Below are 115,343 nucleotides of genomic sequence, written 5' to 3'. Positions count from 1 at the left end.
AATTCAGTCGTTCGGTGCAGGCATTCCTCGTGTCCACGGTGGATCGCATCGTCCACGTGGATGGCGCCAACATGGCGGCACCGCCGTCCGCGCTGGGCTACGGCTCCCGGGTCAATGCGGTCACCCGGCTGGAGGGTGACCTGCTGGCCATCGTGGATGTGGAGCAGATTCTGGCCTGCATCGACCCGCAGACGGTGGCGTTGTCTGATCGTGTGCAGGTGGCCGCTCAGGTTCGTCACACACGCAACCGCCGGGTGATGGTGGTGGATGATTCGCTGGTGGCACGCAAGCAGCTGGTCGACCTCTTCAAGCAGATGGACCTGGAATGCGTCGTGGCACACGACGGACAGGAAGGGCTGGAGCGGCTGCGTGAATTGGCCGAAGGCCCGGCCAGCGAGGGCGTGGATCTGGTCATTTCGGATATTGAGATGCCCCGCATGGACGGTTACGCGCTGACCCGCGCCATCCGCGAAGACGCCAGCCTGCGTCACCTGAAGGTGCTGCTGCACAGCTCGCTGAGCGGCGTGTTCAATGAGGCGATGGTGGCGAAGGTGTCCGCTGACCGCTTCATCGCCAAGTTCCAGCCGGACGTGCTGGCCAATGCCGTGCTGGAACTGCTTCCCGCCTGAGGCGGCGTGCCGTTTCGCCGACGCCGACGTGCGCCGGTTTTCCGACGCCGTCGTCGGTCGATAACCAAGAAACCGCATAAGGACGCCAATCTGGCGTCCTTTTTCGTCGTGGCACGCTCTTTGCTCTGACCCTCTCGCCAAGACAACGAGAGGGCACAGGCCCGTGATCGACAAACCCGACCCGCTATTAGGCATGCACACCCAGGCGCTCGCGCTCTGGCAGAAGCGTGCCGAAGTGCTGTCCTCCAATCTGGCCAATGCAGATACGCCCGATTACCTCGCGCGCGACGTGGATTTCCGCAAGGCGCTGTCGGCCGCCACCGGCGCGGGCGACGGACACACGCTGCCCATGGCTGCGACCAGTGACGGCCACATCGGTGGCAACACCGCCAGCACGCTGGCCAGTGCCGATGCGCTCGGCTATCGCATTCCCAACCAGCCTTCGATGGATGGCAACACGGTCGATACCCAGGTCGAACAGGCCCAGTTCGCCGGCAACGCCATTCATTACCAGGCCAGCCTGAGCTTCATCACGGCGCAGATTCGCATGATGCGTACCGCCATCACCGGAGGCAGTTCATGAGTCTTCTGAAAATCTTCGACGTGGCCGGTTCCGGCATGGCCGCGCAGTCTGCGCGACTGAATACCACCGCCAGCAATATGGCCAACGCCGACAGCCTCGCCAGCAGCGAGGCGGGTGCGTATCGGGCGAAGCAACCGCTCTTCTCGGCCATCCAGCAGCAGATTGCTGCGGGCGGCGATGGCACGCCTGGTGGCGTGAAGATGCTTGGCATCACGGAGAGTCAGGCGCCGGTCGAATCTCACTACGAGCCCGCCAATCCCATGGCCGATCAGGATGGCTATGTGTATTCGAGCAACGTCAATCCCGTGGACGAACTGGTCAACATGATCTCTGCGTCCCGGTCCTATCAGAACAACGTCGAAGTCATGAACAGCGCAAAGCAGCTCATGCAAAAGACCCTCGATCTCGGCAAGTAAGGGCAGACCATGACCGTCTCCGGTGTAAGCAGCAATTCGTCGACGGGTACTTCGGGTACCTCGAAAAATGCGGTCAGCGAACAGTCGCTGAGTCAGTCCGATTTCCTGAAGCTGATGGTCACCCAGATGACCAACCAGGATCCGACCAAGCCGATGGACTCCACCCAGATGGTGTCGCAGATGGCGCAGTTCAGCCAGGTCGCGGCTACCACGCAGTTGCAGACCTCGTTCGACTCGCTGGCATCCAACCTGACGGGCGACCAGTTCGTGCGTGCGTCCAGCCTCATCGGCCAGGAAGCAATCGTGCCTTCCACTGTTGGCACGCTGACCGGCGGCAAGCTCGACGGCGCGGTGAACGTGGGTACGTCAGGCACGTTCGTCAACGTGCAGATCAAGGATTCGTCGGGCAACGTCGTCCGCACCATCAGCATGGGTCAGCCTGACGCGGGTCTTCAGCAGTTCAGCTGGGATGGCAAGGACGACTCCGGCAAAACCCTTCCCGACGGCGTCTACAAGCTCGGTGCAACTTCCGGCACCACGGCGATTGACACGTTCGTGCGCGGGAAGATCGAAGGTGTCGGCGCTTCGGGCACCGACGGTACGTACGTGCAGGTAGCGGGCTACGGCGGCACGCTGCTCAGTCAGATCGCCATGGTCCAGTAAACGCAACCGGGGACAGAACTCATGACATTCAACATTGCCTTAAGTGGCATCAATGCGGCGTCTTCCGACCTGGAAGTCACCGCCAACAACATCGCCAACGTCAACACCACCGGCTTCAAGGGCTCGCGCGCCGAGTTCTCGCAGGTGTATTCCAGCGCAGGCCAGAATCTGTCGGCCAACTCCATCGGTAACGGTGTGCGTCTGACCAACGTGGCTCAGCAGTTCACTGACGGCAACCTCAATCAGACCGGCAACAACCTCGACTTCGGCATCGCAGGCAACGGCTTCTTCGTGATGAAGAATGGCGCAGGCTATTCCTACACACGTGCCGGTGCATTCCAGCAGGATGACAACGGCTACATCGTCAACGCGATGGGGCAGCGCCTGCAGGCCTATCCGGTAACGGCGACTGGCCAGTTCGACATGAGCACGCTGACCGATCTGCAATTGCAGACCGGTCAGAGCCCGGCCAAGGCCACCACTGCCATTGGCGTGTTGTCCAACCTTCCTGGCGATGCCACCGTGCCCACGGTCGCGACGTTCAACAAGGACGATGCCAACAGCTACAACTACGCAACGCCCTACACCGCGTACGACTCGCTCGGTGCAACGCATAGCGGCATGATCTATTACGTGAAGGACGCCACGGCCAATACGTGGAATGCCCACATGGTCATCGACGGCACCGAAGCGGGCACGCCGCAGCAGATTTCGTTCACCACGGGTGGTGCGCTGGTGACGCCCGCAGGCGGCAAGCTGAACTTCGGCGCCGTGTCGCCGAACCCGGGTGCGAACCCGCTGAATATCTCGGTCGACGTGACCAAGATGACCCAGTACGGCAGCACGTTCTCCACTTCTGCCACCACCAACGATGGTTACGCCGCGGGCAAGTTCTCCCAGTTTGACGTCAGCACCTCTGGCGTTGTGTCGGCGCAGTACAACAACGGTCAGTCCAAGGTCATCGGCCAGGTCGCCATGGTGACCTTTGCCAACAACCAGGGGTTGCGTCAGTTGAACAACACGGACTGGGCCGAGTCGTCCGATTCGGGCCAGCCGATCCGTGGCGTAGGCAACAGCGGCGATGTGGGTGCCGTGCAGTCCGGCCAGCTGGAAGCGTCGAACACGGCTGACCTTACGGCGCAGCTGGTCAACATGATCAAGGCGCAGCGCAACTACCAGGCGAACGCGCAGGTCATTTCGACCGACGACAAGCTCACCCAGACCATCATCAACATCCGCAACTAAGCAAAGGCATCGGGCGGAAGGTCGCCATGACCTTCTGCCCGACGCGTCAGGGGAAGACCGCCATGGACCGTTCCGTATATGTAGCAATGACTGGCGCGACGCAGGTCATGCGCGCGCAATCGGAAGTTGCCCACAATCTCGCCAACGCCAGCACCGCCGGCTTCAAGGCCGAGCTTTCGGCGTTCAAAAGCGTGCCGGTGCTCGGCGACGGCGCGGCCACCCGCATCAATGGCGTGGCGAACGGAAACGGTTGGGACATGACGGCCGGCCAGCAGATGAACACCGGCAACGATCTGGATGTTTCCGTGCAGGGCGATGGCTGGCTTGCGGTACAGAGTGCTGACGGCACGGAAGGCTACACCCGCGCGGGCAACCTTCGCATTGACGCCGACGGTTTGTTGACGGATTCGCGCGGCAACCAGGTGCTGGGCAGTGGCGGCGCCATCACCATTCCGCAGACCGGCAACGTGAAGATCGGTGCCGACGGCACGATTTCCGTGGTGCCGCAGGGGCAGGGACCGAACACGGTGACCACCATCGACCGCCTGAAGCTGGTGAATCCCGGCAATGACCAGCTGACGTTGGGTTCTGACGGCCTGATGCACCTGAAAGACGGTACACAGGCACAGGCTGATCCGGATGTGCGCGTGGCTCAGGGCACCCTGGAGTCGAGCAACGTCAACCCGTCCGACGTGCTGGTGAAGATGATTGCACTGTCCCGCGAGTTCGAAATGCAGGTGCGTTCGATCAAGGCGGCAGACGAAAACGCCCAGTCGGCATCCAAATTGCTACAGGTGGGATAAGCGACGATTTCTTCGTCCTTGTGCCAAAGATATGACGCGCCGGTTGGCGCAGGAGAATCACGATGTTCACGTCCCTCTGGATCGCCAAGACCGGCCTCGATGCGCAGCAGACGCGCATGGATGTCGTCTCGAACAACCTGGCCAATACCAACACCACGGGCTTCAAGCGCTCGCGCGCCGAGTTCGAGGACCTGGCTTACCAGAACCGTGGGCAGGCAGGTGGCCAGACCACCGAACAGAACATGTCACCCACCGGCCTGATGCTGGGAACCGGTGTGCGCGTCGTGGGAACGCAGAAGATGTTCGACCAGGGCAGCGTCACCACGACGAATAATCCTCTGGACGTACGCATCGACGGTCGCGGCTTCCTCCAGGTAACCATGCCTGACGGCACCGTGGGTTACACGCGCGACGGCTCGCTGAAGCGCGATCAGGATGGCCAGCTGGTCACCACCGACGGCTATCCCATCGAGCCGGCCATCACCATTCCTGCGAACGCATCCAGCGTGACCATCGGCACCGATGGCACGGTGAGCGTCGTGACGGCGGGCACAGCCGGTTCGCAGCAGGTCGGCACGCTTCAGCTGGCTGACTTCGTCAATCCTGCAGGCCTGCAGCCGCGCGGCGACAACCTTTACCTGGAGACGGCCGCCAGCGGCGCGCCGCAAACGGGCACCGCCGGCCTCAATGGGCTGGGCACCATCAATCAGAACTCCCTCGAAGCGTCGAACGTCAACGTGGTCGAGGAAATGGTCAACATGATCGAAACGCAGCGCGCCTACGAGATGAACTCCAAGGCCATCACTGCTTCGGATCAGATGTTGCAGACCATCACCAACAAGACCTGAGAAACGTCATGACCCGCTTTGCCTTCCGTGTTCTCGCCGCCGCCATTCCGCTTGGAATGCTTGCAGGTTGCGCCATGGTTCCGCCCACGCCCGCGCCGATGTATGCGCCGACGCTTCCCATCGAGCCGGTCGCGCCCGCGCAGGCGACAGGCTCCATTTATGCCGACTCCAATTCCATGGAGTTGTTTGCCGACCCGCGCGCGCACCGCGTGGGCGACATCCTTACCATCACCCTGGTGGAGAGCACGCAGGCCAGCAAGAAGGCCGCGACCAGCACCAGCAAGAAGAATGGCAACACGATCACGTCGCCGACGTTGCTCGGTCAGTCGCTGAAGATTGGCGGCAACCCGGCCGATAGTTCGCTGGCCAGCAACAACGCGTTCGACGGCAGCGGTTCCAGCAGTCAGAGCAACCAGTTGACTGGCCAGATCACCGTCACGGTGGCGCAGCGTCTTTCCAACGGCGCGCTCGTGGTGCGCGGTGAGAAATGGCTGACGATCAATCAGGGCCAGGAACTGGTGCGCATCTCGGGCATTGTTCGTCCGCAGGACATCACGTCCGACAACATCGTTCCGTCTACCCGCGTGGCTGACGCGCGCATCGACTACATGGGCAAAGGCACATTGGCTGACTCGAACACGCGTGGCTGGCTGTCGCGCTTCTTCGATTCGAAGTGGATGCCGTTCTGATGAAAACGCTTCCTTCTCTTTTGATCGCACTGTGCGTTCTCGCCCTGGGCGTGGCTTCGCCCGCACGTGCTGATCGCATTCGTGACCTTGCGCAGGTAGGCGGTGTCCGTAGCAACCAACTGATTGGCTATGGTCTGGTGGTCGGCCTGGATGGCAGCGGCGATCAGACGAGCCAGGCGCCATTCACCACCCAGAGCCTGGAGAACATGCTCCAGCAGTTCGGTGTGACGGTGCCCGCCAATGTCCGGCCGCAGCTGAAGAACGCGGCGGCAGTGACCATCACTGCCGAAATTCCGCCGTTCGCCAAGCCGGGTCAGCGCATCGACGTGACTGTGGCCTCCATCGGCAACGCCAAGAGCATTCGCGGCGGCGAGCTTCTGCTGTCACCTCTGAAGGGTGCGGATGGCAACGTGTACGCCATCGCCCAGGGCAGTGTCGTCGTCGGTGGCGTCAGCGCGCAGGGCAAGAGTGGTTCCAGCGTGCAGGTGAATATTTCTGCCAGCGGCCGTATTCCGGGCGGCGCCAGCATCGAGCGCAGCGTCGCCACGTCCTTCGACAAGGGGGGCGACCTCATGCTCAATCTCAACACGGCGGATTTCACGACGGCGGCTCGCGTGGCCGAGGCTGTCAACCGCAGCTTCGGTGCGGGCACAGCCAACGCCATTGATTCCGGTTCGGTGGCGGTTCGCGCGCCAATGGACCCGGCACAGCGTGTGTCATGGTTGTCCACCATTCAAAGTCTCGAAGTGACGCCGGGTGATGCGCCTGCGCGTGTCATCGTCAATTCGCGCACTGGCACCGTGGTGATCGGCTCTGACGTCAAGGTCGGCGCAGCTGCCGTGGCACACGGCTCGATCCAGGTCACCATCAGCGAACAGCCGCAGGTCAGTCAGCCCAATCCGTTTGGCCGTGGCCAGACGGCGGTGGTTCCAAGCAGCAATGTGACGGTCAGCGAAGACGGCGGCCACATGTTCAAGTTCGGCCCGGGCGCCAGCCTCGATGCGATTGTCCGCGCTGTGAATCAGGTGGGTGCGTCGCCCAGCGACCTGGTCTCGATCCTGCAAGCTCTGAAAGAATCCGGTGCGTTGCACGCGGAATTGGTCGTTATCTGATGGCCGCCGCGTCGATCGACTCGCAGAAGCTTGGCACTTACACGGACATGTCCGGGTTTGCCGGACTGCGTTCGGCCGCGCAGCAGGACAGCAAGTCTGCGTTGCCCGCGGTCGCGAAGCAGTTCGAGTCGATCTTCACGCAGATGATGCTCAAGTCGATGCGCGATGCCAGCATGGGCGACGGCATTTTCGACAGCCAGGCCAGCAACGCATATCGCGACATGTTCGACCACCAGCTGTCGGTCACGCTCTCGCAGGGCAAAGGCATCGGCATTGCCGACATGCTGATCCGACAGTTGGGCGGGACCGCGCAGGACTCAACATCTGCCAGCAGCACGGATAGCGATGCACTGGCGGCGCTGTCCGGTTCGGGAGCGGTGAGTACTTCCTCTGGCGTTTCGTCACCGTCCGACGCCGAAAGCGGCCTGATGAGCGACCTGCAACATCTGCTGAGCCGATCCGCGCGAGCAGCATCGGACGGCGCGACGGCCGTGGCAGGCGCGGTGTCGAAATTCGCTCCCGGCAGTCCCGAAGAATTTGTGAAGGCGTTGGCGCCGCATGCCATCGAAGCGGCGAAGACACTTGGCGTGTCGGTGCGCGCGCTGCTGGCGCAGGCGGCGCTCGAAACCGGCTGGGGCAAGCACATGCCGGCGCAGGGCTCGACCACCAGCTTCAACCTGTTCGGCATCAAGGCCGGTAGCAGTTGGGAAGGCAAGCGCGTGAACGTGCCCACGCTTGAGTACGAAAACGGCGTAGCTGTGCGCAAGAAGGACAGCTTTCGCGCGTACGCCTCGCCCTCGGACTCCTTCCAGGACTACGCCAACATGGTCGCGACGAGTCCCCGCTATGCCAAGGCAGTGGGACGCGGCGACGACGTCAAAGGTTTCGCGAAGGCGCTCAGCGAGGGTGGTTACGCCACAGACCCGAGCTATGCGCAGAAAGTGGCAGACATCGCCAATGGTCCTGTGATGAAGCAGGCGCTGGCGGCACTGAAAAGTCTGGCAAATCTCCCGTAATAAACAGATAGAAGAAAAGGAAACCGATCATGGCCGATCTGCTCTCAACTGGTGTGTCCGGATTGCTCGCCTCGCAAGTAGGCCTGAGCACCGTGGGTCACAACATCAGTAACCAGAACACGGTTGGCTACACCCGCCAGACCACCACGTTCAACGCGCGCAACGCCACCAACGCCGGAAGCTACTACATCGGGCAGGGCGTGGACGCCGTCAGCGTGCAGCGTTCTTACAGTCAGTATCTGACCCAGGCGGTATGGTCGGCCACGGCAGGTCAGAGCCGCGCCACCACGTACTCGCAGTTGACCAGCAGCATCAACAATACGTTGAGCGGCTCGTCCAATCTGCAGACGGCGCTTGACGCATTTTTCAGTTCCGTGAGCAGCGTGGCCAATGCGCCCACCGATACGGCAAGCCGACAGGCGCTGCTTGGCAAGGCATCGTCGCTGGTATCCACCTACACGTCGCTGTCTAACCAGTTCAACTCACTCAATGATTCGGTGAACGACCAGATCAAGAGTTCGGTGCAGGCCATCAACGGTCTTGCCGCGTCGATTGCCGACCTGAACTCACAGATACAGAAGGCCTCCTACGGCGGCGCCATCCCGAACGACCTGATGGATGCGCGCGACAACGCCATCGAACAGCTTTCCGGCTATGCCGGTGTCAGCGTCATCCAGCAGTCCGACAACACGATCAACGTGTCCATTGGCAGCGGACAGTCGCTGGTGAATGGCACACAGGCTTTCCAGCTGACCACGGCGCAGAATCAGTACGACGCCTCCCAGCTTGAAATCCTCGGTCCCGGTGGCGGCAACCTGACGAATCAGTTTGGCGACGGCGCATTGGGTGCCCTGGTTGACTTCCGCAGCAATGTGCTCAATCCCGCACGCAATCAGCTGGGCCGAGGCGCTATTGCGATGGCGACTGCCTTCAACGCCCAGCATGTTCAGGGCATTGATCTGAAGGGGAAGGCGGGTTCGGACTTCTTCTCCGTGACGGGGCCCACGGTGTTGTCCAGTACCAAGAACACGGGTACCTCGTCGGGCTCGGCGTCCATTACGGACGTGTCGCAGCTGACGTCGTCCGACTATGTGATGCGCTTTGACGGCACGAACTGGTCCATGTCCACCACGGACGGTCGCTCGGTCCCCATGACCGGCACGGGCACGGCCACTGATCCGTTCAAGGCGGAAGGATTGTCTGTCACCGTGTCCGGCGTAGCCAATGCCGGCGACAGCTTCGAGGTGATGCCGACGCGTAACGCAGCGGCCGGCGTGAAGGTGCTGATTACCGACACGAACAAGATCGCAGCCTCCGGCCCGCTTTCGGCAACGAAGGCATCCACCAATACGGGCGCGGCCTCCATTACCGGTGGCATGAAGATCACGGACGCGACCAATGCCAATCTGAACACGCCGGCCAATATCGTGTTCACCTCGGCCACCACGTACACGATCAATGGTGGCGCGCCGCAGAGCTATGCCAGTGGCACGCCCATCCAGGCGAACGGCTGGTCACTCACTCTGTCCGGAACGCCCGCTATAGGCGATACGTTCTCGGTGAATCCGGCCGGCAGCGGCAGTGGTGACAACGGAAATGCGCTGGCGTTGGCCGATGTGGCCAACAAGGGCATTCTGGACAACGGCGTGACCACGATCGGCAAGTCGTACAGTCAGCTCACCGCCGCCGTCGGCGTCGCGGGTCAGCAGGCCACTACCGCGCTTGCCACCCAGACCAGCATCTACAACCAGGCGGCGTCGGCGCAACAGAGCGTATCTGGTGTGAATCTGGATGAAGAGGCAGCCAACCTCATCCGCTTCCAGCAGGCCTATTCCGCGTCGGCGCAGGTCATCAACACTGCGAACACGATTTTCAACGCTCTTCTTACTGCCGTGCAGAGTTAATCATGCGCATATCTACAGCCTGGGGTCAGCAACTCGCCGTCAATTCGATGCTGGATCGTCAGTACCAGCTCTCGCAGACGCAGCTTCAGATCAGCAGCGGCAAGGCCATTCAGACGCCGTCGGACAATCCGGCAGGCGCAGCCCGCGCGTTGGATATCTCGCACGCCAGCGCACAGAACGACCAGTACACAAGCAACATGCAGTCGGCCACGACGCGGCTTTCTGTCGAGGAAAGTACACTGTCGTCCGCCAACGATATCCTCGACCGCATTCGCACGCTAGCTTTGCAGGCCAACAATGGCACGCAGACCGATGAATCGCGCGGATCGATTGCGACCGAGATGAAGCAGAACCTGCAACAGCTGGTGGCGCTGGCCAACACGAAGGACTCGCAGGGCGAGTACATCTTCGCGGGCAGCAAGACGCTGACGCAGCCGTTCGTCACCAATAACGGTGTGGTGAGTTACACCGGTGACGACACCCAGCGCATGATCGCGGCTGCCGCGGGTCTGCAAGTGGCTACCGGCGATCCGGGCAGCGACGTGTTCATGGCGATTCGCGGAGGCAACGGCACCTTTGTGACCACGGCCTCGCCCACGAATACGGGCACCGCAGTGGTTGGTGCCACGTCGGTTACGGACGCCTCGACGTGGGATGGCGGCACATACAGCATCAATTTCACCCAGGTAAATGCCTCGGGTGTAGGTACCGACTACGAAGTGAGGGCGGCTGACGGTACGGTGGTGTCGTCGGGCACCTATACCGGGACCGACGGCAGCGTTTCCTTCAAGGGTGCACAGATTCCGATCACCGGTTCGCCGAATGTGGGCGATTCGATCAGTGTTGCCCCGTCGTCGTCGCAGGACATGTTTTCAACGATCAGCAACATCATCACCGCGCTGGGAACGCCGGGCGGTGGCGCGGGCATGAACAATGTGGTCAATGCGCAGTTGCAGAATCTCGATCAGGCGATGGGCAGCATCATCAACACGCGCACGAAAATCGGTGCGCGCATGAACACCATCGACCAGCAGACGAGCGTGGGTGCCGATGTGAAGTTGCAATACGCATCCACGCTGTCTGATTTGCAGGATCTGGACATGGCCTCGGCCATCAGCAAGTACACGCAGCAACAGACGGCACTGGATGCCGCGCAGCAGACGTACGTGAAGATGCAGGGTCTGTCGTTGTTCAATTATCTGAAGTAAGGCATTCGGGCGGCTGATGTCTGCGAGAAAGGCGGATCAGGAGACTGGTCCGCTTTTTTTGTGTTGGCGAGCTTTCCTCGATCCCTGCGCAGCGCCAACGTCGTTGAACGCGAACCCCGACGATTGCCGCGCCATTACCGCACTCCACGCCCCTCCCTGCGCCGACCGTTGCCTTCCCCGTCTCTGCCGAAACGCTCTATGCGGCAGATGTACTGGTCCCGACCCGTCGGACCTGGCCGCACACCGACGGATGGTGCGGGACGAAGGGAGGCAATCGTGGCACTCAGCATTCATACCAACGTCAACTCGATCAACGCGCAGCGCAATCTCAACATCACGTTGCGCAAGCTCAACACCGCCAGTGCGCGGCTGACATCGGGATTTCGTATCAACAGCGCGAAAGACGACGCAGCAGGCATGGCGATCTCCACGCGATTCAGTACCCAGCTGATGGGATTGGCCCAGGCGCGACGAAATGCCAGTGACGGCATATCCCTTGCGCAGACGGCGGAGTCTGCGCTGGACGAAGTGACCAACAACCTGCAGCGCATTCGCGAGCTTGCGGTACAGGCGACCAACGGCAACTACTCCGACAGCGACCGGGCAACGCTCAACCGCGAGGTGCAGCAGCGTCTGGCGGAGGTCAATCGCATTGCAACGCAGACCAACTTCAACGGCATCAAGGTGCTGGATGGTTCTGCGCGCAATCTCTCGTTCCAGGTGGGCTCCAATGTGGGCGAGGTGATTACCGTAGATATCGAGCAGGGCGTTCGCGCCAACCAGATCGGGTCGCTTGCCAAGGGGCGCGTCGACGTATCGTCGGTGTTCTCTGCGCGTCCCGCGTTCACAGGTGCGCAGGCGGCCGCAACAGACTGGACGACGGCTAATGGCGCCGGCCTGGGCACGACGACTTACGATGGCATTGATGTGGACTGGTCCGGCTATACGGGTGCCACGGCGGACGATGCGAAGGCGTTCTTGCAGGGCGCGCTGGGTGCTGACTACACCGTTGAAGTCAACGCGGACGGCAGCACACTCGACATCACGCGCGCGGCCGGTGCCGGCGGAAAGGTCACGTTGGGCGCGGGTGACCTTTCGCTGTCCGTGGCAGGTGGCGCGTCGTTCGATATCACCGGAACGTTCTCATCGACGCAGGATGTGGTGGACGCGATCAACCGGCATTCCAGGGAAGGCGTGTCGGCGTATGTGGGCACCGATGGTTCGCTGCGTTTATCGGGTACGGGCGATATTCGCGCATCCGGAGCCCAGGCGACGCCGCTGGGTTTCGCCGCTGAATACCGCGTGGATGCTACCGCGTCGCTGGCGGACGTATCCGTCGCCAATCGCGACGTGGCCAACGAAACCATCGGGCGCGTCAATGCAGCGCTTGAATCGGTAAGCGCGCTTCGCTCAACGTTGGGTGCCGTGCAGGCCCGCTTTGATTCCACCATCGGAAATCTGGATGCCATCTCACAAAATCTGGCCGATTCGCGTGCGGTGATCCGGGATGCAGATTTTGGTGAGGAGTCCTTCAACAAGACCAACGCGATGATTCTTCAGCAGGCAGGCATCTCGGTACTGGCTCAGGCAAACAGCAGTCAGCAGATGGTGCTGAAGCTTCTGGAGTAGGGCGTACCCGGGTTCCACCGTTTCATTTCATAAGGCTGCGCCGGATGTCATGTCCGGCGCAGCCTTTTTTTCATGCAGAAAATGACGCAGCGCCCCTAAATTCCTGTCCCCGGCGGCCGATACGTAGTCCCTGACAGCGACTCAAGTGTTTCACTGGCGGTCGTCAGTCAATGAAGTTGCTTGACATGTGGAATTTCCTCTCAAGTTTCCCCGGGGCGCGCCGAAAACCTCTTTGAGGCGGAAGGCATCCCACAAGGACCCCGCCGGAATTCGCCGCAAAGGTCGGCATTCGGTTCCGCTTACAAAGGATTCAAGATCATGGCAATGACCATCAATACCAACATCAGCTCGCTGAACGCTCAGCGTAATCTGGGCACGTCGCAGACCAAGCTGTCGCAGTCGATCGAGCGCCTTTCCTCGGGCCTGCGCATCAACAGCGCCAAGGACGACGCGGCCGGCATGGCGATCGCCACCCGCATGACCACCCAGGTCAACGGTCTGAACCGTGCGGTGCAGAACGCCAACGACGGTATCTCCCTGTCGCAGACGACCGAATCGGCTCTGGACGAAGTCACGAACAACCTGCAGCGCATCCGCGAGCTGGCTGTCCAGTCGACCAACGCTTCCAACTCGGACAGTGATCGCGCCGCTCTGGACGCCGAAGTGCAGCAGCGTCTGTCGGAAGTGACGCGTATTGCCACGCAGACCAACTTCAACGGCATGAAGGTGCTGGACGGTTCGGCCAACAACCTCAGCTTCCAGGTCGGCGCCAACACCGGTGAAGTGATCACCGTGGGCCTGAGCCAGGGCATGAAGGCCAACCAGGTGGGCGAACTGGCCACGGGTTCGGCCACCCCGGTCTTCTCCGCTGCCGTTGCCGGCACCGCGGGCAGCACCGTCGGCGCCACCGCGGTTACCAATTTCGACTTCTCCGGCGCTGGCGCGAAGTCGTTCACCGTTGGCGGCAAGACCGTCAACCTGAACGCTGCGTACGCGGATGCCGACGCCATGACGGCCGCCATCAACACCCAGCTGAGCGGCTCGGGCGTCACCGCCTCGCAGACGGCAGGCGCGTTCACCTTCACGAACAACGCCGTGGGCGCAGGCAGCCCGGTCATCGGCGGCACCGACGGGGCCTCGCTGTTCGGCGCTCAGACGGCCACCGCCGGTACCGACCCTGTCCCGTCGCAGCTCAAGGTGGCTGACGGTGACCTGACCTTCAAGGTTGGCGACGGCGCAGCATTCAGCATCAGCGGTACGTTCAAGAGCACCCAGGACGTGGCTGACGCGATCAACGCCAAGTCGGGCCAGGGCATCAACGCCTACGTCGCTCAGGACGGTTCGCTGAAGTTCGCTTCGGCTCAGAAGATCACCGTGGGCGGCAGCAAGGCTGCGGCTGACGGCTTCACGGCCGGTACGGTGGACGTCAGCGCCGCCAAGACCCTGGCTGACTCCAGCGTCAAGACGGTCGACGGCGCCAACGACACGATCAACCGCATCGACGCCGCCCTGCAGTCCGTGTCCAGCCTGCGTTCGGACCTCGGTGCTGTGCAGAACCGCTTCGAGTCGACGATCTCCAACCTGCAGAACATCTCGCAGAACCTGTCCTCGTCGCGCTCCGCGATTCAGGATGCTGACTTCGCCCAGGAAACGGCGAACATGTCCAGCGCGCAGATCCTGCAGCAGGCCGGTGTCTCGGTGCTCGCCCAGGCGAACTCCAGCCAGCAGAACGTCCTCAAGCTCCTCCAGTAATTGAGGGAGCCTCCTCGCCAGCCCCGAGCGTCATCGGGGTTGGCAGGGTAATTGCTTGACTGTCGCAGCTGGCGCTTTCCCGAGCGCCAGCTGTCGACAAAATGGCGCTCGGTTCCTGAAGCGCCCTCAAGGAGAGCTTCATGACCACCTCTATCGGATCCAGTTCGATCGACGTCACCTCGATTGTCACGAACCTCGTGGCAAACAAGCGCGCCGCTCAGGATACGAAGATCGCCAACGATACCTCGGCGACCAATACCCAGATTTCTGCTCTCGGCAATTTCACCTCGCAGCTCACGGCTCTTCAGACTGCGATGAAGACACTGACCGACGGCACTGCGTTCACCACGCAAACGGCCAACATCAGCACCGACGGCGCCAAATATCTGTCGGCCACGGCCAGCACCACCTCTGTTTCGGGCTCTTACAGCATTGCGATCACGCAGCTGGCAGCCGCACAGAAAACCACGTCTTCAGCATTTTCCGGCGGTGCGTCGGCCAAGGTTGGTACGGGCGCTCTGACGCTCTCGGTGGGCGACAAGTCCATGACCCTCAACCTTGACTCAAGCAACAACACGGTGCAGAACATACGCGACGCGATCAACAAGTCGTCGTCGAACCCCGGCGTCACGGCCACCATCGTGACAGGCACTGACGGCGCCCATCTGGTGCTGACGTCGGCCTCGACCGGTGTGGCCAACCAGTTCAAGGTCACCTCCAGTGGTGGTGACGGAAATCTGGCAGCACTGAATTTCGATCCGGCCACGGACACACCCAGCGTCGCGGCAAAGGATGCGCTCTTCAGCATTGATGGCCTTGCCGCCAGCAGCCCCAGCAACGCTATCTCGTCGGCTATCGACGGTCTTTCCCTGACGCTCAATGCGGTCACCGATCCGGCTTCGCCCGTGCAGGTGTCGGTGACGTCGGATCAGACGGCAGCCAAAACGGCCGTCAGCAACTTCGTTACCGCGTACAACAGCTTCGTGGCGATGTACAAGACGCTGACAAAGTACGACACGGTCAACAATCAGGCAGGCGCTCTTCTGGGCGACGCCACGATTACCACGGTGAAGTCGCAGCTGGCCTCGATGGTCGGCACCACGCTCACAGGTTCCAATGCTGTCAGCGGCATCGGCTCGCTGAGCGATATCGGCGTTTCCCTCCAGGTGGACGGCACGCTGAAGCTCGATAACACCAAGTTGACCAAGGCGTTGAACACCAACTCGCGCCAGGTGCAGAACCTGTTCAGTGGCTCGACCGGCATTGCCACCAACATCGACAAGGCCATCACGGGCTGGACGGGTTCCAATGGCATTTTTGCGACGCGTACGTTGACCCTGAACCAGAAAATCAAGGATCTGGCGCAGCAGACGACGGACCTCAATACGTCGATGACCGCCTACTCCGCGCGGCTGACCACGCAGTACAGCGCGCTGGACGCCATGATGACCAAGCTGGCCGGCACCACGGATTATCTGACGCAGCAGTTTGCTTCTCTTAACAAGTCCAACAGCTAAGCGCAGCGCGCATCAGGAGCAAGTTATGGCACTCGGATATGCCCGCGGCGCGGGCGCTTACCAACAGGTTCGTACGCATGGTGGTGTGGAAGCCGCCGATGCGCACGGCCTCATCACGCTGTTGCTGGATGGCGCCATCGAGCGCGTGCGCTTTGCGGCCGGCTGCATTGCGGCGGGCAATGTGGTGGGGAAGGGAGAGGCCATCTCCAAGGCCATCGAAATCGTCGGCACGTTGCAGGCCAGCCTTAATCACGACGTGAAGACCTCGCTGGTTGATCGTCTGGATTCGCTGTACGACTACATGTCGCGCCGTCTTCTGGAAGCCAACGTCAAGAACGACGCGGGCATGCTGGAAGAAGTGGCAGAACTTCTGCGCCCGCTGCGCGCCAGCTGGGTTGCCATCCCGGCCGATGCCCGTCAGATGGCGGGGGCGGCACCGTGACCGAAGTCGTGTATTGCGACCTCGGCCGTGCCATGACGCTGACCGAGGCCATGCACGCAGCCGCTACCGAGTCACGCTGGGACGAATTGACCGAACTGGAAGCCGAGCGCGATCCGGTGCTGCATACCGGCACCATGCAGCAGAGCCAGGAAACCCTGGAGATGCTGAAGGCGATCATGCAGGTCGATTCGCTTATCCGCGAACTGGTGTCCGCTGCGCGCGACGAGGTAGCCGCGCGCTGGGACGAGTCGCGGCGCGTGCGTCGCGCGGTTGCCGCGTATAGTCAGGTCTGACACGGCAGCAGGGCGGGGGCGCGCATGAACGAAGATATCTGGCAGGCGTTTTCCGAGCGCGTGACCTACGACGGCCAGTTCCACGCCACCTGCGTGGCGGCGCCGTTGCCTGATGCCGCGGCGATCAGTGCACTCAATGACCGCAACCTCAGCGTTCTGACCGCCGTGGCCGCTCTGGTCGAAAAGCGGGCGGAAACGCCTGAGGACGACACGGCGGTGACCAACGAGCTTTCGCGCCTGGACGCCAAGTTGAACGTCCTGATGGAAATCGTGAACCGCTTGCTGCTGCCGCAGGCGGACCTGCCGGGTCGCATCGCACTTCGTTTCAATGCCTCCGGGGCTGTGCTGCCCTGGAGCGGCTTGCCGCCGGTGGGCCAGACCGTACTTCTGCGCATCCACTTTGACGTGTGCCGGGCACTTCCGCTGGAACTTCCGGGCCAGCGCCTGGCAGGCCCGTCAGACGGGCGTGGGTTCGTCGGGTTTCAGGGGCTGGGCGAGTCAGTGCGCGACGCCATCGAGCGTCTGGTATTCCGCCATCACCGCCGTCAGGTGGCTGAAGCGCGCCTGGCGGGTCGCCCACCCGAATCGGTCTGATTCGCATCGGCTGCTGGAAATGCCTGATTTCAAGCTCTTTTCCGGCAATGTGACCTACTGCGTCACCTGACAGAATGTCGTCACTGCGCACATCGCGTCACATTTGCGACGCGTGTCGTCATGTTTGACACGTGGCGTCGGCCGTCACGCTCGCCTCACGTCATCGAGAGGGAATCCTCACGCGTCGGAACACCGCCATATGACGTAAATCTCCATCGTTGCGCGGCGGTTTTCCGCCGCTGGCACGGAAATTGATTGATACCTTGCAACGAGGCCAGACGCATTGCGTCCGGTTCCTTCGGTCATCGCATTGCAATGAGGTATCCAGTGAAGTCTTCCAACTTTCTCGTGATCGAATCCGACGCCCCCCGCGCTCAGGCCATCATCTCGGCGCTTTCCTTTCTGGGGTATCGACCGGTTCTCGCCGAGCGCGTTGATGTTGACGTTGCAGGTGACCAGTGGCGCGGCGCTTTCGTCGGCACGGTGGAAGACGAAGCGGAGCTGGAGTCCTACCTTGCATTGCTGGGACGCGGCGCGCGCAACCTGCCGATGCTGGTTGCAGCCGATTCCCCGGTAGCCACTTCGCTGATTGCCGACGATGCGCGCAGTCAGCTGATCGAACTCATTGATCTTCCACTGCGTTACGAGCGCCTGGCCGAGGCCATGCGCAGCCTGCAGACGCGCGTTGAGCCGATTGCGGCCAGCCGTCGCTTCGTGGGGCAGTCCGGCCCGATGCAGCGTGTCAACGGCCTGATCCGCCAGGTCGCACCGTTCGATTCCAGTGTGCTGGTGCTCGGCGAGTCCGGTAGCGGCAAGGAACTGGTAGCGCGCACCATCCATGATTGTTCCCCCCGTCGCGACAAGCCGTTTGTTGCCATCAACTGTGGCGCGATTCCGGCAGAACTTCTGGAAAGCGAGCTGTTCGGCCACGAGAAGGGCGCCTTCACCGGCGCCATCAGCACCCGCAAGGGTCGCTTTGAGCTCGCCGAAGGCGGCACGCTGTTCCTAGACGAAATTGGCGACATGAGCCTGCCGATGCAGGTCAAGCTGCTTCGCGTGTTGCAGGAGCGCGTTTTTGAGCGTGTGGGTGGCAATCGCGCCCAGCGCTGCGATGTGCGCATCATCGCAGCGACGCACCGCAATCTTGAAGATTCCATCGAGCGGGGTTCGTTCCGCGAAGACCTGTTCTATCGCCTGAGCGTGTTCCCGCTGGAAATGCCGCCGCTGCGTCAGCGTCTGGAGGATCTGCCCGCGCTCATCAGCGAGTTCAACCAGCGTCTGGTGCAGCGTGGGCTGTCCAGCGTGCGCTTTGCTCCCAGCGCGATGAATGCGCTTCGTCAGCACGGCTGGCCGGGCAACGTGCGTGAGCTTTCCAATCTGGTGGAGCGCATGGCCATCCTCATGCCGCACGGCGAAGTGCGCGCTGCCGATCTGCCGGAGAAATATCGCGGCGCTGTGTCGATGGAAGAGGTTTCCGGCGCGGCGCTCATTGCGCTGATGGAAGAGCAGCCGGTGATCGCGGATGCTTTCAGCTACGGCGAAGGCGATCCGTCTGTGCTGCCGCTCGAAGGTCTGGATCTGAAAGATCACCTGGCCGGCATCGAGATTGGCCTCATCCGTCAGGCTCTCAACTCCGCCAATGGTGTGGTCGCACATGCGGCCAAGCTGCTGCGTGTTCAGCGCACCACGCTGGTGGAAAAGCTGCGCAAGTACGGCCTCAGTGAGTCGGTGCAGGCGGGCTGATCAGCTATTTCGCTTCAGTTGTGGTGTGTGCGGTTGTTCTGGCGAGGATTGGCACAGGTCGTGCTTTAAGTGTCATCAGACCAGTTACGCGTTGGAATTCCGTCATGACCACCATTGATGTAAGCAGCCTGCTTTCCCAGATGCGTCGTATCAGCAGCCAGGCTGATCTTCCGCCCGCGAATCCCATTGGCGAGATCAGTCCCGCCACCAAGGAATCCTTCGGCAATCTGCTCAAGCAGTCGATCGAGGGTGTGGCAAAAACGCAGGAAAAGGCAGGCCAGCTGGCCGCCGGTTTTGAAAGGGGTGATCCGGGCGTCGATCTTGCGCAAGTGATGATTCAGGGCCAGAAGGCCGACCTGTCGTTTCGTGCAATGACCGAAGTGCGCAACAAGATGGTCGATGCGTACAAAGAAATCATGAACATGTCGCTTTGATGCGACCGCTCCTGGATGAGACCTGAGTTGAACCATGTCAGATAACGGCGTCGCCACCACACCATCCAACGACGCGTCGCGCATGGGCTCTTTGAAGTCGCTGGCGCAGACGCCGGCCGCGCGCCAGATCTTTCTGCTTGCGGGCATTGCTGCCGCTGTGGCTATTGGCATTGCGGCCGTTCTCTGGTCGCGCGCGCCGAACTATGGTCTTCTGTATGGCGGCCTGGAACAGAAAGATGCTGCCGCCGTGACCCAGGCGCTGCAGACCAGCAATACACCGTATCAGTTGAGCTCTGATGGCAGCTCCATTTTCGTGCCCGCTGCCGATGTGGCGGGCGTGCGGTTGAAACTTGCAGGGCAGGGGCTGCCGCAGGGCAGTGCCGCCAGTTCCGTGCCGCAGGCAGACTCACCGTTCGGCATGAGCGACATGGCCGAGCGCACGCGCTATCAGCAACTGCTGGAGACGGACCTTTCCAACACTATCGCCGGGCTGCAATCCGTGCGCGCTGCACGCGTGCATCTGGCGTTGCCCAAGCCGTCGGCATTCATTCGCGACAACAAGCCGGCCAGCGCATCGGTGGTGGTGACGCTGTATCCGGGGCGTCAGCTCGATCAAGGCCAGGTGGCCGCCATTGTTCATCTCGTGGCCGCCAGCGTGCCCGATCTGGATACGCGCCAGGTTTCGGTGATTGACCAGCAGGGCAACCTCCTGACCGTCAGCGATCCGGACAGTGCTTCGGCCATTGGTGATAGCCGCCTGCGTCTGTCCAATCGCATCGAAGCCACGTACACGCAGCGCGTCGAGGATCTGCTCACGCCGCTGGTGGGCGCGGGCAAGGTGCGTGCACAGGTGTTTGCCGATCTGGACTTCTCCAAGACCGAGAAGGCCAGCGAAGTGTTCAATCACGACAATCCCGCGTTGCGCAGCGAGCAGACCAGCAGCGATACCCGTCGTGATGCCGCCTCTGAAGGTGGCGTGCCTGGTGCGCTTAGCAATCAGCCGCCGAACACGCCGGCCCAGCCCACGGCAGCCAAGCCCAACGCAGGTGGCAAGCCGGGGCAGACGGCCAGTACACAGACGGCGCAGGAGCCTTCGCAGCAGAGCAGCAGTGCTACACGCAATTACGAACTGGACCGCACCGTCAGTCACGTGACCGATCCGGCTGGCAAAGTCGCCCGCCTCAGCGTTGCTGTGGTGGTGGACAACAAGCAGGTTCCGGACAAGGACGGCAAGTTCAAGAGCGTGGCCTTCACGCCTGAAGAACTGGAGCGCCTGACGACGCTGACGAAGAACGCCGTAGGCTTCAATGCCGAACGCGGTGACAGCGTCAGCGTCATCAACGAACCATTCCGCGGACAGCCGTCCGACGAAGCACCGGTCAGCATGCCGTTCTGGGAAAAGCCGGGCATGCTCGACCTCATCAAGCAGGCGCTGGGCGTGCTGGTGGCGCTGATCGTTGGCTTCTTCGTGCTGCGTCCGATGATGCGTGGCCTGCTCAAGCCGGCGGCACCGCAGCAGGTAGCCGCGCTGGAAGGTCCGCTGCCCACGGTTTCTGTCATGGTTGACGACGATGATCTGGCGACCGACGAGGTCCGCTCATCCCACGCGGCTCAACTGGGCTCGCCGGCACTGCTGGCATACGAACAGAAAATCGGCCTTGCCAAGCGCATGGCCGCCGAGAATCCCAAACAGGTGGCGCAAGTCGTGAAGAGCTGGGTATCCGACGATGGCGGTTGATCAGAACGCGACCCTTACGGGCGCACAACGGGCGGCTATCCTCCTGCTTACGCTGGGTGAGGAAGACGCCGCCACGGTCCTGAAGCATCTGGGCGCACGCGACGTGCAGGCCGTGGGTACTGCCATGGCCGCGCTGAAGAACGTGTCGCGCGATCAGGTGGACTTCGTGCTGACCCGGCTTCAGGAAGACATCGGTTCGCACACGGCCATTGGCGTGGGCACCGAGGAATACATTCGCAAGATCCTCGTCAATGCCCTGGGTGAGAACAAGGCCGGTGGTCTCATCGACCGCATTCTTCTCGGTCGCAGCAGCAAGGGTCTGGAGTCGCTGAAGTGGATGGAAAGCCGCGCCATCGCCGAGATGATCGGCCAGGAGCATCCGCAGATCATCGCGCTGGTGATGGCGCATCTTGAGTCCGACCAGGCGGCAGAAGTCATCGGGTACCTCGCGCCGCGCGTACGCAGCGACGTGGTCATGCGCATCGCCACGCTGGATGGCGTGCAGCCGCACGCGCTGAACGAACTGGACGAAATCATGGAGCGCCAGTTCTCCGGCAACTCCAACAAGCTGAAATCGGCCAGCGTGGGTGGCCTCAAGGCGGCGGCCGACATTCTCAACGCGATGGAAACCTCGCGTGAAGCGGAGCTGATGGCCTCCATCCGTGGTCTGGACAACACGCTGGGCGAGAAGATCGAAGAACTGATGTTCGTGTTCGACGACCTTGCCGATCTGGACGACCGAAGCATGCAGACGCTGTTGCGCGAAGTGCCGTCGGCGCGCCTTATCACGGCCTTGAAGGGTGCGGAGCCGGCCATTCGCGAGAAGATATTTTCCAACATGTCCAAGCGTGCAGCCGACATGCTGCGCGACGATCTGGAAGTCAAAGGTCCGGTGCGTCTTTCCGAAGTCGACGCCGCCCAGAAGGAAGTGCTGGCTACCGCGCGGCGGCTTGCTGATGCAGGTCAGATCAATCTCGCCGGTGGCGGGGAAGAATTCGTCTGATGACTCTTACCTCCATCCTCGCCCGCGAGCGCGTCGAACAATACGAGCGATGGGAATTCCCCGTCGTGGACGGTATCGACGCGGCACCTGCGAATGATCCCAAGGTGGAAGTGGACGAAGGTCCGCACCGCCCGACGGTTGCCGAAATCGAAGCCATCGAGCGGCAGGCCCGCGAGGAAGGCTTCAACGCCGGGCTTGCCGAAGGTCGTGCCACTGCGCATCGCGAATTGCAGGCACAGGTGGCGCGCCTGGAAGCATTGTATGCAGCGGCCACCCGGCCGCTGGCCGATCTGGATGCAGACGTCGCGGCCGACCTCGCGCAGTTGGCCACCGTCATTGCCGAGCGCGTGCTCGGCTACGAAATCGCCACGGCACCTGAGCGCATCGTGGACGTCGTTCGCCAGTCGGTAGATACGCTGCCCGCAGGCACGCGTCACCTGAAAATTCATCTTCACCCCCTGGACGCGGCTATCGTGCGCGATCACCGTTCCGCGGCGGATCATGAGTGGGTCGTTGTGGAAGATCCCGCACTCCAGCGCGGCGATTGCCGGCTGGAAAGTGAATCCTCGCGACTGGACGCCCGCGTGCGCACCCGGCTGGCTGCCGTGATTGATGCTGTACTGGAAGGTCAGGTGGAACCGGAAGAATGAACCCGGACGCGCACATCGCCGAGCGCAATGCTCACTGGCGCGACGCCCTGGCGGCGCAGCGCGAGAATGCATCGAAAGTCCGTCCATTGCAGGCCGAAGGCAAGCTTCGGCGGGTGGTGGGTCTGACGCTTGAAGCCGTTGGGTGCGAGGCACCCGTGGGCGCGCGCTGCATGGTTGCGGGTGCTGATGGAGCGCAGCTTGAGACGGAAGTCGTGGGTTTCTCAGATGGACGCCTGTTGCTGATGCCGACCGGTGAAATGCATGGCGTGCTTCCGAACGCGCGTGTCACCCCGTGTGCTGGCGTGTCCGGCGTGCCAGTAGGCGATGCGTTGCTCGGTCGCGTGATCGGCGCAGATGGCCTTCCTCTGGATGGCCAGGGGCCGTTGCTGGCGCGGGAGCGCGCACCGTTGCGTCGCGATCCCATCAATCCCATGGCACGCCGTCCCATTGATACGCCGCTGGACACGGGCGTGCGCGCGATCAACGCGCTGCTTACTGTGGGGCGTGGTCAACGCATTGGTCTGTTTGCGGGTTCAGGCGTGGGTAAATCGACGCTGCTGGGCATGATGACGCGCTTTACCGACGCCGATGTCGTGGTGGTCGGCCTGATCGGCGAGCGCGGCCGCGAAGTGAAGGAATTTGTGGATCACACGCTGGGCGAGGAAGGGCGCCGACGTGCAGTGGTTGTGGCAGCGCCTGCCGATGCGCCACCGCTCAGTCGTCTGCGCGGCGCGCAGTTGGCGACGGCTGTGGCGGAGCACTTCCGCGACCAGGGCAAGCGCGTGCTGCTGTTGATGGATTCGTTGACCCGCTACGCGCAGGCACAGCGCGAGATCGCGCTGGCCATCGGTGAGCCGCCGGCCACCAAGGGCTATCCGCCGTCTGTGTTTGCCATGCTGCCGGCGTTGGTCGAGCGTGCGGGCAACGATGCAGAAGGCATCGGTTCCATCACCGCTTTCTACACCGTGCTGACCGAAGGCGATGACTACCGCCACGATCCCATCGCCGATTCGGCGCGTGCGATTCTGGACGGTCACATCGTGCTGTCACGCGACATGGCCGAGGCGGGACACTATCCGGCCATCGACATCGAGGCGTCCATCAGTCGTGTGATGCCGGCCGTGGTCAGCAAAGATCATATGAAGTCCGCGCAGCGCTTCCGCCAGGTGTATTCGGCGTACCGGCAGCAGCGCGATCTGATTGCCGTGGGTGCTTATCAGAAGGGCAGTGATCCGCGCACAGACGAAGCGATCGCGCTTTATCCAAAGCTGTCCGCGTTCCTTCAACAGGAGACCGACGAGTCCGTGTCGCTTGAGCAGGCCGAAGAAGCACTGGGTGATGTTGCCCGTGGCGGTGGCGCGTGACCTCGCGCGCCGACCGGCTTCAGCCTGTGGTTGACCTTGCGGCCGAGAAAGCCGAGAAGGCCACCCGGTCGCTTGCCGATCATCAGCGTCAGGTTGTGGCGGCCGAAAACCAGCTGGCCGAGCTTCGCCGTTATCGCAACGAGTACGCCACGATGCCCGACGGCCTGGGTGTTGCGGCGTTGCTGAACCGACAGCAGTTCCTGCTGCGCATCGACACGGCCATCGTGCAGCAACTGGGCGAAGTCCAGAAGCGCGAGCTGGCGCTGGCGCGCGCGCGTGGCGAATGGGCCGATGCGCGGGGCAGAGCGAAAGCGCTCGATACCGTGACCAGCAAATACCGCGAGCAAGAACGAAAGCAGGAAGATCGCCGCGAGCAGGAGCAGGCCGACGAGCGGTCTCAATATCGCCGCGCACCCCGGGGATAGTGGTGCATCACCCGATGCCCGACATCCTTCAAGTCAACAGAGAAACCGCCGCATGATTTCCTCCACTCTCAATGCCGTGCTGCCGACTTCCACCGCGTCGTCGACCCCGTCCGTCACGACGCCCGCGCCGGCTAACGGCAGCACGACGTCATCGCATCGTTTTGACGCAGCGCTGGACGCGGCCAACAAGCAAACGGCCAACGCGAAACGCGACAACGCACGTGATGCCGCGTCGGCATCAAGCGGTTCGTCGTCGTCGCAGTCCACGGCTGCCAGGCCGACAGCTACCAAAAAAGAGTCGACCGATGAGTCGAAGGCTTCCGATAAGAAAGGCGACGACAAAGACGCGGCCGACACAGGTGACAACCCGGCTGTTGCTGCTGTGCTGGCGCTGATCGGTATACCGCCGAAGGTCACCGCCGTGGCCGGCAAGGCACTGGACGCCGCCACCGATGCGCTGTCCGGCAAGCCCGACGCGGCGCTCGCCGGCATCGGTCAGAACGCCGATGCCATGGCGTCCCTGACTCAGGCCCAGCTCCAGGCGCAGGCGCAGGCCGCCGCTGCAAGCGCCGCCACGGCGGTGCCCGTTCAGCCGGAGGCGACGGCGGCGGAAGCCGGATTCCTGGCCGTCATCAGTGGCGCGGCGAAGGATGCCGATGCTGCCATCAAGCCCGATGCGTCCGCTGCTATCGCGCTGCCTGCCATGCATTTGCATACGGCCGCCAATCAGGACCCGCAGAACGTCACCCTGCAATCCACCCAGCCCGCGACCTCACCGCAGTTCGCGCAGGAGCTTGGCGAGCAGGTGGCATGGATGGGCACCGGCAACATCACCCAGGCACGCATCAAGCTGCATCCGGAAGAGCTGGGCTCCATGGACGTGAAGGTCAGTGTCGAGCACGGCAAGGTCAATGTGGCGTTCGCCACCGAGCATCCCGCCGCCGTCACGGCCGTGCAGCAGACGCTTGCGCACCTGGACACGATGCTTGCGCATCACGGCCTGTCGCTGGGCAATGCTGAGGTCAGCCAGCAACAGGCCCGCCAGGGCGGCTCGTCGGAAGGGCGCGGCAATGATGCGTCATCGGGCGACGGTCAGGACGATGTGGCCGCTGTCACCACCGTGCGCACGCCGCGCGGGCTGGTTGATGAAGTGGCGTGATCGACGATGCGCTGACGCGCGTCAAAAAATCATCGCGCAACAGGGTGGGTGTCAGAGAGTCCGCATTTGCGGTGCCACTGCGCTAACTGTGCGCCAAATCACGCTTTTATTTGCATGATTAATCGTCAATGATGCGCGCCCCAACGTGGCACACGACTTGCACAATGGGGTAATGAGCGCGTTCGCGCATCCGACATCGTATTTGTAAAGAGGCTTCACCATGGCAGCTGCGGCACCCGAGACCACCACCCCGCCCAAGAAAGGAAAGGGCCTCATCATCGTGCTGGGCGCGCTGGTCGTGCTTGCGATTGGCGGTGCGGGCGGCTGGTTCATGATGAACAAGGGTGCTGTGCACGGAGCGGGCGCCGCCCCGGCCCGCTCGAACCTCCCCGCTTTGTATCTTCAGCTTGATCCCGCCTTCGTGGTCAATTTCCAGGACGAAAACGCCCTGCGTTTTCTGCAGGTGGGCGTCAACGTGATGTCGCACGATCCGGAGGCCATCAAGGCCGCCAAGGATGCTGATCCGGAAATCCGCAACGCGCTGCTCATGCTGTTCTCGGCGCAGGACTTCAAGTCGCTTTCCGATGTGAAGGGAAAGCAGAGGTTGCAGGCCTCCGCACTGGCTGAAATCCAGCGAGTGCTGAAAGAAAAGATCGGCCGCCCGGGTGTGGATGCCGTGTACTTCACCAGCTTCATCATGCAGTAACGGAGTTCGCCGGCCCATGAGCGACATCCTCACCCAGGAAGAAATCGACGCGCTGCTGGCCGGTGTGGAAGGCGGCGACGTCGAAACGGAAGTGGAGCTTCCGCCTCCGGGCGGCATCCAGGATTACGATTTCACCCAGCAGGACCGCATCGTTCGCGGTCGCCTGCCCACGCTCGAGATGGTCAACGATCGTTTCGCGCGGTATTTCCGCCAGAACCTGTTCAACGTGCTGCGCAAGTCGTGCGAAGTGTCGGTGCTGGGCGTCAAGATGACGAAGTTCAACGAGTACGTGCACTCTCTGGCCGTGCCCAGCAACCTCAACCTGATCCGCATCAAGCCGCTTCGCGGCACGGCGCTAATGGTGTTTGAGCCTCGTCTGGTGTTCACCGTCATCGACAACTTCTTCGGTGGAGACGGACGCTATCACGCACGTATCGAGGGGCGCGACTTCACTCCCACCGAAAACCGCGTGATCCAGATCGTGTTGCAGGAGGCATTCACCTCCATGGCCGAGGCCTGGGCGCCGGTGCTGAAGATGCAGTTCGAGTTTCTGAATTCGGAGATCAATCCGCAGTTCGCCAATATCGTCAGCCCGACCGAGACCGTGGTCGTATCGCGTTTCCATGTGGAACTCGATGGCGGTGGTGGCGAGGTGCACCTGACCCTTCCGTACTCGATGGTCGAGCCCATCCGCGAACTGCTGGATGCGGGCGTGCAGAGTGACCGGGCGGAGCGTGACGAGCGCTGGATTCAGAATCTCCACGAAGAAATCCTGGATGCCCAGGTGGAACTCACCTCGTTGCTCGCCGAGGCTCAGCTGAGCATTGGCGACTTCCTGCATCTGCGCCGTGGCGACGTTATTCCGATCAACCTGCCCGAATTCGCCACGGTGTTCGCCGAGGACGTCCCTGTGTTCCGTGGCCGCATGGCCAACAGTGGCGGCAACAAAGCCGTGCAGTTCGAAACGCTGCTCCGTCGCCGCGAGCAGCGCGGGCCCGACCCGGTGGTGGCGTTGACCTGAGGTCGCACGGGTTTGTCGGTGGCTTCTCGTGAGCAGGCTCGCGATAGCCTGCCAGTCGGAGTGTCAGCTGACCGTCGCGGTGACTAACTGCCGTCAAGCGTCAATAATTTGCTCCAGAGGCGGCACGCCTTGCGAGATCTTCGCAAGGCCAACCCCCAATTCCCTGATTTCCAGCCGTTTTTTTCGGCATTTCACGTAACCACCACCATGGCATGCGCTTTGCATTGACAGGAACATCCCTCGTTAAGCGTAGTGAATGGCCATGAGTACGACTGATCCTTTTGCTTCCCCCGACACCGTTGAAGGTCCCGAATCCGCCCAGGTGCAGATGGGGCAGACCAGCGGGCTTGGCAGCGAGGTCAATCTCGATGTGATCCTCGATGTGCCGGTCACCATGGCCATGGAAGTGGGTCGCACCAAGATCAGCATCCGCAACCTCCTTCAGCTGAATCAGGGCTCGGTGGTCGAACTCGACCGCGCAGCCGGCGAGCCGCTGGATGTCTTTGTGAACGGCACGCTTGTCGCTCACGGCGAAGTGGTCGTCATCAACGAAAAATTCGGCATCCGCCTGACTGACGTCATCAGTCCGGCCGAGCGGGTTCGCAAGCTGCGATGAAAACGGTCGCGCGCCTCGCCGCTGCCCTTGCGGGTGGCTTCACTTCCTGCGTCTTCGCGTCGGTTCCCTCGGTCGCGCCCGCGGCGCCTGCCGTGGATTCCGGTGCCGAACTGGCGCGCGTGGTGCTGAGCCTCGCTGCCGTCATCGCGCTCATCCTGGTGGTCGGCTGGTTCAGTCGTCGCGCGCAGGGCAGGGTGCGGCCTGGTGGCCGGAAAATTCGCGTCATCGAAACGATGCCCGTGGGCATCAAGGAAAAAGTGATGTTGCTGGAAGTGGGCGGCACGCAGCTGCTCGTGGGGGCCTCGCCAACCGGCGGCCTGCGCACGCTGCATGTGCTAGAAACACCGATTGTCGATGACACGCCAGTTGCAGCGGCACCGTCACTGCGCGGATTCCGCGACGTGCTTGCCCAGTGGAAGCGTGGGTCATGAAGCGCTGGAACTGGGTGTTCTTTCTTGTCCTGATGCTGCTGCCTCTTGTCGGCTTCGCCGCCGAGCCGCCGCCGGGCATCCCGCTGGTGAATGTGCAGACGGCGCCGGGTGGCGGCCAGAACTGGTCGCTGTCGATTCAGATGCTGGCACTGATGACAGCGCTGACCGTTCTTCCCGCGATCCTGCTGATGATGACCTCGTTCACGCGCATCGTGATCGTGCTGGGCTTTCTCCGTCAGGCGCTGGGCACCAACAGCACGCCACCCAACCAGGTGGTGCTTGGTCTGTCGCTGTTCCTCACGCTGTTTGTGATGTCTCCGGTCATCAACAAGGCATACGACGCGGGCATCAAGCCGTACATGGACGGCACGATGGCGGTGGAGCAGGCCATTCCCGCTGCTGCCGCACCGTTCCGTCACTTCATGCTGGACCAGACCCGCGATGCGGATCTTCAGCTTTTCACCAAGCTCGCCAAGGAAGAGCCGTATGCCAGCAAGGACGACGTGCCGTATCGCGTCGCGCTGCCGGCCTTTGTGACCAGCGAGCTTAAAACGGCCTTCCAGATGGGCTTCCTGCTCTTCATCCCGTTCCTCATCATTGATCTGGTGGTTGCCAGTGTGTTGATGTCGATGGGCATGATGATGCTGTCGCCGATGATCATCTCGCTGCCGTTCAAGATCATGCTGTTTGTGCTGGTCGATGGATGGACATTGCTGCTCGGCACGCTGGCGGGAAGCTTCTACACATGACGCCTGAATCCGTCATCGCCTTCGGCCAGCAGGCACTGCACATCGCCATGCTGGTGGGTGCACCGCTGCTGCTCACCGCGCTCGCGGTGGGTCTGCTGGTGGGCATGATCCAGGCGGCGACACAGATCAATGAAACCACGCTCAGCTTCATTCCGAAGCTGATCGCCATGGCGCTGGTGATGATCGTCACCGGCCCATGGATGCTGCGTACCCTGGTGCAGTTCACCCGCCAGCTCATTGAAAGCCTGCCTTCGGCGGTGCGTTGATGGCATTCGACCTCGGCCAGATCGAAGGATTGGTGGGAGGTGCCGCATGGGCGCTGGCCCGCGTTTCCGGCCTGATGCTGGTGGCGCCGGTACTTGGCGCGCCGGTGATTCCGCTGCGCATCCGCCTTGGTCTGTGCGTCATGCTCACCTACGTTCTGGCGCCACTCGCTCCCGTGGACATCCGCCCGTTGACCGCGCAAGGGGTCGCCACGCTGGCGCAGCAAATGCTGGCGGGCGCGGCGCTGGGCTTCGTCCTGAAAATCATTTTTGAAGCAGTGTCGTTTGGTGGCCAGTTCGTGGCGCAGTCGATGAGCCTGGGTTTCGCCGAAGTGGTGAATCCGCAGTCCGGTGGTTCGGTGCCGGTGCTGAGCCAGTTCTATACCGTGCTCGTGACGCTGCTGTTCCTCACCATGAATGGCCATCTGCAACTCATCGACCTGCTGGCGCGCAGTTTCACCACACTTCCCATCGGTGCCGATGGCATGGGTGCTGACGGCATCTGGGGGGTACTGACCTTTGCCACGCATCTGTTTGGCGGCGCCGTGCGCGTGGCGTTGCCGGCGCTTACGGCCGTGCTGGTCGTGAACCTTGGCTTTGGCGCGATCAGCCGTGCCGCGCCGTCGATGAACCTTTTCGCAGTCGGTTTTCCGATCACCATCTGCCTGGGCATGATTGCTGTCTGGCTCGCGTTGCGCGGCTTGCCCAGCGCGTTTGATTCCCTGCAAACGGACGCATGGGACATGATGCGCCGGCTGATCGGAGCATGACCCGATGAGCGAGAACGACGATCAGGATCGCGAACTTCCTGCCAGTGAAAAACGGCTTCGCGAAGCTCGTGAAAAAGGCGACGTGCCACGCTCGCGCGACCTCAGCGCGGCTGTGGTGGTGCTGGCCGCTGTGTCGACACTGATTGCGTCGGCCGACCAGATGGCGCTGCACGCGTCCAACATCATGCACGTGGGTCTGCGCTACAGCCGCGCCGACCTGTTTGCAGCGGACGGCGCATCGCACGCGCTGGCCACGGCCGGTCTGGAAGCGCTGAAAATGCTTGGCCCTGTGTTCTCGGTGACGATAGTGGCTGCCATTGCGGCGCCTGCGTTGCTGGGTGGTCTGAACTTCAGCGGTGAGGCACTTGTTCCGAAGTTCGACCGCCTTGACCCGATCAAGGGCTTCGGTCGTCTTGTCTCGATGAATGGCCTGGTGGAACTGCTCAAGTCACTGCTGAAGGTCATCCTGATTGGCGGGGTGCTCGCCATGTACCTGCGCAGCACCACGCGCGAGCTGGTCGCTGTGGGCGCCGGTTCGGTCAACAACGGCATTGCCCAGTCGTTCCGCATGCTGGGTCATGCCTCGCTGCTGTTCGGTTCCATGCTGGGCGTGATCGCGCTGGTGGATGCCCCCTGGCAGAAGTTCTCCTTCGCCAAGAAAATGCGCATGACCAAGCAGGAGCAGAAGGACGAGCACAAGGAAAGCGACGGCAATCCGGAGCTGAAGTCGCGCGTTCGCCAGATGCAGCATCAGATGTCCCGCCGCCGCATGATGCAGGACGTGCCGACGGCCGACGTGATTGTGGTGAACCCCACGCACTTTGCTGTCGCGCTGCGTTACGACGATGGCGCCATGCGGGCGCCGCGCGTGATCGCCAAGGGCGTGGATGTGATGGCCCAGCAGATTCGTGACGTGGCCAGCGCGCACAAGCTTCCCTTTGTGGAAGCCGCTCCGCTGGCTCGTGCGCTTTACAACACCACCGAAGTGGGCAAGGAAATCCCGGCAGCGCTGTATGTGGCTGTCGCGCAGATTCTTGCTTACGTGTATCGCCTGAAGCAGGCCGTCGCCAACGGCGACCTGCCGCCTGATCCGCCGACCCCGGAGATTGATCCGGACCTCCTCGGCCCCTACCGCATGGATACCTGACGATGGCTGTCCCATCCAACATCATGAGCACGCTCAAGCACGTCGGTCGCCGGGGTATTGGCGCGCCGATTGCCATGCTGCTGATGCTCGGCATGATGATGCTGCCGCTGCCGCCGTTCATGCTGGACCTGCTTTTCACCTTCAATATCGCGTTGTCGCTGGTGATCCTGCTGGCCGTGATGTACGTGATGCGGCCGCTGGAATTTGCCTCCTTTCCCACCGTGGTGCTTTTCGCCACGTTGCTGCGCCTGGCGCTGAACATTGCCTCGACCCGTGTCGTGCTGCTGCACGGACACATGGGCCCGGGTGCTGCCGGCAAGGTGATCGAAGCCTTCGGCGAATTTGTGATCGGCGGCAACTTTGCGGTCGGTTTCGTGGTGTTCGCGATCCTCACTATCATCAACTTTGTGGTGGTGACAAAGGGCGCCACGCGCGTGTCGGAAGTGACTGCGCGCTTCACCCTTGATGCCATGCCCGGCAAGCAGATGGCTATCGACGCCGACCTCAATGCTGGCCTGCTCACCCAGGAACAGGCCCGCGAGCGTCGTCAGGAAGTGCGCGAGGAAGCGGATTTCTACGGCTCGATGGACGGTGCCAGCAAATTCGTCCGTGGTGACGCCACGGCCGGCATCCTGATCCTGGGCATCAACATCATTGGCGGCTTCTTCATCGGCATGCTTCAGCACGGGCTGTCGGCCTCGGAAGCGGCGCGCACCTATACGCTGCTGACCATTGGTGATGGCCTGGTGGCGCAGGTGCCCGCGCTGATGCTCTCCATTGCCGCTGCGGTGATCGTCACCCGTGTGTCCAAGTCCCAGGAAATGGGTAGCCACGTCATGGGCCAGCTGTTCGGGCAACCCAAGGCGCTGGGTGTGGCGGCTGTGGTACTCGCGGTGATGGGCTTGATTCCGGGCATGCCCAACATCGCCTTCCTGCTGCTGGCCGGCATCTGTGGCGGCGGTGCGTATCTGCTGCACAAAAAGGCCCAGGATCTGAAAGACGGTGTCACGCCGCGTTCGCAGGTGGCCAACGTCGAGCCCGCCACGCCGCCCGAGCGGCTGGAACTCAGCTGGGAAGATGTGGCCACCGTCGATACGGTGGGGCTGGAAGTGGGCTATCGCCTGATTCCGCTGGTGGATCGTGCGCAGGGTGGTGAGCTGATGGCGCGGATCAAGTCCGTGCGCCGGAAGCTGTCGCAGGAGCTGGGTTTCCTCGTGCCTTCGGTGCACATCCGGGACAACCTCGACCTCGCGCCGCATGCGTATCGCATCAACCTCATGGGCGTGCCCATGGGCGAGGCAGAAATTCATACGGAGCGGCTGCTGGCGATTGATCCGGGCCGTGTTCACGGCACGGTCAACGGTATTGCCACGCGTGATCCGGCCTTCGGCCTCGATGCCGTCTGGATCGAGCCGGGCATGCGCGAGCACGCGCAGACGCTGGGCTACACCGTGGTTGATCCGGCCACCGTGATCGCCACGCATCTGTCGCACATCCTGCAAAGCCACGCTCACGAGTTGCTGGGGCATCAGGACGTGCAGCAGTTGCTGGACCGCCTCACCGCGCAGGCGCCCAAGCTGGTGGAAGACCTCATCCCGAAAAAGCTTTCGCTGGGCGTGGTGGTCAAGGTGTTGCAGAACCTTCTGGCCGAGCGCGTGCCCATCCGCAACATCCGCAGCATCGTCGAATCTTTGGCGGAGCATGCGGGCCAGAGTCAGGATCCCGGCGTCCTTGCCGCTGCCGTGCGCGTCACCCTCGGTCGGCAGATCGTGCAGGAGATCGCTGGCCTCGGATCAGAAATTCCCGTCATTACGTTGGCGCCGGAGTTGGAACAGATCTTGCTCCAGTCCCTGCAGGGCGGCGGCGTGGCCGGAGCGGCTGTGGAGCCGGGTCTGGCGGATCGTTTGCAGCAGAGCGTTGCCGATGCAGCGCGGCGGCAGGAAGCGGCGGGCGAGCCGGCTGTACTCCTTGTCGCACCGACGCTTCGGCCGTGGCTTGCACGGTTTACCCGACATGTGGCCCAAAACCTGCATGTACTCGCCTACAACGAGGTTCCGGACAACCGCCGCGTCAAATTGGTGGCAGCGCTCGGACGATAAGACCGCTTCTTGAAGGATTCAAACGGATGGACAAGCGCAAGACAGGATTTCCCCGGATCGTCGCCGCCAAGGCCGACACCTGCGCATTGCCCTGCAACCTGATTCACGCAACGAAAGGCTTCCACGCATGAAAATCAAACGCTTCGTTGCTCCGGACATGCGCCAGGCCATGCGCCAGGTACGCGACGAACAGGGTCCGGATGCCGTCATCCTTTCGACGCGCCGGCTGGACGATGGCATCGAGATCATCGCCGCGCTCGATTACGACGAGGCGCTGGTGCGCGAAGCGGCCGGGCAGGGCAACGATGCCGTGCCGCGCCTGACCGAGCGCGAAGCCCTCTTTGCTGCCGAACTGGCCAACCCGCCGCAGCGCCGTGAGGCGCCACGCGACACTCATCGCGATACACGTGCCTCCGCGGCACCCCGCACGGCCCCACCTGCCCATCCCAATGCACCGCAGGCGCATTCCAGCGCCGCGCTGGCGGCCAGCGTCGCTGACGCGGTGCGTGCTTCGGTGGGCCCGGCCAACGACATGGCGGTGAACACCATGCGTGCCGAACTCAACAGCCTGCGTGAAATGCTGGAAGTGCAGCTTTCCGCGCTGCGCTGGAATCAGACCGAGCGCGAACAGCCGTTGCAGGCCCGCGTGCTGCGTGAAATGACCCGCCTGGGCATTGATGGCGACGTGGCCCGCTCGCTTTGCGCCGAGCTGCCGCGCACGATGACTCCCGAGCAGGCGCGGTATCTGCCGCTGGGCATCCTCAGCCGCAACATCCGCACGACGGGTCGCGAACTCAACACCTTCGGTGGTGGCGTCGTTGCCTTCGTGGGCACCACCGGTGTCGGCAAGACCACCACCATCGCCAAGCTGGCGGCACGCGCCGTGCTGCGACATGGCGCTGCCAACGTGGCGCTGGTCAGCGCCGATCAGTATCGCATTGGCGCGGGTGCCCAGCTGGAACACTACGGTCGCCTGCTGGGCGTGCGCGTGTTCAACGCGCATGACGCCACCAGCCTGCGCAATGTGTTGTTGCAGCTGCGTGGCCGCCACACGGTACTGGTGGACACCGCCGGCATGGCCGGCTCCGATCCGAAATTGCAGCAGCAGTTCGACACGCTGCGCGCATCGTCAGACGTTCGCGTGTGCCAGGTGCTGGCGGCCAATGCGCAGTCGCAGTCGCTCGATGCGGCGATCCGTGCGTATGCACCGATTGCCCCACAGACCGCCATCCTGACCAAACTGGACGAAGCGCCGTTGCTTGGGGGTGCGTTATCCGCACTTATCAGGCATGGTTTGTCGCTTGACTACACCACGGATGGCCAGCGCGTACCCGAAGACATCGCTGTGGCTGACTCGCGAAAGCTGGTTTGCCTTGCAGCGCAGCTCCTGAAAAATCGTAACGACGAACCCGACGATGCCGTGCTTGCCGATCGCTTCGGCCTGCCCGCCATGGCGGCGACGGTCTGACCCCGGAGTCCATCGAAGTGAACCAGGCATCCGGTCTTGAATCCCTTATGGCGGTAACGACTCCTTTCATGACCACACCCGTGAACAACAGCCAGGCAGCCGGACTCAACTGGCTTGCCGACCGTAAGCCGTGCCGCAGCATCGCCGTGGCCGGCGGCAAGGGCGGCGTGGGCAAGACCACTGTCGCCGTCAATCTTTCGATGGCCCTGGCGATGGGCGGGCGCGATGTGCTGCTGCTGGACGCCGATCTGGCCATGGCCAACATCGACGTGCTGCTGGGCTTGCAGCCCACCCGCCACCTGGGACACATGCTCGACGGTGCCTGCACCATCGAGGAATTGGTGCTGCATGCGCCGCACGGCCTGAAGGTGATTCCGGCGACGTCCGGTGCCCGTCGCATGGCGCAGCTACCCAACATCGAGCATGCCGCCGTCATCCGCGCGTTCGACGAATACGCGATGCCGCCGGAGTTTCTGGTGGTAGACACGGCGGCCGGCATTTCCGACAGCGTGTCGATGTTTGCGGCCGCGTCGGACGAAGTGGTGGTCGTAGTCTGCGACGAGCCCGCTTCGCTGACCGATGCCTACGCGCTGATCAAGGTGCTGAGCCGGGAGTTCGACGTGAACCGGTTCCGCGTGGTGGCCAACATGGTTCGCCATGCGCAGGAAGGTCGTCAGCTCTTCGAGAAGTTGTCGCGCGTTACCAGCCGTTTCCTCGACGTTTCGCTGGATTTCATGGGAATGGTGCCGCACGACGAGTATCTGCGACAGGCGATTCGTCGCCAGTCGGCGGTCGTCGAGGCATGGCCGAGCAGCCGTTCGGCGGTCGGATTCAAGAATTTGGCACGTGCGGTCGATACATGGGGTGAACCCGAGCCCCGGGCACAGGGTCGGATCGGCTTTTTCGCTGATCGGACAACCATGGGGGGAGGGCTGCCGTTGTGAGCGTTGCGACCGAGTACCTGGAAGTCACGCGAATCCCGGCGGACCAACTGGTGCGCATCCACGCCCCACTGGTCCGGCGGATTGCCTATCACCTGATGGGACGCTTGCCGGCAAGCGTTGATGTGGGCGACCTGATGCAGGCCGGCATGATTGGCCTGCTGGAAGCCGCCCGCAACTACTCGCCGACTCGCGCGGCCAGTTTCGAGACCTATGCGGGTATCCGCATCCGGGGCGCGATGCTGGACGAACTGCGCAAGACGGACTGGACCCCGCGCTCCGTGCATCGAAAGCTGCGCGAAGTGGCGGAAGTGACACGACAGATCGAGAACGAAACAGGCGGCGATGCCGACGACGTGGAAGTGATGAAGCGTCTGGGCATTGATGCCATGGAGTACAACCAGATTCTGGCCGACGCGGCGAGCGCGCGGTTGCTGAGCCTTTCCGCCCCCGAGGGTGACGAAGGTGCAGCCATCGACGTGGCAGACCCCGACGCCCAGGGTCCGGAAGGATTGTTCGAGGATGCGGGCATGCGCACAGCGCTGGTCGCGGCCATCGACGGTCTGCCCGAGCGCGAGAAGCTGGTGATGTCGCTGTACTACGAGGAAGAACTCAACCTCAAGGAAGTGGGTGCGGTACTGGGTGTGAGCGAATCGCGTGTCTGCCAGATTCATGGGCAGGCGCTGATCCGGCTTCGTGCGCGCATGACGGGATGGAACGCAAGAACGTGATGGCGCCGCTTTGAGCGGCGACGTCGGAATCAACAGCAAACGCGCGGTCAAGGCGGAGTAGCGTTTTGGACAAGAACATGAAAATCCTCGTGGTGGATGATTTCTCCACCATGCGACGCATCGTCAGGAACCTCCTGGTGGAGCTGGGTTTCACCAATGCCCTGATTCAGGAGGCCGAAGACGGCACCGCAGCGCTGGTGTCGCTGCGTGCGCAGAGCTTTGATCTGGTCGTTACCGACTGGAACATGCCCAACATGACCGGCATTGATCTGCTTCGCGCCATTCGCGCGGATGCGAAGCTGAAGTCGATTCCCGTGCTGATGGTCACCGCGGAAAACAACCGCGACCAGATCATCGCCGCCGCCCAGAGTGGCGTGAACGGGTATGTCGTGAAGCCGTTCACGGCGGTCACGCTGAAAGAAAAACTCGACAAGATCTTTGAACGCCTCGCGGCGGCCGGCTAAGGGCCAGGGAACACCATGAATATCTCGCTGAACGCCGACCACGAGGTCGTACCCGAACTCCGCGAATTGCTGGACGCCGATGATCGCGCCGCTTTCGAGCAGGCGCTTGACCGTCTTCTGCGCAGCCGTGAACAGCACCTGTTTCATGCGCTGGGCTGCCTTGCGCGCGACCTGCACGACTCGGTGCGCCGTCTTGCTGCCGATGTATCCAGTGATGGCGTGCCGGGCAACATGGGCGATGCGCGCAAGCACCTGCGCGACGTTCTGGAAATGAGTGCGCAGGCCGCACATCGCACGCTGGATTTCAGCGAAAAGCTGCGTCCGCAGGCGCAGTCGCTGGCCACTCAGGCGGATGAGCTGCTGGTGCTGGACACCGCTGATCCGGCCTTTGCCGTCAACGCTACCGCGCTGGCGGTGCGCGTCGGCGATTTTGCGCAAAGCTGCGACATCGGTCTGGGCGAGATGGTGGAAGCGCAGTCCTGGCAGGATCTTTCCGGCCAGCGCGTGACCCAGGTGGAACAGTTCATGGGCAAGGTCGAATCGTCCCTGCTCGAACTGGTTCGCCTTACCGGTACGCTGGCGGGCAACAAGGCTCCTGCCGTCGAGAAGGTCAGTCAGGACGAAGTTGACCGTCTCCTCAGCGAATTCGGATTCTGAGCCGGGCATGAGTGTCGAGCTCGACAACGAGTTGCTCAACGTCTTCCTGATCGAGGCCAGGGAGCTGCTCGAGTCGTTAGGCGAGCAGCTGGTCGATCTGGAAGCCACTCCGGGTGACGCCGAACTGCTGAATGCCGTATTCCGCGCATTTCACACGGTGAAGGGCGGTGCAGGCTTCCTTGGCCTGAACGCCATGGTCGGCCTGTGCCATCGCGCCGAAGACTTGCTCAACGAAGCGCGCAACGGGGCAGTGATGCTCAACGCGGCCTACATGGACGCGTTGCTGGAATCGCTGGACCTGTTGAACGACATGATGCGTGCCGCCGATGCCGGCACGCCCATGACGCCTGCGCCGGAGTCGCTGCTGGCACGCCTGCTGATTCCCGGGCGCGCGGCAACGGCCGAGCCGGTCGCCATCACGTTGACGGCACCGATGGTGCCGGTTACCTCGCGTGATCCGATCGAAGACGAATTTGAAGCCATGCTCGACGCTGCCCATGGTGGCCGGGCAGCGGTCGCCGAGCCTTCGGGACCGATTGGCGACGACGAATTTGAAGCATTGCTCGACTCGCTGTACGGCACGGGCAATGCGCCCGGCGCATCGGCGCCGCTCGAGTTGCCTGTGGCTGCACCGGCATCGGATGCGCCCATCGGCGATGATGAATTCGAGGCACTCCTCGATGCATTGCATGGACAGGGCAAGGCGCCGGGTGCCGTCGACACGGCGGCGGTGGTCGCGGCCCCCGTGGTCGTTGCCGCTGCACCTTTGGTTGAAGCGCCGAAGCCTGCGGCTGCCGCTCCGGCGACGGAAAAGCGCGCCGCGACACCGGACACCACCGTTCGCGTCGATACCTTCCGCCTCGACAGTCTGGTCAATGCGGCTGGCGAGCTCGTGCTGGTGCGCAATCGTCTGACCAACCTTGCATCGCAGGGTGTGGAAGGTCCGATGGAGCGCGCGGTTGGCGAACTTCAGCGCGTTGCGGAAGACTTGCAGAACGCCGTGCTGCGCATGCGCATGCAGCCCATCGGCAAGCTGTTCCAGCGTTTCCCGCGCATCATCCGTGACCTCGCCCGCCAGTTGGGCAAGGAAGTGGAGCTGGTGCAGGAAGGCGAGGAAACCGATCTTGATCGCACCGTGGTGGAGGCACTGGCTGACCCGCTGGTGCACCTGCTGCGCAATGCGGTCGATCACGGCATTGAAATGCCGGACGTGCGTGAGCGCGCGGGCAAGTCCCGAGTGGGCACCGTGCATCTTACGGCGGGCCAGTTCGGTGACCATATCGTCATTACCGTCCGCGATGACGGCAAGGGCATGGACCCTGAAGTACTGCGCCGCAAGGCGGTGGAAAAGGGTCTGCTGGACGAAGAGCAGGCGGCGCGTCTGGATGAGCGCGAATGCTTCGAGATCGTGTTCCGTCCCGGTTTCAGCACGGCCAGCCAGGTGTCGGACATCTCCGGTCGGGGCGTGGGCATGGACGTCGTCAAGACGAAGATCGTGGAACTGGGCGGTCGCCTGTCCATTGATTCACGAGTGGGCGGCGGTTCGGAAGTGCGTCTGTCGGTACCCCTCACTCTGGCCATCCTGCGCGTGCTGATGGTTCGCGTGGGCACGCGCCTGCTCGCATTGCCGCTCAGCAACGTGGCCGAAGTGTTCGAGCTGTCCGAAGGGCAGATCCAGACGCTGGACGGTCGCGTGGTGGCGGCTCATCGCCAGCGTGCGTTGCCGCTGTGCGACCTTGCCGGCTGGGCTGGTGCGCCGTCGGGCGGCCGTCATGTGGTGGTTGTGCAGATTGGTCACCAGACGCTGGGTTGCCTGGTGGACGAAGTGCTGGGCCGCGAAGACGTCATGGCCAAGCCTCTGGGGCCGTTGCTCAAAGACGTTCCCGGCGTGGCGGGCGCCACCATCACGGGCGACGGGCGCATTTCGCTCGTGCTCGATCTGGCAGGCCTGGCGGATGACGCCGGTCAGCTTCTTCCATCCATGAGGGTGGCTGTCTGATATGGATATCGTAAGCGTCGTCGGAACGATTCTGGCCTTCCTGGTCATCATCGTCGGAACCATCCTCAAGGGCAGCAGCCTGGACGCCCTGTGGAATCCGGCCGCCTTCGTGATCGTGTTTCTCGGCACGCTGGCGGCACTGCTTGTGCAGACGCCAGGCCCGGTGCTCAAGCGCGCGTGGAGCATGCTCCCGTGGGTGTATCGCCCGCCGCTGATCGAGTCGGCCGATCTGGTCAGCCGGATCATCGGCTGGAGCGAAATCTCCCGCCGCCAGGGCCTGCTGGGCCTGGAGCCGGGCATCGAGCGCGAAACCGATCCGTTCGTGCGCAAAGGCCTGCAACTGCTGGTGGACGGCACCGAGCCCGATGCCATGCGCAGCGTGCTTGAAGTGGAGGTGCTGGCGCGTGAGCACACCGATATTGAAGCGGCCAAGGTTTTTGAAAATGCAGGCGCCTACTCGCCCACCATGGGCATCATCGGTGCCGTGATGGGCCTGATGGCCGTCATGCAGAATCTCGCCGAGCCCAGCAAGCTGGGGCACGGCATTGCGGCCGCTTTCGTGGCCACCATTTACGGTATCGGTCTGGCCAATCTCCTCGCGCTCCCCATGGCAGCGCGCCTGAAAGGCCTGGCGCGCGCGCGTTCGCAGATGCGCGAAATTCTGGTGGAAGGGCTGGTGTCCATCGCCCAGGGCGACAACCCGCGTCACATCGAGAGCAAGCTGCAGGGATTCCTGTCGTGAAACGCCGTCACGTCGAAGAGCACATCAACCACGAACGCTGGGCCATCCCTTATGGTGACCTGATCACGTTGTTGTTGGCGCTGTTCGTCGTGATGTACGCGGTATCCGCCGTCAACGAAACCAAATTCCGGGTCATGGCGCAGTCGATCAACGAGGCCTTCAATGGCACCGGTCGCGTCATCGAGCCCACACGCGAGGCCGAGCCGGCGCGTCAGGTGCCCATGCCCAACCAGTCGCGTGCGCCCAACGCCACGCCCATCTCGCGCATCGACGTGCCGTTGCCGCCGCGCGACCTGCCGTTGCCTGGCCACGAGGGTGCGGCCAAAGAACGTCAGGAATCGGCGGCCGTGCAGACGGCGGCTGCGTCCAACACCACGGTGGGCAAGACCGACGAGGCCAACCTCAGCCAGATTTCCGAAGAAGTGCAGCGCGCGATGAAGCCGCTGATCGACAAGAATCTGGTCAGCGTGCGCAAGACGGCCGACTGGCTCGAAATCGAAGTTCGTACCGACATCCTGTTTCCCATCGGTGTTGCCCGCCTTCAGGGCCCGGCCGAAGACACGCTGACCAAAATCGCGGGCATCCTTGCACCGTTCCCCAATGCCATGCGCATCGAGGGCTACACCGACACCACGCCCATCAGCACCGCGGCATTCCCGTCCAACTGGGAACTGTCGGCAGCACGCGCCGCCAGCGTGGCGCGCCTGCTTACGGGCGCCGGTGTGGATGCGCATCGCGTCGGCATCATTGGCTGGGGTGAATTCCGGCCCGTGGCCGACAACACCACCACGGAAGGCCGTAACAGGAATCGTCGTGTGCTCATCGTGGTGATGAGCGACAAGGCAGCGCCCGCGCGCTTTTACAGCGACGCCGACCGCATTGATCTTACAAAGACCTCCGAGCCCGCCGCTCCGTCGCCAGCGCCTGCACCTCTGCAAGCCGGCGCAGCCACGGCAGGTGCCGCCACCTTCGCGCACCCGGAGGTGCCGTGATGCGCGTGTGGGCTGTCGCCAACCAGAAGGGTGGCGTCGGCAAGACCACGACGACGGTGGCACTCGGCAGCCTGATTGCCGCCCAGGGCAAGCGCACGCTCTTGGTGGACATGGACCCGCACGCGTCGCTCAGCGGCTATATCGGCGTGGAGGGCGGTGCGCAGGGCAGCGTCTACGATCTGTTTGGGGCGGGCGGCAGCGCTGCATCGGTCTCTTCGCTGGTGCACGACACCGCGTACGACCATCTTTTTGTGCTTCCTGCATCGGCCGCCATGATCACTCTGGATCGCCAGGTGGGCACGCGTGCCGGCATGGGGCTGGTGGTGAAGCAGGCGCTTGCCGCCGTGGCGGACGAGTTCGATCAGGTGCTGATTGATTGCCCGCCCACACTCGGCGTGCTGATGGTCAACGCGCTGGCCGCGAGCGACCGCCTGCTGGTGCCCACGCAAACCGAAGCACTGGCGCTGGCAGGCCTTGAACGCATGCTGCGCAGCCTTGGCATGATCGAGCGTTCGCGCGGCCGCCCGCTGCCGCGCACCATCGTGCCGACCATGTTCGACGCCCGCACGCATGCCTCGCGCGCCTGCCTGGAACAGCTTCGCGAGCAGTACGGCGACGTGGTCAGCCAGGCGGTGATCCCCACCGATACGCAGATTCGTGAGGCCAGCGCAGCAGGTGTGCCGCTGGCATCCTGGCCAGCGGCCCGTCGGGGCGGTCTGGCGTATCGTCAATTGCTGGAAGAGCTTCAGGCGCTTCCCGCTGACGTGATGGCGGAGGCGGCGGCGTGATGACCTCGCAGCATACGGCCGATCAGCTGGTGGCCAACTATCTGGCGGAACTGCTGACGCCCGCCGTGGTGCCGCAGGACACCTCTGTGCAGGTGGTCGCGTTCGAACCGTGGCGCAAGGGCGGAGCGAGCGAACTTCCCGTCGAGGATGAGCACCGCTACCTGCTTTGTCAGGCCGCGGGCATCCAGCTCGCCATTGATACCCGCGACGTCGTGCACATGCTGCCGATGCCGCCGCTGGAGCCGCCTGTACCGCCCCATCCGGTGTGCCTCGGCCGCTGGCGTCACCCGGGCGGTGAACCGTTCGTGGCCGATCTGGCGTCCGTCGTGGCACCCGGCATGCCGGGCGCCGCACCGACCACGCTGCTGCTGTTCGCCGACCGCCGTTGGGCGGTTGCCTGCACGGTGCAGGACGAGCCGGTGTCTTTCGATCCCGACGCCGTCCAGTGGCGTACCAACACGACCTCCCGGCCCTGGTTGGCCGGCATGGCAAAAGAACCGAAATGCGCGGTGGTCAACACGGCTGCCCTGATTGAATGGCTTGAAAGGGAGGGGTGCCCATGAACGGTGCACGCCAGGCAGTACATGGTGGCCAGGGTGCATGGCTGGGCTTCATCCTCAAGGAACAGCGATACGCTGTTCTGCTTTCCAGCGTGCGTGAGGTTATCCGTTGTGGTGATGTCACTCCGGTTCCCGGAGCACCACGCGACGTGCTTGGCATCCTCAATCTGCGTGGGCAGATCGTGCCCGTGCTGGACGGTCGCCGTCGCTTTGGTCTGGATGGCAGCGTGGAGCCGGCGCTCGAAGATGGCCAGCGCGTGATGGTGTTTGACGATGAGGGCTCGATTGTTGGTATGCGCATCGACGCCATCGGCGATATGCTTGATCTGGATGCCGGTGAAGTCGCACCGCCGCCGCCCGGTCGTGCGTCCCGCAGGGACGACCCGGTCAGTGGCGTGGTGACGCGGCACGATGGTTTTATCGCACTTGTTGACGTGCAGCGCCTCTGCCGGGTCTGACGGTCAGCGGGTGATGTTCGTTGGCGCGCATCAATCAGGATCTGCCGGTGGACAACATGCTCGCTTACATTCTTATCGCCCTGGCCGTGTTGCAGATGCTTGGTCTGCTGCTGCTCTGGCGGCGGCTGGGCAAGGCCACTGCATTACCTCACGTGCACGTGCCGGCGGCAGTCGCCGCGCCGCAGGAAGCTGATTCGCGCACCGTCCATGTGGATGAGGCCGCGCTGATCGGCGTGCTGAAGCGCCTTGAGATCCGCCTGGGCGATATCGAAGATCAGGTCCGTCATTCACCCGGCATGCCCAACGAAGTGGGGCACGCAACAGATCGTGCGTACACGCTGGCACAGCGCCTTGCCCGTCAGGGCGCCACGGCACAGCAGATTGCTGAAACCTGCGGCCTGTCGCTGTCGGAAGCCGAACTGCTGCATCGCCTGCACGCGGGCAATCCGTCCTGATGACGGAGAGCGTGGTCAATTCTTGACCACGCTGACGCAAGTATCTGGCCGACAAGGCTGGAAGCAACTTATCCACATGCTTATGCATCGACTATCCACACCGGCTGTGGATAGTTGAGCGCGCTTCCGCGACAGCCTACTTCTCGAAGCGGTAGTTCAGGCTGGCACGGTTGAAGTCGGTGGCGTTTTGCGCCTCGAAGTTCCAGCGGTGGTTGAGCAGGTAGCGCAGGGTGATGACCTGGCCGGGATCGAAAAGACCCACGCCATAGCTCAGGTACAAACGGGGTGACAGGTATTTGCCCACGGTGAACGCCGACGTGCCGCCCAGTGCATCGTTATTGGACACACCAATGTCGTCGACGCCTATCTTCGATCCGACGCTCTTGGCCAGCAGGTCACCCGCCGCAGAGCCCAGTGCCTGCGCAGCCGCCCCCACCATATTGCCTTCGCCGCCCTTCACTTGCGACAGCGGTTTGCCTGTTACCAGATACGAGAGCGCATCGGACTGCTCCATCACCGGATTGGAAAACACGGTCAGAATCGGCCGTTGCGCCGTGCCGGACACATACAGGCCAACTTTCTGGCCTTCATCAACCGTGGCATTGGGATTGAGCGTGCGTGCCGCGCGGATGTTGATGCCGGGGTTGTCGATGGGCGTGCTCGCGAACAGCAACTGGCCCTGCTCGATGCGCAGATCCTGACCGTATGCCTTGTAAGTACCGTCAACGCCGATCTGCCCCTGGCCGGTAGTGACGCGGCCAGGGCGTTCTTTCACATCCAGCGCGCCGGTAATCCGGCCGTCGATGCCGAAGCCCACAAGGTGAACATGCTGGCCGAGGTCCACGCGGATATCGGCAGTCAGTGGTAGCGATTCGGCGGCCTTTTCCTGCTCGTGCTGTTTGTCGTCCACCACTACGACATCCGGCGACGCCTTGGTCGCGCCCGCACCCGGCAGGCGCTCCACGTTGACGTCGGCCATATCGACACTGACCTTACCGGTGACGTTCGTGCCTTCGCCGCTCTGCACCAGCTTGATGTCCGGCGACACCACGGCCTTGGCAGCGGGAATGTCCACCGCAGTGAACTTGTTGCCGGTGATGCCGATCTGCGTGCTGCCGCCTTTGCCCAGCCCTGCATTGCCCGCGATGGTGAGGGTGCCATCGCCAGAGCGGACGGTGCCGTCGATGCGGTAGTTGGCGGCGTCCGACGTGGTGAGGGTGATGCGCCCCTCTTTCAGTTTCAGGCCGGCAGCGGGGACTTCGGCGGCGAATCCACCCAGCGTGGCCTGGCCGGTGATGGCGGGCTGGGCGATGGTGCCGCCCATCTGGAAGCTGCCGTCCAGCGCGCCCTTGACCTCGGCCACGGCACTGGTGAACAGCTCCACGAAAGCGAGGTTTTTCAGATGCACGGAGACGCTGCCACTCAACGCCTGCTGCGCGCCGCTGATGCCGACGTTGCCGTCCAGTGTGCCGCCGTCGTTGAGGCTGGCACGCACGGTGATGCGCTGGCTGGCAGGACTGAGCTGCGCGCTGGCTACCAGATCGTTGTAAACGAGCAGAGGCTGATCCGCGTGATCGGTATAGGCGACCGATCCGTGCGCGGAGGTGATGTTGGCCTGGCCGCTGAGCGCTCCGGCCGCCGTACGCGACACGTTGCCATCACCCTGGATGCTGCCTTCGGCATGCATGGGAAGGTCGGACGAACCGGCTGCCGTGAGGATCATCGCGACAGGGATGTTGCGCAGGCGGTAGTTGCCCTGAAGGTTGCCGGCTTTGTCCTGCTTCGCCGCAATACACACCAGCGGATCGCCGGCTGTGAGGCACAGGTCGCTCATGCTCGCCGCGCCGTTGTTCCATGCCAGTTGACTGGCCGTTTGCAGGCGCCAGCGGGGCAGGCCCTGCACGTCGAGATTCAGCGTGGACAACGTGCCGTTCCAGTTGCCGTCTTTCAGGCTGCCGGACAGGGCGAGGTCCGCCGACAACGGCTTGCCCTTCGCGTCGATGGTGAGCTGGTGGCGTTGCTCGTTGCCGTTGGCGTGAATGGCCACGCTGTCCAAACGCATGCCGGAGGCATCCACGCCTGCGACGTCGATGGCAGCGGTGCCGCCCGGCTTGCTGATGTCGGGAATATTGGCATCGACGCGAAGGCTGGTGAGTTTCTGTCCGGCGTAGTCGATGGCGCTGCCGCGCACGTTGGCCTTTACGGCGAGGGCGGGCCACTTGCCCTGCACGTTGATATCGCCGTCGATGCGTCCGCCTGAATCGGGCAGCCAGTCGCCGAGCGAGGCGATGGCGAGTTTCAGATCCGCGTTGTTGCTGGTGTCGCCGCGTGCATCCAGGTGAATGGTGCTGCCGCCGGAGGCCAGGTCAAGCTGGCCATTGACGATGTTGCCCGGTATCAGGGCAAGGCGTCCGTTGCCGCGCAGTGCGCGCTTGCGCAGCGTGCCGTCGAGCTTGCGCAGATCGAAAGTGCCGGTGGGTTCGTTGTTGACCAGCTTGCCTTCGCTGGAAAGATCCAGATTGAGAGCGCCATTCCAATCCGCCAGCAGCTGGCCGGGGTCGACATTGTTGCCCTGGATATCGAGCTTCCACGCCAGTTGCGGATCAAGGATGAGCGTGCCCCTGGTCTCAAGGCTTCCCTTGGGCTGCTTCAGCGTCAGCGTGTTGAGCGTGATGACCTTGGGTGTTCCATCCACATCCAGTGTGAGGTGCTGCACCTGGCCGGGCGGGCCGATGTCCACGGCACCTTCGGCATGGAACTGGTCGGCGCTGCCGCGCAGGGCCACGCCGCCCGCGCTGGCCAGATCCTGGCCAGCCACGTTCTCGGGAATGAGCACGTCCTTCCAGTCCAGGCGCAGGTCAGCGGAGACGGGCTTCGCATCCAGTTGTACCGTGCCGCGCGCGGTCAGCGCGCCCTGAAACTGCGGCGAACCTGCGGTCAGTTCGTCGATGGTGAGGCGCTTGTACTCGTGATCGAAATTCGCGCGCAGCGGAGCGAGGCGCACGGTGTAATCGTTGAGATCGACCGTGCCGGAGACATCGGCGCCGTAGCGGTTGCCCTTGCCTTCAAGCGCGACGCCCAGCGCAGTGAGCGAACTGTCGCCCAGCAGCGGCTTCGGATTGAAGCGCGGGGCGTCGATGCGTCCGGTCCATGCGAAGTCACCGCTTTGCTCAAGGTTGGCGTCGATCTGAGCCACCATCGGCAGCGTGAGTTCGATCAGTGCTTTTGCGTTCTTGCCATCGCTGTGTGCTTCGATGCTGCCGGCATAGTCCACGCCGGCCACCTTCCATGCGAACGAGGCTTTGCCATCGCCGCTGTAGCCGCGCCCGATGGCCAGCGTGCCGCCGAGGTCCGCGTGACCATCCGGCGCTTTCAGGGAGAGCTGGCGGAATTCGATGCCCTTGCCGGTCCACGAGCCTGCCAGGTCGAGGGAGTTGGACTCGAACAGCGGCTGATTGGCCTGGGTCACTTTCACGTGACCGACGTGTACGCGATCCAGCACCACATCCAGCGGGGGTGACAACGAGAAGGGTGACGACGGTTCGGTGTCCGGCTCGCTCGGTCCAAGCACGACATCGACACCATCCACATTGAGGTCAAGCACGTGCGCGCGCTTGCGCAGCAGTGGCAGGATGCGCAGGTCCAGATGGGCCTTGGCAACCTTCACGTCCATGCCCTTGCCGTCGACGTAGCGCAGACCGGTGATGTCCAGCGGCCCGGCAAGGCTGCCCTCGGCATGCTGCACGGTCAGCGCGCCGTTGGTGAAGGCACTGGCGCGCGCCAGCGCGAAGCGCAGGCCCGCGCCGGTGCCCAGCGCCCACCACGCGAATGACGCAACCAGAACAAGCAGCACGCCCAGCGCAAGCAACCCGCGGAGAAACCATTTCATGCCGGTGCTCCTCACAGGTCGGGCCCGATGACGACGTGCAACTGCACGCCGTGTTCGTTCTTGTCGTGCACTGGCACACCCACGTCCACGCGCACCATGCCGACGGGTGACAGCCAGCGCACACCCAGGCCGGCGCCGATGCGCGGACTGTAGTTGGTGCCGCTGAACGCGTTACCCGCATCCACGAATGCGGCCATGCCCCAGTTCCTGGTGAAGTAGTGTTCCACTTCGGTGCTGGCGACCAGCAGGCTGTCACCGCCGATCACCCGGTCGTACTGGTTGCGCGGGCCGATGCTCTCGAAGCCATAGCCGCGCACCGACTGGTCGCCACCTGCGAAGAAGCGCAACTGAGGGGGCAGGTCGCTGAAATCGTTCGTCCAGGTTTTTCCGGCAGTACCGCGCAGGATGAGGCGGTTGCGGCCCCAGAAGGATTGAATCCATTTGGCATTGGCCACCACTTCGGAGAAGCGTGCATCCGACAGCAGGCTGCCCACGGTGCTGCGCCCCACAATGCTCAACGACCAGCCTTTGCGCACGAAGGTGGGGTTGTCCCCGGATTTGCGCGACAGCGACACTTCCGGATACAGCAGGGTGCTGCGGCCGTGTTCGATGCCGAAGGTGTTGTCCGGTTCGCCACCGCGCTTGCCCACGGTGAAAGTGCCCGACAGCACGTTCACGCCGATAGTGCGCGTCCAGCCGTGCCACAGCCGCGTTTCGTTCGCCACGAGTTGCAGCGTGCGCGATTGCGACGTGGCCGTGTTGGCATCGCGGTAATTGGCGCCGAAGTTGAAGCTGCGCTGGTTGGAGCCGGGCATCGGAATCTGATACAGCGTGGACAGCGTTTGCAGATTCTGCGCAACGACCAGTTCGTTTTTCCATTTATGGCCGCGATCATTCACCCAGCGCTTTTCGATGCCGCCGCGCACGCCCGCACCCGTGTCGGTGCCAAAGAACGGGCCGCCGGTATAGATGGTGCGCTTGGCCGGAGCCAGTTCCACGTCTACATCCACGATGCCGTTCTTCGCCTCGTCGATATCGGGCATGACGTTGACGACGGAGAAGTAGTCCGCGCCGTTGAGCGACTGTTGCAGAAGCAGCAGGTTGTCCTGTGCGAAATAATCGCCGGATTTGAACGGCACGTAGCGGTCGAGGAATTTGTCGCGGAACTGCGCGTTCCTGAAATTGACCTTGCCGAAGCGGTAACGCTGGCCAGCGGTCCAGGCCAGGGAGACGGTCGCTTTCTTCTCCGAACGGTTCACTTCGACCCTGTGAACGGTCAGCTTCGCATCCAGGAAGCCTGTAGCCGTCAGCGCCGCGCTGATCGCGTCGCGTGATGCGTCGTACTGGCCGTCATTGAGCGGCTTGTCTTTCAGTGCTTCGGCGGCACGGATGGCGCGACGTACGCCGGGCACGGCAGCCGCTTCCTTGTCGATGTCCACGGTGACCGAGGACACGACCACGGGCGAGCCGGGTTTCACGTGCAGCGTGACCTGCCAGTTGCCGCCCACCTGTTTGAGGTCGCCCTCGGCGGTGGCTTCGTAATAGCCATAGGGACGCAGCGCGGCCTGCACCTGATCGGGTGCTTTCTCGTACAGCCGCCTTGCCTGTGCGGCAGAAATGTCACGCGATGCGTACTGGCTGAGTTCCACACCTGATACGACGGCGCCCTTCAGGGGCTCGTCCACGCCGTCAACCACAAGCGTGACCCCCGCATGGGCGAGGGCAGGAAGGAAGAACCACGGCAACAGCAGCAGTCCATGGCGTCTGGTTCGGCGCATTGGCGTCCCGTTCCCGTCTCTCGATCCCAATGCCCCGATCGCTCCGGGGCAACAAGCGGAGAAGTTTCCCGCACGAAGCGACAACGCGTGGTGACGAAGTCTGGCCCTAACTTACCCTCAGAACCCCATCCAGGTCACTAGATGGGGTCTCACTACTGACGATGCGTCGATCAACCCGCTTCGTCGCCCGCGCGGTGAGCAATCCATGCGCCGACCAGTGCCGATACATACGGAATGGACTGCGCGGCAAGGATCGACATCCACAGGATGCTCTCCAGATAACGGGTGCCATACGCATACGCCATGCCCGCGACCGCCATTGCCAGCGCGAGGGCCATCAGGCCTTCCTCGCGTACCGGCGCGAACGCCGCGAAGCTGCTTCCGCCCATGCGGCGACTTTTCGCGGTGACCACGAAGGCGGTCTTCTCGCGGGTGAGGCCATGCAGGATGCCGCGTGCGATGGCGTGCGACAGGCCCATGCTGGCCAGCGAGGCCATCAGGGTGTCGCGCCAGCTGCATGGGACACGCGCGCGGTACAGCACCACACCAAAGATGGCCTTGGCGAAGAAGAAGCCGATGACCGGAATCAGGAACAACTGCATGGGCAGGTTGAAATATTCCGGCAGCGCGATCATGCCGGCCGTCCAGAAAATGCCCATCAGCGTGAAGATCAGATGCAGCGCATCGGCAAACCAGCTGAACCACCCGGTGAGGAAGTGGAAGCGCTGGCCCGCACTCAGCGGGCCGCGGCGGGTCATCCAGTGCCAGCGACCCTTCAGGATCTGCATGGCGCCAAACGCCCAGCGATAACGCTGGCTCTTGTATGCCTTGAAGTCGGCAGGGGTAAGGCCCTTGCCCATCAGTTCGTCCACGTACACCAGCTCGTAGCCGGCGTGCATGAGGCGCAGGCCCAGTTCGGCATCTTCGCAGATGGTCCATTCGGACCAGCCGCCGGTGCCTTCCAGCGCCGAGCGGCGGACCATGGTCATCGTGCCGTGCTGAATGATGGCGTTGCGTTCGTTGCGGTGGTGCATGCCGATGCGGAAGAAGCCGTCGTATTCCCAGGCGGTCATGCGGCGGAACTTGTTGCGCTCGAAATCGCGGTGCGCCTGCGGGCACTGCACCACGGCCACCTTGCTGTCGTGGAAATAGCCGGTCAGCGTCGACAGCCAGTCTTCGCGCACCACGTAGTCGGCGTCGATGACCGCCACCACTTCGGCACGCGGATCGGTTGCGGTGAGGCCGAAGTTGAGCGCGCCGGCCTTGTAGCCGGGCCACGGTTCCAGATGGAAGAAGCGGAAACGCTCGCCCAACTGCTGGCAATAGGCTTCCACCGGCTTCCACACGTCCGGGTCTTTGGTGTTGTTGTCCAGCACCAGCACTTCGAAATTCGCGTATTCCAGGCGAGCCAGCGAGTCCAGCGTGATCATCACCATCTCGGGCGGCTCGTTGTGGCAGGCCAGGTGAATCGACACAAAAGGCTGGCGCTCGGGCGGATCGGGCGTGAGCATTTCCGCATGGCGAATCCAGCTGCGGCGCCAAAGCACCTCGGTGAACTCGAACGCATTGATGAGCAGGATGGCCAGAATGGCGATCTGCGCCGGGAACAGCAGGATCAGCATCGCCCAGTCGAACGGGCTGAGGTAGAAATTGAAGGGCAGGGTGGCCGACCAGACGATGAGGCCGCACGACAGCTGGATCATGGCCAGCATGAACAGCCGTCCCATCAGCTTGAAGCGGCTGAAGCGGGTGGCGAACCAAAGCATCGGCACGAAGGCCAGCGCGGCAGCGGCCAACGCCTTCCAGGGCCAGCTCACATCTTCGGTGACCGGGCCGGTCAGCGGGAATTTCAGCTGGCGGTCGGCATTGAACATGCCCCAGTAGGCACCGGTGCGGCCTTCGCCGAGGTTTTCCTTCCACGGCTGGTCGAAGGCTTCCAGGACGTAGTAGTCGATGTTGTCCCGGCGCGCGGCATTGAACCAGTCGCGCAGGAAAATCGCCTCGTTGGAGACGTTGGGGTAGGCGTACTGGAAGCGGTCACCGTTGGAGGGCCAGCCAATTTCGCCCACCACGACGTGCTTGCCCGGGAAACGCTCGCGCAGTGAGTTGTAGCTTCCGAGCGAGTCGTTCAGCGCTGATCGGCGGTCGATACCGTTCCAGTAGGGGAACAGATGGACGGTGATGAAGTCGACGTGGTCGGCCAGTTCCGGGTATTCAAACCAGATGTAGGACGGCTCGGCCACCGACACGGGCTGGCGCACGGCCGCGCGCACGCGGTCGAGGTACGCCATCACCTGCTCCGGTGACAGGTCGCCACGGAACAGCACTTCGTTGCCGACGATCACGCGGGTGATCGTCTCGGGGAAGCGGTTGGCCTGCGCGATCAGCGCTTCGATCTCGCGCTCGTTGTTGTCGATGCGCCGGTCGATCAGCGCACCGGCCAGCACGTCCATGTGTTCCTGCTGAGCCAGCCGGAACACCTGGGGGTTCTCCAGCATCGAGTAGGTACGGATGCGCGGCGAATACTGCCGGACCAGCTTCAGGTCGGACGTCAGTTCCGGGTCGGAAGTGATGTCGCCCTTCATCGGGCTCTGGTAACGCTGGTACGCGGAGAAGGCGAAACCGCCAATCTGCCCCTTCCAGGGATCGGGTCCATTCGGCATGTTGCCGAGGAACCACAGCCCGAAATTCAGCCCCGCAACGACCAGCGCAAGCAGTAGCGCTACGAAAACGGGGTGGCGGGTGTCGGTCGTGGTGGAAGCGCTCAAAACAATCCCCGGACCTTCTGGCCCCCAAAGAAACGATGATCTAACCCGCCGAGCTTAACGAACGGGCGCAGCAGGCTCAACGCATTGCAGCATGGATAGTCAGGCTCAACTCATAGAGGCACAATCCCCGGCGTTATTGAAGGGGAGTGAACATGGCGGTATCGGGTGGCAATCGGCTGGGCAGGATCGTTCTGCTCGTGCGCGACTATGACGAGGCGGAAACCTTCTATGCGGGGGCGCTGGGGTTCGCCGTGCTGCACGATTCGTCGGCGCAAGGGCAGCGTTTCCTTCATCTGGGCCTGCCAGCCCAGGACGCTTCCGGCGGCGTGGGCCTGTGGCTGCTGCAACCGCTGCCGGGCCAGGAGGACCTGATTGGCCGCCAGGCAGGCGGGCAGCCCCTGATGGTCATCTACGTGGACGACTGCGACGCGGCCGTGTCGCGTTTCGTGGCACAGGGCGGCACCGTACGCCTTCCGCCGCGCGGTGAGGGCGAGGCGCGGTTCGCGCATGTGCTTGATCTTTACGGAAATGAACTGGTGCTCGTGGCGTTCTGAGGCACAAAAAAGGGTGGAGACCCATGGCCTCCACCCTTTTTTGCCCCGGAAGCGGCTTACTTGAGCAGCGAGCGCAGCATCCAGGCGGTCTTTTCGTGTTCTTTCAGGCGGCCGGTGACCATATCGGCCGTACCCTCGTCGCCTGCCTCGTCGGAGGCCTTGATCGTGTCGCGGGCTGTGGCGGCGGCGATTTCGTGGCCTTCCACCAGCTGGGCCACCATGTCCTTCCACTCCGGCACGCCGGTTTCTTCCTTGATCGAGGTCAGCTTGCCGAACTGGCTGTAGGAGCCCGGGGCGAAGATGTCCAGGATGCGGATGCGCTCGGCCACTTCGTCGGCGGCGGTCCACAGGGCGTTGTACTGGACCTCGAACATGGTGTGCAGGCTGTTGAACTGCGGCCCGGTCACGTTCCAGTGGAAGCTGTGGGTCTTCAGGTACAGCGAATAGGTGTCGGCGAGCAGCTTGGACAGGTGCTTGGCGACCGCCTCGCGGTCCTTCTTCGCAATACCGATATCAATGGCCATCGTGCTTGTCTCCTTGAAGTGTCCTGAACGTCTGTCATTGAGGTTATAGCTGACGCAGGGAGCTTGGAAATGAAACGTTCCAATCCAATAGATAGGCTCAGGCTATCATTTGCGGTTCCATGAGTCCGTCCACAACCCCCTCCCAGTCGTCTTCGCCCGATCCGCGGCTTCGTGCCCTGCGGAACGATCTGTCACGCGTCAGCAGTCGGGACTACGGCCGCCTGCTGGGCCGGTTGGGCTCGCTGTCCCGCAAAGGTGTGGACTCCGGGCGCATTGATGCCCTGGAAAGCGAGATCCGCGCCTCCATGGCCCGACGCGCCGCTCGGGTGGCCGCCAAGCCACCGATCCGGCTGGACGAGTCGCTGCCCATCACGGCGCGTGCCGACGACATCATCAAGCTGATTCGCGAGAACCAGGTCGTGGTGATCGCGGGTGAGACGGGCTCGGGCAAGACGACCCAATTGCCCAAACTGTGCCTTGCGGCAGGGCGGGGCGAGGCCGGGCTGATCGGCTGTACCCAGCCGCGTCGCCTGGCGGCACGCTCGGTGGCGACGCGTGTGGCCGAGGAACTGGGCACCCCCGTCGGGGACAAGGTCGGCTTCCAGGTCCGTTTCACGGAGAAAGTCTCCGAGCAGGCGCTGGTCAAGTTCATGACCGACGGCATCCTGCTGGCGGAAACCCAGTCCGATCCCTGGCTGTCGGCCTACGACACGATCATCATCGACGAGGCGCACGAGCGCAGCCTCAACATCGACTTTTTGCTGGGCTACCTGAAGCGCCTGGCCGTTCGTCGCCCTGATCTGAAGATCATCGTGACCTCGGCCACCATCGACACCGGCCGTTTTGCCGAGCATTTCGCCGACGCGCCCATCGTGGCCGTGGAAGGGCGCACCTATCCGGTGGAAGTGCGCTGGCGACCACCCGGCGAGCGCGGCGAAGGCAACCTCGCGGTGCAGATTGCCGACACGCTGGACGAAATTACCCGTGAGGACCCACGCGGCGACGTGCTGATCTTCCTTCCCGGCGAGCGCGAAATCCGTGACGCGCATCTGTTGCTGTCTCGGCGCCAGTATCGGGAAACGGAAATCCTGCCGCTTTACGCGCGGCTTTCGGCCAACGATCAGGACCGCGTCTTCAAGCCGGGCCCGAAACGCCGCGTCGTGCTGGCCACCAACGTGGCCGAAACGTCGCTGACCGTGCCACGCATCCGCTACGTGGTGGACTCAGGCACCGCGCGCGTCAAACGCTACAGCCAGCGCAGCCAGCTTGAACGCCTGCACGTGGAGCCGATCTCCCAGGCTGCCGCCAACCAGCGAAAAGGCCGCTGTGGCCGCGTGGGTCCGGGCATTTGCTATCGCCTGTTCGACGAGGCCGATTTCGTCACCCGCCCGGAATACACCGATCCGGAACTGCTGCGCTCGTCGCTCGCCAACGTCATTCTGCGGATGCTGGCGCTCGACCTGGGCGAAGTAGAAGACTTCCCGTTCCTCGACGCACCCGATCCGCGCGTGGTCGCCGACGGCTATCGCCGCCTCGCGGAAATCGGCGCGATTGATGACGCGCGGCGCCTTACCGAGATCGGCCGCACCGTGGCGCGTCTGCCCATCGACGTGCAGCTGGCGCGCATGCTGGTGGAATCGCGGCGACTGCATTGCCTGCGCGAAGCCATCACCATCGTGGCCTTCCTCAGCATTCAGGACCCGCGCGAACGTCCGCCCGAATCACGCGGGCAGGCGGATGCCGCGCACGCACAGTTTGCCGATCCGAAATCCGATTTCGTGGGCGTGCTCAACCTGTGGAAGGCGTATCACGACACCTCCGAAGAATTGACCCAGGCCAAGCTGCGTGACTGGTGCTCGCGGCACTTCCTGAGCTTCATGCGCATGCGCGAATGGCGCGAACTGCACCGGCAGATCGTGCTGGTGACGCGCGATATCGGCTGGGAAAGCGATGCCGCAGTCAGCGCGCCTGCGGTGACCGGACAGACCCGTCCGGTGAATGTCACGGGTGATTCGGGTCAGCGCAAGCGCCGTCGCCGTGGTGGAAGTGCGAAAGCCGACGCCGCGGCGCCCGTCATCGCCGCGCCTGCACAGGCGGCCGTCAAGCCGGGTGACGAGGCAGATGCGCGGTTTGAAGCCGTGCATCGCAGCCTGCTCGCCGGCATGCCCACGCAGGTGGGGCACAAGGATGAGAAGGGCGTATATCGCGGCACCCGCGAGCGTCGCTTCCAGGTGTTTCCTGGCTCGGCGCTTTCCAAGGCGCCGCCTGCGTGGGTGTTCTCAGCCCAGATCATTGATATCGGCGGTCGCGTGTGGGCCATGATGTGCGCGCGCATTGATCCGTCGTGGATCGAATCACAGGCAGCGCATCTGGTGCGCGCCGCCGCGCGCGATGCGCACTGGTCGCGCAAGCGCGGGGCCGTGGTCGCTTACGAACAGGTCTCGCTGTTCGGCCTCATTCTCGTGGAACGTCGCCCGGTTACCTTCCATCGGCAGGACCCGAAAGCGGCGCACGACATCTTCGTGCGCGAAGCGCTGATCCGTTGCGAAATCGACGCGCGCGCCGATTTCGTGCGCGCCAATGCACGCGTGCTCGAACAGGCGCACGAGATCGAAGCCAAGCAGCGCCGTGCCGGCCTGTTGCGTGGTGATGACGAGCTGGCCGCGTTCTTTGATGGCAAGTTGCCCGCAGACATCTCCGACTCCCGCGCGCTGGATGCGTGGTATCGCAAGGCGCCGCCCGGTGAGCAGGCCGCGCTTCGCTGGTCGCTGGCCGACATCATGGACAGCGGCGCCGGTCTCGATCCGCACGCGTTTCCCGCGTCGCTGGACATGGGCCAGCATCGCTACCGGCTGGAATACCGATTCGTTCCGGGTGATCCGGCCGATGGCGTCACCATGAATGTTCCCCTGGCCTTCCTCAACGCGGTGCCCGCCGAGCGCTGCGAGTGGCTGGTGGCCGGTCTGCTTCAGGAAAAGGTCGCCGAGTTGATTCGTGGCTTGCCCAAGGCGCTACGTCGCAACTTCGTGCCCGCCCCGGATTTTGCGCGCGCCTTCGTGGAAGCGCAGGCGCCGCGCGACGAATCGCTGACCGCAGCGCTTGCCGCGTTCCTCAAGCGTACGACGGGCGTCGCGATTGACGCGGCGGCTTTCGCGGACGTGGAACTGCCGCCTCATTTCCTGATGCGCTTTCGTGTGCACGACGAGAACGGCCGCACGATAGCCGAGGGTCGTGATCTGCTCGCCATTCGTGCGCACTGGGAAGGCAAGGCGCGCGAAGCGTTTTCGCGCAAGACCGACATCGAACTGACCCGTGAAGACATCGTCAGCTGGGATTTCGAGTCCATCCCGCGCGAGGTGCGCTCCGACGGTGGCCTCACCGCGTGGCCGGCGCTGGTAGACCTGGGCGAAGCCGTGGCCTTGCGCGTATTCGAGCGTGAAGACGAAGCGCGCGAGGCGCATGTGGGCGGCGTGGAGCGTCTGCTGCGACAGGCCCTGGCGCCCGACTTCAAGCGTGCTCGCCGCCAGTTGCCCATCGCCAATCCGCTTTCCCTCAAATATGCCCCGATGGGCAGCGTGGATGGTCTTCGCGACGATCTGGTGGAAGGGGGCTTTGCCGACCTGATCGCGGATCGCCGTCTGGACGCCCGCACGCAGGGCGAGTTCGAGGCCCTGCGCGTCGAATTGTCGCGGGAGCTTTTTGGCGCGGCGGTTGCGCGCCTGAAGCTGGCCGAGCCCATCATCGAGGCGCAGGCCGAGCTCAAGCCGTGGATGCAGCCGCCGTTGCTGGGTTTCGCCAAGGCCAGCTATGACGACCTGCGCGAACAGCTTGATGCGCTTCTGCTGCCCGGATTCCTTCGCGAGCTGCCGAATACGCGCCTCGCCCATCTCCCGCGCTACCTGAAGGCCATGAAGCTTCGCGCCGAGCGCCTGCGTCAGGACCCGGCCCGCGATCAGTCGCGTATGCTGCAAGTGCTGCCGTACTGGCGTGCGCTGCTTCATGCCGGCGGGACGGCGCCGGATGCCGATGCCTGGCACGAGCTGCGCTGGTTGCTGGAAGAGTGGCGTGTGTCGCTGTACGCGCAGGAACTGAAGACCGCAGAACCGGTCTCTGCCAAGCGCCTGGCCCGCGCGCTGGAAGTGGCGCAGGCAGGCTGAAATCAATGAACGGGAACGTGTGATGGCAAGCGGTGGCGCGACAACGCCGGAGTCGGCAAAGGGCCGGACGGGCAGCGAGAGCATGCCCCTGACGGCGCGTGCGCGCGAGGCCGCCCTGCCGCTTCCCGTGAACGTGCGTGCTGAAACCGAAACAGTCATCGAACTGTTGCAGCTTCTGGGCTGCGACGACGAAACCTGCGCGTCGGCTCTCTGGTTTGCTCTGGTGCGTGATTCCACGGACGCCTGGGCGCTGCATTCGCCGACGTGGTCGCCCTCGCTGCGCCGGTTGGTCGATGGGCAGCGCGAAGCAGAAAAAGTGTGGGCGCTGCATGCGCAAAAGGGCCCCGCAGGCGCGGAAGGCCTGCGTCGCCTTCTGCTGGCCATCATTCGTGACCTGCGCGTGGTGTTCGTGTTGTTGGCCCGCCAGCTGGCGGCCATGCGTGCCGGCATGTCGCTGGCCGATGCCGACCGGCGCGAACTGGCCCAGCTGACCTCGGACATCCATGCGCCGCTGGCCAATCGCCTGGGTATCTGGCAGTTGAAGTGGGAACTGGAAGATCTGGCGTTCCGCTATCTGCAACCGGATACCTACCGACGCATCGCCCGTCTTCTGGACGAGCGCCGCGCCGACCGCGAGATATTCATCGCCGCCTGTCTCGATGATCTGCAAAGCGCGCTGTCGGGCGCGGGCATCGAAGCGCAGCTGGCGGGGCGTCCGAAGCACATCTATTCCATCTGGAAAAAGATGAAGCGCAAGGACCTGGAATTCTCCGACCTCTACGACATACGCGCGGTACGCATCCTGGTCAGCAATGTGGCCGACTGCTACGCGTCGCTGGGCATGGTGCACAGCCTGTGGCCGCACCTTCCCGGCGAGTTCGATGATTACGTGGCCCGCCCCAAGGGCAACGGCTATCAATCGCTGCACACGGCGGTAATCGGCCCGCAGGGCAAGACGCTGGAAGTGCAGATCCGCACGCACGACATGCATCGCGCCAACGAACTGGGCGTGGCGGCGCACTGGCGCTACAAGGAGGGCGGCGGTGCCGATGCCGAGTTCGAGGCCAAGATTGCGTGGATGCGCAAGCTGCTGGAACCGCGCGGCGAAGACGAGGCCGAACTGGCTGCGGAATTCCACACCGAACTGATGGAAGACCGCGTCTACGTGCTGACGCCCAAGGGTGAAGTGATCGACATGCCGCGCGGAGCTACCGTGCTGGATTTCGCGTATCACATCCATACCGAGGTCGGGCATCGTTGCCGCGGCGCCAAGATCAACGGGCGCATCGCCACGCTGACGGCACAGCCGAGCAGTGGTGATCGCGTGGAAATCCTGACCACCAAGGTGTCCGAGCCCAGCCGCGACTGGCTGTCGGCCCACCACGGTTATCTCAACACCACGCGGGCGCGCGAAAAAGTGCGCGCGTGGTTCCGTCGCGAAGCGCATGACGCCAACGTCATCGCGGGCCGCACGGCGCTGGAGCGCGAACTGCGTCGTCTCGCCCTGGACGATGTGGACCCGGCCAAACTCTGCACCCACTTCCGCCTGCGCACGCAGGACGAACTGTTCATCGCCATTGCACTGGGCGAAGTCACGCTTGGCCAGGTAGCGCGCTCATTGCAGGAGCCGGTCGAGCCGGAGATCACCCAATCCGGCTCGCCGGTAGCATCGCGCGCGGCGCAGCACGACCGTGGCGCGTTGAGCATCGAGGGCGTCGGCAATTTGCTGACCACGCTGGCGCGCTGCTGCCAGCCCTTGCCGGGCGATCCGGTACGCGGGTTCATCACCCGCGGTCGTGGTGTGTCCGTGCATCGTGGCGATTGCGCCAGCCTGGAACGTCTGGCGCGCCGCAGCCCGGAACGCGTGATCGACGTGAGCTGGGGTCGCGTTGAAGTGCAGGCGTACGAGATCGACATCGAGCTTCGCGGTTACGACCGCAAGGGCCTGCAGAAAGACGTGACCAACACGATCAGCAACTCGGGTCCGCACATCGTGGCGTCTTCCAGCCGCGTGCACGTACGCACGGCGGAAGTGGAAATGCGCTTTACGCTTCGCGTGAAGGATTACGAGCAATTGTCCACGTTGCTCGGCCGGCTCAACGCATTGCCCAACGTGATCGACGCGCGCCGGCTTGGCGGCCGCTGAGTCGTTCGCAGCATCGCGAACGACTCAGCGGTGAGTTACGTGATTTCCCGCAGCGTCAGAGACTGGATCTCGTAATTGGTAGCACTCATCCCTCCGCCCAGATAGCAGAACATCCAGATGCGAACTGAATCGGATGGTGCAACAAAATTAAGGGAAATCTGTTGCCACGTGCTATTGGCTATGGGAGTTCTTGGACTACCCAAGCCTATGCCGCCATTCTCAACGCCCAGTTTAAGCAACGTACTTCCGCTGTTGCTAAATCTCCGAATCGAGACGGAAAGCTGATAGCTCGCTCCTTTTTTTAATTGTTGTTGTTTTTCAAGGGTCAAGAATCCGGCATATTCTGTTGGGTTGAAATATCCTGCTACATTGGATTTGTTTCTCAGAACCATGATGCCATCGTCAGCTTTGACGATGGACAAATTCTGTGGTCCCAGAACAGGCGATATCCAGCCATTGAGATCCTGCTCAGCAAGATTTGTACTTTCAATGAATATTTTTTTGATGGTCAATAAAAGCGCCGGAAATTCCTGAGCTTGCTCAGCGGCCTGGTTTTCCAGCCAGGTGACCGTACAGTTGATTATCAGTCTTGAGTTGCCGGGTAGACTGGACAGAAAATTACGAGGCAAAGGCTCCTGTAACCCCTGGGCAGCCTGTTCTGCCGTCAACGCACGTTGGTCAAGCAACACGGCGCTTTGTTTCTGACCGTCGGGAGTGGTGGCCGTAGCCGTTAGCGAGACGATCTGCCCTGCGGCAATAAACGGCCAGCGCTTTACTACGACAGTGGCGTTGTCCCTTACGGTGTCCAGATCCAGCACGTTACTGTCTTTGGCCTCAATCAATTGAGGTGTGGGTAGAAAGGCGCTGTCGATTTTTTGTATCTGCAAGGATAGGGCGGCTGAGCGTACAACCTGTTCTCCACGCATCCAGTCATAGGAAATGGCGATCGAACGATTGATCGCTGCCAGAACGTTTGCTTTGGGAACGCTGAAGTACACGGCCCCGGCATCACTTCCGGTGATGGATGGATCGAGCGCCTTACCGTCGATATTGACTTGCAGGGTATCGAGTACAGACATGCCCGGATAACTGATCTTGACGGTCATGCCACTTTGCGCGAGTAACGGATCGAACTTTCCGTCCACCGCCGCTTCTACTGCCGGTGCCGGCAACGACGTGGGTGGCAGGACGTCGACTTGCAAGTGATATATGGCCGACCAGCGCTTTTTGCCTTCCTTGCTTTCTACCCGATAACGTATCTCGACATCTTCGCCTTTGCTGGCGCCGATGATGTTCGCGGGGATCAGAACGTTCAGCGGCTTTTTCGGGTCATTTACGCTCACGGTATCGGAGAACTGGCTGGTGGCACTCTGGCCCCGAAACTGGACTACGACAATGTCGTCTACAGACATATCGGGGTATGGCGCGATCTGAACCGCAACGCTGGTTCGGATCTTTTTTGAATCCAGGACATTATTGTTTGCAAGGGGAACGGAGGGCGCAGGCAGTTCCTCGCGCGCGTCGCTCACCAGCAGGGTCAGGATGTCAGAGTCGAGCAGAGCCGGTACGCCTTTCTTACGCACGTCGTAGCATACGTCCAGTTCACCGGCGAGGTCCGGGATATCGACGCTGTAGGTAATGAAGGCATCGTCGTCGGTGCCCTTGAGAATGGAGCGGCTAACGCTCAGTGTGGATTCCCAGGCGAATGGATTGCCGTCTTCGAATTGCCCGTCGAGGTAGAACGTGACGAGGTCGCCAATAGCTGCATTCGAGTAGCGCGGGACACATATCTGGATCTCACGAAGCGAAGGGTCCAGCACACCCAATGGGCCCTCTACGACGGTCGGCGCGGCCAGGTAGACCGGGATTCCGATGACGTCCAGGGTGGTGGGCAAGGATCTGGCCACTTCCGCACCTTTGCGCAGCAGGACGTAAGTGATGTTGGCCCGGGCACCGCCAATGGCTGCTGCCTGATCGTAGGGCACTTTGAATGTGTATTCGAAGGCCAGTTTATCTATGACCTGAGCTGTGGGCTGGATAAGTCCGGAGTTGCCCAGCGTGTCGCTCCATGCCCAGTTGACCTGCAAGGTGTCGTCGGGCTTGAAGCCTGGCCGAGAGGCCCAGACGTGCACCAGGATGTCGTCGCCTTCCAGCGCTTCCAGTTCCACGCGATCAACGGGGGTTTCGTCGTCGAGGGTAACGTAGGCTGGATCTCGCAGGTTGTCCTCGCTATCGGCAGTACTCAGGTCAACCTCAACGATGGCCTTGTCCGAGTACTTTTCCGAGAGATTCTGGACTTCGTCCACAATCTGATAAACCACTTCGATCTTGCCACTTCCGGCGCTGCGCACCGTGGCATCGTCGACCTGTATCACAACGGGATTACCGACCTCGCTGGCGTTCACCTTGCGCGAAATCGTGCACTGGCCCCAACTCAGGATGATCAGGTCGTTGACCCGCATGTTCGGGTAGGGAGCAATTTCCAGGTCGAGCACTTTTGGTAGAGATTGCCCCTGCAAGATCGCCGGGACGTTTTTCGGTTTGGACAGTTCCGAGTGCCAGGGCTCATTGGGGCGGCGATCTGGGCCACCTGGCAGGGTGCGTTTGTAGAAGGTGGTCAACTTGTGCGATGGAGCCGCTTTGGACTTGATGGTGTAGTACAACTCACCGAAGCCTTCCACAGCCTTGTTTGCTGCCACCAGGATCGTCGTGTAGCTTTTGCTGTTGGCAAACGAGCTGCCTGCCAGGATGGGAGTTTTCCCTTTTGCCCCCCAGTACAGACTGATGAGAGTGAGCGGCTTCAAGGCGGGATTGAAAGGTACGATCACTTTCAACGTCTGTTTCTGTATGGCCGGATCAAGCAGGCTACGGTTGATGCCGATATCGGCACCTTCGACGGGGCCGACGAAGCCGGATACGTATACTGGCCGCAGCTCATCCTCAGCCAGCGTGAATTGCCTGTAAAAGGCGTCCATTTTGTTTTCGAGGGTGACAGGTTCCTGCGTGTTGCCATTCATGTCCGTCTGAGTCATGACACGCCTCTGCTCCGTGTGGGTTACGTTAATCCCCGCGTTGCACGTTCAATGGGCACTCGGCCATTAAAGAGCCTTCAACCCTGAGTCGAGTTGTTGAATCTTCTCGACGCAATGAAAAAAAGCAGACGCGTGATCATTCAGGTCGAACCTTGATCCTACTCAGCGCATGACACGATGCCACTCGGCCATCGGTTGTAGGCGCTGATGTAATGACCTGTTGAAATCCTGCTCAGGTGTTGCGCGCACAGAAGATCTGGCGCAAGCCATCTAGCTTCGCGCTTTGCCGTGATCGGTGCTGTATTTGATTTCGCGCAGGTCAGCCCGGGCCAGCGACAGCGTTGCGGACTGAACGTCGGCACCAGAAACACCACGAGCCGCGTCGGCAGGACCCCTTACGAGCAAGCCCTCTCCCATGCAAGTCCGCTGCGCGGACTCACGCGGCGATCGGAATATTGGTGCGCATTTTCAGATTTGTCGCGTATTTTCGATAACGAATACACGTCATCTTAGGCGTCGTCGGCGGGGAGCCGGGGAAGTCATAGGACATCAGGGATGAATAGTTTCATGGCGCTGCCGAGACGGCGTCAGTATGTGCGACGTCTTGCCGTGGCGTCGGCCGCGTTGTGGCTGGTGTGTCCGGCCGTAGCGCAAACCACACTGGACAGGCAGGAGCAACGCGAACGCGCGCAGCGTGAGGCTGAAGCGCGTTCCGGGCAGCGCGAGGCGCCGGACGTACGGCTGGGTTCGTCCCTGCCGCCTGTGTTCCGTACCGGCCTGCCTGTGGAAGCGCATTGCGTACGCATTGACACCCTTCGCCTGGAAGGTGCCCACGCGGATACCTTCCGGTTCGTCCAGCGCTATCTGGATCAGTACCAGGGGCGATGTCTCGGCGCGAGTGGCATACAGACGATACGTGCGCGCGCGGCGGCCATCCTGGCGGACGCGGGCTACGTCACCACGCGAGTGGCACTTCCGGAGCAGGCGGTGGGGCCGGGCGTGCTGCGCTTCCAGTTGCTGCCCGGGACCATCGGTCGCATACGCGCGGCGGACTCATCGTGGCGTACCGCGTTTCCCCTTCGCGAAGGAGACGTGCTGAATCTGCGCGACATCGAGCAGGGACTGGAGCAGCTGAAGCGTCTGGCGTCGCAGGATGCCAATGTGGATATTGCGCCCGGACAACAGGCCGGCGAGTCCGATCTCGTCCTCACGATTCAGCGTGGAAGGCCATGGCATGCGGTGGCCACGCTGGACGACACCGGCTCGCGATCCACCGGCCGGCTACAGGCGGGCGTCAACCTGTCCATGGACAACCTGCTGCGCCTGAATGACCTCTTCTCGCTGGGGCTGAATCGCAACGTTCCCGCCAGCGCGGGCCATGGCACAAGCGGCATGAGCATGAGCTACAGCGTTCCGAAGGGCTATTGGCTCTTCTCGGTGGCCCTGTATGACTACGCCTATCGCCAGACCATTACCGGCTACCTGCAATCCTTCCAGTCGCGCGGCAAGTCACGCACGGCCGACCTCACGATACAGCGTGTGGTCCATCGGGGAAGTCATGGCCGATCCGCCATCGAGTTCCGTGTGGGCAAACGCTGGGCGCACAGTTTCATCGAAGACGTCGAGCTGATCACGCAGCGTCGCCACGTCACCACGGCGGAGGTGGCCTTCGTGCAACGGCAGGATCTGGGTCATGCCCGGCTTGACCTGCGTCTGGCGCGGCGGCACGGCGTGTCCTGGTTGGGTGGCCAGCGCGACGCACCAGGCCTTGCGCCCAACGCGCCCCGTTTCGGCTATCACCTGAACATTCTGGACGCCTCGCTCACGGTGCCGTTTCGCATGGGGCGCCTGTCGGCGCAATGGACGAGCGACCTGCGTGCGCAACGCAGTGCCGGCACGCTCTATGGCTCGGAGTTCATCGCCATCGGCGGGCGATACACGGTGCGCGGCTTCGATGGCGAGCAGACGCTCGCTGGCGAACGGGGCTGGTACTGGCGCAACACGTTGACACTGCCGCTGGGCGCCCTGCCTGCGGCTGTCTACTTCGGCTTCGATACCGGCCATATCGGCGGCCCCAGCACACCCTTCGATACCCCCAAGAGCCTGAGCGGCAGCTTTGTCGGCGTGCGCGCCAGCGCAGGGCGTTTCGGCCTGGATGCGTTCGCCGGATGGGCCTGGCGGGGTGCGCGCGCCCTGGACTCCATGCGCCCGGCCACCGGCTTTCAGCTCACGTATCAGCTCTGACTCCTCTTTCGGAAACGGATATTTCGGATGAACACATCGTTCCAGATCAAACGCCGCCCGCCGGCCGTCCGCCGCCTTGTCGTGGCCATTGCCATGGGATTGTCCCCGTCACTTGCCGCGCAGGTTGCGCCGCAGCCAGGTGGCCCCGGATTCGATCACGCCGCCAACGGCGTGCCCATCGTGAATATCGTGGCGCCCAGCGCGGCCGGTGTGTCGCATAACCGCTATGACCGCTACAACGTGGACCCACGCGGGCTGGTGCTCAACAACGGCACGGGGATCGTCGGCACGCAGCTGGCGGGGCAGATACTGGGCAACCCCCATCTCGCGCCGGGTCAGGCAGCGCGGATCATCCTCAATGAAGTGACCTCGACCCACCCCAGCCATCTGGGCGGCTATACGGAAGTGGCCGGCGCGCGTGCCGACGTGGTGGTCGCCAATCCCAACGGCATCACGTGCGCCGGTTGCGGCTTTATCAATACGGATCGGGTGACGTTGACCACCGGGGTGCCTGTCATGGGCGGCTCGGGCAGTCTGGAAGCGTTTCGCGTGCGCGGCGGCGTGGTGTCGCTGAACGGCGACACCATTGATTTGCGCAACACAACCTCGTTCGAGGTGATTGCCCGCGCGGCGCAGGTCAACGCCAAAGTCTGGGCTGACCGGCTTCATGTGGTAACCGGTGCCAATGAGGTGAACTACGCCACGCGAGACGCGCGTCCCATCGACAGCGATGGCAGTGCGGTGGGCGTCAGCCTCGACGTGGCGGCTGTCGGCGGGCTGTACGCCAGCCACATTCGTCTGGTGGGCACCGAGGCCGGCCTGGGCGTCAACAACGGCGGCGATATCGCCGCGCAATTCGGTGATGTGGACATCCTCAATGACGGCCGCGTGGTGCTGGCGGGCAACACGGCCGCCGCAGGCAACGTGACGATTCGTGCGTCCGAACTCCATAACGGCGGGGTGCTGTCCGCCCACGGTGCCATCACACTGAGCGCGGGTGCCATCGCCAATCGTGGTTCGGTCGCTTCGCAGGGCGCCATCACGTTGCACGGCAGTGCCCTCGACAATAGCGGCAGCGTGCACAGCGGGGCCGGTATCGACGTCCACGCCGGCAGTGCGCGCAATACGGGAAGCGTCTACGCGTCAGGCAACAGCGTCTGGCGGGTGGCCGATCAACTCACCAACGAGGGCACCCTGGCGGCAGCGGGCCATCTGGACCTGGCGGCGGGCCGGATACTGTCAACCGGCGTGCTGGGTGCGGGTGTTCAGGGCGACGGCTCATTGGGTAGCAGCGGCACGCTGCGCGCCGTGGCCGAAGGTGCGCTGATGGCCTATGGCACCCAGCTTGCTGCGGGCGGACTCACCTTGCAGGGCGGCTCGCTGGACCTCTCCGGCTCGAAGACGCGAGCCGGTGGGGACATCGTGCTGCAATCCACGGCGGGGGATCTGCGTCACCAGGGCGCGGATACCGCGACGGCCGGGGCGCTGACGCTGCGCGCGGCGGGCACGCTCGACAACGTGGCCGGCATGCTTGTGGGCCATGCGGTGGTGCTGTCGGCCCGCGATGCGATCCTCAACGGCGGCGGCACGATTCAGGCGGATCAGGGGGCGTCCATCGAGGCGGCGCGGCTGGACAATGCCGACGGGCGCATCGCTCAACTGGGCGCACAAGCCCTGGCGTTGCGTGTGGGCGCGCTGGTCAGCACGGGTTTTATCGGCAGTAACGGGGCGCTGCTGCTGGATGCCGGCGACGTGAACAACGCGGGCACGCTGTACGGAGCCATCGGTTTGACCGGAACGGTCGCCGGGAATCTGCTCAATCGTGGCGCAATCCAGTCCGGTGGCGATGTCACGCTGAGCGCAGGCGGCGTCCTGGACAATCAGGGCGGACGCATCGAGGCGGGCAGCGAGGGGGTGGCCAACGCACTGGTGATCCGCGCCACGTCGGTCAGCAACCGGCAGGGTCGCATCGCCAACGGCGGCGTTGGCCTGACGCGCATCGAAGCCAGCGGGGTGATCGACAACGTCGCCGGGACGCTTGGCGGTCAGGGTGACGTGCAGTTGCACGCGGGCACGCTGGATAACCGCGAGGGCGGCAAGCTGGTCGCGGGGCGCGACCTGGGCCTGGGGCTTTCCTCGCTGGAAAACGGTGGCGGCACGGTCTACGCGGCCGGGTCGCTGCAATGGGACGGCGGCGCTGGCTCGCTCCACAATGCCTGGGGAAAGTTTGGCGCGGGTGGGGATGTATGGCTCACCCTGGCCTGGCTTGAGAACCTGGGTGGCGAGGTGGCCGCCGAGGGGAATGTCTCCTTGCAACTGGGCGCCTTGGGCGTCACCGGTCGTATGGTGGCGGGGCGTGATCTGGCCCTGAGCCTGCCCGGCGACTACACCCACGTGGCAGGCGCCACGCTCAAGGCCAACGGCCAGCTTTCGCTCCTGCTCGGCGGGCATTTTTTCAACCGCCACGGCGCGGTGCTGGACAGCGCGGGCGGCATCACCCTGGACGCCGCGCATATCCACAACGATGCGGGTGCACGCATCAGCAGCGCACACACGGTGCTGCGCGCTCGCGGCGGCCTCTTCAATGCGGGACGACTGGAAGGCGACACGCTGACCGTGCAGGGCACCGACGTCGTCAACGAAGGCGTCCTCGTGGGCGACAACGTCACCGTGCGGGCGTGGAATTTCACCAACGGCGTCGACCTGGGCCAGATCACCGGCAACGATCCGTACACCACCGCGCTGGTCGCCGCGTCCGAGCGACTGAGCCTGTACGTGGGAGGCACCGTTCTCAACCGCGACGCGCATCTTTACAGCCTGGGTGACCTCATCATCGCCGCCGACGAAAGCGGCGCGCGGTCGCAGGCCATCCTCAACCGCTCGGGCAGCATCGAGGCGGACGGCTCCATGGTGCTGGCCGCCCAGCAGATCACCAACGAGCGCCGCCTCTTCGAGGTCGACCGCCACGTGTTGTCCGAGGAAGAGCAGCGCGCCAACACGCGGCGCAGCGAGTCCTACCTCAGTCCATGGGACGACGCGACGGCCACCGACTTTTGCAACAGTCAGCCGTCCAACTGGCGCTGCAAGTCCGAGAACATGCGGCGCACCGATATCTGGACCGTCACCGCCATCCATCGCCTGGGCCGGCACAGTGGTGAATCGCGCATCGTGGCTGGCGGCAACATCCAGCTGAGCGGCTCGGTGCGCAATCACACCTCCACCCTTGCCGCCGCGCATCACCTCATCATCAACGGTGCCGCGCAGGGTCATGGTCTGGCCACGGGTCGGATCGGCGGCGAGCGGATCGAGAACATCGCTTTCGAGCCCTGGACGGAAATCAGTCACCACGTGGTCCGCTCGATCACGATGCAGAAAAAAGAGCGTTGCGCGGGCGGTACCAAATGGTGCTGGAACGATCAGGGTCGCCGCGAATTCGGGCACGAAAGCGACCTCGCGCTGCCCGGGGATGGCGACTACAGCTTCATCACGCTGCCCCCCGGCCTCTCGCTGGCCTCGCGCATCACGGCCGGTGAGGCGCTGGAGATCGTCGGTGAGTCCATCGACAACACGCATGTGGGCGAAGACAGCGACCTGGTCAGCGGCGTGGCCCTGGGCGCGAACGCCGACGCCGGGGCCATCGGCGGCACCGATCCGGGCGGCGTGGGTTCGCAAACGGTCGGCACGTTGCCCATTCGCCCGGGCGACGGTGGCCTGTTCACCTTCCGGCCGGGCGCGGGGCAGCGATACCTGATCGAGTCCGATCCGCGCTTCGCCACCCGCGCCGGTCTCTTGGGCAGCGACTATCTGCTGTCCCGTCTGGGCATCGAAGGCGACCGCCTGCTCAAGCGCCTGGGCGATGCGTTCTACGAACAGCGCCTGGTTCTTGACCAGATCACCTCGCTCACCGGCCAGCGCTATCTGGGTGACTACGGCGATGCGATGGCGCAATACCGCGCCCTCATGGATGCGGGCGTCCAGACGGCCGAACGCTTTCAGCTGGCCGTGGGTGTGGCGCTCACCGGGGAACAGATGGCCCAGCTGACCCGGGACATCGTGTGGATGGTGTCCAAGGAGGTCAACGGCGAACAGGTGCTGGTGCCGGTCGTGTACCTGGCGACCGACACAGCAAAGAAGGTCGCCAGCGGCGCATCGCTCAGCGGCGCCACCGTCGCCCTCAGCGCCAGCGGCAACGTGACCAACACCGGAAGCATCGCCGCCCGCGACAGCGCGCTGCTGAAGGCCGGCAATCTCCTGAATACGGGAACACTCAGCGCGGGCGGCACGCTGGGCGTGGATGCCAGCCACACCATCCTCAACGCCGGTCGCATCGACGGCGGCCAGGTGTCACTGGTTGCCGGACAGGACATCGTCACCGGCATGGGGCTGGCCAGACTCGACCTGGGCGTGCCGTTGCTCAACCTCGGACGTGCCGATGCCGCCACGCGCGGTCTCGACGGCGGCGTGCATGCCGCGCAGGATCTGGCGGTAGCCGCCGGTCGCGACCTCACCCTGAACAGCGCCACGCTCACTGCCGGGGGTGACGCGTCACTCACGGCAGGCCGCGATCTGGCGCTGAACGCCACCCGGCAGACGGCCAGTGCGGGCAGCGCCACCTCGCTCAGCCAGGCCACCGTTCACACCACCAGCGCCGTGCAGGCGGGCGGCAGCGCGATGCTGGCAGCCGGACGCGACCTGCTCAGTCAGGGCGCCACCGTGAAGGCTGGCGACGTGGCCGTGCTATCGGCGGGACGCGACGTGGTGCTCAACGCGGTGACGGACTCCCTCACCACCCAGGCCTCCCGCCGCGAGGGCAAGACAAGCATCACCACCGCCACCTACGACGAAGCCCTGCGCGGCACGACCCTCGACGGCGCTGGCGGCGTGATCGTCAGCGCCGGGCGCGACGTGCAGACCACCGCCGCCACCCTCACCAGTGACGCGGGCAACATCGCACTCACGGCGGGCCGTGACGTGGTGCTCGATGCCGGTGTGGAAACCCACACCTGGGAAGAAACCCGCCGCAGCAAAAAGTCCGGGCTGCTGTCGTCGACGACGACGACCACGCGGGATGCGACCGATGATCGTCTTGCCATCGGAACGCTGTTGCGTGGTGACCACGTGACCGTGGCGGCGGGACAGGACGTGGTGGTGCGGGGCGCGGATGTGGTGGCGAGTGGCAACCTCACCGTGGCCGCCGCTCGTGATGTGCGACTGGAAGCCACCCACGACCTCTATCGCGAAACCCACGAAACGACGGTCAAGAAGTCCGGTGTCACCCTCGACAACGGCGGTGTGCTGATGGCGCAGGGCAAGCGGACAGTCAAACAGACGTCCATCGACCAGAGCGTGGCGCGCGGCACCCTGCTGAGTGGCGACGCGGTCACGGTTGCCGCCGGTCGCGATGTGATCGGTCAGGGGGCGCAGATCGCCGGCACGCACGATGTGTTGCTTGCGGCGGGTCGCGATCTCTCGCTGGGCACGGCCGAAAATCGCTACACGGAAGACCACGACACTACGGTCACCACCACTGGTTACTCGCGCAATGGTCTTAACCAGCACATCGGCAAAGGCAAGGACAGCCGTGGCGAGCGCATCGACCAGTTGACCCACACGGGCAGTCTGGTCGGTTCCACCGATGGCCAGGTGACACTCAGCGCGGCGGGTAACCTGCACCTGACTGGCACCGATGTGTTGAGCCAGACCGGCACGACCCTCGTGGGCAAGCAGGTGACCCTCGACGCAGCGGTTGACACCGTGGATACCCGCGCTTACGAAAAGCACAGCCAGACCGGTATCACCGGGGGGCTCGGTGGGGCCACCGTGGGTCTGGTGCAGGATGCGGTGTATGGCACAAAGCGCGCGACGGGAAGTGGGGATACGCGCCTGAAAGCGCTGTACGCCGCCAAGGCGGCCTACGCCGTCGCCGATGGCATCGGCGTGGCGAGCAACCTCGCCGCCGCCGGCAGTGCGGGCGATGCGATGGCCGCCTCGGGCATCAACGTCCAGGCAGAGATCGGCGGCAGCAGCGCCAGCACGGTGACCACCACGCACGACGACATCGCGCGGGGCAGCCACATCCGCAGCCAGGGCGACGTCACCATCGCGGCGACCGGCGGAGACCTCACCATCATCGGCAGTCAGATCGCCGGGAAGAACGTGGCGCTGGCGGCGGCACACGATCTGAACGTACTGAGCCAGGCCGAGCACCACCGCCTGAAGAATGATTCCAAAAACAGCAGCGGCGGCATTGGTGTCAGCTTCGGCAGCGACGGCCTGGGCGTGTATGCACAGGCAAGCATCGGCAACGGCAAGGCGCGCGGCAACGGCACCACTCACGCCGAATCGCTCATCCATGCCGGTGACACGCTCACTCTTATCAGCGGCAACGACACCACGCTTCAGGGCGCGCAACTCACGGGTGAGCGCATCGTCGCGACGGTCGGCAACCACCTGACGATCCGCAGCGAACAGGACACCGACGACTACGCAAGCAAGACCATGCAGGCTGGCGGCAAGGTGATGGTCGGCCTCACCCAGAGCGGCTTCGCCAGCGCCAGCGGCTACTACAGCAAGAGCACCATCGACAGCCAATACACCGGCGTCAACGAAGTCAGCGGCCTCCAGGCCGGGGCGGGTGGCTATGACATCTACGTCGGCGGCACGACCCATCTGGTGGGCGGCAAGATCGCCAGCACGGCCAACGCTGCCAACAACCGACTGGACACCGGCAACCTCATCACCGAGAGCCTGCACAACGTCTCCAGATACGACGCCAAGCAGATCAGTGTCAGTGGCGGCAGCACCATGGCCAGCAACATCGCGGGTGGCATCGGGGCAGCCCTGTCCATGGCCGTGCCCCAGCACGAGAACGAAAGCAGCGAGACCACGTCGGCCATCGCCAACGGCGCCATCGTCGTGCGAAATAATCCCGGCCAGGACCTGAGCGGCCTCGACCGCAATGCCTCGCTGGACAACGTGGCGCTCACCAACGTGTTTGATCCGAACAAGGTGGCCCAGCGGCAGGAAATGGGCCAGTTGGCCGGCGAGGTGGGCTTCCGTGCGGCCGGTGATCTGGCCGATCAGATGCACTGGCCCGAAGGCAGCAACGAACGCACCGTGCTGCACGGTCTGGTCGGCGCAGCGGCATCCGCACTGGGCGGCGGCGACGCCCTCTCAGGCGCGGCGGCCGCCGCCGCCAACCAGAAAGTCATTCCGGCGATGGCGGACTATCTGGTCAGCCAGGGCTACGTCCCGGGCTCGCCCGAATACGACACGATGATGCAGGTCGCCAGTACGGCCGTTGGCGCGGTAGTGGGCGGCGGCGAAGGTGCCACCGTCGCGCTGGACGGCACGAAGTACAACTACCTGCGCCACGACCAGCGCACCGAAAAGGAAGCCGACGTCGCCGGTTGTGCAGGCGATGCAGCCTGCCAGCGCCGTGTCGAAGATCACTGGACTGCCGTTAGCGCGGAACAAAGCGTGGCGATGACCGAAGCGTACAAAGACACGATGGACCCGGCGATCTACCAGCAGTTGCTGGATACGAAGCCGGGCACGCCGAAGTACGACGAGTTGTTGGCGCAAGGTATGGGCGGAGTCCTCGGCGCCAACGGTCCCGGCACGGGCATCGCCCTGGGACTGGTCACGCAAAACGATGGTGAGCCCATGTATTCCGGGCTCGTCGGTGGCCTGACCGCCTACGACAAGAGCCGCCTGGAAATGGGCATGCTCGGCCCGCTCTTTGGCGGCCCCGCCGCTGCCACGGCAGCGTTTGGTGGCACACCCGAACAGGTCTCCGCAGCGGGACAGTTTGGTTTTGACACGATGGCCATGGCGACCGCCGGTCGCTGGGGCAGCGCGCAGGCCGAACTGAAGATCGCGGACGATGCAGTAGCGAAAGCCTATGCCGATACGGGCATAGGCTGGGGGCGTGGCCTTCAGAATCAGGGCATGCCGTGGGAGGACTTTTTGGAGACGCGGTTGCCGGTAGGCACGCGGTTGCCGCCTGACTTCAAGACGTTCGACTTTTATGACCGGATCAGCCGGACGGCGATCAGTGCGAAAACACTCGATACGATGACCGAATCCAAGATCATTAATCCGAGGCAGCTGTATACCTCAATAAAGAAGAATGTGGACGATGCTGTCAAGTTCGAGGATTATTATCGATCGACAATATTTCTCGATAGTTCGATGATTGACGTGCGAGAACTCCGGGTTGCTGTTCCAGCAACGACGAATGCAACCCAATGGAGGCATATTCAACAAGCCGTGAGATATGGTGAAGCCAATGGCGTTCGTGTAATTGTCACGCCTGTGAGTAATTAGGAGATCCAAATGAATACCCGATGGGCCAGTGCTGTGGATAATGGTGACTTTATTGGTGTCGACACGTCTTCTGGGCTTGGGAATTGCGGTCTGGATGATCTCGGAATCCATCTCATAATGAATCCCGATACAGATGATCAAAGTCTTGGTACTGCACTCGTGAGCGCACTTGATGCTAGTCGGACTCTTACGCTTGAAGAATGTGGCGAATTTTTCAATCTGAAGGCGCTATCGGAAAGGTATGAGGCGTGGGTGTCGGGATTTATGGATAAATTTAATTATAAATCCAGAAAATTACTATTTCGGAACATGAAAAGTTGCCATATTTCTCTCCATGACGGCCTGATTACCATCAGGCCGAGTCATCACGAGAAACTTGAAGCATGGAGCGGTCACGGTATATCCAAGGATGATCACGTCGTGTTGCCATTCGATAGCTCGCCCGCTGACATCGGCGCCGCTTTGAGACTGGCATTCAGTCGTTGCACGTGACGGTTCCGCTCTAATCTGTCGCGCTGGGCGGCACGAAGTACAACTACCTGCGCCATGACAAGACGGCGGCGAAGGAGGCTAGTGTCGCCGGGCCTCTGGTTGCACAGCTAACGGGTAAGTGCGTCGTCGCGCCCGTGGGCAACGGCCTAGTCAGATTCAGCAAGCCGTGAGGTATGCGAAGCCAATGGTCTTCGCCGAATTGCTACGCCTGTGAGTAATTGGGAGAAGCGAATGAATACCCGATGGGCTAGTGCCGTGAATAATGGCGACTTTATTGGCGTTGACACCTATTCAGGGCTTGGGCGTTGCGGTCTGGATGCTCTCGGAATCCATCTCATAATGAATCCCGATACAGATGATCAAAGTCTCGGTACTGCAATCGTGAGCGCGCTTGAGGCTAGTCGGACTCTTACGCTTGAAGAATATGGCGAATTTTTTAATCTGAAGACGGCGTCGGAGAGGTATGAGGCTCGGGTGTCGGAATTTATGGAGAGATTTAATTATAAATCCAGAAAATTACTATTTCGGAACATGAAAAGATGCCATATTTCTCTCCATGACGGCCTGATTACCATCAGGCCGAGTCACCACGAGAAACTTGAAGCATGGAGCGGTCACGGTATATCCAAGGATGATCGCCTCGTGTTGTCATTCGATAGCTCGTCCGCTGACATCGGCGCCGCATTGAGACTGGCATTCAGTCGTTGCACGTGACGGCGCCGCTCTAATCTGTCGCGCTGGGCGACACGAAGTACAACTACCTGCGCCATGACAAGGCGGCGAAGGAGGCTAGTGTCGCCGGGCTTCTGGTTGCGCAGCTAACGGGTGAGTGCGTCGTCGCGCCCGTCGGCAACGGCCTGGTCAGATTCAGCAAGTCGTGAGGTATGAGAGGCCAATGGTCTTCCCCGACCGCTCATTCGACAGATATGAGGGTTCCACCACCGACGGCATCGGTGACGACCTCAAATTCAAAGGGTAGCAACATGAAGGCTATATGCAGATATAGCATGGGTAGCGCGATTCCTCGGAGTGAGCGTTATCTTCGGGAGGTGGATCAGACTAGTTATGCGCCGCTGAAGGTTGGCTCGGAATATCGTGTTTATGGCCTGCTATTTATCTGCGGGCGCATGGATTTCCTGGTTGTGCCCGAAGAGTCGTCACCATTCTGGGCGCCATCGAGTTTGTTCGAGATAACGGATAGTGGTATTTGTAATGAGTGGGGTGTTTGCTCCACCAAGAATAATGGCCAGTATCATTCTTTATTCGCCTCATTCAATATAACTTGCATTATCGGATATCGGTCTCTTGTTGACGATTATGAGCACTATCGTGGACTTGTCGAAAGCGATGCGGATCATGTGGAGAGATTCTTTCTCGAAAATAGGAATGTCTCCATGAGTGGTGCGCGTTAAATACTTTACCGATAGTGCGGTCGATGAGTCTCCGGCACTCAAAGACACGATGGACCCGGCGATCTACCAGCAGTTGCTGGATACGAAGCCGGGCACGCCGAAGTACGACGAGTTGTTGGCGCAAGGTATGGGCGGAGTCCTCGGCGCCAACGGTCCCGGCGCGGGCATCGCCCTGGGACTGGTCACGCAAAACGATGGTGAGCCCATGTATTCCGGGCTCGTCGGTGGCCTGACCGCCTACGACAAGAGCCGCCTGGAAATGGGCATGCTCGCCCCGCTCTTTGGCGGCCCCGCCGCCGTCACGGCAGCGTTTGGCGGCACACCCGAACAGGTGTCCGCAGCGGGGCAGTTTGGTTTCGACACGATGGCCATGGCGACAGCCGGTCGTTGGGGCAGCGCGCAGGCCGAACTGAAGATCGCGGACGATGCAGTAGCGAAAGTCTATGCCGATGCGTGCAATGTTAATCAGGTGAGTAACTAACGAGAGCCAGATGGAAACTCAGTGGGCAGGAGCTGTAGATAATGGCGATTTTATATGTATAGATACTTACTCTGGAAACGGCCTTCTTGGTCGCGACACCGAGGGCGTGAGCGAGATCCTTGGAGCGGGCGAAAATAATGAGAATCTTGGCTGCGCGGTGATTCGTGCATTAGCAGCGAGTAGGGAAATTACTCTTGATGAATATTCTGGCTATTTCAATTGGGAGAAAAGAAAGGCGAGTTATACCCTTTGGGTAAACTCGTTGATGCAGCAGTTCGGATACCGAACCAGAAAGGCGCTTTTTAGGAATATGCGAAGTTGCAGCATTGCGGTGGATGACAGCAGCATCCTCTTTTGTCCCAGTCACCACGAGAAACTTGAAGCATGGAGCGGTGACGGCATATCCAAAGATGACTACGTCGTGCTGCCATTCGATAGCTCGCCCGCTGACATCGGCGCCGCATTGAGACTGGCATTCAGTCGTTGCACGTGACGCGTCATTTGTGACGCAGTGCGACCCCTCTATAGGGGCGGTCAGACAGTGGATGGAAAGCTACGATCACTCTGGGAGTGTCATTCGCGTTCGTCCAAAAAGTATCAACGGACAACCTGTGAGGGCACAGCATTATCCGCCTACGGGCACGGCGCTGAGGGGTTGGAAGTAATTTATTCAAAGGTTGAATTAGCAGCAGATCTGGCGAATGCAGCAGATGGCGGATTCGATGTTGCCAATGTTTCAAAAGTTGCGTTCGAAATCTACCAAACCCATGGACTGGAGCTTACCGAATCCATGGATCGTATATTGCTCATGCTTATAGCAATGGAAGAGGGGGAGGAATTTGAGCTCAGCGAGTTAGATTTTCTTTCGTTGATCGAGGATATTAAGAAAACGGCGTAGCGAGACTTTGGGCCCGAGCACGTTGGGGTCGCCGTTCCAGAGGCTACGAGCGCTGGTCAGTGGATGCGGCCTCAGCAAGCCGTGAGATATAGCGAGGCTAATGGCGTTCGCGTAATTGTTACGCCTGTGAGTAATTAGGAGATCCGAATGAATGCCCGATGGGCTAGTGCCGTGAATAATGGCGACTTTATTGGTGTCGACACGTCTTCTGGGCTTGGGCGTTGCGGTCTGGATGCTCTCGGAATCCATCTCATAATGAATCCCGATACAGATGATCAAAGTCTCGGTACTGCAATCGTGAGCGCGCTTGAGGCTAGTCGGACTCTTACGCTTGAAGAATATGGCGAATTTTTCAATCTGAAGGCGCTATCGGAAAGATATGAGGCCTGGGTGTCGGGATTTACGGATAAATTTAATTATAAATCCAGAAAATTACTATTTCGGAGCATGAAAAGTTGCAGTATTACACTCCATGATGGCCTGATTACCATCAGGCCGAGTCATCACGAGAAACTTGAAGCATGGAGCGGCGACGGCATATCCAAAGATGATCACGTCGTGCTGCCATTCGATAGCTCGCCCGCTGACATCGGCGCCGCATTGAGGTTGGCATTCAGTCGTTGCACGTGACGGTTCCGATGTCCCGTCTGGTAACTGAGGACGACGCTATGACAACGCGATGGGCAAGGGCGTTATTTAACGGTGATTTCTATTGCGTGGAAACATTCTCTGGACTGGGTCGATGCGGGCGTGATTCAGAGGGTGCCCAATTCTTGCTACCCCTTGAAGTTGATGAAGGGATGCTGGGGAGCGCAATTGTCACCTCACTAAATCGAAGCAGAACGCTCACGCCTGACGAGTATGAGATGTTCTTCAACCTTGAAAATGTCATGAAAAGATATGGCGATTGGATATCAGCGTTGTTGTCACGCTATGGATACCGATCAAAGAAATCGCTATTCAGAAACATGAAGAATTGCAGTATTTCGATGGATTGCGGAATAATAAAAATACTACCCAATCATCACGTGAAGTTGGAAGCGTGGAGCGGTGAGGGCATATCAGATGATGATCACGTCGTGTTGCCATTCGATAGCTCGCCCGCTGACATCGGCGCCGCATTGAGGTTGGCATTCAGTCGTTGCACGTGACCTTGCCGCTCTGATCTGCCGCTCTGGACGGCACGAAGTACAACTACCCGCGCCACGACCAGCACACCGAGAAGGAAGCTGACGTCGCCAGCTGCGGAGGCCATGCTGCATGCCAGCGCCGTGTCGAAGAGCACTGGGCCCTTATAAGGGCGTAACAAGGCGTGGCGAGGGCTGGCGTGGCGTTCTTATGTCGCGTCCGCCTGTTTCAGGGGATGTTCGCGAGCACGACTCTCAATCGTTCCACTCGACGACGGTTCCATCCGCTCCATACTCCTCGCCCTCGTCACCAATGACTCGTGCGCCAAGGGCCTGGGCGATGTCGAACATCTTGCGCAGGATTTCTACGTCGGGGTTCTTCACGACTATTTCGCCACAGCCTGTTCCGATCCATGCAGTGTTCTCGGTGACGGAATAGGCGGTCCAGACAGCTAGTCCCTCGTCCCGGACCCGCAGAACGCTTCCATTACTGAGGACGGCTTCGGCGAACCCATCCAGGCGCATGTCAGGATCAGACGCGATGTATGCCTTCCACTCGTCCATCGAGATGCTCGGTCCATGTTCATCGAACCATTCCGCCTTGCGGGTGATATGAACGTCGTAGCCCATGGCGTTTCCTTCCTTGTATTTGCGGGAGCTGTTTGCGAGCGATCTACAGTTTACTGGGTGAAAATTGCCCTGTAGGCAGTTCGCGTGTCGGCGCCAATATCCTTGAAAGTGCATGGAGATGCAGCGCGAGACATTCAGCTTCGCGCGTTGGCGTGATCGGTGCTGTATTTGGTTTCGCGCAGGTCAGCCCGCTGCCGGGCCAGGGACGTCGTTATGGACTGAATGTCAGCACCAGAAACACCACGAACATCGACAGGTGCACAGCGCCTTCCAGCATCGTGGTGCGCCACCCGGAGAAGGTGAGGGCACTCAGGATCAGTGTGGCGGCGAGCAGCACGATGCTTGCCGGGGGCAGGCCGAGCACCACGCTCTGGCCGGTGAACAGTCCGATGGCGAGTACGGCGGGCACGGTCAGTCCCACGGTGGATGCGGCCGCGCCCAGGCACAGGTTGATGGCGCGCGTGAGTTGGTCGCCGCGGATCGAAATCAGCGCGGAAATGCCTTCTGGCGTGAACACCAGCATGGCGATGATGATGCCGCCGAGTGCAGGCGGTGCGCCCGTGGCGTCGATGCCGTAATCGAGCACCTTGGCCAGACTCTTGGACAGGATGACGATGGGCAGCAGGTACACCAGCAGCAAGGCGATGCGACGCATCAGTTCGCTGGCCGGCATTTTGGGTTGCGCGGGCGGGGGCGGTTCGGCTTCGTTCGGCGCGGTCGATTTCGGCGACACGAAGTAGCCCTTGTGCCGGCCGGTCTGCAACCAGAGAAACAGCCCGTACAGCGCCATGGTCAGCAGCGAGAACGACACGGCCTGCACGGAGGTAAGCGAGCCATCGCTGGTGGAGGTGGTGAAGTTGGGCAGCACCAGCGCGATGGTGGCCAGTGGAATGATTACGGCCAGATAGGCGGAGGCACCTTGCAGGTTATAGGTCTGCTCGTGGTGGCGAATGCCGCCGATCAGCAGGCCCAGGCCCACCACACCGTTCAGCACGATCATCAGCACCGCAAACATCGTGTCGCGGGCCAGCGTCGCCGTGTCTGCCCCGCCAAGCATCACGGCGGAGATCAGCGCCACCTCGATGATGACGATGGACAGGGTGAGAATCAGGGTGCCGAAGGGTTCACCGAGCCGGATCGCCAGTTCCTCGGCTTCATGCACTACGCCGAAGGCGGTCCAGACAATCATCACGAACAACCAGGCAAACAACCCGATGCCGAGCGTGTGCTGGTTGAGGTGGGCCATCCAGTCCGATCCGAAGATCAGGAACAGCGCCACCGTGAGCCAGGCCAGCACGGGGCGTCCGAAGGTCTTGAAGGCGGCCATGCGGGTTCCTCGTTGCCTTGGGGGTGCCCCCGAGGTTAACGGACGAAGGGCTCCGGGTGGGCGGGGCAGAAGACACTATCGGGCGTGAAAGCGATCTTCACCACGCGGTGGAGTGGCCCGATCGGCTTTCAGGCGGCCCAAACCCGCACCTGCGCTCTTGGCCCGCCCCCCTCCCGTGCGATAGTCTGCCCTGCTTGACCGCCGCGTCCCGCAAACCGCGGGAATCCCACGCGGCATCGCAGCTACCGGTACGGATAATCATGCAGGACACCCAAGATCAGGGCGCGCAGGGCGGATACGTTCCGTCGGCGGTTGAAGCCGCCGCCCAGCGCTATTGGAATGAAACCCGCGCGTTCGAAGTGCGCGAGGACTCGACCCGGCCGAAGTACTACTGCCTGTCGATGCTTCCATACCCTTCCGGGGCGCTCCACATGGGCCACGTGCGCAATTACACGATTGGCGACGTGATCAGCCGCTTCCAGCGCCAGCAGGGCAAGAACGTGTTGCAGCCCATGGGCTGGGACGCCTTCGGCCTGCCCGCCGAGAACGCCGCGATCAAGAACAACACCGCGCCGGCCAAGTGGACCTACAAGAACATCGAACACATGCGCGAGCAGTTCAAGCGCATGGGTTTTGCGTACGACTGGACCCGTGAAGTCACCACCTGCCGCCCGGAGTACTACCGCTGGGAACAGCAGATGTTCACCCGGCTGATGAAGAAGGGCCTGGTGTACCGCAAGAACAGCGTGGTGAACTGGGACCCGGTGGACCAGACCGTGCTGGCCAACGAGCAGGTGATCGACGGCAAGGGCTGGCGCTCGGGCGCCGTGGTCGAGAAGCGCGAGATCCCGCAGTGGTTCCTGAAGATCACCGCCTATGCGCAGGAATTGCTGGACGGCCTGGATACCCTGCCGGGCTGGCCGGACGCCGTGAAGACCATGCAGCGCAACTGGCTGGGTCGTTCCGAGGGTCTGGAAATCCAGTTTGACGTGGACGGCGAAGCCGAGCCGCTGAGCGTGTTCACCACCCGTCCGGACACCCTGATGGGTGTGTCGTATGTGGCCGTGGCTGCCGAGCACCCCATTGCGATCAAGGCTGCGGCCTCCAATCCGGGTCTGGCTGAGTTCATTGCAAGCTGCCGTGCGGGCGGCGTCTCCGAAGCCGAACTGGAAACCCAGGAAAAGCGCGGCTACTTCACGGGCGTGGAAGCTACCCATCCGCTCACGGGCGAAAAAGTGCCCGTCTGGGTCGCCAATTTCGTGCTGATGGGCTACGGCACTGGTGCGGTCATGGCCGTGCCGGGTCACGACGAGCGCGACTGGGAGTTTGCCCAGAAGTATTCGCTGCCCATCAAGATGGTGGTGGTAGACCGCACGGTGGTGGACGCCATCGCCGAACTGCGCCGCGACCTGGCTGCCGGTGACGGCGCCGATCCGGTGAACCTGGCCCTCGGCGGCGGCAGCACCGACGCTTACCAGGCCAATGCGGCCGTTGAAGTCGTCAAGGCGTTTGAAGCCGCCGTGCAGGACACGGGTGCTTATACCGAGCACGGCTTCCTGTTCAATTCGGGCGAATTCGATGGCCTGGAATTCCGCGCGGCATTCGATGCCATCGCGGCCAAGCTGGAGTCCATGGGCCGTGGCCAGCGCCGGGTCAACTGGCGCATCCGCGACTGGGGCGTCAGCCGCCAGCGCTATTGGGGCTGCCCGATCCCGGTGATTTACTGCCCCACCTGCGAAGCGGTGCCGGTGCCGGAAGATCAGCTGCCGGTCGTGCTGCCCGAAGACGTGGCGTTCTCCGGCGTGCAGTCGCCGATCAAGGCCGACCCGGAATGGCGCAAGACCACCTGCCCGAAGTGCGGCGGCGCGGCTGAGCGCGAAACCGATACGTTCGACACCTTCATGGAGTCCAGCTGGTACTACGCCCGCTATACCTCCCCGGACGCCAATGCCCAGGTGGACGAGCGCGCCAACTACTGGCTGCCGGTCGACCAGTACATCGGTGGCATCGAGCACGCCATCCTGCACCTGCTGTACTTCCGCTTCTATCACAAGCTGCTGCGTGACGAAGGTCTGGTGGGCAGCGACGAGCCGGCCACCAACCTGCTGTGCCAGGGCATGGTCATTGCCGACACGTACTTCCGCAAGGAAGCCGACGGCTCCAGCACGTGGTTCAACCCCGACGACGTGGAAGTGCAGCGCGACGAGCGCGCACGCATCGTGGGTGCTGTGCTGCGTTCCGATGGCAAGCCGGTGGAAATCGGCGGCGTCGAAAAGATGTCCAAGTCGAAGAACAACGGCGTGGACCCGCAGCTGATGATCGGCAAGTACGGCGCCGACACCGTGCGCCTGTTCTCGATGTTCGCCGCGCCGCCCGACCAGTCGCTGGAGTGGAACGAGGCTGGCGTGGAAGGCATGTCGCGCTTCCTCAAGCGCCTGTGGCGCGATGTTTCCTCGCACGCGGAGGCCGGGGCGACCCAGGCGGTGGACGTCGCTTCGCTGGACGCTGGCCAGAAGACGCTGCGTCGCCAGTTGCATGAAACCATTCAGAAGGTCACCGACGACGTCGGCCGCCGGCAGTCGTTCAACACGGCCATCGCGGCCCTGATGGAACTGTCCAACGCGCTGGCGAAGTTCGACGATGCCAGCCCGCAGGGCCGTGCCGTCCGCCAGGAAGCGCTGGCCGCCATCGTCAAGCTGATCAACCCGTTCACCCCGCATGTGTCCCATGCGCTGTGGCAGGTGCTGGGCCATGGCGAAACGCTGGTGGAAGACGCCGGCTGGCCGGCCGTGGATCAGTCGGCGCTGGTCCGCGACTCGCTGACCCTCGCCGTGCAGGTCAATGGCAAACTTCGCGCTACCATCGAGGTGCCGGCCGCGGCCTCGAAGGAAGAGGCCGAAGCCATGGCGCGGGCAGAGCCCAATGTGGCCCGCCTGCTGGAAGGCCAGACCGTGCGCAAGGTGATCGTCGTGCCCGGTAAGATCGTCAACATCGTCGCAGGATAACTATGAGCCTGACCTTCGCCCGTTCGATCCGTTCCCTGATGACGCTTGCCACCGTGGCGCTGCTTGCCGGTTGCGGCTTTCATCTGCGCCAGTCGGCCGCACTGCCTGTCGGCATGGAGAAGATCCATCTGACCGTGTCGGGCGGAGGCGCGCTGGACCGCGATCTGCGCCGGGCGCTGGAAAACTCGAACGCCACGCTGGTGGACAAGCCGGGCGTGGATGTGGCCGAACTGGTCGTGACCACCGCGGCCTTCCGCACCGACACGCTGACGGTGAGCGGCACGGCGCGCGTCACCGAATACGCCGTGCACTACCACGTCGAATTCAACGCCAGGGCCGGTGACGGCACGCCGCTGGTCGCCCAGCAGTCTGTCGATATGTCCCGCGAGTTCAGCTACGACGCCACCAACACCATCGGTTCGGCGACGCAGACCGAAGAGCTGCAGCGCAGCCTCGTGGGTGACATGGTCCAGTCGATCCTGTTCCGTCTGCAGGCCGCAGGTGCCCATCCGGTCAAGGCCGTGGCTCCGACGCCCGCGCCGGAACCGGCCCCCGTACCTGCGCCGACGCATTGATGTCAGCTGAGTTCCGGCATGTCGCTTAACGCCATTCAATGGCAGAAACATCTCGCGGGGGATCGCCTCGCGCCGGTGTATCTGCTGGCTGGCGAGGAATTGCTGGTGCTGGAGGCGGCCGACGCACTGCGTGCGCTGGCCCGCCGCCTGGGGTACAGCGAGCGCGAAGTGCTGGAAGCGGACGCCCGTTTTGACTGGGACGACCTGGCGCGCTCAGCGGCCGGCATGTCCCTGTTCGCTACCCAGCGCATCCTCGATCTTCGTCTGACCGGTGGCCGGGCAGGCAAGGAGGGCGGGGCCGCCATCACGGAGTTCTGCGCGGCACCGCCGCCGGACACCACGCTGCTGATCACGGCGACCGAGTGGAGCAACAAGCACGAGGCCGCCTGGAGCAAGGCCGTTGCCGAGGCGGGCATCCAGGTCATTTTCAATGCGCCCAAGCCGCACGAATGGAGCCAGTGGGTCGGCGCCCGGCTGGCATCGCGCGGGATCAAGGCGTCGCCCGACGCGGTGGCGATGCTTGCCGAACGCGTGGAGGGCAATTTGCTCGCCGCCGCCCAGGAAGTGGACAAGCTGGTCGTGCTGGTCGGTGACGACCACCGCATTGATGTCGATACGCTGGAAAGCCTGGTGGTCGACAGCGCCCGTTTTGACGCCTTCAAGCTCACCGACGCGGCCTTTGCCGGCGATGGCGGCCGCGCGCTGCGCATCCTGGCGGGTCTGAAAGCCGAGGGCGACGAACTCATCGCCCTGATGGGCTGGCTGGTCAATCAGCTGCAACTGGCGCTGCGTCTGGCCAACGCCCGCGATTTCGCGGCGCAGGCCCGCGCCGAGCGCCTGTGGCCCGCCCGCGAGCAACTGTTCCGCAAGGCGCTGCGCCGCGCTCCCCGCGACCACTGGATGGCCTGCCTCGCCCGTGCCGCGCGGATCGACCGCATGGCCAAGGGCCGCGAAGCCGGCGATGCGTGGCTGGAGGCCGAGCGCCTGATTGCCCTGATTTCCGAACCACGCGCGGCGGCCGCCCTGGCATGACCGCGCGTCCCCTCGCCATCCTTGGCGGCACGTTCGACCCGGTTCACCACGGCCACCTGAGGGCCGCCTGGGAGGCGGCTGAGCAGCTGGATGCCGAAGTCCGTCTGGTGCCGGCGCATGTGCCGCCGCACCGTCCCGCGCCGCTGGCCGACGCCGCCCACCGGGTGGCGCTGCTGCGCGCCGCCCTGGCGGGGCAGGACAGGCTGGGGCTGGACACGCGCGAACTGGACCGCCAGGGCCCGTCGTACACGGTGGACACCCTGGCAGCGCTGCGCGCCGAAATCGGCCCGACCCGACCGCTCGTCCTGCTGGTAGGAACAGACGCCTTCGCCCACCTGCCGTCCTGGCATCGCTGGCGCGAACTGTTTGAACTGGCCCACATTGGTGTGCTGACCCGCCCGGGTTCAGCGCCCACGCTGCACTGGGATCTGGCCACCGAAGTAGCCAGGCGCCGGGCCCATGCCCTGCGCGGGCCGGCCGGAGACGTGATTGATATCGCCATCACTCCGCTGGACATCGCCGCCACCGCCATCCGCGATGCCTTTGCCTCGGGCCGGGAGCCGCGCTACCTGCTGCCGGCAGTCTTCTTTGAAGATGAGACGCTTCTGGCGCCGTATCGCCCCGCGGGCTGAGCCGACCCATTGACGTGCAAAGCCCTGACGGGCGCTATACTGCGCCCAACGCGGCGCCGTGCCGCTGCTTACAGGTACGAAAGCACTTGAGTTCCAAGTCATCACGCAAGGCGAAATCCGCCGACATCAACGAGATCCTGCGCAAGCGGGTCATCGACGCCCTTGAAGAGCTGAAAGCGAAGGACGTTCGCGAGATCGACGTTCGCGGCAAGACTTCCATCGCGGATTTCCTCTTCATCGCCTCGGGCACTTCCGCCCGTCACGTGAAGTCCATCGCCGACGAAGTGGTGAAGTTCGCCAAGGAAGCCGGCGTCATGCCCAACGGCGTGGAAGGCCAGACCGAAGCTGAGTGGGTGCTGGTCGACCTGGGCGACATCATCGTTCACGTCATGCTGCCGCGTATCCGCGAGTTCTATGGCCTTGAGCGCCTGTGGACCGTGGGCGATGACGGCTACGAAGCCGTTTCTGCCGTTTGACGCGTCGTGAAGGCACGCCTGATCGCCGTCGGCGAGCGCATGCCCGCCTGGGTGGCTGAAGGCTTTGCCGAGTACCGCAAGCGGCTGTCGCATGACCTGCCGCTTGAGCTTACCGAGATCAAGCCCGGCGTTCGTGGCAAAGGCCGCGACGACGCCCGGGCCACGCTGGACGAGGGCGCGGCCATTCTTGCGACGCTGCCCCGCGACATCCACGTGGTTGCCCTGGACGGACGCGGGCGCACATGGTCCAGCGAAGATCTGGCCACGCAGCTTTCCCAGTGGCGGATGTCGGGCCGCGATATCGCATTTCTGATCGGCGGCCCGGATGGCCATGCGCCGGACGTGATTGCGCGCGCGAATCAGAGCTGGTCGCTGGGCCCGCTGACGCTTCCCCACATGCTGGTGCGCCTGGTGCTCGCGGAACAGCTGTACCGCGCTACCACGCTTCTTGCCGGCCATCCTTACCATCGCGCCTGAAGAACTTCTCCCATGCTCTATCTCGCTTCGCAGTCCCCGCGCCGCCGTCAGCTTCTGGAGCAGATAGACATCGACCACCGTCCGCTGGACGTGTCGGTGGAAGAAGTCCGCGCTGATAGTGAGGGTGCCGAGGAGTACGTTTCCCGCGTGGCCCGCGACAAGGCCCGTGCCGGCTTTGCTCTGGTGGCGGCGGAAGAGGGCGCGCGCGTACTTGGCGCCGACACCGAAGTGATTCTGGATGACCAGGTTTTCGGCAAGCCCGCCAGCGATGCCGACGCTCACGCGATGCTGCGTCGGCTGGCAGGCCGGGAGCACCGGGTCGTCTCGGTGGTGTGGTTGGTCGACGCCCGCGGCGAGGCATCCGTTCGTTCCGAGTCCATCGTGCGCTTCGCCCCGCTGACCGACGAGGCCATTGCCGCGTATGTCGCGACGGGCGAGTGCCAGGGCAAGGCCGGCGCCTATGCGATTCAGGGCAGGGCGGCCGCGCTCATCGAGCACCTTTCGGGCAGTTTCTCCGGCGTGATGGGGCTTCCGCTGTTCGAAACAGCGCAATTGCTATCGCAACGTTGAGCCAGATGTGAAGGTCTGATCGCCGATGTTCGGCGATCTTTGCGCCTTAAGGAACCCTGCGGGCGCGTTTATGTCCAACCCTACGTTTCCCGCCATTCGCCGCCGTCGACAGGTCGACGAGCCACGGGCTATAAAGTCCTACATTGCAGGGGAAGGACACCGGTGAGCGAGGAAATTCTGATCAATGTCACGCCGCGAGAGACGCGGGTGGCAGTTGTTGAAAATGGCATGTTGCAGGAAGTCCACGTCGAGCGCGCCTCCAAGCGCGGCTATGTGGGCAATGTCTATAAGGGTCGGGTGCAACGGGTGATGCCCGGCATGCAGGCCGTATTTGTTGAAATTGGCCTGGAGCGCGCGGCATTCCTGCACGCGTCCGACATCGTGCGTCCGCAGTTGCCGCCAACCGCCGAACATCCCGAAGGCCAGCCGGCCTCAGGCCCCATCCCCTCCATCAGCGAACTGGTGCACGAAGGCCAGGAAATTGTGGTGCAGGTGGTCAAGGACCCCATCGGCAGCAAGGGCGCGCGCCTTTCCAGCCATCTGTCGATTCCGTCGCGCTACCTCGTACTGCTGCCTCACGCCCGCACGCTGGGTGTGTCGGTACGCATTGAGGAAGACGCCGAGCGGCAGCGCCTGAAGGACATCATCACGCCGCTGATCGGCGAGAACCCGCTGGGCTACATCGTGCGCACCAACGCCGAAGGCCAGTCGGAAGAATCGCTGGCCTTCGACGTCACCTACTTGGGCAAGGTCTGGCGGGTGGTGCAGGAGAACATCGTCAAGGCGAAGGTGGGCGAGCGCGTGTACGAAGAGCTTTCGCTGCCGTTGCGCTGCCTGCGCGACTCCCTGAACGACGGCATTGAGAAAGTGCGGGTCGATTCACGGGAAACCTACGAGAAAGTCGTCAAATTCGTGCACAAGTTCATGCCGGTGCTGTCCGACCGCATTGAGCATTACGCGGGCGAGCGACCGATCTTCGATCTCTACGGTGTGGAGGACGAAATCCAGCGCGCGCTGCGCAAGGAAGTTCCCCTGAAGTCCGGCGGTTACCTGATCGTCGACCAGACCGAAGCGATGACCACCATCGACGTGAACACCGGCGGCTACCTCGGCAGCCGCAATCTGGAGGAAACCGTCTACCGGACGAATCTGGAGGCGGCGCAGGCGGCTGCGCGTCAGCTTCGGCTGCGCAATTTGGGCGGCATCATCATCATCGACTTCATCGACATGATCGACGATGAGCACAAGCGTCAGGTGCTGCGCATGCTGGAGAAGGGCCTGCAAAAGGATCACGCCAAGACCACGGTGTATCCGATGTCGGCCCTGGGTCTGGTCGAGATGACCCGCAAGCGCACTACCGAAAGTCTGGAGCGCCAGTTGTGCGAGCCCTGTCCGGCGTGCAGCGGTCGCGGCACGCTGAAAACGGCCGAAACCGTCATCTATGAGATCTTTCGCGAGATCACGCGGGCCGTACGTCAGTTCAATGCCCAGAAGCTGTTGGTGATGGCCAGCCCCAAAGTGGTGGGCCGCATCCTTGAAGAAGAATCGGCCGCCGTCGCGGAGCTTGAGGAATTCATTGCCAAGAGCATCCGCTTCCAGGCCGAAGAGCACTACTCGCAGGAACAGTTTGATGTCGTTCTTCTTTAATGCCGGCGGCTCACGCCGCCGGAACGCGATCCGGTGACGGGTCCATGGCGCCATCGCCTGCGTCGCCTGCGCTTCTTTGCCATCGGCCTGGTGGCAAGCGTATTGATCGGGCTCGCCCTGGTGATGGCGCTGGGGCAGCTTCTGCTGCCCCTGGCCGCACGCTATCCCGAGCGTGTTGCCACTCTTCTTAGCGAACAACTGCATCGTCCCGTGACCTTCGCGTCGCTGGAAGGCTCCTGGAGTCCTTCCGGCCCGCTGTTTGTCATGCGCGATGTGACCGTGGCACCCGCCGAGGGCGGCGATGCGCTACACCTTCCCCGCGCTGCGCTGAAGCTGGATTTTGGCGGGCTGATCCTGCCGTCCCGGCATTTGCTCAACCTGCGTCTGTCTGGCCTGCGTCTGGCGCTTCATCGCGCCGCGGACGGCCGCTGGAGCGTGGATGGATTTGGCGCGGGTGGCGATACGCAGAAGGTGTCGTTTGGCAATCTCTCGGCCGACCTGTGGCTGAGCAATCTTCAACTGGATATCACCGCCGCACCCAATACCACGGCGTACGAACTCATTGCCGATCAGCTTCGCATCAGCAAGCAGGGCAACAAGATCCGGCTGGGTGCGATCCTGCGCCGCAATAACGTGGCCGGTGAGCTGCGTGCCTCCGGTTCCTTCGCTGAAGATGGCTCCGACGGCCGCGTGTACATCAGCGGCAAAGACATCGACTTCGCCGCACTTACCGGCGACATCGTCGTCAACGATTACGCACTGACGGGCGGCCGTGGCACCTTTGAAGGCTGGCTCGACTGGCGCGATGCGCATGTCGTACGCGCCATATCGCGCATCGATATGGATCAGTTCGCCATTCGGGGGCCCGCGCGCACTGTTTCGGTCGCAGGCTTGCACGGCATAGCCAGCTTCCGCCGCTTTGCCAGCGGCCAGCGCGTGGATTGGGCAGGCAACGATGGCGGCGATCTCGCGCTGTCTCTGTCGACCGAAGCCGAGCGCACCCATGGTGTACTGGTAGCGCGCGCGCTGGACCTCACGCCGTTGCTGCCGTGGGCGGGTGTGCTGCCGCAGCTGTCGCCCTCGCTGGCGCAGTGGCTGGGCGAAGGCAAGCCGCGCGGACACCTGGACGACGTGCGCGTGGAGTGGGATTCAGAACAGGGCCTGCATCTGGCCCATGCGAAATTTTCCGGACTGGGAATCGACGCGTCGGGCAAGCTGCCGGGCATCAATCATCTGGATGGCGAAGTGACCGGTGACCGCCAGTCGCTGGCGCTGCATCTCCCTGCACAGGCCACCACCCTCGACTTCACCGGCGTGTTCCGCAAGCCGTTCGTCATGTCGAACCTCAGTGGCGACGTGGCGGCATGGCAGGACGATGATGGCTGGCACATCGGCGTTGATCCGCTGGACTTCACGGGTGAAGGATTCAACGGGCAGGCGCGCGGTGAACTGACGTTGCTGGCCAACGATGGCGGTCCCTTCCTCGACATGTATGTGGCGCTCGGCCGTGGCGACGTGCCCGCCGCGAAGCTGTTCTGGCCTATGCATTCGATGTCCGAAGGCACCGTGCACTGGCTGGATCACGCGCTGGTATCGGGCATCATCGAACGTGGCGACGCGCTCGTGCGCGGCAACCTGCGCGACTGGCCGTTTCACAACAACGAAGGCCGGTTTGAAGGACGTGCGGTCATTGACGATACCGTGCTGGACTACGGTACCGGCTGGCCGCGCGCCGAAGGCATCACGGCCGTTGCCAGCTTCGTCAACAACGGCATGTTCGTCGAAGCCACCGAAGGGCATTCGGTGGGCAACGCGGTCACTCATGCCACGGCTGCCATTCCGGAATTCAGCAACGGCGTGCTGGACTTGCAGGTGGCGGGCACCGGCACGGGCAGCAGCTTCCTGGATTTCGCCAAGCAAAGCCCGGTAGCCAGCGGCAGCGCCGACACACTGAACAAGATGAAGCTCGGCGGCACAGGCGACTTCTCATTCAAGTTGCTTCTGCCGCTGGCAGAAGCCAAGGATTTCTCGCTCGACGGCAAGGCCTCGCTGCGCGACGCTGACCTGGTGGCCGACGAGTGGAAGCTGAAGATCGACAAGATCACCGGCCCGATGACGTTTGATGGCAAGGGTCTGAAAGCCGGCCCGCTGAAAGCCACCTATCGCGGCCAGCCCGCGCAGGTGGACCTGCTGATCGCGGGCGCCAACACCGATCCCAACAAGATCATCGGCGCGTCGCTGAGCGGCGCCTTCACGGTGGGCGAACTGGTGTCCGGATACGACAACCTGGCATGGCTCAGTGATATCGCCAAAGGGCGCGGCAATTTCGCGGTGGATTTCGACATCATGCGTGGCGTCGGGAATGCGCCCGCCACGCAGACGCTACGCGTTGATTCTGACCTGCGTGGCGTGGAATTGACCATGCCCGCGCCGGTGAAGAAGGCACCCTCGGTAGCCACGTCGCTGAGTGTGCAGGTGGGCCTGCCGGTGGACGGTGCGCGGCTGGATGTGGCACTGGGCGACGTGGTGCGCGGTCGCCTGCGCTTGCCCGACAGCAAGCAGCCACTGGCAGCCGCGTTCAATCTCGGCACCAGCGTGCCCACCCTGCTGCCCGCGAAGGGCTACCTGGTCAGCGGGCATGCGTCGAAGCTCGATGTGTCTGGCTGGGTGCAGTACGTGGTGGGCTCGGCCAGCACCGAAGGCGACAGCCCCGGGCTTGCCGGACTGGACGTCACCGCCGATACCGGCGAAGTGTTCGCGCAGAATTATTCGGGCATGCACATCACGGCCAAGCCCTTTCCCCAGCAGTTGCAGTTGCGTGTGGACAGCGATGGTCTGGCGGGCTCGCTCAGTGTTCCCAATGACGACATGAAGCGTCGTGGTATCACGGCGCGCATGGATCGCCTGTACTGGGCCACGACAGATGACGACGCCACCACGAAGGCGAAGGCGAAGGCCGCAGGTGCGCAGGCCACGGCAACGGCCGCGTCCGTGGGCAAGTCAGACGACAAGGCGGCTGGCGCCGCAGTCGTGGCTCCCAACAGTATGACGGGCGTCAATCCGTCCAGCCTGCCGCCCCTGCATCTGCAAATCACCGACATGCGTCTGGGCAATGCGAAGCTCGGCGAAGCGCGTCTGGAAACCTGGCCCACGGACGAGGGCATGCACATCGACCAGTTGCGTGCGCAGTCCAAGAACGTGCAGATCACGGCCGGCGGCGACTGGACCGGCACGGCTGAGCGCAGCCAGACCCATCTGAAAATGGACTTCGCCAGCGAAGACGTGGCGCGCATGCTTGATGCGCTGGGTTTCGCCGGCATCTTCGAAGGTGGTCGCACCGAAGCGCGGTTGGATGCCACCTGGCCCGGCAGTCCCTCCGCCCTGGCGCTGGCCAACATGGACGGCACGCTTCGCGTGGACGTGAGCAATGGCCGCATTCTTGAAGTGCAGCCCGGTGTGGGTCGTCTGTTTGGTCTGGTGTCGGTGGCGGATCTTCCGCGTCGCCTGTCGCTGGACTTCGGTGACGTGCTTGGCAAGGGCTTCGCGTTCGACGCGATCAACGGCGACTTCCGCTTCGCTCATGGCGATGCCTCGACCAACAATCTGGTCATCAAGGGGCCGGCCGCAGAAATCACCATTACCGGCCGCACGGGATTGAAAGCCCGTGATTACGACCAGCAAGTGCTGGTGGTGCCGCACGTTGGCAACAGCCTTCCGGTGGTGGGTGCACTCGCGGGCGGCCCGGTGGGCGCGGCGGCCGGTCTGGCTGTGCAGAGCATTCTGGGACGTGGCCTGAATCAGGCGGCGCGCAAGCGCTACCACGTGACCGGCACGTGGGAGAAACCCGTGTTCACGCCGATTGAAAAAGCCGAGCCGGCGACCCGCCAGACGGACCTGTAATCGCCATGCAGCCGTTGACCTATATCCAGGGTTACCCGGAGCGCGTGCTGTCGCAGGTGCGCACGCTGATTGAAACCGATCGCCTCGGTGACTACCTGCAACGCCGCTATCCGGACAGGCACGAAGTGCAAAGCGACAAGGCGCTTTACGCGTATGTGGCCGAGCGCAAGCAGACCTACCTGCGTAATGCGCCGGGCATCGACAAGGTGCTGTACGACGCAAAACTCGACGTGGTGCATCGCACGCTGGGTCTGCACACCGCCGTGTCGCGCATTCACGGCGGACGCCTGAAGGCGAAGAAAGAAATCCGCGTGGCCTCGGTTTTCCGCGAGGCCGCACCGGAGTTCCTGGAGATGATCGTGGTGCACGAACTGGCGCACCTGAAAGAACTCGATCACAACAAGGCGTTCTACCAGCTGTGCGAACACATGCAGCCGGACTATCACCAGGTGGAACTGGACCTGCGCCTGTTTCTCACCTGGCGGGCCTTGGGCGCGGGAAAGACCGCGCCCTGATTTCAGGCCTCGCCGGGCTTCTTCGTGCGGCGGAACGGGAACAACTGCTGGCGCACGAAACCGTCCGGCATGTAGTCGCCGACCACGCCGTACTTCTCCGGAAATTTTTTCGTCGACTTCACGGCCGTGCCGAAAAGGTAATCGAGGAAGGCGTAGTGCGCGGCGTAGTTCTTGTCGATGGCCTCATCGTCGGAGGCGTGGTGCCAGTGATGGAAGTCCGGCGTCACGATCACGTACTTCAACGGACCCCACGGCAGATGCACATTGGCGTGGTTGAACACGGCCTGGAAGCCGACCACGATGATGTAGGCGTTCATCACCGCTTCGCTGAAACCCAGCACGTAAAGCGGAGCCAGCACGAGCACGCGCGTGGTGATGAGCTCCAGCATGTGCTGGCGCGAACCGGCCAGCCAGTCCATCGTCTTCACGCTGTGATGCACGGAGTGGAAGCGCCAGAAGAACGGGATCTCGTGATACGCGCGGTGCGTCCAGTACTGCGCCAGGTCGGCCACCAGGATGCACAGCAGCAGCTGCGGCACGAACCAGATGTCGCGGACGAATTGCTGGAAGTCGCTGTTCACCAGCCAGCCAAAGGCGCGATGCAGGAGGAAGTTCACGACCAGCAGCGCCAGGCCCACGATGAAATGATTCACCGCGAAATGCTTCATGTCGGTCTGCCACTCGAAGCGGAAGATCGTCTGGCCCTTGTACAGCGGGAACAGTTTTTCGATGACCACGAAAATCAGCGTCGAACCCAGCAGGTCCAGAATGAACCAGTCCAGGCCGATATACGGCGTGTGATCCGGGAAGTTGCCCACCGGCACGCGCGAACCGCCCAGCGCCACCGCAAGCATCACGATGGCGAACACACCGATGTTGAGGTTGCGCTGGCGGTTGAGGATGACGTTGGCCAGTGAGAGGCCGCCGGAGATGAGCAGGGCGCCCAGCAGCAGCTGGCGCAGCACGTCGACGGAATACTTTGCACGAAGCTGGGGCGTAGTCAGGTATTCGGGATAGTGGAACGCCGCCACGGCCAGCAGTGCGAGCACGCCCAGCGACAGGGCGATGGCGGTGCTGACCATGGCCTTGCCGGGTTTCAGCTCACCGCTTTTGCCCAGCAATTCACGCGTCTCATCCACAACCGCGCCCGCCCGGGCTACGGGGGCCGCAGCCACACGCCGGGCGATGGCCCGCTTCTTTCCGTTACTCATTGTCTCGTCCCTTGTGCTGGCTGGTCGCGCGCGTGGCGGCCGGGCCTGTCGATCCGTATGGTATCGCGCTCGCCGGGAAGGCGTGCGGGGTTTAAGCTCCCGGCTATCGCCCCCATCTCGGGGACTTCAAGAATCAACTGGCTCGCACGATGGATTCCCTGATTTCGCTCGCCGAACGCCGTCTCCTCACTCCCGGTGGCCTTGCCGCCACTGACCTGGACCGGGTGTTTTCCCAGTTGATGGGGCCATCCATCGACGCGGCGGATCTTTATTTCCAGCACTCCCGCAGCGAATCGTGGGTGCTCGAAGAGGGCATCGTGAAGGACGGGTCGCACTCCATCGAGCAGGGCGTGGGTGTACGCGCCATCTCCGGTGAGAAGACCGGCTTTTCGTACTCGGACGAGATCGTGCTGCCGCAGTTGCTTGAGGCATCGCGCGCCGCGCGTGCCATTGCCCAGGGCGGCGCTGGCGCAGGGCGACCGCTTTCGCTGGCCACAGGCCGCGGCCTCTATCCCGCGATTGATCCGGTGGAAAGCCTTCCCAACGAAGACAAGATCGCCCTGCTGCGCGAAGTGGACGCTTATGCGCGTTCGCGCGATCCGCGCGTCAAGCAGGTGGTGGTCAGCCTCGCAGCCACAATGGACACCATCCTGATCGCTGCCTCCGACGGCACGCTTGCCGCTGACGTGCGCCCGCTGGTGCGCCTCAACGTGCAAGTCATCGTGGAGCAGAATGGCCGGCGCGAGCAGGGGCATTCGGGCGGCGGTGGTCGCTATGGCTATCGTGAGCTGATCGAGAATGGTCGTGCCCAGGCATTCGCGGCCGAGGCGGTACGCCAGGCGCTGGTCAGCCTGGAAGCGGTGGACGCGCCCGCCGGCAGCATGCCGGTCGTGCTTGGACCGGGCTGGCCGGGTGTGCTGTTGCACGAGGCGATTGGCCACGGTCTGGAAGGCGACTTCAACCGGAAGGGCAGTTCGGCGTTCGCTGGCCGCATGGGGCAGCGCGTGGCTGCCGAGGGCGTCACCATCGTGGACGACGGCACGCTACCGGGCCGCCGTGGTTCGCTGTCTATCGACGATGAGGGCACGCCTACCGAGTGCACTACGCTGATCGAGAACGGCATCCTCACCGGCTACATGCAGGACAAGCTCAACGCGCGCCTGATGGGCGTGCGTTCCACCGGCAATGGTCGTCGCGAGTCGTTTGCCCAGCTGCCCATGCCGCGTATGACCAACACTTACATGCTGGCGGGCGAGCGCGATCCGGAAGAAATCATCCGCTCGGTGAAGAAGGGCCTTTATGCGGTGAACTTCGGCGGTGGCCAGGTGGATATCACCAACGGCAAGTTCGTCTTTTCCGCGAGTGAGGCTTACCTGATTGAAGACGGCAAGATCACCCGTCCGGTGAAGGGCGCCACGCTGGTGGGCGCGGGTCCCGAAGTGCTGACCCGCGTTTCGATGATCGGCAATGACCTCAAGCTGGACGAAGGCGTAGGCGTTTGCGGCAAGGACGGGCAGAGCGTGCCCGTTGGCGTCGGTCAGCCGACCCTGCGCGTGGATGCGATGACGGTAGGCGGGACGTCGGCCTGACGGCCGGCCCGCTTTCATAGCTTGGGCCTTTCCCCCAAGGAAAGGCTTTCAGGTCAATCGTCCCGGTTTTCGTCCTGATCGGATGCCTGATCTGGCTCGTCATCCGCATCCTGGCCCTTTGTGGCGAGGTCTTTCAGCAGCTGGTACAGCTCGCGATAGGCGTGCGGCGGCTTCGCTTTTTCCTTTTCCACGCGAGCTGAGCGAATCAGCGAGCGCACGTGCTGGCGGTCAAGCTCCGGGTGCTGATCGAACAGCTCGCCCAAGGCGACATCGCCATCTTCCATCAGGCGCTCACGCTGCGATTCCAGGCGGTGCATGAAGGCAGCATCCTCGCGCTGGCGCTGGCGGTCTTCGCCCAGCGCCGCGCGGGCGTCCACGAACGCCTCGTCACCATGCTTGCGCATCTGCTTGGCCAGGAATGCAATCTGGCGCTTGCGGGCGATATGCGCCGTGATTTTCCGCGTGCGGCCGATTTCATCGACGATGTCTTCGGGAAGCTTCAGCTTCGGAATGCGGCTGGGCGGCAGTTCCATCAACTGGTTAGCCAGCTTCAGGATGTCCAGGGCGTTGCGACGCTTTTCGGTGCGTCCACGGCCCAGGTCGCGGCCGGGGCCGTTGTCGTCGTACATGTCGTTGTTCACAGCGTATTTCCAATAAGTTCGGCAATGCCCGGCGCGTCACCCTCGTAGGCGAAGCGCGGCACCATTTTGCCGTTGATCTCGACGTTTTCAGCGAACATGGCGGCGGGGCGCACCCATAGTTCAAAGGCGTCGTAAAGGTTCTGGTAGATCACCATGGACTCCTCCGTCTCGCTGTGCCGGGCCATGCCCAGAACGCGATAGGCGTTGCCCTTGTAATGGCGGTAAAGACCGCTGCGTACGGTTGTCATCCGGGAATCCATGGCACCATGCGCGGCGCGGTTGCTTTTATTCAGGCCGCCATGACCCCATTGTTCGGGTCAATAAAGCGTCATCAAGCGCGCATTCTACCCGCCCCCCTTCAGGAAGCCCACGTGAGCGAAGTCGCAACCACCGATACCAGCACCCAGGATCTCGAACGACTGGCTCAACTGGCCGAGGACGTGATCCGTCGGGCCCGTGCGGCCGGCGCCAGCCAGGCCGAGGTATCAGCGAGCATCGACGTGGGCCTCAACGTGAACGTGCGCCTGGGCGAAGTCGAGACCGTGGAGCACACCCGGGACCGCGGATTCGGGCTCACGGTGTACTTCGGCCAGCGCAAAGGGTCGGCCAGCACCGCCGACCTGAACCCCGATTCGATCCAGGCCACCCTGGAGCAGGCCTGCGCCATCGCCCGGTTCACCGAGGAAGACCCCGCCGCCGGACTGGCCGATCCGGCCCGGATGGCCTCCGGGCACCAGGACCTGGACCTGTGGCACCCGTGGGACATCGGCGTGGAGGAGGCCATCGAGCTGGGCCGCCGCATCGAGGACGCGGGCCGCGAGCGCCAGGGCATCGACAATTCCGACGGCGCCAGCGTCAATGCCGGCCGTAGCCTTTCGGTGTACGCCAACTCCCACGGCTTCACCGGCCGTGAGCGCGGCACCCGCCATTCGGTGTCCGTTGCCCTGATCGCGGAAGACGAGCAGGGCATGCAGCGCGATTACTGGTACGACAGCGTACGCAACGCCCTGGACTTCATGCAGCCGGAATCCATCGGCCGCAAGGCCGCGGAGCGCACGCTGTCGCGCCTGGGCTCCCGTCGCCTGTCCACCCGTCAGTCCCCGGTGCTGTTCGCCCCGGAAGTCGCCCGCTCGCTGCTGGGGCACATGCTGGGTGCCGTATCCGGTGGCTCGCTGTATCGCCGCTCCAGTTTCCTGCTGGACCACGTGGGCAAGCAGATCATGCCGTCGTGGATGCGCATCGACGAAAAGCCGCTGTTGCCACGTGGCCTGGGCTCGTCCTGGTTCGATGCCGAGGGCGTGGCCACGGTCGAGTCGCCGCTGATTGTGGACGGCGTGCTCCAGCGCTACATCCTTGGCAGCTACTCCGCGCGCAAACTGGGCCTGGAATCCACGGGCAACGCCGGCGGCGTGCATAACCTGGTGATCCGCCCGGGCGAGGACGACTTCGCCGGCATGCTCCGGAAGATGGGCACGGGCCTGCTGGTGACCGAGGTCATGGGGCAGGGCGTATCCATCGTTACGGGCGACTACTCGCGCGGCGCGTCGGGGTTCTGGGTCGAAAACGGCCAGATCGCCTACCCGGTGGAAGAGATCACCATCGCGGCCAACCTGCGCGACATGTATGCCAACCTGGTGGCCGTGGGCGCGGACGTCGACCCCCGTTCACACATCCTTACCGGCTCGCTGCTGGTGGAAAAGATGACGATTGCCGGCGAATGATGGCCGGGCGTCCCGCCTTCGGGCGGGGCGCCGTTCTTGCGATGTGCTTGACGGGACAGGGCGTTTGTGTCGAAAGTGACCTCGGTCTATCACGGAGCAACCCAGTCATGAGTACGCCGTCCGATCAGATTCCGCCGTCGCCGCCCCCGGCCCCGCCGCCGTATAGCCCTCCGCCGTATGAGCCGCCGCCGACAACGGTTGCCAACGACGACCGCAATATCGCGATGCTTACCCATTTGTCGGGTGTGATTTTCAACATCATCGTGCCGTTGATTGTGTGGCTGATCTACAAGGATCGTCCTGAAAAGTCCTACCTCGTGGCCGAAGCCAAGGAGGCGCTGAACTTCCAGATCACCGTGCTCATCGGCTATGTCGTCTGCTGGGTGCTGACCATCATCGTGATCGGTGCGTTCCTCAACTGGCTGGTGTGGCTGGCCAACCTGGTGTTCTGCATCATTGCTGCCGTGAAGGTCAGTCAGACAGGAACCTATCGGTATCCGTTCGCGCTGCGCCTCGTGAACTGATTCTTCAACGCGATTCCACAAGAAGCCCGCTCTGCGGGCTTTTTGTCGTGGGGCGGTCAGTGGTTCTGACATGCGCGCGCCCTACCATTCAAGAACGCAACGGCATCCCAGGGGGGAATCCATGACCACCACACACCTGCTTGATCAGGCGCGGGCGACGCTTGCCACCGCTGACAGCAAGCTTGAGACGCTGAAGAACATCCAGCCCTATCTGATCGACCTGTCGCTGCGGGAAAACCCGGTCGGCTCGGCCATCGGCCAGACACTCGCCGACAAGCTGGCCATCCTGCCCCGACTGCGCGCGTTCGGCTTCACCAATATTTCGTTGGGTACGCTGGATTACGCGATGCCGGACGACCTTGAGGTCGATGATGACTTCATGATATGGCTGCGTGACCACAAGGTCGACATGACCGGGTGTTTCGCTTTCACCGCGCTGGGCATTGCCGCAGCCGATGGTACGTTCACGCCTGACCCATCGCAGGTCAAGCTGGCTGATTACGGCGTGCCCAACACCGTGCACGAGATTTACCTGAGCAAGCGTGGCATGGCGAACAACTATGACCTGCCGACGCTGCGGCGCAGCCTGCCTGCCAGTGTGAAGTGGCTGCATGAGAACGTGCGTGGCGACAACGGTGGTGCGCCGCGCATCCTCATCAACATCGTGGACGGGTGCGACGCCTTTGCCGAGTCGCTGGAAACGACCTGCGAAATTCTTGCGTTGCTTGCCACGCTGCCGATTCACGGCGTGACCATGGAGGACGACCGCGGCACCTTCCTGCCATTTCAGGTGGGCGCTTATGTGGCGGTGGCAAGAAGTTTCCTGCCGCGGCCACTCAAGCTGCTTGTGCATATCCACGCAGGTGCAGGGTTCGAGAACGCCTCGGTGATCGAAGCGCTGCTCAACGGCGCCGATGGCATATGGGGCGGGTTGCCAAAGCGCGCGGCGATGATCGGCCATGCGTCGCTGGCCGAGCTCATCGCCAACCTTGTGCGCGTGGGCAACAAGAACATGAGCGTTTATCAGCTGGATGAGCTGCTGGAACTCGCCACCGGCCTGCAGGAGCTGGATGACAACGGTGCGGTGCCCGACGACCTGCCTGTGCTTGGGCGCAATGCGTATCGCCTGTCACTCAGCTTTTTCGAGCAGTTCGCCGACCGTTTCATGGATTTGCCTCCGGGCAAGATCGGCGGGAGCTATGGCTATCGGGTATGTCCGGTGGTAAGTGATCCTCCGGTGATCGCAGGGCGACTGGCTGAGGTCATGGGGCACCCCGCGACAGCGTTCGACGACACCGTGACAAGACAGATGATCCGTTTGATGCGGCAGGACCTGCGCGCCGGGCAACGCATTGCCTACGATGAGCCATCCGCATTGATGGATCTTTATAAACGGGCCGGCGGCAAACTCGCTGTGGCCACTGCTTCCCTGCAATGGGAGGGGAACTTGTATGAGTGACGTGATGGGTCTGGAGATCGAAAACGATCTTGCGGTCTACAAGACGCTTCTTGAGTCGACCAATGCCATCCCCTGGAAGATTGATTGGGACACGCAGTCGTTTGCCTATGTAGGTCCGCAGCTGGAGCAATTGCTGGGCTGGGAAACGGAAAGCTGGCGGAGCGTGCAGGACTGGGCCAACCGCATGCATCCGGAGGATCGGACGTGGGCTGTCGATTTCTGCGTGGCGCAGTCCATTGCGGGCGTGGATCACGAAGCGGACTACCGTGCACTGACGAAAACAGGCGAGTACGTCTGGATTCGCGATGTGGTGCATGTCGTGCGCAAGCCGGATGGCACGGTCGATTCGCTGATTGGATTCATGTTCGACATCAGCGAACGCAAGCAGACCGAGCACAAGTTGCTGGCGCTACAGAAAGAGCTGGAGGACATGTCGTTCAAGGATGGCCTGACTGGCATCGCCAACCGCCGCCGCTTCGATACCGTGCTGGATCACGAGTGGGCCGATGCGCGACGCAGCCGTGAGCCGCTGTCGCTGATCATGCTGGATATCGACTTTTTCAAGCAGTACAACGATCACTACGGGCATTTGCAGGGCGATGCCTGTCTTCGTCAGATCGGTGCGCTGCTTTCCGGCGCAGCGACGCGGCCCCGCGATTTCTACGCGCGGTTTGGCGGTGAGGAGTTTGCGATGGTGCTGCCTGAGACCGATGAGGCATCAGCGCATGCTGTGGCAGCACGCTGTCGCGAACTCATTGCACGTGCGGGTATCGTGCATGAGGCATCCCCTCAGGGAATGCGGCTGACGGTCAGCATCGGTGTGGCCACGGCGGTGCCCGGTCGCAATGACGGGCATCTGGCGTTCCTGGATCTGGCGGATCGCCGCCTTTACGAAGCCAAGCAGCGGGGGCGCGACCAGATCGTGTAACCGTCAGTGCGTGCGTTGCACCGCGTAGCGGGCCAGGTCGGCGAGCCAGTCGCCGGCTTCGCCCAGTGGTGCCAGGGCGGCGAGAGCGGTGTCGATCAGTTCGGCCAGATGGGCCCGGGATGCGTCCATGCCGATGATCGAAGGGAAGGTGGGCTTGTCGGCGGCAGCGTCTTTGCCCGCCGTCTTGCCGATGACGGCAGCGTCGCCTTCCACGTCCAGGATGTCGTCGCGCACCTGAAACGCCAGGCCCACGGCGTGGGCGTAGCGGTCGAGTGCATCGAGTTTCGCCGGGTCATCGCAGCCGGCGGCGAGGGCACCCAGCCTTACGGATGCGCGGATGAGGGCGCCGGTCTTGTAGGCATGCATGCGCTCCAGTTCCTGAAGCGTCAGGGTGGTGCCTACGGCCGAGAGGTCAAACGCCTGCCCACCCGCCATGCCTTCGGCACCGCACGCGGTACCCAGGACCTTGAGCATGGTGAGTCGGGGAACGTTGACCTCGCCCGGCGTGGCCGTGGCCAGGATTTCAAAGGCCAGTGCCTGCAATGCATCACCCGCCAGGATGGCCATGGCTTCGCCGAACACGATGTGGCACGTGGGACGCCCGCGCCGCAGGTCGTCGTCGTCCATGGCCGGCAGGTCGTCGTGCACCAGCGAATACGCATGGATGATTTCCACGGCACAGGCCGGGGCATCCAGCAGCTCGTCGTGGCGACCGAAGGCGTGAGCGGCGGCGTAGACCAGCAGCGGTCGCAGGCGCTTGCCGCCGCCAAGCACGGCATAGCGCATGGCGCGGTGCAGTTCGGTCGGCGGGACATCGTCGCCCGGAAGCGCGCGCGCAAGGGCGGAATCCGCCCGCGCAATCAGCGCCTTCAGCGGTTCAGCAAGATCAATCGTTGTGGGGCTCAAAGGGCGTGGCGCTTTCGGGAGCTTCAGGGTCGAGCAGCAGGCGAACGCGCAGTTCAGCCTGTTCCAGCGCTGTCTGGCAGTGCCGGTAAAGGCCAATGCCGCGCTCGAAGGACTGCAGGGATTCGTCGAGGCTGAGCTCGCCGCCTTCCATGCGCGCCACGAGCTGCTCGAGTTCGTCGAGCGAATGTTCAAACTCGGCGATCGAGGAGGCGGGAACGGCGGACGAGGAGGACTTCGACATGGGCGACAAACTAGCTCAGGCAGGCTCTGTAATCAATCATCAGGCTGCCAGACGGGGCGTGCAGCGGACGTCGCGAAGTGCTTTTCGCCGGCTTCGGAGATCCATCGGCCAGCAACCGCGACCAGCGTTTCCCCGTCGTGGATCAGCGGGCAGCGGGGACGCAGCCACGGGGGCATGGCGCCGCCCTGGAAGAGATCGCGAAGCTCACGGGTGTGTCGGTCCCCCACCGGTTTCAGGCGCTCGCCACCGCGGCGTACGCGCACGGTGAGAGGACGCGGCAGTCGCGCGCCCGGCAAGGTCAGGGTTCCACCACCGGGCAAGGCCAGCGGTTCGCCGGACCAGGAGGCTTCCCAGTCCGGATCGACCTCGCGCTGGCGCGGCATGGCCCACAGGCGACCACGCCATACGCGCACTTCGGTGTCGGCCCAGGCAACGCAGGGCAGGCGTTCGATGCGGGCTTCGTGAATCTGGCGCTCCAGCGCCAGTCGCTGCGCAGTGGTGGGCGCACAGCGGCCGGCCTCGTGCAGCCAGTAATCCAGCAGCGGCACGCGCAGCGCCGGGTGCAGGGCGAGCCATGCGGCGGCGTCCAGTGTGTTGTGGTCGTCGCGCAACGAGGGCAGCACGTCGAGCCACTGACCGCGCAGGTAGTCGGCAGCGTCGGCGCACAGGCCGGCGCTGTGGGTGAGGCTGGTGGCCGCCTGCGGCCAGTAGCGCGTGAGGGTGGGTACCACGCTGGCGCGCAAATAGCTGCGGGCAAGGCGCGCGTCGTCATTGGACGGGTCGTGGATCGCATGCAGGCCCGTTTCGCCAAGGTGGGCAAGCAGCGAGGTGCGCGGAAGGTCGAGCAGCGGGCGCCAGAGAGTGCCCAGGCCAAAGGGGCGTTCGGCGCGCATGCCGCTCAGTCCATCCGGCCCAGCGCCGCGCAGAAGTTTGAGCAGAATGGTTTCGACCTGGTCCTCTCGATGGTGCGCGAGCACGATCCGTTCGCCTGGTCGCATCACACTGGCGAACGCCCCGTAACGCGCGCGGCGCGCAGCAGACTCGATGCCTTCCCCGCGGGTCAGGTCGACCGTCACCCGGACGGTTTCCAGCGGAACGTCCAGCCCCGCGCAAATCTGTGCGGCGTGCGCAGACCACGCGCCGCTGGCCGCCTGAAGGCCGTGATCGACATGCACGGCACGCAAGCCTGTGCCACGCGGCAGCGAGGCAAGCGCGTGCAGGAGGGCGGTTGAGTCCGGGCCGCCACTGAATGCGACAAGCAGCGGCGCGGGCGAACTGGCAGTCAGCGCGGCCTTCAGATGAGCGACGAGGGCGGTTTTCATGGCGTGTTCTTTGCGGGAGGGCGGTTCCGGCAAGCACCCTATCGCTCGTGGGCTCACTCGGACAAGAGCGCGGCGAGCTTGCTCGCGATCAGGCCAGGGCAGCGCTCCTACTTCTTGCGTGGCACCTGCCGCACATAAATGTGCTTGCCGTTGCCTATCTGCCGTTCCTCGGTCTCAAACAAGCCAATCCCGTGTATCAGTCCGCTGAGCTTGGAATAGCCATAGTTGCGTGCATCGAACTCCGGCGACTGCTTGCTGATGATGCTGCCCATGGCACCCAGATGGGCCCAGCCCGTGTCGTCGGACGCGCCTTCAATGGCATTGCGCAGCAGGTTCAGCAGCTGCGTGTCGCTGCGCAGTTCTTTCGCCGTGCGCTTGCGCGGCGCCCGGGCTTCGCCTTCGCCGCCATCGCCCACCAGCACTTCGGTGTAGATGAATTTGTCGCACGCCGTACGAAACGGCTCCGGCGTTTTCGCTTCGCCAAAGCCATACACAATGCGCCCGGACTCGCGAATGCGCGAAGCCAGTCGGGTGAAGTCACTGTCGCTGGACACAATACAGAAGCCATCGAAGCGCTCGGTGAAAAGCAGATCCATCGCGTCGATGATCATCGCCGAGTCCGTGGCGTTCTTGCCCTGCGTGTAGGCGAACTGCTGGATGGGCTGGATGGAGTGACGAAGCAGGGCGGCTTTCCATCCGCCAAGCTGGCTGCCCGTCCAGTCGCCGTAGATCCGCTTGACGTGGGCGGTGCCGTACTTGGCGATTTCTGCGAGAAGCCCTTCCACGATGGCAGGGCGCGCATTGTCTGCGTCGATCAGTACCGCGAGCTTCTGGGTCGGTTCACTGGCCATGGGTGCCATCCGTGAGAGAAGTCTTCCGGCCATGGTACATCGCCTGCCGTGACGATCCGCATCAAAAAAAGGTTCATCGCGGATGACGGGGGAAAGCGGCGCGTATTTTCATTAAGAAGTACGCGACATCCTGTAGCCGCAGGCCATGCGCGTCATGACCTTGATGCGGTTATTGATGCCTTCGAACTGGCCGGTGTGCATCGGCCAGCGGACCCGGGCGAGGATGCCGCTTTCGATGACATGACGATGCACCTGCGTCATCGACCTCGAAGGCCTAGTCGCTCAAAAACTCGCAGAGGATGCACGATCTGACCATCGCAACATGCCATTCCAGGCAAAATGCTCGACTTGGTAAGGAACCCAAGGATGCTGATGAGGCGCGCTGAGATATTGCCTATGTGTACATTTATTTCTGAATTTTTTGGACGTGTGATTGGAAGATGGATCTTGTTTTGTACGATCTGTTTCGAGCTGGCTATTTTCTCCACTCATGCTGAGGCTGGAATTTCAAATCGTGAATTTTCTGCACATTTTGTGGAAGCTCGTGTCTATTACACGAGCTTCGACGCCATTTATCGAGCTCGCGGGACGGTAGAGAGAGTTCGCCGCGGAGACCCTCTTCATACCATTACAGATGCCCACTCTCTCTGGTTAATTGCTAATTCACTGATTCATCTCGAATGCGGCCGGCCGTTTGATCATCTTGACGTCAGGCTGGTTGTAGATATTGTCGTAGCTGACCGGACAGTGCTTTCGGTTGCGGGTGGGCGGAAATGGGTCAACGTTGGCGGGTCCGGATGCGCGGTTACAGATGAATTTCTGCGCAGCATCGGAATGACGGATCGGTGATTGTATTTGTGGAACGAACCAATGTTCGGCACATACATGCTGGCCGTGTGCATCGGCCAGCGGACCCGGGCGAGCACGCCGCGCCCGTAGCCACGCAGGTGTCGACAGTGAGACAGGTCGTTCCGCGAAGAACCAAAAAAAACCCGCCTTGAAGGGCGGGCTTTCGTGTTCCACGTCGCTGGCGGATCAGCCTTCGCTGAATGCGCCGTAGCCGCGCAGGCGCTCGTAGCGCTTTTCAAGCAGGGTATCGACGGGAAGCGCTTCCAGTTCGTCCAGCTGATTGAGCAGCACGGCCTTCAGGCGAATGGCCATCGACTGCGGGTTGCGATGTGCGCCGCCCAGCGGTTCGCGCACGATCTTGTCGATCAGGCCGTTTTCCAGGAGGCGCGGTGCCGTGAGGCCCATGACCTCGGCGGCGTCCTTGGCCTTGTCGGAGCTCTTCCACAGGATGGAAGCGCAGCCTTCCGGGGTGATGACTGAGTAAGTGGAGTACTGCAGCATGTTGGTGCGATCGCCCACGCCGATGGCGAGTGCGCCGCCCGAGCCGCCTTCGCCGGTGACGGTGCAGATGATGGGCACCTTCAGCTCGGCCATTTCCAGCAGGTTGCGCGCAATGGCTTCGGACTGGCCGCGCTCTTCGGCGTTGATGCCGGGCCAGGCGCCCGCGGTGTCGATGAAGGTGAACAGCGGAATGCGGAAACGCTCGGCCAGCTTCATGAGGCGAAGCGCCTTGCGGTAACCCTCAGGACGCGGCATGCCGAAGTTGCGCTTGACCTTGGTCTTGGTATCGCGGCCCTTCTGGTGACCGATGATCATGACCGAGCGGCCATTGATGCGACCCAGGCCGCCCACGATGGCCTGGTCGTCCGCAAACATGCGGTCGCCCTTCAGCTCGTGGAATTCCTCGCACATCGCCTGGATGTAGTCGGGCGTGTACGGCCGCGCCGGATGGCGCGACAACTGGCTGATCTGCCACGGCGTGAGGTTGCGGAAGATTTCCGCAGTCTTGATCTTCAGCTTTTCGCGCAGTCGGCCAACTTCCTCGTCGATGTTGAACGCCTGTCCGGAACTGGCGTGACGAAGTTCTTCAATCTTCGCTTCCAGCTCTGCAATGGGTTGTTCGAAATCGAGGAAGTTGGGATTCATGGGCAACGGTGGTTCGGAAAGACCCGACAGTATAGCGGCTGCTGCGGGGCGTCGGCGTGCGCCGGGGTACGGTGTCGTTGTTTGATTCTAAGTGATTGAAGCGCAAGACGTCGCGGCCCATCACGATCATTCGGCCCTGTCTGGGCAGGCGAATTGGGGCGCGCCCCGAAACGAATGTCGGAGCAGTGCCTGTGCTTTGTAGGGGGCGCCCCTGCCGCCGCATGACTCTGGTGGAATGCGCGTCCGGTGGTTACCCCTCCCGGATCACCGCGCCTCACAACAGCCTGTCCTCCCGCCACGGCCTCCCGGGGCGAGTGGTGATACCGGGGCCGCCGGCGCATGTCGGGCCGACCGCCCGTGAACGTTCTACCCCTATGGAGATAACAACAATGCATACATGGATATCCTCGCGCCGCGTGCGCGCACTCGCGGCTGCCGCGCTTGTTCTGACTTCGGCTGCCAGTGTGGCGCAGGTGGCCATTCCCTCTGAGCCGCTGTGCCCGGCCGCGCGCAGCAACGATGGCACCTTTCCGGCCACCTGCCTGCTGTGGGTGAAGAACGCAGGATTCGAGTCGGGCACGTTGCAGGGCTGGAATGTGGAAGGTGGCCACCCGTCGGTAGGCACGGTGGATCACGCCGAAGTGCTGGTACTGGCGCGCAAGGGCGATCAGGTCAGCCAGGTGGTGGCGCTTCCGGCCAACACCACGATCAATGCCGCCACGCTGCCGTACTACGTGCCGGCGCTGGCCACGCGTGTGGCCGGCCCGCTGCCGGCGCAGCTGAAGGTCAGCGTGTCGATGCTTCATCCGGACAAGGAACTGCCGCTGTTTTCGCGCACCTATGAGGTCGGTCACGACTGGATGGAAGCCATCGAGCGCTTCGACGGCGCGGTGTTCCCGCAGCCGGCGTCGCTGCTGGTGCGCATCGAGCGCGCGGACAGCAACGAGCAGTCGCTGCTTTATGTGGACAAAGTGTCGGTCACTGCGCGCGAGCAGAGCGCTCAGTAAACCAGGGGGCATCGGATGAACACGTCGCGTTTGAATCAGCGCGTCGTGGTCGGTCTGGCTTCAATTCCACCGCTTCATGAGAACTCATCCGCCATCGCGGATGAGTTCTCTGCGCGATCAGTCAGCCGGACGCACCAGCCGCACGTCGGCGCCCAGAATGCCTGGCATGCCACGAAGCACGCGCAGCAGGTCCGGCAAGGCGCGGACACGCCATGCTTCGCCCAGTTCGATATCGGCCTGGCCGACCTCGTTGCGGTAGCCGCTCAGAAGCAGCGGGGTGCGACCTCCGCGATAGCCGGCAAGCACCTGGCGCAGCTGCGGCACGAAGTCGGGACCGATGCCATTGACGCGAAGGCGGAGTAGGCGCGCGTAGTGTTCCATCGCATCGCTTAGCGAATAGGCCTTGCGGGCGCGCAACTGGTAGCCACCGGCGAAGTCGTCGATGCGCAGGCCTCCCTCCACGATGATGATGTTGTCACGCGTCAGCAAGTGCGCAGAGTCGGTGAACACTTCGCGGAAGAAGCTCACTTCCAGCAGGCCGGTCGAATCTTCGATCTGCACGAAGGCATCGCTGTCGCCACGCTTGCGCATACCCACCACCATGCCGGCCACGGTCCAGGGTGTATCCGGGCCGCGACGGAAGCGATTGGCGTTTTCATCGTCGTCCGAACGGCGAGGTTTAGGCGGCTGGTAGCGCTGTGGAATTTCGCCGATGGGGCAACTGGACAGTTGCGACAACGCATCCTGCCAGGGATCGGTCGGATGGCCGGACAAATAGTGGCCCAGCGTTTCGCGCTCGCCTTGCAGCAGCTGTTCGAGCGGCCACTCAGGCACCGAGCCGGAAAGCTCGATGATGCTGGGCGCTTCGGCCACGCCAAAGGCGCTGCCGAAAATGTCGACTTGCCCGGACGCGTGGTTCTTCGCTTCCTGATCGGCTGCGCGCATGGCTTCGGGAATGTGCATGATCAGCGTGGCGCGATTCTCGCCAAGCGCGTCCAGCGCACCGGACTGCACCAGTGCTTCCATGACGCGCTTGTTGAGCTTCTTGGAGCCTACGCGCTGGCAGAAGTCCACCAGGCCGCGGTACGGACCACGCGCATTGCGCTCGGCCACGATTTCCTCGCACACACCCTGGCCCACGCCCTTGATGGCACCCAGGCCATAGCGCACGACTTTGGGTTCCACCGCTTCAAACATCCACGCGGATGCGTTGACGTCCGGCGGCAGCACGGTGATGCCGATGGCGCGGGTTTCTTCAAGGAACGTCACCGCTTTTTCGGTGTTGTCCATGTCCGAGGAAATGGTCGCGGCCATGAACTCGGCCGGGTAGTGCGCCTTCAGCCATGCGGTCTGGTACGACACCAGCGCATAGGCTGCCGCATGGGATTTGTTGAAGCCGTAACCGGCGAACTTCTCCATGAGGTCGAAGATCGCATCGGCCTTGCTTTCGCTGATGCCGTCTTTGCCTGCACCTTCGCGGAACACCGCGCGGTGCTTGATCATTTCCTCGGCTTTTTTCTTGCCCATCGCACGACGAAGCAGGTCGGCGCCGCCCAGCGTGTAACCGCCGACGATCTGCGCCATCTGCATCACCTGCTCCTGGTAGACCATGATGCCGTAGGTCTCACGCAGGATGGGCTCGACGCGCGGATCGGGGTATTCGACCGGTTCGCGTCCATGTTTACGCGCGCAGAAGCTCGGAATCAGGTCCATCGGGCCGGGGCGATACAGTGCCACCAGCGCCACGATGTCCTCGAAGCGGTCGGCCTGGGCTTCCTTGAGCATGCCCTGCATGCCGCGTGATTCCAGCTGGAATACGGCAACGGTCTGGGCTTTCTTCAAAAGCGTATAGACGGCCGGATCATCCAGCGGCAGCGCCTCGATCACCAGCGGCTCTTCGCCCGTGCTGGCGCGCCGCTTGTTGATGGCCTTCACGGCCCAGTCAATGATGGTGAGCGTGCGCAGGCCGAGGAAGTCGAACTTCACCAGGCCCACGGCCTCGACGTCGTCCTTGTCGAACTGGGTGACCACGCCTTCGCCGCCCGCTTCGCAGTACAGCGGCGCGAAGTCGGTCAGCGGAGTGGGTGCGATGACCACGCCACCGGCGTGCTTGCCCGCGTTTCGGGTCAGGCTTTCCAGGCTGAGCGCCAGGTCGATCAGCGTGCGCGAATCTTCGTCGTTGTCGTACAGGTCGCAGAAGTCGCGGACGATGCGATCCGGTTCCTTCTTCGATTTTTCCGAACGGCCCAGTGCGCATTGCAGCGTGAGGTCGAGCGGGCGGTTGGGGATGAGCTTGGCGAGTTTGTCGACCTGGCCATAGCCCATGCCCAGCACGCGGCCGGAGTCGCGCAGCACAGCCTTCGCGGCCATGGAGCCGTACGTGATGATCTGGCTGACATGATCGCGGCCGTACTTGCGCGCCACGTAGTCGATGACTTCGTCGCGGCGATCCATGCAGAAGTCGATGTCGAAGTCGGGCATCGACACGCGTTCGGGGTTGAGGAATCGCTCGAACAGCAACTCGAACTGGAGTGGGTCCAGATCGGTGATTTTCAGCACCCATGCCACCAGCGAGCCTGCGCCGGAACCGCGGCCCGGACCCACGGGAATGCCGTTGTTTTTCGCCCAGCCAATGAAGTCCGCCACGATCAGGAAGTAGCCCGGGAAGCCCATCCGGATGATGACGTCCACTTCGCGATCCAGGCGCGCCTGGTATTCCTCCAGCGTGCGGCCGGGGGCGAGAGGGTGCTGGGAAAGGCGTTCTTCCAGACCCTTCTGCGCTTCGGCACGGATGAAGGTGTCGAGCGTGTGGCCTTCCGGAACCGGGAAGTTGGGCAGGTAATACGTGCCGAACTCAAGCACCAGGTTGCAGCGTTTGGCCAGTTCTACGGTGTTTTCCAGCGCCTCGGGAATGTCGGCGAACAACGCCTCCATTTCCTCGGGCGTCTTGAAGTATTGCTCGTCGCTGTAGTCGCGCGGGCGCTTCGGGTCGGCGAGTACGCGCCCCTGATGGATGCACACGCGCGCTTCGTGTGACTCGAAGTCGCTGCGCTGAAGGAACCGCACGTCGTTGCTGGCGATGACGGGGAGCTGGAACTCGCCGGCCAGCGCAAGTGCGGCCCGGTTCCACAATTCCTCGCCATCGCGGCTGGTGCGGGTAAGTTCCAGGTACAGGCGGTCGGGGAACAGGCGGATCAGCGAGTCCAGACGCAGGCGGGCGGCGGGAAGGCCCGAACCCTGGGCCATGCGACCGGTCTCGCTTTCCCGTCCGCAGATGGCGATGAGGCCACGCACGCTTTCCGGGTGCATCCAGGTGGCATCGACCAGCGCCTTGCCGCCGTGCTGGCCTTCGCGCCAGGCGCGTGAGATCAGGCGGGACAGGTTGAGGTAGCCGTCGCGATCCTGGCAGATCAGCGTGAGGCGCCACGGGCGCGGGTCGTCCGGGCTGGATACCCAGATGTCGCAGCCCACAATCGGCTTGATGCCCGCTGCCGTGGCGGCCTTGTAGAACTTCACCAGCGCGAAGAGGTTGTTCTCGTCGGTCAGTGCGACTGCGGGCATACCGGCGCGCGCCGTCGCGGCGATCAGCTGTTTGATGCGGATCGTCGAATCAACCAGCGAATATTCGCTGTGCAGGTGGAGATGGGCGTAACGGACAGACATGGGCGAGCGCCGGGAGGGCAGTGGCAAGGCTACCCGCCTGCCGGGCGCACAACAAGAATTGACATGTGAGCGGGAGGGCGTTTCTCCTCCCGCTCATGGCTGGAAAGTCAGCGGATATGCGCTTCCGGGTGCTCGATGAACCAGAGGCCGGCGAACAGTTTTGCGTCGATGGAGAAGCCTTCCGCTGCCCGTGCGAAGAGCCAGGCTCCCGCTTCGGAACGCGGGACTTCGTGAACGATGATGTTCTCCGACTCGTCTCCGCCGCCCGGCCCCACTTTGGTGAGGTCCCACGCGCGGGCAAAGGCGATCATTTCCGTACTCATGCCCGAGGACGAGGGGCCCTCGTGGATGAAGTCGATGCGGCCACAGGCGTAGCCGGTTTCTTCTTCCAGCTCGCGGCGGGCCGCCAGCAGCACGTCTTCGTCTTCCTGGTCAGCCAGGTCACCCACGAGGCCGGCAGGCATCTCGATGGTGTTCTTCAGGATCGACACACGGTACTGCTCGACGAAGATCACCTTGTCCTCGGGAGTGACCGCCAGAATGATCACCGCGCCGCCGGGATTGTTCCGTTCCACGTACTCCCAGCGACCGCGCTTCTTGAGTGTGAGCCACTTGCCCGAATACAGCGTTTCCACCGGCGCACTGGCGTCCTGGGGAATCGGCGAGGCGTGGGGCAGCGGGCTGGTCTGCATGGTGTGGCTCCGTGGGCAATAACGTGAATTATGCGGGGGGATATATCTCGGTGGTGTGACTTGCGCGAGGGCGGGAACCCCGGGTTCGCTCATATCAGTGCGCGCAGGCGTGAACGGGTCAGCGGACCAAAGCGCAGGCGGTCACACAGTTCGTCCAGCGTGGAGGCTTCACCGCGACGACGGCTGAGCGCATCGGCCGTTTCCGCCACGGCGATGTCCAGCGCAATGCGGGTCAGGCGGCGACACAGGCGCGCCTGGTCGGCATGTTCGCGCAGGCGCACGGCACACGCGGCAGCGCCACGCATGCGCAGGAACGGCACTTCATCAATGCGTTCAAGCAAGGTGTCCAGGTCGCCGAAATGGGCAAGGAGGGCAGCAGCGGTTTTCGCGCCGACGCCAGGCACGCCCGGGATGTTGTCTACGGCATCGCCACACAATGCGAGATAGTCGGCGACCTGGTGGGGGTGCACGCCCATTCGCTCAAACACGCCTGCGGCGCCCCAGCGCGTTCCCCGGGCAAAGTCCCACTGCTCATCGTGCTCGCCCAGGAGCTGGCCGAAATCCTTGTCCGCCGACACGATGACGCCCCGGAAGCCGTGCGCCTTCAGACCCCAGAGGGCGCTGCCGATCAGGTCGTCGGCCTCGTACTGGTGATCGTTCAGCACCGTCAGGCCCAGCGCCGCCGAGATGTCGCGACACAGCGCGAACTGTCGCACCAGTTGTGGGGGCGGCAGTTCGCGGTTGGCCTTGTAGGCCGGGTAGATGGCGTTGCGGAACGACGTGGTCAGCGAGGCATCGAAAGCGACGGCGATGTGCTCGGCGCGGCTGCGTTCCAATAGTTCACACAGGAAACGGGTAAAGCCATGCACCGCGTTGACCGGCTCGCCATCCGCGTCGTGGAATTCGTCGGGCATGGAATGCCACGCGCGGAAGACATAGAGACTTCCGTCAACCAGGTGGACTACCGGGGAAGCGTCGTTCACGGCGTCCATTCGCTGAGGTGGTCGGCGAGGGCGGGGCGGTCGCGGTCGGGTGTGTCGATGGTCGGCGTGCCGATATGGATGAAACCCACCACATGCTCGTTATCGGCAAGACGAAGCAGCGATGCCACGTCGCGGTCGTACGTTGCCCAGCCGGTGAGCCACTGGGCGCCAAAGCCCAGCGACTGTGCAGCAAGCAGCGTGTTGTAGGCCACGCAGCCCGCGGTGAGGTTCTGTTCGAACTCCGGCACTTTGCTGTCGTGGTGGATATGCGCCACCACCACCAGTACCAGCGGCGCGAAGTCGTAGCGGTGGCGCTCCTTCTCCTGCTTGGACGGCGGCAGGTCGGGATTTTTCGCCATCACCAGTTCAGCGAGCTTCGCGCCGAAGGTGAGTTTGGCATCGCCACGCAGGGTCAGGATGCGGAACGGCGCGAGCTTGCCGTGGTCCGGCACGCGCAGCGAGGCTTCCAGCATTCGAGCGAGCGTGGCTGCATCGGGCGCGGGCTCGCCCAGTTGCCGGGACGGGACCGAATGACGGGTATTGAGAAGGTGCAGGGCGTCGATAGTCATTGGCCCAGTGTAGCTCGGGTGGGGCCGCGCCCTCGAACCTGCGGGCGCGCTACCATGGCCGGAATGGCCTTGAGGAGCGGATGGTATGCCGATCACCGTAGGTGCGATGCGCGAAACCGCTAAGGGCGAGCGCCGTGTGGCTGTGACCCCGGAGACAGCACGCAAGTTGCTGGCACGTGGCATCCAGGTGATGGTCGAGCACGACGCCGGACGCGAAGCGGGTTTCACCGATGATGCCTACGAGGCAGCGGGAGCGACGCTGGCCGATGCCGAGGCCGTTGCGGCCGGATCAGACGTTCTTTTCTGCGTACAGCTCCCGTCAGCCACGCGCCTGAAACCCTTGCGCCGGGGTGTGGCCGTAGTCGGGCAATTGCGGCCGCATCAGTCCGGGGCCACGCTCGAAGCGCTGGCAGCGCGAGGCATTCATGCTTTTGCGCTGGAAAGCCTGCCCCGTACTACGCGGGCGCAGGCCATGGATGTGCAGAGTTCGCAGGCAGCCGTGGCCGGCTATCGCGCGATGCTGATCGCTGCCGAATCGGCGCCACTGTTTTTTCCGATGCTGACCACGGCGGCGGGCACCATCCGGCCGGCACGTGTGCTGGTCATTGGCGCGGGTGTCGCCGGCTTGCAGGCGATTGCGACAGCAAGGCGTCTCGGCGCGCAGGTGGAAGGTTTCGATGTGCGGCCTGAAACACGAGAACAGATTGAATCGCTGGGCGCGAAGTTTCTCGACCTGGGCGTGCATGCCTCAGGCAGTGGAGGTTACGCACGTGAGCTTTCTGCCGAGGAAAGAGCAGCGCAACAAGCTGCGCTGGGCGAACGGCTGAAGGTATTCGATGTGGTCGTCACGACGGCCGCCGTGCCGGGACGCCGCGCGCCGGTGATCGTGACCAAGGCCATGCTGGAGGGGATGAAAGCCGGTGCCCTCATCGTCGATCTGGCAGCTGAGAGCGGCGGCAATTGCGAGGCGACACAGCCGGGCCAGCGGGTAGTTGCAGGCGGCGTGACGGTGCTTGGTCCAGTTGATCTTGCGGCAGGGGCGCCGCTGCATGCGTCCGAGATGTTTGCACGCAATCTGCTGGCTTTCAGCGAACTGCTGATCCGCGAGGATTCGCTGGTGCTGGATGGCACCGATGATCTGCTGGCGGCCACCTGGGTCAATCGTGTGGACGAGCGCCAACCTCAACTGATCTGACTGGCCTTGATGGAGATTCCTGCGCGTCTGCGCAGGCGCGGGACAAAAAAACAGCGCTTTCGCGCTGTTCTTTTTATCAACCTTCCGGCGGTGGCGGGGGGCCGTGATCCCCCGGGCCGAAGCCCGGGCCATGGCCACCCGGAGGCGGACCACCCGGCGGCGGGCCATCGGGCGGAGGTGGCAGGACGCCGTTGGGGCCGAGGTTGTCGATCCACTTGCGGCGGTCTTCCGGCGAGAGCGTTTCCCACTTGTGCATCAGCGCATCGCGCTTGTCGGCCGGCAACTTGCGGAAGCGGTCGAATGCGGCATGCAGCTGATCGCGCTGCTGCGGCGTGAGCTCGTTGAACTTGCGCATGTTGCGGCGCGCTTCGTCCTTTTCCTCCGGCGTCATTTTCTGCCAGCGCGCAATGCGCTCACGGATCTGCGTACGCTTGTCCTCTGGCAGGGTTACCCAGCGCGTGGCCCGCTCAACCATGCGCTGCTGGCGCTGCGGCGGATAGCTGTCCCATTCGGTCGCCAGCGGCGACAGGATGTCGCGCTGTTCGGGTGTGAGTGAGTTCCACGGGCGCGGCGGCGGCGGTGGGCCGCGCTCGCCCGGAGGCGGCGACGGAGGCGGGCCCATCTGGGCCAGCGCCAGTGTCGGCACCGAGGCGGCCACAAGCAGCGCCAGCACGGCAGCAAAACGGAAATTGCGCATGTTCATCATCGTGTGGGCGAGGCCGAACCCTGGTTGGATGCCAGCCATCCGTAGAAATCCAGGTCCTGATAAAGCGCCGGGTCGGCGCTGTCCGCATCGGGCGGCAGATCGCTGTCGGCTTCTGCTGATTGCATGACCTGAGTGGGCGCGGCAGGGCTGCTCTGGCGCGGCTGCCAGACGATAAGCGACGCAAGCGCCAGCATGGCAAACGCGCCCGCAGGCAGCAGCATGCGGCGGGCAGCATGGGAGACCGGCTTTTCGAGCGCAGTGCGGCGGGCCGCACGCAGCCGCCCGGCAATCACCGGATCGACCTCGTTGCTTGCGCGCAGATAAAGCTCGCGGGCCCGGCGCTGGATGTCTTCGTCACGATGGCTCATCGCCATGCCTCCAATTGATCGCGCAGCGTATGCATTGCGCGCGAAAGATGGGTTTTCACACTTCCGTCCGAGCAGCCCATGGCTGCCGCGGTTTCCGCCACGTCCAGGCCTTCCATGACCCGCAGCATGAAGGCCTCGCGTTGCCGGCGTGGCAACCGGCGAACCGCCTGCGCGATGTCCTGATAGGCCTGGGCGTCCTGCAACCGGGCTGAGGGGTCCGGACCTTCGTCCGCGGGCTCC

Annotated in this window: 99 protein-coding genes and 1 pseudogene (2 of these 100 cut by a window edge); 76 read left to right on the top strand and 24 right to left on the bottom strand. The window is 63.1% G+C overall.

Annotated elements, in window-relative coordinates:
* From FHW69_RS01020 to FHW69_RS00790, 47 genes are all read left to right on the top strand, one after another.
* Positions 1-629, top strand: partial view of a chemotaxis protein gene (locus tag FHW69_RS01020; RefSeq protein WP_183421139.1) — the 3' portion only. It extends 289 nt beyond the left edge of the window; the window shows 629 of its 918 coding nt (coding positions 290-918); its start codon lies off the left edge, out of view; the stop codon is at positions 627-629.
* 163 nt (positions 630-792) lie between these two features.
* On the top strand, positions 793-1,212 hold the full coding sequence (gene flgB, locus FHW69_RS01015; RefSeq protein ID WP_343203937.1) for a flagellar basal body rod protein FlgB: 420 nt from the start codon (positions 793-795) through the stop codon (positions 1,210-1,212).
* Positions 1,209-1,628, top strand: a complete 420-nt coding sequence (gene flgC / locus FHW69_RS01010; RefSeq protein WP_183421138.1) for a flagellar basal body rod protein FlgC — start codon at positions 1,209-1,211, stop codon at positions 1,626-1,628. Before flgB ends, flgC begins: the two co-directional genes overlap by 4 nt.
* Before the next feature lie 9 nt (positions 1,629-1,637).
* Positions 1,638-2,291 carry a flagellar hook capping FlgD N-terminal domain-containing protein gene (locus FHW69_RS01005; protein WP_183421137.1) on the top strand — a complete coding sequence of 218 codons (654 nt, stop codon included), beginning with the start codon at positions 1,638-1,640 and terminating at the stop codon, positions 2,289-2,291.
* Positions 2,292-2,312: 21 nt separating this feature from the next.
* Positions 2,313-3,536: a flagellar hook protein FlgE gene (gene flgE / locus FHW69_RS01000; RefSeq protein ID WP_183421136.1), complete on the top strand. Its 1,224-nt coding sequence runs from the start codon at positions 2,313-2,315 to the stop codon at positions 3,534-3,536.
* Between the two features lie 62 nt (positions 3,537-3,598).
* Positions 3,599-4,339, top strand: coding sequence for a flagellar basal-body rod protein FlgF (gene flgF, locus FHW69_RS00995; RefSeq protein WP_183421135.1), 741 nt, complete (start codon positions 3,599-3,601; stop codon positions 4,337-4,339).
* 62 nt (positions 4,340-4,401) lie between these two features.
* A complete protein-coding gene (gene flgG, locus FHW69_RS00990; protein ID WP_183421134.1) occupies positions 4,402-5,187 on the top strand; it encodes a flagellar basal-body rod protein FlgG in 786 nt (261 codons plus the stop codon).
* Positions 5,188-5,195: 8 nt separating this feature from the next.
* A complete protein-coding gene (flgH, locus tag FHW69_RS00985) occupies positions 5,196-5,876 on the top strand; it encodes a flagellar basal body L-ring protein FlgH (protein ID WP_183421133.1) in 681 nt (226 codons plus the stop codon).
* Positions 5,876-6,988, top strand: a complete 1,113-nt coding sequence (locus FHW69_RS00980; RefSeq protein ID WP_183421132.1) for a flagellar basal body P-ring protein FlgI — start codon at positions 5,876-5,878, stop codon at positions 6,986-6,988. The genes flgH and FHW69_RS00980 overlap by 1 nt, the downstream gene beginning before the upstream one ends.
* A complete protein-coding gene (gene flgJ, locus FHW69_RS00975) occupies positions 6,988-8,004 on the top strand; it encodes a flagellar assembly peptidoglycan hydrolase FlgJ (protein ID WP_183421131.1) in 1,017 nt (338 codons plus the stop codon). The genes FHW69_RS00980 and flgJ overlap by 1 nt, the downstream gene beginning before the upstream one ends.
* Positions 8,005-8,033: 29 nt before the next feature.
* Complete coding sequence (gene flgK / locus FHW69_RS00970) at positions 8,034-9,908, top strand: flagellar hook-associated protein FlgK (RefSeq protein ID WP_183421130.1); 1,875 nt, start codon at positions 8,034-8,036, stop codon at positions 9,906-9,908.
* A gap of 2 nt (positions 9,909-9,910) precedes the next feature.
* Positions 9,911-11,116 carry a flagellar hook-associated protein FlgL gene (gene flgL / locus FHW69_RS00965; RefSeq protein WP_183421129.1) on the top strand — a complete coding sequence of 402 codons (1,206 nt, stop codon included), beginning with the start codon at positions 9,911-9,913 and terminating at the stop codon, positions 11,114-11,116.
* Positions 11,117-11,392: 276 nt separating this feature from the next.
* Positions 11,393-12,745 carry a flagellin gene (locus FHW69_RS00960; protein WP_183421128.1) on the top strand — a complete coding sequence of 451 codons (1,353 nt, stop codon included), beginning with the start codon at positions 11,393-11,395 and terminating at the stop codon, positions 12,743-12,745.
* A 318-nt stretch (positions 12,746-13,063) separates the two neighbouring features.
* Entirely contained in the window at positions 13,064-14,497 is a 1,434-nt protein-coding gene (locus FHW69_RS00955; protein WP_183421127.1) for a flagellin, read from the top strand.
* Between the two features lie 140 nt (positions 14,498-14,637).
* Entirely contained in the window at positions 14,638-16,014 is a 1,377-nt protein-coding gene (gene fliD / locus FHW69_RS00950; protein ID WP_183421126.1) for a flagellar filament capping protein FliD, read from the top strand.
* A 25-nt stretch (positions 16,015-16,039) separates the two neighbouring features.
* Positions 16,040-16,456, top strand: coding sequence for a flagellar export chaperone FliS (gene fliS / locus FHW69_RS00945; RefSeq protein ID WP_183421125.1), 417 nt, complete (start codon positions 16,040-16,042; stop codon positions 16,454-16,456).
* Entirely contained in the window at positions 16,453-16,749 is a 297-nt protein-coding gene (locus FHW69_RS00940) for a flagellar protein FliT (protein ID WP_183421124.1), read from the top strand. Before fliS ends, FHW69_RS00940 begins: the two co-directional genes overlap by 4 nt.
* A 24-nt stretch (positions 16,750-16,773) precedes the next feature.
* Positions 16,774-17,343 (top strand): PilZ domain-containing protein, encoded by a 570-nt coding sequence (locus FHW69_RS00935; protein ID WP_183421123.1) that lies wholly within the window; start codon positions 16,774-16,776, stop codon positions 17,341-17,343.
* 327 nt (positions 17,344-17,670) lie between these two features.
* Positions 17,671-19,086, top strand: coding sequence for a sigma-54 dependent transcriptional regulator (locus FHW69_RS00930; protein ID WP_343203936.1), 1,416 nt, complete (start codon positions 17,671-17,673; stop codon positions 19,084-19,086).
* A 104-nt stretch (positions 19,087-19,190) separates the two neighbouring features.
* The gene (gene fliE / locus FHW69_RS00925; protein ID WP_183421121.1) at positions 19,191-19,520 is read left to right on the top strand and encodes a flagellar hook-basal body complex protein FliE; all 330 of its coding nucleotides are present in this window, start codon (positions 19,191-19,193) and stop codon (positions 19,518-19,520) included.
* A gap of 34 nt (positions 19,521-19,554) precedes the next feature.
* On the top strand, positions 19,555-21,258 hold the full coding sequence (gene fliF / locus FHW69_RS00920) for a flagellar basal-body MS-ring/collar protein FliF (protein WP_183421120.1): 1,704 nt from the start codon (positions 19,555-19,557) through the stop codon (positions 21,256-21,258).
* The gene (fliG, locus tag FHW69_RS00915; RefSeq protein WP_183421119.1) at positions 21,248-22,261 is read left to right on the top strand and encodes a flagellar motor switch protein FliG; all 1,014 of its coding nucleotides are present in this window, start codon (positions 21,248-21,250) and stop codon (positions 22,259-22,261) included. The genes fliF and fliG overlap by 11 nt, the downstream gene beginning before the upstream one ends.
* Positions 22,261-22,911, top strand: a complete 651-nt coding sequence (locus FHW69_RS00910) for a FliH/SctL family protein (RefSeq protein ID WP_183421118.1) — start codon at positions 22,261-22,263, stop codon at positions 22,909-22,911. The genes fliG and FHW69_RS00910 overlap by 1 nt, the downstream gene beginning before the upstream one ends.
* Positions 22,908-24,275 (top strand): flagellar protein export ATPase FliI, encoded by a 1,368-nt coding sequence (fliI, locus tag FHW69_RS00905; protein WP_183421117.1) that lies wholly within the window; start codon positions 22,908-22,910, stop codon positions 24,273-24,275. The genes FHW69_RS00910 and fliI overlap by 4 nt, the downstream gene beginning before the upstream one ends.
* Complete coding sequence (gene fliJ / locus FHW69_RS00900; RefSeq protein WP_183421116.1) at positions 24,272-24,700, top strand: flagellar export protein FliJ; 429 nt, start codon at positions 24,272-24,274, stop codon at positions 24,698-24,700. Before fliI ends, fliJ begins: the two co-directional genes overlap by 4 nt.
* A 52-nt stretch (positions 24,701-24,752) precedes the next feature.
* Positions 24,753-25,859, top strand: a complete 1,107-nt coding sequence (locus FHW69_RS00895; protein ID WP_183421115.1) for a flagellar hook-length control protein FliK — start codon at positions 24,753-24,755, stop codon at positions 25,857-25,859.
* 220 nt (positions 25,860-26,079) lie between these two features.
* On the top strand, positions 26,080-26,565 hold the full coding sequence (locus FHW69_RS00890; protein ID WP_183421114.1) for a flagellar basal body-associated FliL family protein: 486 nt from the start codon (positions 26,080-26,082) through the stop codon (positions 26,563-26,565).
* Between the two features lie 16 nt (positions 26,566-26,581).
* The gene (gene fliM / locus FHW69_RS00885; RefSeq protein WP_183421113.1) at positions 26,582-27,586 is read left to right on the top strand and encodes a flagellar motor switch protein FliM; all 1,005 of its coding nucleotides are present in this window, start codon (positions 26,582-26,584) and stop codon (positions 27,584-27,586) included.
* A 328-nt stretch (positions 27,587-27,914) separates the two neighbouring features.
* On the top strand, positions 27,915-28,202 hold the full coding sequence (fliN, locus tag FHW69_RS00880; protein ID WP_221195398.1) for a flagellar motor switch protein FliN: 288 nt from the start codon (positions 27,915-27,917) through the stop codon (positions 28,200-28,202).
* The gene (gene fliO, locus FHW69_RS00875) at positions 28,199-28,633 is read left to right on the top strand and encodes a flagellar biosynthetic protein FliO (protein ID WP_183421112.1); all 435 of its coding nucleotides are present in this window, start codon (positions 28,199-28,201) and stop codon (positions 28,631-28,633) included. Before fliN ends, fliO begins: the two co-directional genes overlap by 4 nt.
* Positions 28,630-29,382, top strand: a complete 753-nt coding sequence (gene fliP, locus FHW69_RS00870) for a flagellar type III secretion system pore protein FliP (RefSeq protein WP_183421111.1) — start codon at positions 28,630-28,632, stop codon at positions 29,380-29,382. Before fliO ends, fliP begins: the two co-directional genes overlap by 4 nt.
* The gene (gene fliQ / locus FHW69_RS00865) at positions 29,379-29,648 is read left to right on the top strand and encodes a flagellar biosynthesis protein FliQ (RefSeq protein ID WP_183421110.1); all 270 of its coding nucleotides are present in this window, start codon (positions 29,379-29,381) and stop codon (positions 29,646-29,648) included. The genes fliP and fliQ overlap by 4 nt, the downstream gene beginning before the upstream one ends.
* A complete protein-coding gene (gene fliR / locus FHW69_RS00860) occupies positions 29,648-30,415 on the top strand; it encodes a flagellar biosynthetic protein FliR (RefSeq protein ID WP_183421109.1) in 768 nt (255 codons plus the stop codon). Before fliQ ends, fliR begins: the two co-directional genes overlap by 1 nt.
* Before the next feature lie 4 nt (positions 30,416-30,419).
* Positions 30,420-31,562: a flagellar biosynthesis protein FlhB gene (gene flhB / locus FHW69_RS00855; RefSeq protein WP_183421108.1), complete on the top strand. Its 1,143-nt coding sequence runs from the start codon at positions 30,420-30,422 to the stop codon at positions 31,560-31,562.
* Positions 31,563-31,564: 2 nt separating this feature from the next.
* Positions 31,565-33,661 carry a flagellar biosynthesis protein FlhA gene (gene flhA / locus FHW69_RS00850; RefSeq protein ID WP_221195345.1) on the top strand — a complete coding sequence of 699 codons (2,097 nt, stop codon included), beginning with the start codon at positions 31,565-31,567 and terminating at the stop codon, positions 33,659-33,661.
* Between the two features lie 127 nt (positions 33,662-33,788).
* Positions 33,789-35,129 carry a flagellar biosynthesis protein FlhF gene (flhF, locus tag FHW69_RS00845; RefSeq protein WP_183421107.1) on the top strand — a complete coding sequence of 447 codons (1,341 nt, stop codon included), beginning with the start codon at positions 33,789-33,791 and terminating at the stop codon, positions 35,127-35,129.
* Positions 35,130-35,197: 68 nt separating this feature from the next.
* Positions 35,198-36,073, top strand: a complete 876-nt coding sequence (locus tag FHW69_RS00840; protein WP_221195344.1) for a P-loop NTPase — start codon at positions 35,198-35,200, stop codon at positions 36,071-36,073.
* A complete protein-coding gene (locus FHW69_RS00835; RefSeq protein ID WP_183421106.1) occupies positions 36,070-36,801 on the top strand; it encodes an RNA polymerase sigma factor FliA in 732 nt (243 codons plus the stop codon). Before FHW69_RS00840 ends, FHW69_RS00835 begins: the two co-directional genes overlap by 4 nt.
* A gap of 65 nt (positions 36,802-36,866) precedes the next feature.
* Complete coding sequence (cheY, locus tag FHW69_RS00830) at positions 36,867-37,265, top strand: chemotaxis response regulator CheY (protein ID WP_183421105.1); 399 nt, start codon at positions 36,867-36,869, stop codon at positions 37,263-37,265.
* Positions 37,266-37,280: 15 nt separating this feature from the next.
* Complete coding sequence (locus FHW69_RS00825) at positions 37,281-37,922, top strand: protein phosphatase CheZ (protein WP_183421104.1); 642 nt, start codon at positions 37,281-37,283, stop codon at positions 37,920-37,922.
* 7 nt (positions 37,923-37,929) lie between these two features.
* A complete protein-coding gene (locus FHW69_RS00820; protein ID WP_183421103.1) occupies positions 37,930-39,921 on the top strand; it encodes a chemotaxis protein CheA in 1,992 nt (663 codons plus the stop codon).
* 1 nt (position 39,922) lies between these two features.
* Entirely contained in the window at positions 39,923-40,663 is a 741-nt protein-coding gene (locus FHW69_RS00815; RefSeq protein ID WP_183421102.1) for a flagellar motor protein, read from the top strand.
* A complete protein-coding gene (gene motD, locus FHW69_RS00810; protein WP_183421101.1) occupies positions 40,660-41,655 on the top strand; it encodes a flagellar motor protein MotD in 996 nt (331 codons plus the stop codon). The genes FHW69_RS00815 and motD overlap by 4 nt, the downstream gene beginning before the upstream one ends.
* Positions 41,655-42,443 (top strand): ParA family protein, encoded by a 789-nt coding sequence (locus FHW69_RS00805; RefSeq protein WP_183421100.1) that lies wholly within the window; start codon positions 41,655-41,657, stop codon positions 42,441-42,443. The genes motD and FHW69_RS00805 overlap by 1 nt, the downstream gene beginning before the upstream one ends.
* On the top strand, positions 42,443-43,006 hold the full coding sequence (locus FHW69_RS00800; protein ID WP_183421099.1) for a hypothetical protein: 564 nt from the start codon (positions 42,443-42,445) through the stop codon (positions 43,004-43,006). The genes FHW69_RS00805 and FHW69_RS00800 overlap by 1 nt, the downstream gene beginning before the upstream one ends.
* A complete protein-coding gene (locus tag FHW69_RS00795; RefSeq protein ID WP_183421098.1) occupies positions 43,003-43,461 on the top strand; it encodes a chemotaxis protein CheW in 459 nt (152 codons plus the stop codon). The genes FHW69_RS00800 and FHW69_RS00795 overlap by 4 nt, the downstream gene beginning before the upstream one ends.
* A 20-nt stretch (positions 43,462-43,481) precedes the next feature.
* Positions 43,482-43,916 (top strand): DUF2802 domain-containing protein, encoded by a 435-nt coding sequence (locus FHW69_RS00790; RefSeq protein ID WP_183421097.1) that lies wholly within the window; start codon positions 43,482-43,484, stop codon positions 43,914-43,916.
* A gap of 136 nt (positions 43,917-44,052) precedes the next feature.
* Here FHW69_RS00790 and FHW69_RS00785 read toward each other — a convergent pair whose 3' ends face one another.
* From FHW69_RS00785 to FHW69_RS00775, 3 genes are all read right to left on the bottom strand, one after another.
* Positions 44,053-47,805 carry a translocation/assembly module TamB domain-containing protein gene (locus FHW69_RS00785; RefSeq protein WP_183421096.1) on the bottom strand — a complete coding sequence of 1,251 codons (3,753 nt, stop codon included), beginning with the start codon at positions 47,803-47,805 and terminating at the stop codon, positions 44,053-44,055.
* 11 nt (positions 47,806-47,816) lie between these two features.
* Positions 47,817-49,583 carry an autotransporter assembly complex family protein gene (locus FHW69_RS00780; RefSeq protein WP_183421095.1) on the bottom strand — a complete coding sequence of 589 codons (1,767 nt, stop codon included), beginning with the start codon at positions 49,581-49,583 and terminating at the stop codon, positions 47,817-47,819.
* A gap of 170 nt (positions 49,584-49,753) precedes the next feature.
* Positions 49,754-52,351 (bottom strand): glycosyltransferase family 2 protein, encoded by a 2,598-nt coding sequence (locus FHW69_RS00775; RefSeq protein ID WP_183421094.1) that lies wholly within the window; start codon positions 52,349-52,351, stop codon positions 49,754-49,756.
* 152 nt (positions 52,352-52,503) lie between these two features.
* Here FHW69_RS00775 and FHW69_RS00770 point away from each other — a divergent pair, with 152 nt between their 5' ends.
* Entirely contained in the window at positions 52,504-52,905 is a 402-nt protein-coding gene (locus tag FHW69_RS00770) for a VOC family protein (protein WP_183421093.1), read from the top strand.
* Positions 52,906-52,961: 56 nt separating this feature from the next.
* Here the strand turns inward: FHW69_RS00770 and FHW69_RS00765 are convergent, their stop codons facing one another.
* Positions 52,962-53,429, bottom strand: a complete 468-nt coding sequence (locus FHW69_RS00765; RefSeq protein ID WP_183421092.1) for a Dps family protein — start codon at positions 53,427-53,429, stop codon at positions 52,962-52,964.
* Between the two features lie 119 nt (positions 53,430-53,548).
* Between FHW69_RS00765 and hrpA the strand changes: the two genes are divergently transcribed.
* Positions 53,549-57,586 (top strand): ATP-dependent RNA helicase HrpA, encoded by a 4,038-nt coding sequence (hrpA, locus tag FHW69_RS00760; protein WP_183421091.1) that lies wholly within the window; start codon positions 53,549-53,551, stop codon positions 57,584-57,586.
* A 22-nt stretch (positions 57,587-57,608) separates the two neighbouring features.
* A complete protein-coding gene (locus FHW69_RS00755; RefSeq protein WP_255494475.1) occupies positions 57,609-59,732 on the top strand; it encodes a bifunctional (p)ppGpp synthetase/guanosine-3',5'-bis(diphosphate) 3'-pyrophosphohydrolase in 2,124 nt (707 codons plus the stop codon).
* A gap of 35 nt (positions 59,733-59,767) precedes the next feature.
* Here FHW69_RS00755 and FHW69_RS00750 read toward each other — a convergent pair whose 3' ends face one another.
* Complete coding sequence (locus tag FHW69_RS00750) at positions 59,768-62,764, bottom strand: hypothetical protein (protein ID WP_183421090.1); 2,997 nt, start codon at positions 62,762-62,764, stop codon at positions 59,768-59,770.
* A gap of 555 nt (positions 62,765-63,319) precedes the next feature.
* Between FHW69_RS00750 and FHW69_RS00745 the strand changes: the two genes are divergently transcribed.
* The 8 genes from FHW69_RS00745 (at position 63,320) to FHW69_RS00710 (ending at position 77,249) form a co-directional block, all read left to right on the top strand.
* Positions 63,320-65,008, top strand: coding sequence for a ShlB/FhaC/HecB family hemolysin secretion/activation protein (locus FHW69_RS00745; protein WP_183421089.1), 1,689 nt, complete (start codon positions 63,320-63,322; stop codon positions 65,006-65,008).
* 27 nt (positions 65,009-65,035) lie between these two features.
* Positions 65,036-73,336, top strand: a complete 8,301-nt coding sequence (locus tag FHW69_RS00740) for a hemagglutinin repeat-containing protein (RefSeq protein ID WP_183421088.1) — start codon at positions 65,036-65,038, stop codon at positions 73,334-73,336.
* Positions 73,337-73,345: 9 nt separating this feature from the next.
* Positions 73,346-73,828: a contact-dependent growth inhibition system immunity protein gene (locus FHW69_RS00735; RefSeq protein WP_183421087.1), complete on the top strand. Its 483-nt coding sequence runs from the start codon at positions 73,346-73,348 to the stop codon at positions 73,826-73,828.
* 231 nt (positions 73,829-74,059) lie between these two features.
* The gene (locus FHW69_RS00730) at positions 74,060-74,542 is read left to right on the top strand and encodes a contact-dependent growth inhibition system immunity protein (protein ID WP_183421086.1); all 483 of its coding nucleotides are present in this window, start codon (positions 74,060-74,062) and stop codon (positions 74,540-74,542) included.
* A 687-nt stretch (positions 74,543-75,229) separates the two neighbouring features.
* A complete protein-coding gene (locus FHW69_RS00725) occupies positions 75,230-75,721 on the top strand; it encodes a hypothetical protein (RefSeq protein WP_183421085.1) in 492 nt (163 codons plus the stop codon).
* Positions 75,722-75,731: 10 nt separating this feature from the next.
* A complete protein-coding gene (locus FHW69_RS00720) occupies positions 75,732-76,214 on the top strand; it encodes a contact-dependent growth inhibition system immunity protein (RefSeq protein WP_183421084.1) in 483 nt (160 codons plus the stop codon).
* Between the two features lie 162 nt (positions 76,215-76,376).
* Positions 76,377-76,619, top strand: a complete 243-nt coding sequence (locus FHW69_RS00715) for a hypothetical protein (RefSeq protein ID WP_183421083.1) — start codon at positions 76,377-76,379, stop codon at positions 76,617-76,619.
* Between the two features lie 147 nt (positions 76,620-76,766).
* A complete protein-coding gene (locus tag FHW69_RS00710; RefSeq protein ID WP_183421082.1) occupies positions 76,767-77,249 on the top strand; it encodes a contact-dependent growth inhibition system immunity protein in 483 nt (160 codons plus the stop codon).
* 442 nt (positions 77,250-77,691) lie between these two features.
* Here the strand turns inward: FHW69_RS00710 and FHW69_RS00700 are convergent, their stop codons facing one another.
* The 3 genes from FHW69_RS00700 to FHW69_RS00690 form a co-directional block, all read right to left on the bottom strand.
* The gene (locus FHW69_RS00700; RefSeq protein WP_183422316.1) at positions 77,692-77,874 is read right to left on the bottom strand and encodes a hypothetical protein; all 183 of its coding nucleotides are present in this window, start codon (positions 77,872-77,874) and stop codon (positions 77,692-77,694) included.
* 127 nt (positions 77,875-78,001) lie between these two features.
* On the bottom strand, positions 78,002-78,376 hold the full coding sequence (locus tag FHW69_RS00695) for a hypothetical protein (RefSeq protein WP_183421080.1): 375 nt from the start codon (positions 78,374-78,376) through the stop codon (positions 78,002-78,004).
* A 211-nt stretch (positions 78,377-78,587) separates the two neighbouring features.
* Positions 78,588-79,703 (bottom strand): calcium:proton antiporter, encoded by a 1,116-nt coding sequence (locus FHW69_RS00690; RefSeq protein ID WP_183421079.1) that lies wholly within the window; start codon positions 79,701-79,703, stop codon positions 78,588-78,590.
* A 260-nt stretch (positions 79,704-79,963) separates the two neighbouring features.
* Here FHW69_RS00690 and leuS point away from each other — a divergent pair, with 260 nt between their 5' ends.
* The 10 genes from leuS (at position 79,964) to FHW69_RS00640 (ending at position 92,532) form a co-directional block, all read left to right on the top strand.
* Complete coding sequence (gene leuS, locus FHW69_RS00685; protein ID WP_183421078.1) at positions 79,964-82,708, top strand: leucine--tRNA ligase; 2,745 nt, start codon at positions 79,964-79,966, stop codon at positions 82,706-82,708.
* A 2-nt stretch (positions 82,709-82,710) separates the two neighbouring features.
* Positions 82,711-83,283 carry an LPS assembly lipoprotein LptE gene (gene lptE / locus FHW69_RS00680; RefSeq protein WP_183421077.1) on the top strand — a complete coding sequence of 191 codons (573 nt, stop codon included), beginning with the start codon at positions 82,711-82,713 and terminating at the stop codon, positions 83,281-83,283.
* 18 nt (positions 83,284-83,301) lie between these two features.
* Entirely contained in the window at positions 83,302-84,315 is a 1,014-nt protein-coding gene (gene holA / locus FHW69_RS00675; protein WP_183421076.1) for a DNA polymerase III subunit delta, read from the top strand.
* A complete protein-coding gene (gene nadD / locus FHW69_RS00670; RefSeq protein ID WP_183421075.1) occupies positions 84,312-84,947 on the top strand; it encodes a nicotinate-nucleotide adenylyltransferase in 636 nt (211 codons plus the stop codon). Before holA ends, nadD begins: the two co-directional genes overlap by 4 nt.
* A 125-nt stretch (positions 84,948-85,072) precedes the next feature.
* A complete protein-coding gene (gene rsfS, locus FHW69_RS00665; RefSeq protein WP_183422215.1) occupies positions 85,073-85,423 on the top strand; it encodes a ribosome silencing factor in 351 nt (116 codons plus the stop codon).
* 6 nt (positions 85,424-85,429) lie between these two features.
* Entirely contained in the window at positions 85,430-85,900 is a 471-nt protein-coding gene (gene rlmH, locus FHW69_RS00660) for a 23S rRNA (pseudouridine(1915)-N(3))-methyltransferase RlmH (protein ID WP_183421074.1), read from the top strand.
* A 12-nt stretch (positions 85,901-85,912) separates the two neighbouring features.
* Positions 85,913-86,470 (top strand): Maf family protein, encoded by a 558-nt coding sequence (locus FHW69_RS00655; protein WP_183421073.1) that lies wholly within the window; start codon positions 85,913-85,915, stop codon positions 86,468-86,470.
* A gap of 162 nt (positions 86,471-86,632) precedes the next feature.
* On the top strand, positions 86,633-88,117 hold the full coding sequence (rng, locus tag FHW69_RS00650) for a ribonuclease G (RefSeq protein ID WP_183421072.1): 1,485 nt from the start codon (positions 86,633-86,635) through the stop codon (positions 88,115-88,117).
* Between the two features lie 33 nt (positions 88,118-88,150).
* Entirely contained in the window at positions 88,151-92,017 is a 3,867-nt protein-coding gene (locus tag FHW69_RS00645; protein ID WP_183421071.1) for a YhdP family protein, read from the top strand.
* Positions 92,018-92,022: 5 nt separating this feature from the next.
* Positions 92,023-92,532, top strand: a complete 510-nt coding sequence (locus FHW69_RS00640) for a M48 family metallopeptidase (RefSeq protein WP_183421070.1) — start codon at positions 92,023-92,025, stop codon at positions 92,530-92,532.
* Between the two features lie 2 nt (positions 92,533-92,534).
* Here the strand turns inward: FHW69_RS00640 and FHW69_RS00635 are convergent, their stop codons facing one another.
* Positions 92,535-93,743, bottom strand: a complete 1,209-nt coding sequence (locus FHW69_RS00635) for a sterol desaturase family protein (RefSeq protein WP_183421069.1) — start codon at positions 93,741-93,743, stop codon at positions 92,535-92,537.
* A 149-nt stretch (positions 93,744-93,892) separates the two neighbouring features.
* On the opposite strand from FHW69_RS00635, the gene tldD reads away from it, so the two are divergent.
* Entirely contained in the window at positions 93,893-95,332 is a 1,440-nt protein-coding gene (gene tldD / locus FHW69_RS00630) for a metalloprotease TldD (protein WP_183421068.1), read from the top strand.
* 53 nt (positions 95,333-95,385) lie between these two features.
* On the opposite strand, the gene yjgA is transcribed toward tldD, so the two are convergent.
* Together yjgA and FHW69_RS00620 are read right to left on the bottom strand one after the other, a co-directional pair.
* Positions 95,386-95,973, bottom strand: a complete 588-nt coding sequence (gene yjgA, locus FHW69_RS00625; RefSeq protein ID WP_343203935.1) for a ribosome biogenesis factor YjgA — start codon at positions 95,971-95,973, stop codon at positions 95,386-95,388.
* Positions 95,970-96,221, bottom strand: coding sequence for a DUF1653 domain-containing protein (locus FHW69_RS00620; protein WP_183421067.1), 252 nt, complete (start codon positions 96,219-96,221; stop codon positions 95,970-95,972). Before FHW69_RS00620 ends, yjgA begins: the two co-directional genes overlap by 4 nt.
* A 123-nt stretch (positions 96,222-96,344) precedes the next feature.
* Between FHW69_RS00620 and pmbA the strand changes: the two genes are divergently transcribed.
* From pmbA to FHW69_RS00600, 4 genes are all read left to right on the top strand, one after another.
* On the top strand, positions 96,345-97,694 hold the full coding sequence (pmbA, locus tag FHW69_RS00615) for a metalloprotease PmbA (protein WP_183421066.1): 1,350 nt from the start codon (positions 96,345-96,347) through the stop codon (positions 97,692-97,694).
* 107 nt (positions 97,695-97,801) lie between these two features.
* Complete coding sequence (locus tag FHW69_RS00610) at positions 97,802-98,218, top strand: DUF4870 domain-containing protein (RefSeq protein ID WP_183421065.1); 417 nt, start codon at positions 97,802-97,804, stop codon at positions 98,216-98,218.
* Positions 98,219-98,339: 121 nt separating this feature from the next.
* Positions 98,340-99,677, top strand: a complete 1,338-nt coding sequence (locus FHW69_RS00605) for a homocitrate synthase (protein ID WP_183421064.1) — start codon at positions 98,340-98,342, stop codon at positions 99,675-99,677.
* On the top strand, positions 99,670-100,605 hold the full coding sequence (locus FHW69_RS00600; RefSeq protein ID WP_221195341.1) for a sensor domain-containing diguanylate cyclase: 936 nt from the start codon (positions 99,670-99,672) through the stop codon (positions 100,603-100,605). Before FHW69_RS00605 ends, FHW69_RS00600 begins: the two co-directional genes overlap by 8 nt.
* Positions 100,606-100,608: 3 nt before the next feature.
* Here FHW69_RS00600 and ispA read toward each other — a convergent pair whose 3' ends face one another.
* From ispA to FHW69_RS00575, 5 genes and pseudogenes are all read right to left on the bottom strand, one after another.
* A complete protein-coding gene (gene ispA / locus FHW69_RS00595; protein WP_183421063.1) occupies positions 100,609-101,511 on the bottom strand; it encodes a (2E,6E)-farnesyl diphosphate synthase in 903 nt (300 codons plus the stop codon).
* On the bottom strand, positions 101,492-101,752 hold the full coding sequence (locus tag FHW69_RS00590) for an exodeoxyribonuclease VII small subunit (protein ID WP_183421062.1): 261 nt from the start codon (positions 101,750-101,752) through the stop codon (positions 101,492-101,494). The genes ispA and FHW69_RS00590 overlap by 20 nt, the downstream gene beginning before the upstream one ends.
* A gap of 32 nt (positions 101,753-101,784) precedes the next feature.
* Positions 101,785-103,074, bottom strand: a complete 1,290-nt coding sequence (gene tilS, locus FHW69_RS00585; RefSeq protein ID WP_183421061.1) for a tRNA lysidine(34) synthetase TilS — start codon at positions 103,072-103,074, stop codon at positions 101,785-101,787.
* A gap of 107 nt (positions 103,075-103,181) precedes the next feature.
* Positions 103,182-103,925: an NYN domain-containing protein gene (locus FHW69_RS00580; RefSeq protein ID WP_183421060.1), complete on the bottom strand. Its 744-nt coding sequence runs from the start codon at positions 103,923-103,925 to the stop codon at positions 103,182-103,184.
* A 73-nt stretch (positions 103,926-103,998) separates the two neighbouring features.
* Positions 103,999-104,153, bottom strand: a pseudogene (locus FHW69_RS00575) (transposase); the annotation flags it as partial.
* 138 nt (positions 104,154-104,291) lie between these two features.
* Between FHW69_RS00575 and FHW69_RS00570 the strand changes: the two are divergent.
* Positions 104,292-104,774: a hypothetical protein gene (locus tag FHW69_RS00570; RefSeq protein WP_183421059.1), complete on the top strand. Its 483-nt coding sequence runs from the start codon at positions 104,292-104,294 to the stop codon at positions 104,772-104,774.
* A 186-nt stretch (positions 104,775-104,960) separates the two neighbouring features.
* On the opposite strand, the gene FHW69_RS00565 is transcribed toward FHW69_RS00570, so the two are convergent.
* Positions 104,961-105,920 (bottom strand): acetyl-CoA carboxylase carboxyltransferase subunit alpha, encoded by a 960-nt coding sequence (locus tag FHW69_RS00565; protein ID WP_183421058.1) that lies wholly within the window; start codon positions 105,918-105,920, stop codon positions 104,961-104,963.
* Positions 105,921-106,309: 389 nt separating this feature from the next.
* On the opposite strand from FHW69_RS00565, the gene FHW69_RS00560 reads away from it, so the two are divergent.
* Positions 106,310-106,927, top strand: coding sequence for a hypothetical protein (locus FHW69_RS00560; protein WP_183421057.1), 618 nt, complete (start codon positions 106,310-106,312; stop codon positions 106,925-106,927).
* 117 nt (positions 106,928-107,044) lie between these two features.
* Here the strand turns inward: FHW69_RS00560 and dnaE are convergent, their stop codons facing one another.
* The 4 genes from dnaE to FHW69_RS00540 form a co-directional block, all read right to left on the bottom strand.
* Positions 107,045-110,590 (bottom strand): DNA polymerase III subunit alpha, encoded by a 3,546-nt coding sequence (gene dnaE / locus FHW69_RS00555; RefSeq protein WP_183421056.1) that lies wholly within the window; start codon positions 110,588-110,590, stop codon positions 107,045-107,047.
* A 107-nt stretch (positions 110,591-110,697) separates the two neighbouring features.
* Positions 110,698-111,282 carry an NUDIX hydrolase gene (locus FHW69_RS00550; protein WP_183421055.1) on the bottom strand — a complete coding sequence of 195 codons (585 nt, stop codon included), beginning with the start codon at positions 111,280-111,282 and terminating at the stop codon, positions 110,698-110,700.
* An 89-nt stretch (positions 111,283-111,371) separates the two neighbouring features.
* Entirely contained in the window at positions 111,372-112,274 is a 903-nt protein-coding gene (locus tag FHW69_RS00545) for a 5'-3' exonuclease H3TH domain-containing protein (RefSeq protein ID WP_183421054.1), read from the bottom strand.
* Positions 112,262-112,834 carry a nitroreductase gene (locus FHW69_RS00540; RefSeq protein ID WP_183421053.1) on the bottom strand — a complete coding sequence of 191 codons (573 nt, stop codon included), beginning with the start codon at positions 112,832-112,834 and terminating at the stop codon, positions 112,262-112,264. The genes FHW69_RS00545 and FHW69_RS00540 overlap by 13 nt, the downstream gene beginning before the upstream one ends.
* 85 nt (positions 112,835-112,919) lie before the next feature.
* Between FHW69_RS00540 and FHW69_RS00535 the strand changes: the two genes are divergently transcribed.
* Positions 112,920-114,029, top strand: a complete 1,110-nt coding sequence (locus FHW69_RS00535; protein WP_183421052.1) for an NAD(P) transhydrogenase subunit alpha — start codon at positions 112,920-112,922, stop codon at positions 114,027-114,029.
* A 76-nt stretch (positions 114,030-114,105) separates the two neighbouring features.
* On the opposite strand, the gene FHW69_RS00530 is transcribed toward FHW69_RS00535, so the two are convergent.
* The 3 genes in view from FHW69_RS00530 to FHW69_RS00520 are tightly spaced (at most 5 nt apart) and all read right to left on the bottom strand, a layout consistent with a single transcriptional unit that may run on beyond the window.
* Positions 114,106-114,726: a DUF3106 domain-containing protein gene (locus FHW69_RS00530; protein WP_183421051.1), complete on the bottom strand. Its 621-nt coding sequence runs from the start codon at positions 114,724-114,726 to the stop codon at positions 114,106-114,108.
* Positions 114,727-114,731: 5 nt separating this feature from the next.
* Entirely contained in the window at positions 114,732-115,103 is a 372-nt protein-coding gene (locus tag FHW69_RS00525) for a hypothetical protein (RefSeq protein ID WP_183421050.1), read from the bottom strand.
* Positions 115,100-115,343, bottom strand: the 3' portion of a protein-coding gene (locus FHW69_RS00520) for an RNA polymerase sigma factor (protein ID WP_183421049.1). The gene runs 338 nt beyond the window's last position; 244 of the gene's 582 nt are visible here — the last part of the coding sequence; its start codon lies beyond the right edge, outside the window; its stop codon occupies positions 115,100-115,102. The genes FHW69_RS00525 and FHW69_RS00520 overlap by 4 nt, the downstream gene beginning before the upstream one ends.

Source organism: Luteibacter sp. Sphag1AF, from assembly GCF_014192715.1.
Classification (GTDB): domain Bacteria; phylum Pseudomonadota; class Gammaproteobacteria; order Xanthomonadales; family Rhodanobacteraceae; genus Luteibacter.
Note: the sequence above shows the minus strand (reverse complement) of the source record. Positions and strands in the feature narration are given on the sequence as shown.

What these genes read in the sequence shown, in the direction of transcription:
- FHW69_RS00980 (WP_183421132.1), top strand. Translation starts at nt 5,876, where the DNA reads ATGAAAACGCTTCCTTCTCTTTTGATCGCACTGTGCGTTCTCGCCCTG.
- FHW69_RS00895 (WP_183421115.1), top strand. Translation starts at nt 24,753, where the DNA reads ATGATTTCCTCCACTCTCAATGCCGTGCTGCCGACTTCCACCGCGTCG.
- FHW69_RS00795 (WP_183421098.1), top strand. Translation starts at nt 43,003, where the DNA reads ATGAACGGTGCACGCCAGGCAGTACATGGTGGCCAGGGTGCATGGCTG.
- FHW69_RS00805 (WP_183421100.1), top strand. Translation starts at nt 41,655, where the DNA reads ATGCGCGTGTGGGCTGTCGCCAACCAGAAGGGTGGCGTCGGCAAGACC.
- fliQ (WP_183421110.1), top strand. Translation starts at nt 29,379, where the DNA reads ATGACGCCTGAATCCGTCATCGCCTTCGGCCAGCAGGCACTGCACATC.
- FHW69_RS00745 (WP_183421089.1), top strand. Translation starts at nt 63,320, where the DNA reads ATGAATAGTTTCATGGCGCTGCCGAGACGGCGTCAGTATGTGCGACGT.
- FHW69_RS00825 (WP_183421104.1), top strand. Translation starts at nt 37,281, where the DNA reads ATGAATATCTCGCTGAACGCCGACCACGAGGTCGTACCCGAACTCCGC.
- fliD (WP_183421126.1), top strand. Translation starts at nt 14,638, where the DNA reads ATGACCACCTCTATCGGATCCAGTTCGATCGACGTCACCTCGATTGTC.
- FHW69_RS00955 (WP_183421127.1), top strand. Translation starts at nt 13,064, where the DNA reads ATGGCAATGACCATCAATACCAACATCAGCTCGCTGAACGCTCAGCGT.
- FHW69_RS00710 (WP_183421082.1), top strand. Translation starts at nt 76,767, where the DNA reads ATGAATGCCCGATGGGCTAGTGCCGTGAATAATGGCGACTTTATTGGT.
- flhF (WP_183421107.1), top strand. Translation starts at nt 33,789, where the DNA reads ATGAAAATCAAACGCTTCGTTGCTCCGGACATGCGCCAGGCCATGCGC.
- FHW69_RS00770 (WP_183421093.1), top strand. Translation starts at nt 52,504, where the DNA reads ATGGCGGTATCGGGTGGCAATCGGCTGGGCAGGATCGTTCTGCTCGTG.
- FHW69_RS00550 (WP_183421055.1), bottom strand. Translation starts at nt 111,282, where the DNA reads ATGCAGACCAGCCCGCTGCCCCACGCCTCGCCGATTCCCCAGGACGCC.
- fliS (WP_183421125.1), top strand. Translation starts at nt 16,040, where the DNA reads ATGGCACTCGGATATGCCCGCGGCGCGGGCGCTTACCAACAGGTTCGT.
- FHW69_RS00540 (WP_183421053.1), bottom strand. Translation starts at nt 112,834, where the DNA reads ATGACTATCGACGCCCTGCACCTTCTCAATACCCGTCATTCGGTCCCG.
- lptE (WP_183421077.1), top strand. Translation starts at nt 82,711, where the DNA reads ATGAGCCTGACCTTCGCCCGTTCGATCCGTTCCCTGATGACGCTTGCC.
- FHW69_RS00730 (WP_183421086.1), top strand. Translation starts at nt 74,060, where the DNA reads ATGAATACCCGATGGGCTAGTGCCGTGAATAATGGCGACTTTATTGGC.
- holA (WP_183421076.1), top strand. Translation starts at nt 83,302, where the DNA reads ATGTCGCTTAACGCCATTCAATGGCAGAAACATCTCGCGGGGGATCGC.
- FHW69_RS00735 (WP_183421087.1), top strand. Translation starts at nt 73,346, where the DNA reads ATGAATACCCGATGGGCCAGTGCTGTGGATAATGGTGACTTTATTGGT.
- fliI (WP_183421117.1), top strand. Translation starts at nt 22,908, where the DNA reads ATGAACCCGGACGCGCACATCGCCGAGCGCAATGCTCACTGGCGCGAC.
- FHW69_RS00755 (WP_255494475.1), top strand. Translation starts at nt 57,609, where the DNA reads ATGGCAAGCGGTGGCGCGACAACGCCGGAGTCGGCAAAGGGCCGGACG.
- FHW69_RS00545 (WP_183421054.1), bottom strand. Translation starts at nt 112,274, where the DNA reads ATGGACGCCGTGAACGACGCTTCCCCGGTAGTCCACCTGGTTGACGGA.
- FHW69_RS00530 (WP_183421051.1), bottom strand. Translation starts at nt 114,726, where the DNA reads ATGCGCAATTTCCGTTTTGCTGCCGTGCTGGCGCTGCTTGTGGCCGCC.
- FHW69_RS00700 (WP_183422316.1), bottom strand. Translation starts at nt 77,874, where the DNA reads ATGGCCTCCGCAGCTGGCGACGTCAGCTTCCTTCTCGGTGTGCTGGTC.
- fliO (WP_183421112.1), top strand. Translation starts at nt 28,199, where the DNA reads ATGAAAACGGTCGCGCGCCTCGCCGCTGCCCTTGCGGGTGGCTTCACT.
- flgE (WP_183421136.1), top strand. Translation starts at nt 2,313, where the DNA reads ATGACATTCAACATTGCCTTAAGTGGCATCAATGCGGCGTCTTCCGAC.
- FHW69_RS00525 (WP_183421050.1), bottom strand. Translation starts at nt 115,103, where the DNA reads ATGAGCCATCGTGACGAAGACATCCAGCGCCGGGCCCGCGAGCTTTAT.
- FHW69_RS00785 (WP_183421096.1), bottom strand. Translation starts at nt 47,805, where the DNA reads ATGAAATGGTTTCTCCGCGGGTTGCTTGCGCTGGGCGTGCTGCTTGTT.
- FHW69_RS00750 (WP_183421090.1), bottom strand. Translation starts at nt 62,764, where the DNA reads ATGACTCAGACGGACATGAATGGCAACACGCAGGAACCTGTCACCCTC.
- leuS (WP_183421078.1), top strand. Translation starts at nt 79,964, where the DNA reads ATGCAGGACACCCAAGATCAGGGCGCGCAGGGCGGATACGTTCCGTCG.
- FHW69_RS00565 (WP_183421058.1), bottom strand. Translation starts at nt 105,920, where the DNA reads ATGAATCCCAACTTCCTCGATTTCGAACAACCCATTGCAGAGCTGGAA.
- FHW69_RS00535 (WP_183421052.1), top strand. Translation starts at nt 112,920, where the DNA reads ATGCCGATCACCGTAGGTGCGATGCGCGAAACCGCTAAGGGCGAGCGC.
- FHW69_RS00610 (WP_183421065.1), top strand. Translation starts at nt 97,802, where the DNA reads ATGAGTACGCCGTCCGATCAGATTCCGCCGTCGCCGCCCCCGGCCCCG.
- FHW69_RS00560 (WP_183421057.1), top strand. Translation starts at nt 106,310, where the DNA reads ATGCATACATGGATATCCTCGCGCCGCGTGCGCGCACTCGCGGCTGCC.
- flgG (WP_183421134.1), top strand. Translation starts at nt 4,402, where the DNA reads ATGTTCACGTCCCTCTGGATCGCCAAGACCGGCCTCGATGCGCAGCAG.
- FHW69_RS00580 (WP_183421060.1), bottom strand. Translation starts at nt 103,925, where the DNA reads ATGGCCAGTGAACCGACCCAGAAGCTCGCGGTACTGATCGACGCAGAC.
- fliG (WP_183421119.1), top strand. Translation starts at nt 21,248, where the DNA reads ATGGCGGTTGATCAGAACGCGACCCTTACGGGCGCACAACGGGCGGCT.
- FHW69_RS00655 (WP_183421073.1), top strand. Translation starts at nt 85,913, where the DNA reads ATGCTCTATCTCGCTTCGCAGTCCCCGCGCCGCCGTCAGCTTCTGGAG.
- FHW69_RS00720 (WP_183421084.1), top strand. Translation starts at nt 75,732, where the DNA reads ATGGAAACTCAGTGGGCAGGAGCTGTAGATAATGGCGATTTTATATGT.
- dnaE (WP_183421056.1), bottom strand. Translation starts at nt 110,590, where the DNA reads ATGTCTGTCCGTTACGCCCATCTCCACCTGCACAGCGAATATTCGCTG.
- tldD (WP_183421068.1), top strand. Translation starts at nt 93,893, where the DNA reads ATGGATTCCCTGATTTCGCTCGCCGAACGCCGTCTCCTCACTCCCGGT.
- FHW69_RS00590 (WP_183421062.1), bottom strand. Translation starts at nt 101,752, where the DNA reads ATGTCGAAGTCCTCCTCGTCCGCCGTTCCCGCCTCCTCGATCGCCGAG.
- fliP (WP_183421111.1), top strand. Translation starts at nt 28,630, where the DNA reads ATGAAGCGCTGGAACTGGGTGTTCTTTCTTGTCCTGATGCTGCTGCCT.
- fliR (WP_183421109.1), top strand. Translation starts at nt 29,648, where the DNA reads ATGGCATTCGACCTCGGCCAGATCGAAGGATTGGTGGGAGGTGCCGCA.
- fliN (WP_221195398.1), top strand. Translation starts at nt 27,915, where the DNA reads ATGGGGCAGACCAGCGGGCTTGGCAGCGAGGTCAATCTCGATGTGATC.
- FHW69_RS00640 (WP_183421070.1), top strand. Translation starts at nt 92,023, where the DNA reads ATGCAGCCGTTGACCTATATCCAGGGTTACCCGGAGCGCGTGCTGTCG.
- FHW69_RS00605 (WP_183421064.1), top strand. Translation starts at nt 98,340, where the DNA reads ATGACCACCACACACCTGCTTGATCAGGCGCGGGCGACGCTTGCCACC.
- fliE (WP_183421121.1), top strand. Translation starts at nt 19,191, where the DNA reads ATGACCACCATTGATGTAAGCAGCCTGCTTTCCCAGATGCGTCGTATC.
- fliF (WP_183421120.1), top strand. Translation starts at nt 19,555, where the DNA reads ATGTCAGATAACGGCGTCGCCACCACACCATCCAACGACGCGTCGCGC.
- FHW69_RS00600 (WP_221195341.1), top strand. Translation starts at nt 99,670, where the DNA reads ATGAGTGACGTGATGGGTCTGGAGATCGAAAACGATCTTGCGGTCTAC.
- FHW69_RS00570 (WP_183421059.1), top strand. Translation starts at nt 104,292, where the DNA reads ATGCTGATGAGGCGCGCTGAGATATTGCCTATGTGTACATTTATTTCT.
- flhB (WP_183421108.1), top strand. Translation starts at nt 30,420, where the DNA reads ATGAGCGAGAACGACGATCAGGATCGCGAACTTCCTGCCAGTGAAAAA.
- FHW69_RS00695 (WP_183421080.1), bottom strand. Translation starts at nt 78,376, where the DNA reads ATGGGCTACGACGTTCATATCACCCGCAAGGCGGAATGGTTCGATGAA.
- tilS (WP_183421061.1), bottom strand. Translation starts at nt 103,074, where the DNA reads ATGAAAACCGCCCTCGTCGCTCATCTGAAGGCCGCGCTGACTGCCAGT.
- fliM (WP_183421113.1), top strand. Translation starts at nt 26,582, where the DNA reads ATGAGCGACATCCTCACCCAGGAAGAAATCGACGCGCTGCTGGCCGGT.
- flgC (WP_183421138.1), top strand. Translation starts at nt 1,209, where the DNA reads ATGAGTCTTCTGAAAATCTTCGACGTGGCCGGTTCCGGCATGGCCGCG.
- flgF (WP_183421135.1), top strand. Translation starts at nt 3,599, where the DNA reads ATGGACCGTTCCGTATATGTAGCAATGACTGGCGCGACGCAGGTCATG.
- nadD (WP_183421075.1), top strand. Translation starts at nt 84,312, where the DNA reads ATGACCGCGCGTCCCCTCGCCATCCTTGGCGGCACGTTCGACCCGGTT.
- FHW69_RS00740 (WP_183421088.1), top strand. Translation starts at nt 65,036, where the DNA reads ATGAACACATCGTTCCAGATCAAACGCCGCCCGCCGGCCGTCCGCCGC.
- flhA (WP_221195345.1), top strand. Translation starts at nt 31,565, where the DNA reads ATGGCTGTCCCATCCAACATCATGAGCACGCTCAAGCACGTCGGTCGC.
- FHW69_RS00815 (WP_183421102.1), top strand. Translation starts at nt 39,923, where the DNA reads ATGGATATCGTAAGCGTCGTCGGAACGATTCTGGCCTTCCTGGTCATC.
- FHW69_RS00780 (WP_183421095.1), bottom strand. Translation starts at nt 49,583, where the DNA reads ATGCGCCGAACCAGACGCCATGGACTGCTGCTGTTGCCGTGGTTCTTC.
- FHW69_RS00800 (WP_183421099.1), top strand. Translation starts at nt 42,443, where the DNA reads ATGACCTCGCAGCATACGGCCGATCAGCTGGTGGCCAACTATCTGGCG.
- FHW69_RS00935 (WP_183421123.1), top strand. Translation starts at nt 16,774, where the DNA reads ATGAACGAAGATATCTGGCAGGCGTTTTCCGAGCGCGTGACCTACGAC.
- FHW69_RS01005 (WP_183421137.1), top strand. Translation starts at nt 1,638, where the DNA reads ATGACCGTCTCCGGTGTAAGCAGCAATTCGTCGACGGGTACTTCGGGT.
- FHW69_RS00765 (WP_183421092.1), bottom strand. Translation starts at nt 53,429, where the DNA reads ATGGCCATTGATATCGGTATTGCGAAGAAGGACCGCGAGGCGGTCGCC.
- FHW69_RS00620 (WP_183421067.1), bottom strand. Translation starts at nt 96,221, where the DNA reads ATGACAACCGTACGCAGCGGTCTTTACCGCCATTACAAGGGCAACGCC.
- FHW69_RS00690 (WP_183421079.1), bottom strand. Translation starts at nt 79,703, where the DNA reads ATGGCCGCCTTCAAGACCTTCGGACGCCCCGTGCTGGCCTGGCTCACG.
- flgH (WP_183421133.1), top strand. Translation starts at nt 5,196, where the DNA reads ATGACCCGCTTTGCCTTCCGTGTTCTCGCCGCCGCCATTCCGCTTGGA.
- FHW69_RS00890 (WP_183421114.1), top strand. Translation starts at nt 26,080, where the DNA reads ATGGCAGCTGCGGCACCCGAGACCACCACCCCGCCCAAGAAAGGAAAG.
- flgK (WP_183421130.1), top strand. Translation starts at nt 8,034, where the DNA reads ATGGCCGATCTGCTCTCAACTGGTGTGTCCGGATTGCTCGCCTCGCAA.
- FHW69_RS00840 (WP_221195344.1), top strand. Translation starts at nt 35,198, where the DNA reads ATGACCACACCCGTGAACAACAGCCAGGCAGCCGGACTCAACTGGCTT.
- hrpA (WP_183421091.1), top strand. Translation starts at nt 53,549, where the DNA reads ATGAGTCCGTCCACAACCCCCTCCCAGTCGTCTTCGCCCGATCCGCGG.
- flgL (WP_183421129.1), top strand. Translation starts at nt 9,911, where the DNA reads ATGCGCATATCTACAGCCTGGGGTCAGCAACTCGCCGTCAATTCGATG.
- FHW69_RS00820 (WP_183421103.1), top strand. Translation starts at nt 37,930, where the DNA reads ATGAGTGTCGAGCTCGACAACGAGTTGCTCAACGTCTTCCTGATCGAG.
- flgJ (WP_183421131.1), top strand. Translation starts at nt 6,988, where the DNA reads ATGGCCGCCGCGTCGATCGACTCGCAGAAGCTTGGCACTTACACGGAC.
- FHW69_RS00635 (WP_183421069.1), bottom strand. Translation starts at nt 93,743, where the DNA reads ATGAGTAACGGAAAGAAGCGGGCCATCGCCCGGCGTGTGGCTGCGGCC.
- FHW69_RS00910 (WP_183421118.1), top strand. Translation starts at nt 22,261, where the DNA reads ATGACTCTTACCTCCATCCTCGCCCGCGAGCGCGTCGAACAATACGAG.